The organism is Micromonospora desertarenae (assembly GCF_056150265.1).
In genome coordinates, this window is sequence record NZ_JAXCFQ010000016.1 from 79162 (window position 1) to 170385 (window position 91224).

Here is a 91224-nt window from a genome sequence, read left to right on the forward strand (position 1 = left end):
CGCCTCTCCCCTTCCCGTCCGCCCGGGGGCGGGCCCCCCCCCCCCCCCCCCCCCCCCCCCCCCCCCCCGGCGCTCGCTAGCGCTCAGCCCGAGAGCTTTGCCAGCAGCTCCCGCATGCTCTTGATCTCGATGGCCTGGTCGGCGTTGACCTCGCGGGCGAACCGGTCACTGGCCGGCTCCAGCCCACCCCCCGCCGCGTAGAGCTGCTCCACCATGGTCAACGCGCCGTTGTGATGACGGATCATGAGGTCGAGGAAGAGCCGGTCGAACTCCGCGCCGCGGGCCCGCCCCAACCGGCTGAGCTGGTCCGGGGTGAGCATGCCCGGCATCACCGCGTCGTGCCCGGCGTGGTGTGCGTGCGGTCCCGGGACCTGCTCGCCGCGTTCGGTGAGCCACCGCTGCATCTGCCCGATCTCGTCGCGCTGCGACGTCTCGATCCGCTGGGCGAGCAGCGACACCTCCCGGCTCTCCGCCCGGTCCGGGACGAGCGCGGTCATCTCCAGCGCCTGCGCGTGGTGCGCGATCATCCGTTGCATGAACCGGGTGTCGGCGGCGGTATGCGCCGGCGGCGAGGCCAGCTGCGCCTGCTCGGCCGGGGAGAGCGCCCGGCCCGCCTGACCCGGCGCGCCGGGCTGGACCACCCGGGTGGCGGCCGGTTCGTCCGGCCGGTCACCGGTGAGCTGGAGGACGGCGACCAGCGCCGCGACCGCGGTGACGGCGGCGACCGCCACGGCGGTCAGGACTCGGCGACGCGACGAGAACACGATGTGATCACCGTACCTAGGTTGTGTCCTGCGCCCGGATCGCGGCCCGCCCGGTCAGGTAGGTGGCCAGCGTATCCCGATCGACCGCTGATCCGGAGCGGCGATCGTGGGCGACCCGCGCGCCGCCGGCGTCGGCCGCCCGTGCGGGCGCGCGGGCGGCCGAGCCGGGCCGACGCGCGTCAGCTGTCCGTGCGCGGCGGGGGCGACGCGGAGCCGAACCCGGTGTCGAGGTCCCGCTCCGGGCCGGGCATCCCGGGGCCTTCTCCCCCACCCGTGGCGAGCCGGCTGTGCCGGCGGCCGTAGAGGAAGTAGACGACGAAGCCCAGCGCCATCCAGGCGAGGAACCGCAGCCAGGTCTCGACGGTGAGGAACAGCATCAGCACCACGCAGGCGACGATCGCGAGCGCCGGGATCACCGGTCCCCAGGGGACGCGGAAGCCGCGCGGCAGGTCGGGCCGGCGGCGGCGCAGCAGGATGACCGCGGCGGCGACCAGGACGAACGCGAACAGGGTGCCGATGTTGACCAGCTCGGCGAGTTCCTCCAGCGGGATGAAGCCGGCGAGCGCAGCCACCAGCAGGCCGATGATGATGGTGATCCGGTGCGGGGTGCCGTACCGCGGGTGCACCCGGCTCAACCAGCGCGGCAGCAGCCCGTCACGGCTCATGGCGAAGGCGACCCGGCTCTGCCCGAGCATCAGGATCATCACCACCGTGGTCAACCCGGCGAGGGCGCCGACGGTGATCAGGTTGGCGAAGAGCGGCTGGTCGACGGCCTGGAACGCGGCGGCCAGCGGTGCCTCCGTGTCCAGGTCGGCGTAGTTCTGCATGCCCACCACGACCAGCGAGACGGCGACGTAGAGCGCGGTGCAGACCGCCAGCGAGCCGAGGATCCCGCGGGGCACGTCGCGCTGCGGCACCCGGGTCTCCTCGGCCGCGGTGGCCACGATGTCGAAGCCGATGAACGCGAAGAACACCAGCGCCGCGGCGGCGAAGATGCCGCTGATCCCGAAGTTGGCCGGCGCCTGCCCGAAGAGAGCCTCCATCAGGGTCGCCTCGGCGCCGGAACCACCCGCCGCGGGCTCGGCCGGCGGGACGAACGGGGTGTAGTTGTCCCGCTGGAGGAAGAACAGGCCGGCGATGATCACGAGGAGCACCACCGCCACCTTGATGGCGACGACCACGGCGTTCACCCGTGACGAGACCTTGATGCCGGCGACCAGGACCGCGGTGAGGATCAGCACGATGAGCGCGGCGGGCAGGTTGAACGCGCTGCCCTCACCGCCGGTGACGGCGGCCGGCAGCGACACCCCGAGCGTCTCCAGCAGCACCGCCAGGTACTGCGACCACCCGACCGCCACCGTGGCGCCGGCCAGGATGAACTCCAGGATGAGGTCCCAACCGATGATCCACGCGACCAGCTCGCCGAGCGCGGCGTACGAGTAGGTGTAGGCGCTGCCGGCGACCGGCACCGTCGACGCGAACTCGGCGTAGCAGAGCGCGGCCAGGGCGCAGGCGATGCCGGCCACGACGAAGGACACCGCGACCGCGGGCCCGGCGGTCTGGTTCGCGGCCACCCCGGTCAGCACGAAGATGCCCGTGCCGATGATGACCCCGATGCCGAACACGGTGAGGTCCAGGCCGGACAGCACCTTGCGGAGCTGGTGCTCGGGCTGTTCCGTGTCGCGGATCGACTGCTCGACCGATTTCCTGCGCAACAGGCTCACGACCGGATCACCTCGCCGTCTCGGACCACCCTTATTTCGCCCACGGGCTGACGACTGACCCAAAAACAGCAGCGGTAAACGTCGAGGCGACGCCGACGGAACGCGACGGTGGAGCACGATGCCGACAGGGAGGGCGAAAGCGGCGCCCGATCCCCGTCGTCCAGTGGGGTTCCGGCGGGCGCTGGTGTGGTCCCACACCGGGCCGGGTTCGGCGACCGCCCGCCGGTCACGGTCCTGGGAGCGGCGGCGGGTCGTTCGTCCGGCCGGCGCTTCTCACGCCCGGTGCCCGGCGACGGATGGTCGCCGGATCGGCCGGTTCAGCCGGCGCGAACCATCTGCCGGAGATCCGCCGGGAGCGCCGCCTGAAGGTGCTCCATCACCCGGCCCTGCGTCGCCTCGCCGACGACCTCGAGGACGACGCGGGCGGCATCCGACGCCTGCGTCCGGCTCATGCCGGCTCGATCGGACACCCGAGCGAGGAACTCCTCCTTGTCGAACCGAACACCCCTGCTGGGTGACGCCGCGGTCATCCGCAGGTATTCGCCGATCTCGCGGGGAAGGTCAGCGGCCACGTTCCCGGCCAGTCCCTCGGGGATCCGCTCGCCAAGGGTCTGCAAGGTGGCGCGGATGGCGGACGTCGCCGCACCGACGTCGGCCAGTTGTGCCCTGGCCTGGACCTGACCGACGAACTCGTGATGTTGCACGTTGGACCACCTCCGGTCATCGTCCACTCTTCGGTTCGTCGCCGGGCTGGTCCGGATCATGAAAGAAGGGCTTCCTGGAAGCGGCCGGACCGGACAGACGGAGCGGCTGGAGTTGCCGTCGCGCCGGCTCGCCTTCCCGTCGGGCTTCGCACCAAACCCGCACGTAGCGAGTCTGCCGGCCACCGGTTCGGTATGCCCGTCGCCCGAACGGCGGCCGGCGCCCAGCGGTCGGAGCCGCTCCGGAGGCCGTCCTCGATCCGCGCCGCGGCCGCGAGCAGCGGCGGCAACGGCTCCCAACCCCGAGCCGGACGACGTCCGCCGGCCGTCCGCGCACGGACGGCCGGCGGACGTACCTCAGCCGATCTCGGACGTGGTCCACCGCGCGGAGGTGTTGGTGACGGGCACGGTGTCACCGACCAACGTGGTCGACGCCTGCGCGTCCCGCCGCGCGCTCGTACCGACCCAGAGTTCGACGTCGCCGGGCTCCACCACCCGGGTGAGCGTGCGGTCGGAGAAGGCCAGCCGCGTCGTGGGCACCGTGAACTGGACGGTGACCGACCGGCCCGGCTCCAGCCGGACCCGCCGGTAGCCGAGCAGTTGCGCCACCGGCCGGGTCACCGAGGCGACCACGTCCCGGCCGTAGAGCTGCACCACCTCGTCGCCGGCGACCGCGCCGGTGTTCGTCACGGTGACGGTCACCGGCAACGACCCGTCCGTCGGCACCGTGGCGGGCACGGTCAGGCCGCTGTACTCGAAAGTGGTGTAGGACAGGCCGTGGCCAAACGGCGCCGCGGGCGTGGTCGGCAGGTTGGTCACCTCGCTGCCCTCGCCGAGCGTGGGGTGCAGGTAGGAGTACGGCTGCGCCCCGGCCGACCTGGGCAGGCTGACCGGCAGCCGGCCCGACGGGTTGACCCGCCCGGAGAGCACGCCGGTGATCGCCCCGGCGCCCTCCTCGCCGGGGAAGAACGCCTGGATCACCGCCGCGCAGCGCTCCAGCGCCCAGTCGACCGCGTACGGCCGGCCGGTGAGCAGCACGAGGACGACCGGTGTGCCGGTGGCCAGCACCGCCTCGACCAGGTCGCGCTGCACGCCCGGCAGTTCCAGGTCGTCCCGGTCGCAGCCCTCGCCGACCGTGCCGCGCCCGAAGAGGCCGGCGTGGTCGCCGACGACCAGGACGGCGACCTCCGCGGCGGCCGCCGTGGCGACGGCCTGGTCGAAACCGGAGCGGTCGGCGCTGTCCACGTCGCAGCCGGGCGCCCAGCTCACCAGGTCCGCGCCGAACTCGGTGCGCATCGCGTCGAGGACCGTCGGGACCTCGATGCCGGTCTCCACGTCGGGATGCTGGACGAGCACGTGGTTGAGGAAGGAGTAGCAGCCGAAGAGCGCGCCCGGCCGGTCCGCGTTCGGGCCGATGACCGCCACCCGCCGGCCCGCGGGCAGCGGGAGGAGGTCCCGGTTGGCGACCAGGACGATCGACTCCTCCGCGAGGCGGCGGGCGATCGCCCGGTGTTCGGGCGAGTCGAGGTCGACCGCCCGGGTCGGTTCGTCGGTGAAGGTGGCGTCGAGCAGCCCGAGTTCCTGCTTCTGCCGCAGGACCCGCAGCACCGCCCGGTCGACGAGCGCCTCGTCGAGCCTGCCGGCCCGCACCGTCTCCGCCAGGGTGAGGTAGGCGTCGCCGGTCGGCAGCTCGACGTCGACGCCGGCGGTCAGCGCCTGCACGGCCGCCTCCGCGTGGTCGCCCGCGATGCGGTGCAGCAGGTTCAGGAACGCCACCCCGAAGTAGTCGGCCACCACCGTGCCGTCGAAGCCCCACCGGTCCCGCAGCACCCCGGTGAGCAGCGTCGGGTCGGCGGCGACGGGCACGCCGTCGATCTCGGCGTAGGAGTGCATCACGGAGCGCGCGTCGCCGTCGAGGATCGCCATCTCGAACGGCAGGAGCAGCACGTCGGCGATCTCGCGCGGGCCGGCGTGCACCGGGCCGAAGTTGCGCCCGGCGCGGGAGGCGGAGTAGCCGACGAAGTGCTTCAGGGTGGCGTGCACCCCCCGCGACTGCAGGCCACGCACGTACGACGTGCCCAGCGTGCCGACCAGGTACGGGTCCTCGGCGATGCACTCGTCGACCCGGCCCCAGCGCGGGTCACGGATCACGTCGAGCACCGGGGCGAGGCCCTGGTGGATGCCCAGTTCCCGCATCGACGCCCCGATCGCCGCGGCCATCTCGGTGACGAGTTCGGGGTCGAAGGCGGCTCCCCACGCCAGCGGGGTGGGGAAGGTGGCCGCCTTCCACGCCGAGAGGCCGGTGAGGCACTCCTCGTGGACGATCGCCGGGATACCGAGCCGGGTCCCCGTCACCAGGTCCGACTGGAACTTCCACAGCCAGGCCGCGCGTGCGGCGACGTCGACCGGGCGGGTGCCGTAGGGCCGGGTGAGGTGGCCGAGCCCGTGCCGGGAGAAGTCCTCGAGCTTGGTGCTGTCGCCGAACTCGCCCTGCAGCGGTGCGACGGCCTCGCCGTCTCCCTTCTCCCAGAAGCCGACGAGTTGCGCGACCTTCTCCTCGATCGTCATCCGGCCGAGCAGTTCACGGACGCGCGCCTCGCCGTCCTGCCCGTCCCGCCCGTCCCGGCGGTCGTGGTCCGGATCTGCCTGAACCGGAACCGACGTGCCCACCGCATCGCGGACCTCAGTCATACCGTGCTTTCCCCTTTTGTGCTCGTGCCGCTGTTGCTCATCCCTTGACCGCACCCTGCAGGCCACCGACGATTTGCTTTTCGGCGAACGTGAAGAAAAGAAGTGCCGGCAGCATCGCCAGCGAGGTGAAGGCGAGGATTCCCGCGGTGTCCGAGGTGTACTGGCTCGAGAAGTTCTGCACGCCCAGCGGCAGGGTGTGCAGCTCGGCGTCACCGAGGACGAGCAGCGGCAGGAGGAACGCGTTCCAGCTCGCCACGAACGCGAGGACGCCGACGGTGACCAGCGCGGGCCGGGACAGCGGCAGCAGGATGCGCCAGAGGAAACCGAGCCGGCCGGCGCCGTCGATCGCGGCGGCGTCCTCCAGTTCGCGGGGTACCGCGGAGAGGAACGGCCGCAGGATCACGATCGTGAGCGGGAGTTGGAAGGCGACCTGCGGGAGGATCACCGCGTAGTAGGAGTTGATCAGGTTCAGGTCGCGCAGCATCAGGTAGAGCGGCAGGATCGCCGCGCCGGCCGGGAAGAGCAGTCCGAGGGTGAAGAAGGTGTAGAGCCCCTCACGCCCGCGGAAGGTGTACCGGGCGAGCACGAACGCGGCGCAGACGCCGAGCACCACGACGCCGAGCGTCGTGCCCAGGGCGATCACCGCGCTGTTGAACGCCTGCTGCCAGAAGTCGCTCTGGGTCAGCACCCGGGCGTAGTTGTCCCAGACCCACGGGTCGGGCAGGCCGGCCGGGTCCGCGATGATCTGCGGGGTGGTGCGGAAGCCGCCGACGATCACGTAGACCACCGGGGCGATCGACACGGCCGCCACCGCGAGCGCCAGCACGTAGGTGAGCGGGGTGCTCCACGCGATCGGGCGGCCGGACGGGGACGGAACGGGATGGACGGCCACTGTCAGTTCGCCCTTCCGGTGATGGCGCCCTCGATGTCCCGGCGCAGGAGGAAGCGCTGGAACAGCAGTGCCGCGACGAACGAGATGACGAACAGGATCACGGCCACCGCGTTGCCGTAGCCCCACAGCCGGGCGAAGAAGCCGTTGTCCACCATGTACGTCGCCATGGTGGCCGACGCGCCGAGGGACCGCACCGCGGGCACCGAGGTCACCCAGATCACGTCGAAGACCTGGAGCGAGCCGATCATCGACAGGAACATCCAGATCCGGATGGTCGGGCCCAGCAGCGGGAGCGTGACGTGGCGCTGGGTCTGCCACCAGGTCGCGCCGTCGATCGCGGCGGCCTCGGTCAACTCCGGCGGCACGTTCGACAGGCCGGCCAGCAGCAGGATGATGGCGAAGCCGACGTACTTCCAGGTGAGGACGAACAGCAGCGTCCAGATGACGACGTCGAGGTCGGCGAGCCACGCCTGCACCAGGCCGCCCAGCCCCAGCGACCGCAGCAGCGCGTCGACCGTACCGCCACCGGTCAGCAGCAGCTTCCACATGATGCCGACGGTGACCTCGGCGAGCACGTAGGGCACGAACACCAGCAGCCGGAACCCGGTGCGCCCGCGGAAGCGACGGTTGAGCAGCAGGGCCACGCCCAGGGCGATGGGGCCCTGGATGACGAGGGAGCCGACCACGATGATGGCGTTGTTGCGCAGCGCGTCGAGGAAGATCGGGTCCTGGAAGGCGAGCACGTAGTTGTCGAGACCGACGAACTCGGTGGGCGGCCCGACCCCGCGCCAGCGGAAGAGGCTGTAGTAGACCGCGAAGCCCATCGGCACGAGCACGAACATCACGTACACGACGATCGCGGGCGTGGTGAGCCCGATGATCTCGTACCACTTGCGCCGGGCCTCGGCCGCCCGGGAGGACGAACGCCGGGCGGCCCGGGGGCCCGCCGGCGGCGCGTCCGCGCCGCCGACGGGGTTCAGGGTCGGGTTGGTGGAGGTCACTTCTTCGCGGCCGCCTTCATCGCCGAGACGACCTGCTCGGGACTGCCGTTGCCGGCGAAGATGGCGACGATCGCGTCGTTCATCGCGTTGCCGACGGTGCTGCCGAAGGCGGTGTCCAGCCAGAGCTGCACGTAGGTCGCCCCGGAGGTGGCCTCCAGGATGGACTTCAGCGCCGGGTCCGTGATGCCGGCCTCCGCGCCCTTGGCGACGGGCAGGCCGGTGCCGGTCTCGGCGTAGCCCTTCTGCACCTCGGGGCTGACGATGTACTTGAGGAACTCGACGCACTCGGCCGGGGCGTTCTTGGCGCAGGAGAACCCGTCGCCGCCGCCGAGCGCCGCCTTCGGGTCACCCGCGGAACCGGAGATCGCCGGTACCGGGAACCAGCCGAGGAACTTCTTGAGCGCCTCCGGGTCCTCGGCGGCGGTCTCCAGGGTGCCCCGGTTCCAGTCGCCCATCAGCTCCATCGCGGCCTTGCCGTTGGCGAGCAGGCCGTTCGCGCTGGTCGGGTCGTTCTGCCCCGGCGTGGCGATGAAGTTGGCCTGGAACGGCTTGGTGTCGATGAAGGTCTTCAGGTCCTGGCCGGCCTTGACGAAGCACGGGTCGTCGAAGTTGAGGTCGACCGACGCCTTCTTCAGCGTGTCGACCGAGCAGGCGCGCAGCGCGAAGTTGTACCACCAGTGCGCGGCGGGCCACTTGTCGCCGGCACCCAGGGCGATCGGAACGACGTTGATCGCCTTGAGCTTGGTGACCGCCTCGTTGAGCTCCTCGAACGTGGTCGGCGGGGCGGTGATGCCCGCCTTGGCGAACATGTCCTTGTTGTACCAGATGCCCTCGATGCCCATCCGGAACGGCAGGCCGTACTGCTTACCGTCCACCTGCCAGATCTCGGCCGCGCTGCCGATGTTGGCAACCTCGGTCTTGACCTGGTCGGTGATGTCCTTCAGGTAGTCGGCCTCCACCTGCTCGCGCATCTCACCGCCGCCCCACGCCTGGAAGATGTCCGGCGGGTCACTGGTGAGCAGCGCGGCGGGGAGCCGGGTGCGCTGGAGCTGGTTGGTCTCGATCGCCTCGATCTGGATCGTGACGGTGGGGTGGAGTGCGGAGAAGTCCTTGGCGACCTTCTCCCAGTAGGTCTTGCCGGGCCCGTCCTGGGAGGCGTTGTGCCACCAGGTCAGGGTCACCGGGTTCTTGTAGAGCTCGCTTTCGGCGGGCGCCTCGTCCTCACCACCGCCGCAGGCGGTGACAAGGAGTGCGCTGGTCAGGAACAGCGCTAGGACGGCGCCCGCACGGCGCTTCATCGCCATCGGTGTCTCCTCGACTGGTCAGTCGCGATACTCGGCTTGGTGGCCGAGTTTTACAGCCGTGTAACCCAGTGTCAATCGTTATCGATAACGTTTTCGAATCTCCGGTGACGGGTCCCTGGGGGCCCTCTATCATCGTCGGCGTGGCGTTTCCGCAGCGTGTCAAGATGTCGGACGTGGCCCGTACGGCCGGCGTCTCGGTGGCGACCGTGTCCAAGGTCGTGAACGGCCGGTACGGCGTGGCAGAAGCGACAGTGGAGCGCGTCCAGCAGGTGATCCGGCAGCTCGGCTACGAGGCGAGCCTGGGGGCCCAGAGCCTGCGCAGCCACCGCACGAACGTGCTGGGCATCCTGGTCGCCGAGTTCGAGCCGTTCTCGACCGAGCTGCTCAAGGGAGCGTCGAGGGAGGTGGCCGGCACCGGCTACCAGTTGCTGGCCTACTCCGGCGGCGACGGCGACGGCGCGGCCATCGGCTGGGAGCGCCGGTCGCTGGCCCGCCTCTCCGGCACCCTGATCGACGGGGCCGTGATCGTCACGCCCACCGTGGTCGAGACCAAGCAGGGCTTCCACGTCGTGGCCGTCGACCCGCACACCGGTCCGTCCGGCCTGCCGACCGTCGACTCCGACAACTTCGCCGGTGCCGTGCTCGCCACCGAGTATCTGCTGTCGCTCGGCCACCGCCGGATCGGGCACATCAGCGGGCGCCCCGATCTCGAGTCGGCCCGCCTGCGCGAGGCGGGCTTCCGCAAGGCCATGGCCGACGCCGGCGTGCCGGTGGACGAGCGGCTCGTACGCGTCGGTGGCTTCCGGACCGAGAGCGCCGCCGGCACGGCCGCGGAGCTGCTCGCCCTCCCCGACCGGCCGACCGCGATCTTCGCCGGCAACGACCTCTCCGCCATCTCCACCATGGACGTCGCCCGGCGCATGGGCCTCACGGTCCCCGACGACCTGTCCGTCATCGGCTTCGACAACGTCCCGGAGTCGGCGCTGGTCGACCCGCCGCTGACCACCATCATGCAACCGCTGCAGCGGATGGGCGCCGAGGCGCTGCGCCTGCTCGTCGACCTGATCGCCGGCGTCGAGCGGGACATCCACATCCGGCTGCCCACCGAACTCGTCGTCCGCGCCTCCTGCCGCCCCGTCGACCCGGCCGCGTAGCGGCGCCTCTCCGCGCCCTCCGACGCCGCGCCGGCCGGTGGCTGAGCTGGTGGCGTAGCCGCGCGGCGGGGCCGCACGGCCTGCTGACGTACGCAGGCCGGTGCGACCCCACCTCCGGGATCGGCTCACCGGCGCGGCTTGTGCGGTACGCGCGGCAGGACGTACGGCGGGCCGGCGTAGATCAGGTCGGCCTTCAACTCGTGATAGGCCCGCTTGGGCTGGTAGTTCTCGTCGTAGATGGTGGCCATCCCCTCCGGCGGGTCGCTGAACCAGCCGGGCACCCAGGAGTGCTTGTCGGTGAAGCCCCAGACGGTGAACGACAGGCAGTGCCGGTCGGCCAGGCAGGCCCGCAACAGCACGCTGAAGTTGGCGGCGGACGCCTGCAGCCGCGGGTTGATCTCGTCGGAGTCGCCGGCCTGCACGCCCTCGGTCAGCTGGCTGCGCACGTCGACCTCGGTGAACGCGGTGGCCAGGCCGAGCCCGGAGAACTTCTTCAGCGCCGCCGCCACCTGGAGGGTGTCGTAGTTGCCGTACTGGGTGCCGAGGTGGCCCTGGCTGCCGATGCCGTCGATGGGCACGCCCTCGGCCCGCAGTCGCCGGGCCATCTCGTAGACGAACTGGGTCTTGTCGTTGGCCGGGTCACCGGAGCCGAACGCCTCGATGTTGTAGTCGTTGTAGAACAGCAGCGCCTTCGGGTCGGCGGCGCGCGCCCAGCGGAAGGCGTCGGCGATGTAGCCGGGCCCGAGGTGCTGGGCCCAGAACCCCTTGTAGTGCAGGGTCGGCGGGTTGTCCCACGGGTCGCTGACCGCCTCGTTGACCACGTCCCACTGCCAGATCTTGCCCTTGTAGCGGCTGACCACCGTGGTGATGTGCTTCTTCAGCAGGGCGCGCAGCTCCTCCTTGCTGATGGAGCCGTCGGCGACGCCGCTGGTCAGCCAGCCGGGCAGCTGGTTGTGCCAGACCAGCACGTGACCGCGGACGCTCTGGTTGTTCTGGCGGGCGAAGTTCACCAGTTCGTCGGCCGGCCCCCAGTTGTAGGTGCCCCGGGTGGGCTCCAGGCTCTCCCACTTCATGGCGTTCTCGGCCGTCACCGAGGAGAACTCGGACGCGGCGAGCCGCCGGTACTGCGGGTCGGCGGGGTCGTTGAGGACGGCCAGGTCGACAGCGGTGCCGATGTGGAGGCCGTGCCGTTGGCCGAGCGTCCGCAGGCTCTGCTCGGTCGGGTCGTACGGGCGGCTCGCCGTGGCGGGCAGGGCGTTGAGCGCCGCGACGGTCGCGACGGCGACCGCGCCGGTGGCTATCCACCGTCTCAGCTTCATCTGCGTTCCTTTCGGGCTGACCGGCGACCGGCGCGGACGCGCGGGGCACGGGGGTTCACGCTGGTGCCGGAGGTGGCTGTCGACGGATGCGTGGTGGCCGGCGCGGCGATTGTTTCGGCCCGCGACGCCGGAAGTTTCGGGACTCTGACCGGAACTTGGTCGGAAACGTTAGGAGTCGATGTGTCGCCGTGTCAACACGGAAGATTTCCGGAAAGTGGGCGACGCGGGCCGGGCCGCGTCGGGTGGCCCGGCCCGCGTCGGGGACCCGACGGCTCAGTGCTCGCGGTACGTGGCGTGGTCGAAGTCGGCGTACGCCCCGTCGCCGCCGAGGTCCTGCACCCACAGCCCGAGGAACGCGCCGGTGAAGCCCCACGCGGCCGGTTCGTCGTCGACGATCCGCGCGGCGTGCTCGTCCGACAGGACGGTGGCGTCCCCCTCGACGGGGAGCTGCCGCCAGCCGTCGCCCAGGTCGTAGCCGAACCGCAGCACCGGCCCGTCGAACTCGACGCGCAGGCCGATCCGGCCGGCGGCGCCGACGTCGACGGTGAGCTGCGGGTAGGCGGTCCGCCGGCCGTTGTCCGAGCTGAGCAGTTCCAGCACCACCCGGCCGTCGTCGGCCCGGGTCAGGTAGAGGTAGTACCAGTTCAGGGTGTTGTAGTAGCCGGTGATCCCGGCCAGCTGCCGGTGGTCGACCGGGCCGAACTCGACGACCGTCTCCAGCGAGCAGCGGGCCGCACCGACCCGCCGGCCGACCAGGCTCGGCGTCTGCTTGCCGACCGGGGACTGGCCACCGTGCAGGCGCAGGTGCGAGGGGCGGGCCCGCAGGTCGACCCAGTCGGCGCTCGCCGGGCGGCGCAGCGTGGACCACCAGGTGGCCAGCGCCGGGGCGTCGAAGTGGTCGGTCGCGGGCTCGACCGGCCACGGGTGGGCGGGCAGGTCCGGGGCGGGGATCTCGGTGGCGGGCACCCCGCCCGGGATGCTGGGCCAGCCGCCGCGGGGCCAGTCGATCTTCTGGATGGCGGTCTCCCGCCCGAGGACGCAGTTGCCCAGCGGGGTGTAGGGGCGCCCGACGAGGTGGGCGAGGTACCAGTCGCCCTGCTGGGTCCGCACCAGACTGCCGTGCCCGGCCTTCTGCAGCGCGAGGTCCGGCCGGCCGACGGAGGTGAGCAGCGGCCCGGCCGGGTGGACCTCGTAGGGGCCGTGCAGGTTCCGGGAGCGGGCGACGGTGACCTGGTGCTCCCAGCTGGTGCCGCCCTCGGCGGTGACCAGCCAGTACCAGCCGTCGTGGCGGTAGACGTGCGGCGCCTCGGTCAGGCCGGCCTCCGTGCCGGTGAAGATGATCTTCGCTTCGCCGACCAGGCGCCGCCGGGCGCGGTCGTAGCGCTGGATCTCGATGCCACCGAACCGGTCGCGGCCCGGACGCCAGTCGGCGCTCATGGACAGCAGCCAACTGGAGCCGTCCTCGTCGTGGAAGAGCGAGGCGTCGAAGCCGTGCGCGTGCAGCGCGACCGGGTCCGACCAGGGGCCGGTGATGTCGGGCGCGGTGGTGAGGAAGTTCTGGGCGTCCCAGTAGCCGCTGGCGAAGCTGGCCACGTCGCTGTAGACCAGGTGGAACAGCCCGTCGTGATAGGACAGGTCGGGGGCCCAGATCCCGTTGGAGTCGCCGCAGCCGCGCAGGTCCAGCAGGCGGCGCTCGGTGATGATCCCGCCCAGCGCACGCCAGTGCACCAGGTCCCGCGAGTGGTGCACGCGCACCCCCGGGTACCACTCGAACGTCGAGGTGGCCAGGTAGTAGTCGTCGCCCACGCGCAGGATCGACGGGTCCGGGTGGAATCCGGTGAGGACGGGGTTGCGGATCGACCGGGCGGTGGCCAGCGCTGCGGTCTCGGTCGACATGTGCGACTCCTTCAGGGTCTACTCCCGGCATCTTTCCGGAAATCATCGCCGGGAGGCGTCGGAATTCCGCCCACCGTAACGGTTCCGGCCCGCCGGCGAACAGCCCTTTGATCGATGAAGCCCAGTCCTGACGCGCCCGCCGGCCACCCGGGAGCGACGCCGGTCGGCGCTCGAAACTTTCGGACTGAGCGATCTTCTGGCACCACCGCCCGCCTCGGCCCGCGTCCACCGGCCGCCAACGGCGCGACGCCGGCCGGCTCAGCTCGCGACCGGGCGGACGGCCGGCTCGTCGGGCACGGTCCCACCCGGCTCGCCGGACGGCCGACCAGTGCCACGACCCCGGTGGGCGAGCAGCACCGACAGCAGACAGATCACCGCGGCCGCGACGAGCGGCGGTTGGCCGCCCAGGTGGACGGCGGCCGAGCCGAGCGGGATCGCCACGGCGATCGGCCCGAACATCGCGGTGGTCGCCGTCCCGGCCACCCGGCCGAGCATCGCCGCCGGCGTGTGCGTCTGCACGGCGGTCACCGCCGCGACCAGCGCCCAGGGCAGGCCGACACCGGCGACCACCGAACCGACCACCGTGCCCGGCCACCAGGGCAGGCACCGCGCCAGGCAGCCGGCCGCGAAGAGCACGGCGCCGGCGACGGCCACGGCGACCGGGCCACGCCGGGCGATGAGCCGCCCGACGATCAGGCCGCCGGCCAGCGATCCGGCACCCTGCGCGCTGACCAGCACGCCGAGGAACGTCGCCGGCAGGGCGAGTTCGGTGACGACCATCGCGTAGACCGCCGCGGTGGAGAAGCCGGACATGGCGATCGACACCGCGGCGAGCGCCACCGGGACGCGGGTCGCCCGCTGCCCGGCCAGGACGGAGAGCCCGGCCCGGAGGCCGCCCCGCTCGTGGGCCGGCGGACCGGGTGGGGTGTGGACCAGTCGCACCGCCAGGTACAGGGCGGCGACCAGCACCGGCATGGCCGCGCTGAGCACGGCGACGGCGTGGCCGCCGTGCCACCCGTACAGGCCGGCGCCGGCCGCCGGGGCGACCAGCTTCATGCCCTCCTGGGCGCTGGAGCGCCACCCGTTGACGTCGCCGAGTTCGGCGGGTGACAGGGCGGCCGGCAGCAGCGCCGTCTCGCCCGCGTCGATGAGCACGTAGCTGAGGCCGTAGGCGCACGAGACGGCGAACAGCAGCCAGGTCTGCCCGGGCCCCCGGACGGCCAGGAGGCTCAGCAGGACGCCGGCCAACGCCAGGTTGACCGCGACGACCAGCGGTCGCCGCGGTGCCCGGTCGAGCAGGGCCCCCAGCCACGGGCCGGCCAGGACCGGGGCGTACACGCACAGCCCGGCCAGGGCGGCGAGGCCGGTGGACCCGGTGAGGTCGAGGATCCAGATGCCGGCCACCAGGGACATGGCGCTGCTGCCGAAGCCGGACAGCAGCGAGATCGCCACGAACAGGCCAGCATTGCGGCGCATGAGCCCTCCAGAGTTGAGCCGATACGACTCACATCCTCAGACTTGCGTCGGCGACAGACAACATCGGCGGCGGCCGTCAATGCGGTGTTGACAGCGCGCCGTCCAGGGCGGCCGCGACGGCTCGGACGGGCGCGGGCAGCCGGTCGGGCCCCGCCTCCGCGAGGTCGGCGGCGATCAGCAGGGCGAGTGCGTAGAGCGCGCCGGGCGGGGCGTCGAGGGCGGCCTCGGCGGTGCGGCGGACCAACTCCGCCCGGCGGAACCGGCTGTCCCAGCGCCGGTCCGTGTCGATCCAGCGCCGCAGGTCCGACACCGCGTTCCGGATCGCCGCGATGGCCGGCGGGTAGCGCAGGTCGAGGCCGCGCCGCCGCGACGACCGGGCCGCGGCCAGGCGTTGCCGGCGCTGCTCGGCGGCCTGCCGGCTGGCCAGCCCCAGCGCGGCGGCGACCTGCGCCCAGGTCGCGCCGGCGTGGCGCGCCCGGTCGATCAGCTCCAGCTCCTCCTCGTCCAGCCGGGTGCGGACGGCACGCAGGTCGGTCAACCGGGACAGCTCCGAGGTCACCTGTCAACGCTACATTGACAGAGCGGAGCGGTTCCCGGGCGGTCGCTGGCCTACCGGGCGCGGCGGCGCGGGCCGGTGGCGGACGACGGTCGCCGGGGTGCGAGCCGGCTGGGCCGGCCAGCTGGCTCGGATCTCGCACCGCCGACCCGGGCCCGGCCCGGTGTGACCGGCACGGCCAGGGTCCGGGGACCAACGGCCCTGCCGGGCGGTCGCCGGCGGGGCGACGCTGGTATCCGTGAACAGCCGCCCGAGCCGGCCGGACGCCCGGTGCCCGCTCCGCCCCGGCGAGCCGTGCACGCTGTGCCAGCTGGACGTGACCGGGCCGCAGGACTGCCCGCTGGTCCACCTCGTCATGACCGACGCCGAACTGCGCGACGGGGTGCACCGCACCCGGTCGACAGTGCCCCGCCAGCGGGCGTGACGAGCTACGGCTGGTCGGCGCGGAAGGCGGCGGCGAGTTCCTCGTCGTAGCTGGCGATCGGCTGGCCGTCGGCGGCGTACGCGACCAGTCGCCCGTGCGCCATGGTGGCCGACCGGAAGGAGAACGTCCGGGTCCCCGGATACGCGGCCAGCAGCGGGATCTCCCGGGGCGTGCCACCGGGCGCCGAGTAGTAGGCCAGCCGGGCCACCTGCGGGGCGACCACCCCGTTGACCCGTACCTTCGTCTTCTCCACCCGGGTGCCGAAGGTGACCGGCGCGCCGGTGCCGAAGGCGGCACACTCGGCCGGCCCCCGGCAGACGAAGAAGTAGCGCGGGTTGACCACGTCGTCGAGGTCGTACGCCTTGAAGGTGGGATCGGCCCCGGCGGGCAGCGGCTGCACGGCGAAGAACGCCAGCGTGGCGGTGGCCGCGACGCCGACCCGCAGCCAGGCCCGGCGCGGCGCCGCCGTGCGGGCGGTGCGGGTGGCGGCGACCGCCACCCCGCCGAACCCGGCCAGGCAGAGCAGGCACACGCCGAGCGTGCGCGCGTTCTCGAAGAGGAACTGCACGCCCGGCCGGGTCGACACCGGGCTGAGCACGGCGCCGAGCGACACCACCATGGCCACCAGCAGCGCCACGCCGGCCACCTTGCGGGCGACGCCGGCGAGCCCGATCAGCAGCATGGCGGCGAGCACCGGCCAGATCTGGTGGTGCGTCCAGGAGACCGGGGAGGCGGCCACGGTGGCGCAGCCGACGAGTACCGCCGCGTGCCCCGGCCGGTCGTGCGCGGCCAGGTGCCGGGCGCGCAGCAGCGCCACCGCGCAGATCGCGGCCACCAGGGCGGCCCACACCAGCGGCAGGGCGGTCTCCTCGACGCCGACGCGCAGCAGCATCCCGTGCACTGACTGGTTGCCCAGCGAGGCCAGGTTGCCGATCCGGGACGTCTCCAGCATGGTGCCGGCCCAGTAGGTCCAGCTCTCCGCCGGCAGCACCACGGCGGCGATCGCGGCGCAGGCGACGAAGGCGGCCAGCGCGCGGGCGGCGTCGCGCCACCGGCCGGTGGCCAGGAAGTAGACCACGAACAGCAGCGGGGTCAGCTTGATCGCGGCGGCCACCCCGACCAGGATCCCGCGCAGCCGGGCCGGCACCACCCCCATGCCGTCGAGCAGCGCCGCCAGCACGATGAAGATGCTCACCTGCCCGAAGCGCAGGTTGCTCTGCACCGGCGCGGAGAGCAGCAGCCCGAGCGCCACCGCCGCGACCACCACCGCCCGCCGGGACCGGCCGGTGGTCAGCGCGGCGCCGACCGGCACGGCGACGGCGACCACCGCGGCGTACGTGGCCAGCAGCCAGAGCACCTGCGCCACCCCCTCCGGCACCGCGGTGACCGGCCAGAGCACCAGCGCCGCGAACGGCGGGTAGGTGAACGGGCCGCCGTTGTGCGCGACGTACCCGTAGAGCGGGCGACCGGCGCGCAGGTCGGCCAGCGCGCCGTAGTAGATGTGCAGGTCGGAGAGGCGGTCCTCGCGGCGCAGCACGAGCCACGTGGACACCAGCGCGGTGACCGCGAACGCGGCCCAGAGCAGCACCACCCGCCGGTCTCGCATCCACAGAGGATAGGTTCCGCCGCGCCCGTGGCGCAGCCTGCACGATCTTCCGGCCGCCCGCTCCCCCTCCTACAGTGATGGCCACCCGTCACCCGACCTGGAAGGTGCCATGAGCATCCGCGTGTACCGCAACGCCGCGATCCGCACCGGCGACCCCGCCAACCCGTTGGCCCAGGCCATGGCCGTGCAGGGCGAGCGGCTGCTGGCCGTCGGCACCGAGGCGGAGGTACGCGCGGCCGCCGGAGCGGGCGCGGAGCTGATCGACCTGGCGGGCGCCGCGGTGCTCCCCGGCCTCTACGACGCCCACATCCACACCGCCCAGTACGCCCAGAGCCTGGACGCGGTGGACCTGCGCGACGTGCGCTCGCTGGACGAGGCGCTGGCTCGGGTGGCCGCGCACGCCGCGCGGCTGCGCCCCGGCGCATGGCTGTTCGGCGGCCGGTGGGACAGCAACACCTGGGATCCGCCCGCCCAGCCGGACCGCTACGCGCTGGACACCGTCTGCCCCGAGCTGCCGGTCGCGCTGCCCAGCGTGGACGGCCACACCGTGTGGGCCAACTCGGCCGCCCTGCGGCTGGTCGGGATCGACGCCGGCACCCCCGACCCGGTGGGCGGGGAGATCGTCCGGGACGACCGCGGCGAACCGACCGGGATCCTGCGCGAGTCGGCCTGCCAGCCGCTGCGCGACCTGATGGTCTCCCCCGACCTGCGCGACCAGCTCCGCGCCGGGCAGGAGGAGCTGCTGGCGCTCGGCCTGACCAGCGTGCACGACATCGACGGCGAGGACTGCCGGGCGGCCTATCTGGAGCTGCGCGCCGCCGGCGAGCTGAAGCTGCGCGTGCACAAGGCGATCCCGATGAGCCACCTGGACGCGGCGATCGCCGAGGGCCGCCGTACCGGGCAGGGTGACGACTGGTTCCGCACCGGACCGGTGAAGATCTTCAGCGACGGCGCGTTGGGCTCGCACACCTGCCACATGAGCGAACCGTTCGCCGGCGAGCACGGCAACCTGGGCATCGCCGTCACGCCGTACCAGGAGCTGGTCACGCTCTTCGCCCGGGCCGCGGCGGCCGGCATCGCGGTCGCCACGCACGCCATCGGCGACCAGGCCAACCACCTGGTGCTCGACGCCTACCAGGCGATCGGCCGGACGCCGGGGCTGCGGCACCGGATCGAACACGCCCAGCACCTGCGGGCCGGCGACCTGGCCCGGATGGCCCGGCTGGGCGTCGTCGCGTCGATGCAGCCGGTGCACTGCACCAGCGACATCGACCTGGTGGACACCCTGCTCGCCGGGCACGACCTGGCCTCGTACGCCTGGCGGGGGATGCTGGACGCCGGCGTGCCGCTGGCCTTCGGCTCCGACGCCCCGGTGGAACACCCCAACCCGTTCCCGGCGCTGTACGCGGCGGTGACCCGCACCCGCCCGGACGGGACGCCGGCCGGCGGCTGGCAACCCGAGCAGCGGCTCAGCATGGCCGAGGCGCTCGCCGCGCACACCCTCGGCGCGGCCCGGGCCGCCGGCGAGGAGAAGCGCAAGGGTGTCCTCGCGCCCGGCATGCTCGCCGACTTCATCGCGGTCGACACCGATCCCCTGCGGGAGTCACCGGAGGCGGTGCTGCGCACCCGGGTGCTGACCACGGTCGTCGGCGGCGAGATCCGCTGGCAGCGCGGCTGACGGACCAGCTACCGGCGTCGTAGCTCGCGGGCGATGCTGCTCTTGCCCGAGCCGGAGTTGCCTCGGATGCAGACGAGGATCGTGTCCGGGCTGCCGGTGGGTTCAGCGAGCACGATGCGTCCGCGGCTTCAGTTGTTGCGGACGGTGAGGTTGAGGGCGGCGACGGTCAGCTGGGTGAGGTCGGGAACCTGGTCCTCGCCGAGTGTGACGCCGCGCAGGTTGTCCAGCGGCGTCTTGAGGCCCTGGAGGCGGCTGCCCCGCAGGTCGGCGCCGTCGAGGTGGCAGGAGTCCAGTTCCAGGCCGGCGAGGTCACAGGATCGCAGTGCGATGCGAGGTAGCCGGCAGGACGACCACGCGCCGTTAGTAAGAGTGCAGTCGGTGAACGCGACCGAGCCGGCGGCGGCGGCGCGTTGGAGGGTGGCGTAGTCGAAGCGGCAGCCGTCGAACAGGACGTCCTTGAGGCGTACGTCGGTGAGTCTGGTGCCGGTGAACCGGGAGCCGGTGATGGCGCAGCGTTCGATGGTGATGCCGGTCAGGGTCGCGCCGGAGAAGTCGGTGCGGGTGATCTCGCAGCCGAAGAGGCTGCCGGCTTCCCAGGTGCTCTCGCTCAGGTCCACGCCGGTGATCTGGCTGCTGCGGATGGTTACGTCCTCAAGTTGCGAGCCGTGCCAGGCGGCGCCCTCGACGAGGGCCTCGGTGAGGCCGTCGGCCAGGTCCGTCGTGGTGTCGAGGTCGTCCGGTTCGAGGTCCGGCAGCAGGACCTTCACGTCGCCGATCGTGGTGGTGCGCATGTGTCCTCAACCTGTGTGGGCGCGGGGTGGACACGCCACCCCGCGCGTCCCGTGGTGCGGGCTATTTCTTCTTGTTCCAGTTGTCCCAGCCGGGTCGGCTGTCGAACTTTCCCTTGTTGTCCCAGGTGGGGCGGTTGTCGAACTTCGCCGCGTCGATCGACGTTACCGACCGCTCCGGGTCGACGCCGAGGCGGGCGAGTTGCTCGGGTGCGGCGTTGGCGAGGACCGCGAGTGCATTGGTCATGGTGCTCCTCCTTGAGGGGTGAGGTGGTCCGCAGCGGCGCGGACGAGGGCCTGCCGGGTGGTCCGGCAGTAGGTCGTCTCGCGGGCGGTGAACGTCCCGTGCTCGAAGTAGCGGTTGCCGGCCTGGGCGCCGCGGCAGAAGTCGTAGAAGGCGCAGTGGTCGGCGCAGCCGTTGAGGGCCGTAATGAACTCGGCGACGTAGCCTAGGTCGCCGGCGCGGGCGAGCATGGCGGTGATCGGCTGCTGGAGGACGTTGCCGGCGATGAAGTCGCCGTACCGCGGCTCGGTAATGCCGAGCAGCTCCGGCGACAGCAGGACCACCTGCCCATCCCAGGAGACGGTCGGGATCGGCTCGTACGGGGCGTGGTCGACGCGCCCGGCTCGGGTGGCGGCGAGATAGTCGGCCAGCCGATCCACGTCGCGGATCCGCAGCGGGCTGCCGCTGACGCGGCGTGCGATGAGGCGCTTCCAGAACCGGTAGGCGGCGTCCTCCGGTACCGGTTCCCGGTCGGCGCCCTCCTGCTCTTCGATGTTGAAGCCCACCGACTCGCAACCAGGCAGGCCGGTGAAGAAGTCGAGGAGGGCTTCCGTGTGATCGATGGTTTCCGGTGTGACAACACAGATCACCGAGTACCCCAGCCCCGCGTCGGCCAAGGTCTGCATGCCGCGCAGGGTTCGGGCATCCGTCGACGTGCCGGCCCGGTCGACGCGGTTCCGGTTCAACGCGCCCGGTCCGTCGATGCTGACTCCGACCTCGAAGCCGTACGCGGTGAACAGCTCGCACCACTGGCGGTTGATCAGCGTCGCGTTCGTCTGGATCTCGTGACGCACCATCCCCGCGCTCCGCAGTTCCTCGAACCGGGCCAGCAGATCCCGGAACAGCCCGGTGGGTGTGACGGTGGGTTCACCCCCGTGCCACACGACACTCACGGGATGTCCGCTGTTCTGCTGGGCGATCGACTCGGCGCAAGCCTGCGCGACCGCGCCGCTCATCAGGCGCAGGGATCTCCGGTCGGGCAGGTAGCAGTAGGTGCAGTCGAGGTTGCAGAAGCTCGTCGGCTGCACGACCAGGGTGTGGAAGCTGCCGGCGACCGCCGGCTGGCCGGTGGCGTTGATGAGGCCGATGCCGTTCACGACGAGGCCTCCTCGTTCCTGACGGCCGTGATGGTACGGACGCGGTAGGCGTGGATATGGCGGGCGGGCCAGCCGAGGAACCGGTCGAACATGTCCGCCGCGCTGCCCGTCACGCTCGGGTTCAGCCGGTGCAGATCGTCGATCGCGTCGTGCAGGCGGCCGGCCAGGTAAAGGAACAGGCTCACCAGGCTGTCCCGGTACTCCACCACCAGAGCCGCCTTCGCCGCCCCGCAGGGCCAGGGCTGCCCGCACCGGCGGCACAGCCACAGGGGACGCATTGGTAGATGCTCAAGCCGTGCCGGCGCGGTCCGGTGGGCCGTGAGGCGGCGCTGCTGGCCGGTCACCGCCGATCACCCTTTGTGGTCTGCCGTTCGAACAGCTGACGCCACACATGGGTAAGCAACGGCGGATCAGCCGGCCGCAGCTGCCACTGCGAAGACGAGCACGAGGGCTCGGGCCGCCGGGGCTGGTCGGCCGTCGCGTTACGCGAGACGTAAATGGTCATGCCGGCACCCCCGGTCGAGACGGCCGGCGGTGGGCTCCTAGGGGGAAAGGCGAGCCCACCGCCGCACCACGGCGGCTGGGAGCAGACCGCCGACCACCCACCCACGCAGCCCTCACGGCGGTACGTAGGCGAGGCCTCGGCCGCACGCGTAAGAGGGCGTCACACGATGAAGCCGGCCGACGCGCCGGCGCATACCCTTGCCGTCCGGTGGTCCCGTCGTTCATCTCGAGTCCCCTGGCGTGAGGCTGCGATCCGGTGCCGGCCGCCTACTCACCAAGAGCGGCGCACCGGCACGATCAGGTTCGCTCGGTGAACGCGGCGATGGGGATGTCCTGACGGTGCACTCATGGTGCACCTGCAAGCACGCCGAGTGCCGTTACGATCCTCCGGCCGAATGTCCGTAGGGGAAGGACGTGCGATGGCTGCGGTGACGACCTGGACCGGCCGGGAAGCAAACGCGCTGCGCCGGGCGTTGCGGATGAGCGTCACCAGCTTCGCCGAACACCTGGGCGCGGCTCGGCGAACGGTGGCCAAGTGGAGCAGCCAGGGCGACAAGATCTACCTGCGTGCCGATATGCAGGCTGCCCTGGACACTGTGCTGGCGCGGGCTACCCCGGACGTCCGCGAGCGCTTCGAAGCACTGGTGAGAGCAGGTACCAGCGGTGCACTTGCGGATCCCGCGAAGCCGTCCGTCACCGCCACCCACGTCCATACTGGCGAAGGCAGCATTCACGACATCGACTCGGACGGCGACGTGCGGCGCAGAGACCTCTTGACGGGCGTGACGACCAGCGGCTTGGCCCTGCCGAACGTCGCACCGCTGCTCAACGCGCTGGTCGCACCAACCTCTCGAACCACCACGCGAGTTGCCCTAACGCTCCGGCAGTTCGCTGAGAAAGTCGCCGCAGCTAAGACCGATTACCAGGCCTGCCGGTACGAGCAGGTTCTCGCCGGACTCGCGGCCCTGCTGCCCGCGCTGGAACCGACTCGTGCGGACACCGAAGGCGAGCAGCGAGCGCAGGTAGAAGCTCTCGCCAGCGACCTCTACCACGTCGTCGGCAGCATGCTGCTCAAGGTCGGCGACAAAGGCATGGCCCTGGTCGCCGCCGAACGCAGCACCCGTGCCGCTGTGACCAGTCAGGACCCGGTGGCGATGGCCACGAGCGCCCGGATCATGACCCACGCCCTGATGAGCAACGGCCACAGCAACCAGGCACGGCAGCTCGCTGAAGACGCGGCCGAGAACCTCCGACTCAGCACCCGACTCGCCTCGACCGACGCGGTCGCCGTCTACGGCGCCCTGCTGCTCCGCGGTGCTATCGCCGCCGCCCGCGACGACAACCGGGACGACGCACAGGCCATGCTCGACGAGGCCTCCCAAGCCGCCAGGCGGCTCGGCTACGACGGCAATGACCGATGGACCGGCTTCGGTGCCACCAATGTCCTGCTGCACCGCGTCAACATCGTGCTGACCCTGGGCGACGCCGGCACCGCCATAGCCCTCGCCCGCCAGGTACCACTGGACAAGATCAGCCTTGCCGAACGCAAGGCTTCCCTGTTCGTCGACGTGGCACGCGCCTACACGCAGTGGGGTCGCTACGAGCACGGCCTGAACGCGCTACGCAGCGCGTATGAGGTGGCCCCAGAGGAGATCCGGTGCCGGCCAGCGGTGCATCGTATCGCCAGCGACCTGGCAGTCCTCACCCACGGGCACGTCCGTACCGCCGTCATCGACTTTGCCCAGCAAGCCGGGATCCGCGTATGACTCGCCGCCACCTGCAAATCGTCGTCTGCGCTGCCGGGCCCGCCGCAGACGTGACTCAACTGATCACCACCGCGACGCAACAGTCGTGGACAACGACGGTCACCGCCACCCCCAGCGCCCTCGACTTCATCGACGCGGAAGCGATCGAGCGGCTGACCGGGTACCCGGTCCGGTCCACCTACCGGTCGTCCGATCGGACCCACCGCTCGCTCCCCGCAGCGGATGCGCTCATCATCGCCCCCGCCACCTACAACTCCGTCAACAAGATCGCCCTCGGCATCGCCGACAACTACGCGTTGACCGCAGTCGCCGAGCTGATCGGCCGGCAGGTCCCGACAGTGGTCGTCCCGTTCGTCAACGCCGCCCTGGCTGCCCGCGCGCCCTTTCAGCGCGCGGTGGCGGACCTCCGCGACGAGCGCGTAAGGGTCTTCCTCGGGACCGACGACGGATGGGAGCCTCACCCGCCCGGCAGCGGCAGCAGTCGCCAGAGGGCGTTCCCCTGGGCGGCGGCGTTACATGCAGCGACCCGGATGGCCAGCGGCGTGCCTGCCAGCAGCACCGATCAGGGCTGAGCCCGCCTTACGTTCAGCGCGGAGACAGGAAGCAAGATCAGAGCCCGAGGTCGGCCAGTCGCCGGGCGTTGGCATCCCGGGCAGCCTCCACACCTGGTCATTGGGCCAGTGCCGATACACCATCTCCCTGGTAATCACCGCAATCTGCGGTCGCAGCGGATCGCGGATCATGTCATCCAGCAGTTGCTCCTCACGCTCGGCGTCCTGAGCGATCATCAACACCGCCCCGACCGGCACCGCTCGGTCGCTACGCCGGCAGCCGGTCAGCAGCCCGCTCAGTCCCGAGGTCCGCCTACCGGGCCCTCGTCGACGTGCACAAGGAACCGCAGGCTCAACATCCGAGCGTGGAACCGCCGTTGCGGAGCAGCCCACGACAGAGACATGAACGCTGTGCTGAACGTGTTGGCCGCCGGACAGGCGGACAACGGAAACGACGGTGGAGCGCGGGTCATACCACCAGCGATGGTGGCACCGCGCGGCGAAGCGGTAACCCACCCGGACGCCGCGCGGTCCACGCGCAGCGTGGAGGGAATCTCCGTCCTTTAGGGCGAAGAGGATGTCCATCACCCGCCCGGCGCAAGCGGCTCCCGGCGTAGCGCGGCGAGCTGGATCTGCAACGCCAGCCGGGTACGCGCCGACGCCAGGTCGACGGGGACGACCTCGGCGAGGCGGCGCATCCGGTACCGGAGCGTGTTGGGGTGCACGTGCAACCGCCGGGCCGCCCTCGTCGGGTCGCCCTGCTCCTCGATCCAGGCGGCGACGGTGCCGACGTAGTCGGTGCCGTGCTGCCGGTCGTGCGCGACGAGGGCGGGCAGCGGCCCGCCGATCAGCAGGTCGGCCCGCGGCACCGTGCTGACCACCCGGTGCACGACCACGTCCGCCCAGACGTCCTCGAACCGCAGCACCGGGCCGGGTCGGGCGGGGCCGTGCAGGGCGAGCAGCTCCGCCGCCTCGGCGCGGGAGCGCCGCAGGTCCGGCAGGGTGCGGGCGACGCCGCCGGAGGCGGCGTGGAGCGCCGGGTCGTGCCGGGCGATGTGGTGGATCAGCCGCTCCAGCCAGAGCCAGCAGCCGGGCGCCTCGCCGTCGGCGGCCACCACGGCGAACAGCACCTCACCCAGGTCGGCGATCAGCGGCTGGCGCCACCCGTGCCGGCGGGTGATCGACTCCCACAGGGCGAGGTTGTGCACCAGCTCCGCCGTACCGCCGTGGGCCCCGAGCGCGACCACCCGCCACGGGCCGGCGGGCAGGCCCAGCTCCTCGCGGCCCATCCGGCCCGGGTCGCGCAGCGCGGCGCGCAGCCGGTCGGCCGCCGCCCGGCGGGCGACGTCGGCCTGCACCCGCAGCCGGAGCAGGTGCAGCGCCAGCTGGGACGCGGTGCCCTGGAGGTCGCGCAGCCGTTCGTCCGGCACCGGGCCGTCGACCACCGCCCAGATCGAGCCGAGCAGCTCACCGCCGGCCCGGATCGGGATCACCAGCCGGGGCAGCGTGCCGTCCGGCCCCTGCGGTACGAAGATCAGGTCGCTGCCGGTGGCGAGCTTGCGGAACACGCCCCGGGAACGGAAGTGCGCGATCACCTCGCCGGGCACCCGCCGGCCGACGATGGTCGAGACGCGCGCCGGGTCGGTGCGGTCCTGGCGCGACGAGTAGGCGAGCACGCGGGACTGGGCGTCCTCGATGGTCACCGGCGCGTCGACGACGGCGGCGGTCGCGTCGGCGAGGGCGAACAGCTCGTCGTACACCCCGGCCTCGCCGGTCTCCGGCGGGCCGGGCGCGACCGCCCGGTCGATCACGCCGCGCAGCAGCCAGACGAGCTGGGCCCAGGACCCGTGGCTCTGCAACTCGACCAGAGTCAGGTCGCGGTCGGCCGCGGCCGCCGTCACCTCGGGGTGGGTGGCCAGCGGCGGCTTCAGGACCAGGCCGGCCGCGGCGGTCTCCGCGCACCAGACGATGACGCCGACCGCCTGCTCCGCGGTGGCGATGCCGGCGCCGAGGACGAGGTCGCCCCGCTCGCCGGTGGTCGCGTCGTCGGGGTCGGCGAAGGTGACGTCGCGGACCTCCGCCGCCTCGCCGGCGACGACGATCTTGAGCAGCGCCGCACCGACGGCGTCCACCACACCACCCACGGTGATCATGGCGCGATTATCCCTCGGCGTTGTCCGTTCCGACCAACGACCGGCTTGATCGTTGGCTTGACCGGACAATGACGTTCCGGGCCGGCGCGGCCAGGATTGGCCCCGATCCCCCGCTGTCCCGAAGGAGAGAACCGATGCCTGCCGCCGAGTCCGGGCCCGCTCCGCAGCACGTCGCCGTGATCGGCGCCGGGATGGTCGGCCTGGCCACCGCCTGGTTCCTCCAGGAGCGGGGGGTGCGGGTCACCGTGCTCGACCGCACCGGGGTGGCGGCCGGCGCGTCCTGGGGCAACGCCGGCTGGCTCACCCCCGGCATCACCACTCCCCTGCCCGAGCCCGCGGTGCTCCGCTACGGGCTGCGCGCCGTGCTCAGCCCGTCGTCGCCGGTCTACGTGCCGCCGCGCGCGGACCTGCGGCTGCTGCGGTTCCTGGCCGGCTTCGCCCGGCACAGCACCGCCGCCAAGTGGCGCACCGCGATGCGCGCCTACATCCCGATGAACCGCCGCGCGCTGGAGACCTTCGAGGCGCTGGAGGCGGGTGGGGTCACGGCCCGGGCGAACGAGGCGAAGTCGTTCATCGCGGCGTACCGGACCACGACCGAACGGTCGGTGCTGCTCGACGAGCTGGGGCACATCCACGCCGCCGGCCAGGAGATCGAGTTCGACGTGCTGACCGGCGCCGAGGCGCGCGAGGTGGAGCCGTCGCTCTCCGACCACGTCGGCGCCGCCATCCGCCTGCACGGCCAGCGGTTCGTCAACCCCGGGGAGTACGTGCACGCGCTCGCCGACTCGGTCCGCGCCCGCGGCGCGACGATCGTGTCGGGCGCGGACGTGGTGGACGTCCGCGACGAGGGCACCGGGGTCCGGGTGCTGACGTCCGACGGCGACGACGACCGGTACGACGCGGTGGTGCTGGCCACCGGCACCTGGTTCGGCGAGCTGGCCCGGCGCTTCGGCGTCCGGACCGTCGTGCAGGCCGGCCGCGGTTACAGCTTCAGCGTGCCGATCGAGCACATGCCGGCCGGGCCGGTGTACTTCCCGGCGCAGCGGGTCGCCTGCACGCCGCTCGGCGACCGGCTGCGGGTCGCCGGCATGATGGAGTTCCGCCACGCCGAGGCGCCGCTGGACCGCCGCCGGATCACCGCCATCGCCGAGGCCGCCCGGCCGCTGCTGCGCGGCGCCGACCTGGACGCCCGCACCGACGAGTGGGTGGGCTCGCGCCCCTGCACCCCGGACGGCCTGCCGCTGATCGGCCGGACCCGGTCGCCGCGGGTCTTCGCGGCCGGCGGCCACGGCATGTGGGGCATCACCCTCGGCCCGCTGACCGGCACGCTGCTGGCCGAGCAGATCACCACCGGGCGGCAGCCGGCGGAGCTGCGCCCCTTCGATCCGCTGCGCTGACCAGCACCGCAGGAGCGGGCGGAGCGCGGCGGCGCTCCGCCCGCTCTGTCGTTGCCGACCCGGAAGGAAACCGAACGTGTACGCCGTGAGCAGGCAGGACGAGCTGGGCGTGCTGCGGATGGTCCTGGAGGAGCAGTACGAGCGGCACACCACCCAGCTCGCGCTGCTGGCCCGGCAGGCGAACCAACTGCCCGGCGCCGACCCCGCGGCCACCGCCGCGCTGACCGCCGCGTCCCGCCGCGCGCTGGGCGACATCGCCCGGGCGCTGCGCTACCTGGAACACGACGGCTACGGCCGCTGCCAGGGGTGTGCCCGTGACATCCCCATCGAACAGCTGGCGCACCGCCCGTCGACCCGCTTCTGCACCGCCTGCCGCCCCTGATCCGCGCACCCCGGCTGCGTTGCCGCAGGGCGACATGTCGAGGTAACCGCGCGTCAGGAGGGGACGTCGCGGTGGCGGAAGGCGGCCGCGCCGGCGGCGAGCAGCGCCACCGCCACGGCGGTCAGCACCACCAGGGGCAGCGCCGTCGCCTCGACCGCGGGCACCGACGGGATGTGGGTGTACGGGGAGAGGTTCAGCGCGGCCTGCGGCAGTTCGAGCACCGCGCCGAGCTGGCCGAGTAGCAGGAAGACCAGCAGGGCGGCCCAGGACAGCACCACCGACCAGCGAGGCAGCAGGCCGAACAGCGCCGTCACCACGCCGGCCACCACGAGCAGGGCGGGCAGCCGCAGCAGCGCGGCGCCACCCAGGTCGACGGCGCGCCCGACCGGGTCGCCGGCGACCAGGCCGTAGCCGAGGCCGGTGGTGAGGCCGGCGAGCAGCACCAGGGCGAGCGCGCCGAGCGCCGCGGCGGCCACCTGGGTGCCCAGCCAGCGGCCCCGGCTCACCCCGGTGGCGAGCACCGCCTCCAGCACGCCGTCGGACTCGTCGCCGCGCACCCGCAGCATGGCCTGCACGACGTACGCCCCGATGGTCAGCGCGAACAACCCGAGCATCGCGGCCAGGTACGCGTCGATCAGGTCGGCCCCGCCGCCCATTGCGGCGATCGCCTCGGCGGCGGCCGGGTTCTCCTCGATCATGGCGTTGAACTCGTCACCGGCGATGCCCATCGAGAACCCGAGCACCGCCACCCCGACCGCCCAGCCGAGCAGCGTGCCGCGCTGCAGCCGCCAGGCCAGCCCGGCGGGGCTGAGCAACCCGGCCGCGGCGCTCGCCGGGCCGCGCCGGGGCGCGACCAGGCCGGCGCCGATGTCCCGCCGCTCGGCCAGCGCGTAGGCGGCCGCGACCGCGGCGAGCAGCAGCGCGACGGGCAGCGCGAGGACCCACCACCGGTCGTCGACGTAGGCGCGCACCTGGTTGCCCCAGCCGAGCGGCGACAGCCAGGACGGCCAGGCGCTTTCCACTCGCACGCCACCGTCGGTCTGGTCGCCGAGCACGTCGCCGGCGGCGCGCAGCAGGAAGGCGACCCCGACGGCCGCGGCGGCGAGCGCGTTCGCGCCCCGGGAGGTGACCGAGAGCTGGGCCGTGACGGCGGCGACGCCGGTGAAGGCCACTCCGACCCCACCGATCGCGGCGGCCGCGACGACGGAGCCGGCCAGCGGCAGGCCGGCGCCCGCCAGGCCGGCGGCGAGCAGCGCGGCGGCCGCCACGTTCGCCGCGACGACCACCAGCAGCGCGGCGGTGAGCAGCGCGTACCGGCCGACCACGGCGGCGCCGAGCAGCTCCGCCCGGCCGGTCTCCTCGTTCTGCCGGGTGTGCCGGACCACCGCGAAGGTGCTCAGCAGCGCGAAGATCAGGGCCAGCGTGATGTACGTTTCGGCGACCACCACCGCGCCCAGGTCGCTGCCGGCGATCGGGCCGTTGAACGCCCGGGCGACCAGGCTGGACGCCGAGGTGGTGGCGTAGCCGAGGCGGGCGGGCTCGTCCGGGTAGACGCTGACGACGCTCTGCGCGAGGGCGTAGCCGAGCAGGGGCGCGCCGAGCACCCAGATGGCGAGCCGGACCCGGTCGCGGCGCAGCACGAGCCGGGCCAGCGTCCCGGTGCCGGTGAGCGCGCTCATCGGGCACCCGCCCGGCGGCCGTTCACCCCGGCGGCCTCGGCGGCCGGCCGTTCGTCGCCGTAGTGCCGCAGGAACAGCTCCTCCAGCGTGGGCGGGGTGCTGGTCAGGGCGCGCACGCCGAACCGGACCAGGTGCCCGAGCAACTCGTCGAGGTGGGCCGGCTCCACCTCCAGGTGGGTACGCCCGTCGACCTCGCGGACCGCGTGCACGCCGGGCAGCGCCTCCAGGCCGGTCAGCGGCCGGGCGGTCTCCACGGTCACCGCGGTGCGGGTGAGGTGGCGCAGCTCGGTGAGGGTGCCGGACTCGACGGTACGGCCCTCGCGGATGATGCTCACCCGGTCGCAGAGCGCCTCGACCTCGGCGAGCACGTGGCTGGAGAGCAGCACGGTGGCGCCGTCGGCCTTGATCCGCCGCACCTCGTCCTGGAACACCGCCTCCATCAGCGGGTCGAGCCCGGAGGTCGGCTCGTCGAGCACGTACAGCTCCACGTTCGACGCGAACGCCGCGACGATGGCCACCTTCTGCCGGTTGCCCTTGGAGTAGGTGCGGCACTTGCGGGTCGGGTCCAGGTCGAAGTGGTCGAGCAGTTCGTCGCGGCGCCGCCGGTCCAGGCCGCCGCGCAGCTTGCCGAACAGGTCGATCGCCTCGCCGCCGGAGAGGTTCGGCCAGAGGCTGACGTCGCCGGGCACGTACGCCAGCCGGCGGTGCAGGGCGACCGCGTCGCGCCACGGGTCGGCGTCGAACACCCGCGCCTCGCCCGCGTCGCGCCGCAGCAGGCCGAGCAGGATGCGGATGGTGGTGGACTTGCCGGAGCCGTTCGGGCCGAGGAAGCCGTGCACCTCCCCCGCCTCGACCCGCAGGTCGAGCCCGTCGAGCGCGCGGACGCTGCCGAACGTCTTGACCAGGTTGCCGATCTCGATGACGGGCATGGCCCCTCCTGCCGTTGACACCTCGACAAGCCCCACTGTACTGACCGGCGGTCAGTGCAATCAACAGTGACACAGGCCACCGGTCAGGGCGCCGGCTAGGCTTGCCGGCATGACCGCCGAGCCCGCCGACGACACCCGGACCCGGATCCTGCGCGCCGCGCTCGACCTGTTCGCCGAGCACGGCTACCAGCGCACCGCGCTGCGGCAGATCGCCGACCGGCTGCGGCTGACCAAGGCCGCCATCCTCTACCACTTCCCGGCCAAGGAGCACCTGCTCGCGGCCCTGATCGAGCCGCTGGTGGCGGATCTGGAGCGGCTGCTGGACAGCGCCGAGGAGCTGCCCACCGACCAGGCCCGGTGGGCGGTGCTGGAGGGCTGGGTGGACACCATGCTCACCCACCGCCGGCCGCTCGGCATGCTCTTCCACGACATCGCGCTGATCACCCGCGGCGACACCTACAACCGGCTGATGCGCATCGCCATGCGGGCCAACGACCGCATCGCCGGACCGGACGCCGGGCGCCGGGAGCGGGTCCGGGCGGTGCAGGCGGTCGCCATGTGCAGCGACCCGGTGGTCTTCTTCACCGACGTGCCCGACGAGGTGCTCCGGGCGGACATGCTCGACGGCGTACGCCGGCTGCTGGCCGCACCCGGCGCGGACGCCCCGCGCGCGGCGGAGCCCGGGCCGGTGACCGGGCGGCGGCGGCCGGGCCGGCCGCGGGCGCTCGGCCGCGAGCAGGTGGAGGCGGCCCGCCGGATGCACGCCGCGGGCACCCACTCGGTGGACGACATCGCCGCCGCCCTCGGGGTTTCCCGGGCGACCGTCTACCGCCACCTGGAGCAGACCGCCGCCAAATAACGAGACTTTTTAGCGACTTTTTTGAGACGATAGTGAGACGGCACCGGCCTCGGCGGCGACCGCCCGGTCGAGGAGCGCCTGCTCCAGCAACGCCGACTGCGCCACCGAGCCGCCGCGGACGGCGATGCTCCGCCGGGCCGCCCGGTAGAAGCCGTCGCGGGCCTCGTTGACCCGGGAGAGCACCCCGACCATGTCCGGTTCCGGGTCGGCGATCCCCCGGGCCAGCCGTTCCAGCTGCCACACCGCGTCCCGCCAGACGCCGGCCGCGGCGACCGTCGCCTCGTCGCCGAGCAGCAGCATGTTCTCCCAGGCGATGGTGCGCCGGGCGTCCGCCTCGGCCAGCCTCGCCAGGCCGGCCTCCCGGTCGATCGGGTGGCTGTGGGAGTTCGGCCGGCGGTCGGCGGTCATCCGCAGGGCGATGGCGTGGCTCTCCTTGACGGCGTGCGCGTACTCGACGTAGGCGTCGAGCCGCCGCTCGTCCCATCGGATGCTCTGGTTGCGCCGCCACCGGGCCCGGTCCGCCAGCGACGTGGCGAGGATCGTGCCCAGGGTTCCGACCAGTACGCCCAACAGCGCCGGAAGTTGCGCCAGCAAGGTGCCCACGCCGCCGAGGCTGCCATGCCGCGGCAAGCCCGCGCCAGGCTCGTCGAGCGCCGGCCCGACCCGACCCGCGGACGACCCTGGTCGCGCGCACCGACGACGGTACGCGCACCGGCCCCGCCATCCAGGCCGCCCGCCTTAGCCGAGGCGGCCCGCTTCTTCGGCGACCTGAGCCCGGCCGACCGGGACGGCCTCGCCCGCATCCTCGCCGCCCTGCGCGGCTGACCCGCCGGCGCCCTCCGCTCGATCGACTCCGTGCCGCCGTAAGAGGGGTGTCGACGCGAGCGGGACACCGCGATATCGGCGAAACGGAGTCGATCACGGCGACCGGCCGCCAGCGGGCCGGGGATGCAGCAGGGCGGGGCCGGGCGGGGCCGGCTCAGCGTCCGCGGTGCCGCGGGGCCCGGGCGGAGTTTGGGCGCGCCAGCGGCGGGTAGCCGAGCCGCCCGTCCTGCGGACGGGACCCGGACCCCCGTACGGGCGGTCCGTCACAGGCGGCGGGACGGGAGTGGTGACGGTGGGTCCGGTACCCCGGGCGAGCGGTGGCCGCTGAGCATGTGCGGAATCAGCGGCGAGGCGAGATTCGACGGCACGACGCCGGACGCCGAGGCGGTCACCCGGATGGCCGAGGCGATGCGGTCGCGCGGCCCGGACGGCGAGGGGCTGTGGGGCGACGGCTGGGTGACCCTCGGGCACCGCCGGCTGACCATCATCGACCTCTCCGACGCCGGCGCCCAGCCGATGGTCCGCGAGGACCTCGGCCTCGGTCTGGTCTTCAACGGCTGCATCTACAACTACCCCGAGCTGCGCGCGGAGCTGGCCGCCGCCGGGCACACCTTCCACTCCACCAGTGACACCGAGGTGATCCTGGTGGCGTACGCGCACTGGGGGGAACGCTTCGTCGACCACCTGGTGGGCATGTTCGCCATCGGCCTGGTCGACCGGCGGCGGCGCCGGCTGCTGCTGGTCCGCGACCGGCTCGGCATCAAGCCGCTCTACCTGGCAGAGGCGCCCGGGCGGCTGCGGTTCGCCAGCACCCTGCCGGCGCTGCTGCGCGCCGGCGACGTCGACACCGGGATCGACCCGGTGGCGCTGCACCACTACCTGTCCTGGCACTCGATCGTGCCGGCGCCGCGGACCGTGCTGCGCGGGGTGCGCAAGCTCCCCCCGGCCACCCTGCGGGTGATCGAGGCGGACGGGCGCAGCCGGGACCACGTCTACTGGCGGCCGGACTACGTGCGGGACCCGGCGCACGCCCGCCTGGACGCCCGGGACTGGCGCGCCATGATCGGCGACGCGCTGCGCACGGCGGTACGCCGGCGGCTGGTCGCCGACGTGCCGGTCGGCGTGCTGCTCTCCGGCGGCCTGGACTCCAGCATGATCGTGGCGCTGCTCGCCGAGGCCGGCCAGCACCACCTCCAGACGTTCAGCATCGGCTTCGACAGCCGCGGCGCCGAGACCGGCGACGAGTTCCACTACTCCGACCTGGTGGCCCGCACCTTCGACACCGACCACCACCGGATCCGGCTCGCCGACGACGACCTGGTCCCGGCGGTACGCCGGACCGTGCAGGCCATGACCGAGCCGATGGGCAGCCACGACGTGGTCGCCTTCCACCTGCTCTCCGAGCAGGTGGCCCGGCACGTCAAGGTGGCCCAGTCGGGGCAGGGCGCGGACGAGGTGTTCGCCGGGTACGGCTACCACCAGCCGCTGGCGCGGGTGCCCCGGGACGGGGCGGCGGAGGAGTTCGCCGCCGCGTTCTTCGACCGGGACCACGCCGAGCTGCACCGGGTGCTCAGCCCGGCGTACGCCTGCGAACAGGACGCCAGTCGGGAGCTGGTCGCCGCCGAACTGGCCGCGCCCGGCGCGGACACCGCGCTGGACGCGGTGCTGCGCCTGGACACCCACCTGATGCTCCCCGACGACCCGGTCAAGCGGGTGGACAGCATGAGCATGGCCTGGGGCCTGGAGGTGCGCACCCCGTTCCTCGACCAGGACCTGGTGACACTGGCCGCGGCCTGCCCGCCCGAGCACAAGGTGGCGCAGGGCGGCAAGGCGGTGCTGAAGGAGGTGGCCCGCGAGGTGCTGCCGGTCGAGGTGATCGACCGGCCCAAGGGCTACTTCCCGGTGCCGGCGCTGCGCAACGTGGACGGCCCGGTGCGCCAGCTGGTCACCGAGGCGCTGCACGCGCCGGCCGCCCGGGAACGCGGGCTGTTCCGCCCGGAGTACGTCGCCGAACTGCTCGCCGAGCCGGACCGGGCCGAGGCGGCCGCCGGCAGCAACAAGCTGTGGCAGCTCGGCCTGCTGGAGCTCTGGCTGCAGACCCACGACATCCGGTGAGCCACCCGGGCGTCCGGCGCCGCCGGACGGTCAGCCGGCGGTGGTCTGGGCGGCGAGGTGGTCCAGCACGGAGCGGATGTCGCCGCCGGTGTCGGCCATGATGCGCCGTTGCCGGGTGGCGCCGGTCCCCTCGCGGCGCAGCCGGGTCAGCTGCGCGACGGTGTAGTCGAGGTCGCCGTGCCGCGCCAGCGCCGGGGTCACGGTGGCGAACAGCTCCTCGACCAGGTCCCAGGCCGGCCGGGCGCCGCCGGCGTGCAGGTCGATCAGGTCGCCGTCGAGGCCGTCGTGGGCGGCCCGCCAGTGCGCGGCCGAGACCAGGCAGTTGCGGATCCGGTGCGCGGCCACCCCGGAGCGGACGTCGTCGACGATCGTGGCGACCAGCGCCCGGACCAGCGCGGCGACCAGCACTGTGTCGTCCACCGTCGGGCAGACGTCGCCGACCCGGATCTCCACCGTCGGGTACGCCGCCGACGGCCGGGCGTACCAGTAGACCATCGCCGCGTCGAGCATGATGCCGGCGGCGATCAGGTCGTCCACCGTGCGGTCGTAGTCGGCGGCGGAGTCGAAGTGCGGCGTCGGGCCGATGCTCGGCCAGCGCTCCAGCTGCATCGAGCGCCAGCTGGCGTGCCCGGTGTCCCGGCCGTCGTGCAGCGGGGAGTTGGTGGTGATCGCCTGCACCACCGGCAGCCACGGGCGCAGGTGGTTGCAGACCTGCACGGCCAGTTCCCGGTCGGGCACCCCCACGTGCACGTGACAACCGCAGACCGCCGGGTCGTGCGCCACCGGGCCGAAGCGGCGGGACATGGCGTGGTAACGCGGCTTGTCCGGCACCGTCCGGTGCGGTTCGTGGACGGGCGTGGCCCCGACCGCGACCAGCCGGGCGCCGGCCGCCTCGGCCGCCGCCGCGGCGGAACGCCGCAACCCGACCAGGTGCCGGCGCAACTCCCCCAGGTCCGCGCAGACCGGGGTGACCATCTCCACCATGCTGTGCCGGAACTCCTGGCGGCTCTGGTCCCGGGCGGTGCCGCGCAGCGCGGTGAGCACCCGGTCGGCCACCGGGAGGCTCTCCCCGGTCGCGGGGTCGAGAAGCAGGTACTCCTCCTCCACCCCCAGGGTCAGGGTGGTCAGGTCGGGGACGCTGGTGGCAACTGCCGGACGGTACGTCATCGGTGGTCGGCGTCCGTTTCGTCGGGCGGCGCGGGCCGCACGGCCGGGACGACCGGGGTTCCCGGCCGCCGGCCGGGCAAACGTCCCCCAGCGCCCCGAACCGCCACCACCGTTGCCCGCGCGGGCCGCCCGTCCGCTATCCGCCGGAGCGCACCGTCACCGCCCGCCGGGTCAGGAAGTCGCGTTCGGCCGCGTTCCCGGCCAGCTCGGCGGCCCGCCCGTACGCCACCGCGGCCTCCCCGGACCGCCCGAGCCGGCGCAGCAGGTCGGCCCGGACCGCGTGGAAGACGTGGAAGCTGCCCAGGTCGAGGCGCTCCACCTCGGCCAGCGCCGCCGCCGGGCCGGCCACCTCGGCCAGCGCGACCGCCCGGTTCAGCGCCACCACCGGCCCGGGCAGGTAGGCCCGGAGCTGGTCGTACAGCGCCAGGATCTGGGCCCAGTCGGTGCCGGCGGCGTCCGGCGCGGCGCTGTGCACGGCGGCGATGGCGGCCTGGATCTGGTACGGGCCGGGCTGGCCCCGGCGCAGGCAGCGGCGGACCAGGTCCTGCCCCTGCTCGACCAGCGCGGCGTCCCAGCGCCGCCGGTCCTGGTCCGGCAACGGCACCAGCGCGCCGTCGGCGGTGGTGCGGGCGGGGCGGCGGGCCTCGGTGAGCAGCATCAGGGCCAGCAGCCCCCGCGCCTCCGGCTCGTCCGGCATCAGCTCCACCAGCAGCCGGCCGAGCCGGATCGCCTCGGCGCACAGGTCGTCGCGGACCAGCCGGGCACCGGAACTCGCCGTGTGCCCCTCGGTGAAGATCAGGTAGACCACGGCCAGCACGGCCCGGAGCCGGTCGGGCAGGTCGGCCTCCCGGGGGATGCGGTACGGGATGCCGGCGTCGCGGATCTTCGCCTTGGCCCGGACCAGCCGCTGCGCCATGGTCTTCTCCGGCACCAGGAAGGCCCGGGCGATCTCGGCGGTGCTCAGGCCGCCGAGCAGGCGCAGGGTCAGCGCGACGCGGGCGGCCGGGTTCAGCGCCGGATGGCAACAGGTGAAGATCAACCGGAGCCGGTCGTCGCGCACGGGCCCCTCCTCGACGGGTTCACCGGCGGCGTACAGCAGGGCGGCCTGGGCGTGCCGGTCGGCCCGGGACGCCTCCCGGCGCAGCCGGTCGATCGCCCGGTTCCGGGCGGTGGTGATGATCCACCCGGCCGGGCTGGGCGGCGGCCCGGTCTCCGGCCAGCGGGCGGCGGCGACGGTGAAGGCGTCCTGCACCGCCTCCTCGACGAGGTCGAGGTCGCCGAGGAGGCGGGCCAGCACGGCGACCGCGCGGCCGTACTCCGCGCGGAACACCCGCTCCACGTCCGGCACGGTCAGTTGTCGCCCTGGAACGGCCGCACCTCGATCGGCAGGGTGGTGGCCAGCGCGTAGCGGCTGCCCCAGGCCAGCGCGGCGTCCAGGTCGGGCGCCCGGATGACGGTGAAGCCGCCGAGGTACTCCTTGCCCTCGACGAACGGCCCGTCGCTGACCAGCACCGCGCCGTCGGACGGCCGCAGCACGGTGGCGGTGTCCGGGGCGTGCAGGCCCTGGCCGAAGACCCAGCACCCGGCCGCCTCCAGGTCCTGCCGGATGACGCCGAGGTCGCGCATCACCCCGGCCAGGAACTCCGGCTCCGGGCGGCCTTCGCCCGCGGGCTGGTAGATGCTGAGCAGGTACTGCCTCATCGGCCTCTCCTCGGTGGGCGGCCGGCCCGACGCCGGCCTCTCATCCTGCACACGAACGGCGGCGGCCGAAATCGACACGAGCCGCCCCGGCGTGCCGGGTCCCGGGAAACGCCGCGGATTCCGGGAAGCGTCGCGGCCCGGCTCCCCGAGTCGGGGAACCGGGCCGCGGCGCGCGCGGTGTCAGTCGGTGCAGGACGGCTGGTCGAAGTGTCCCGGGGTGCCCGGGAAGGCCGCGCCCGCGCCCTGCTCCTTGTTGTCCCGGGGGTACACGTAGGACAGCTCCAGGAAGGCGGAGGTGCCCGGCGTGGTCACGTCGGCCGGAGTGCGGCCGGCGCCGGTGGCCCAGGCCAGCCGGGTCAGGAAGTCCTGCATGGCCGGGCTGTGCTGGCGGATGTCGTTGAACCCGCCGTACGCCGCGTTGCAGTGGGTGTACAGGTTGTACGCCCCGTTCCAGTCGAACAACCGGTCACCGTTGTTCGGCCCGTTCGCCGTCACGTCACCCTGCAGTACGTCCCGGTCCCAGCCACCGTAGATCCAGTCGGTGCCGTGGTGGTGCTGGTTGTCCGCCGGCTCCCCGTTCTCCAGCCCGGTCAGCTCGAACCACCGGCAGGGGTCGATCGTGCCGTCCGCCGTGTCCACCGGCCAGGCCCCCGCGGCGCAGTTGTCCGGGTAGGAGCCGCGCGGCCGGAAGTCGAGCAGGTCGGAGCTGAGCACCGCGGCCACCGCCGGTCCGCTCGTCGCCCCGGCCCCGCCGAAGAGGTGGTCCACGTACTGGTCGTGGTCGCCCCGGGCGGCGGCGCTGAACACGCCGTTCACCAGGCACTGCGGCTCGGCCGCGTCCAGCACCGGGTCACAGCCCCGGCCGCCCCAGAGCACGTCCGAGCCCTCGGAGCCGAAGAGCTGGTCACCGCCGCTGTCACCGTTGGCGATGTCGTCGCCGAAGCCGGCGTGGATGTTGTCCGCCCCGGCCCCGCCGCGGATCCGGTCGTCGCCGCCGGCGGTCAACCCCGAGTGCGGCATCGGCGCCGAGGTCGGGCTCCCGATCCAGGCGTCGCCGTCGGTGTCGTGCAGCAGGTCCACCCGCCGGTCGTAGTCGCCGGCCCGGAACCCGGTGAACGTCTCCTGCGGCACCGACGACAGCGTGACGGTGAAACCGAGCGCGGCCACGTCGTCGGCGTTCAGGTACTGGTTGACCACGCCACCCCGGTCGCCGAGGATCGCGTCCCGGCCGCTCTCGCCGTACAGGGTGTCGGCGCCGAGCTCACCGAAGAGGTCGTCGTCGCCGTCGCCGCCCCGGACCAGGTCGTCGCCGTCCTGCCCCCAGACCCCGTCGTCACCGGCATCGCCGAAGAGCTGGTCGGCACCGTACGCCCCGGCCGGCTCGCAGGTGGCCTGGGCGGTGGTGCAGAAGCGGGTGGACGGGCCGGGCAGCGCCGGGTCGTGGGTACGGGCCACCGTGGCGTCGGCCGGCACCGCGCCGGTCGGGTACCGCTCGGTGTAGACCCGCTCGGCCGGCTGACCGTTGACGGTGGTGACCGTGCGCAGCAGCGACCCGTTGTCGCCGAGCAGCACGTCCGCCGCGCCGTTGCCCTCCAGCACGTCCCCGGCGTCCCGGAAGGCCGCGGCCGAGCTGCCGCCGATCAGGTCGTCCTGCCCGGCCGGCTGGCCCGCCCCGATCAGCTGTGCCGGGGCCGCGGGGGCGCCCGGCCAGCCCGGGTCGGCCAGCGGGGTGACGGTGGTCCGGCCGGCGGCGTCGAGCGCCGAATCGCCGCGCAGCACGTCCGTGCCGCCGTTGCCCTCCAGGTAGTCGCCGCCGCCGTCACCGGTGAGCGCGTCGTCGCCGTCCTGGCCCCAGAGGGTGTCGACGCCGTCGCCGCCGCTGATCCGGTCGCCGCCGTGCCGGTCGGCCTGCACCGCCGCCCGGTCGAGCAGCACCACGATCCGTGGGCCGAACGGTGCGCCGTCGCCGCCGAGGCGGACGGTCACCGCGGTCGGCGTCTCGCCGGGCAGTGGCCGGAGCACGGCGCCGTTGTCGCCGATCACCGCGTCCGAGTCCGGGCCGCCGAACAGCGCGTCGGCGGCGTCCGGCTGGCCGGTGGTGGCCGTCCCCGCCCCGTCGTACGCGGTACTCGAACCGCCCACCAGGTCGTCGTCGCCGTGGTTGCCCTCGACCCAGTCCGAGCCGGGACCGCCCTCGGCGAAGTCCGCCCCGCCGTCGGCGTGCACCCGGTCGGGCCCGCCCTGACCGAAGATGACGTCGCCGGCGTCGCCGCCGGAGATCAGGTCCCCGCCGCTGGTGCCGGCCGCCGGGGTGAACCCGAGGTCGAGCAGGGTGACCTTGCGGGCCGGTCCGGACCGGCCCTGGGTGACCCGCGTCGCGTCGGCGCCCGCCGGGGTGAACCGGGCGTTGTCCCCGGCGATCAGGTCGCTGTCGGCGTCGCCGAAGAGCTGGTCACCGCTGTCCGGCCGGCCGGTGCCGGGCACCGGCTCCTGGGCGGAGCCGCCGACGATCTCGTCCTGCCCGGCGTTGCCGTGCACCACGTCGGCGTCGTTGTTGCCCTCCAACCGGTCGTCCCCGGCGTCGCCGTCGACCCGGTCGGCGCCGAGGCCGCCGTAGGCCAGGTCGCCGTCCGCGCCGCCGGATATCACGTCCCCGGCGCCGGCGCCGGGCACGTCCCCGGCGAGGTCCAGCGGCAGCGGACCGATGTCGCCGACGCGGACGGTGCCGTTGTCGCCGACGATCCGGTCGGCGCCGCCCTCGCCGTAGAGGTGGTCCCGCCCGTCGGCCGCGCCGGCGGTCCGGCCACCGCCGTGGAGCACGTCCCCGTCCGGGCCGCCGAAGACCTGGTCGTCGCCGGCGTTGCCCTCAACGGTGTCCACGCCGTCGCCGCCGTGCAGGCCGTCGTCACCGGCGTTGCCGAAGAGCAGGTCGTCGTCGCCGTCGCCGTGCAGCTGGTCCACCCCGGCCGCGCCCCAGGCCCGGTCGGCGCCGGCGCCCAGGTGCAGGGTGTCGTCGCCGAGCTGCCCGCAGGCACGGTCGTCGCCGCCACCGAGGTCGGCCCGGTCGGCGCCGCCGCCGGCCGCCACCCGTTCCACCCCGGCGCCGCCCAGGATCAGGTCGCGGTCGCCCTGGTCGGCCGGGGCCGGCTGGCCGTCGGCCAGGGTGGCGTCGGCGCAGGTCTCGGCGGGCAGGTGCCGGTCACCGAAGACCGTCGAGCCGCCGTCCCCGCCGATCAGGTGGTCCCGGCCCGGGCCGCCGACCAGCAGCTTGGTCTGCGACTGCACGCCGGCCGGTAGCGGCTCGTGGACCACCTCGCGGAACCGGCCGTAGCCGTCGTCGCCGCCGGCCGGCCCGACCCGGGACGGTTCGGCGAGGACGTGGTCGTCGCCGGGGCCGCCGAACAGCTCGTCGGTGCCGTGGCCACCGACCAGCACGTCGTCGCCGCCGTAGCCGTACAGCCGGCCGGTCTGGCCGTTGGCCGAGTGGGACACCACCAGGTCGGTGCCGGCGCTGCCGTACACGGTGTCCTGGCCGCTGCCGGTGTCGACCTGGTTGGTCAGGCCGGCGTCGCCGGTGCCCGGGTCGTCCACGCCGGCCGGCACGGTGGTGTCGAAGGTGTGGATGGTGTCGTCGCCGCGCCCACCGTTGACGGTGTCCCCGCCGGGGCCGCCGACCAGCAGGTTGTTCCCGCTGGGCCGGTCGTCGGAGACGACGCCGAGCACGTCGTCGCCGCCGTTGCCGTACACGGTGTTGGTGCCGTGCCCGACGGTGACGTGGTCGACGGTGCCGCCGGTGGAGGCGGTCGGGTCGGCCAGCGTGGTCCAGTCGATCAGGCCGGTGAGGGTCTTGTCGCCGACCGAGGTGTGCACGCCGGTCGGCGCCCGGTCGGTGCCGCCCAGGCCGCTGTCGCCGGCCACCACGCTGTTGCCGTCGCCGGTGGTGACGGTGTCCGCCCCGGCGCCGCCGGCCACCCGGCTGACCACGCCGGCCGCCTCGGCGGTGACGATGACGTCGTCGCCGCCGCGCCCGTCCACGTACGCCGGTCCGGTGCCGGTGCGGATCTGGTCCCGGCCGTCGGAGCCGATGACCACGGCGGTCCGGTCGAACGCCGAGGTCTTCGTGCCGTCGCCGCTGGTGTCGCCGTCGCCGAGCAGCAGGATGGACATGGAGGTCTTGGCCGCGTCGGCGACCTGGTAGCCCCGTCCGTCCACGACCACCCTGGTCAGCGCCGGGTCGAGGAACTCCTGCCGCCGGCCGAGCGCCTCGACCGCGAAGCCGTCGAAGTCGTCGCTGGCGCCCTCCTGGCCGGCGTCCGCGTAGTGCAGCGCGTACACCTTGATCACGTCGCCGGCGTAGGTGCCGGCCCCGTTGTCCCAGGCCGCGTCGCCGCGCTGCGCCTGCTTGCCGAACCGACCGGCGAAGACCACCAGGGTGTCGTCGACAGTGCCGCCGAGTTCGGGTGGTGGCGGAGTGCAGTCGGGTTGTGCCCGGAAGTCCAGCAGGACCGCGTCGACCAGGGTGAAGTCGAAGGTCTTGGAGAACAGCACGAGATCGATGGTGATGTAGACCTTGAGGAACACCGACAGCTGCCCGCTGGTGGTGAAGAGGCAGATCGGGTTGACCAGCAGCGCCTGGAGGAACTCACTGGTCCGGAACTTGCCGTCGTTGTTCGGGTCGTTCCAGCTGAACCCGATGGTGAGCCGGATGCCACCCTCGATGCCAGCCTTCAGGAACAGCACGCTGACCTGTGCGCCGGCGGCGATCTCACCGCGCAGGGTGACCACCGGTACGGCGGTGCCGGTGCTGTCGGCGGTCTTGAAGTAGAGCCCGTCGAGCAGCTTCACCGCGTTGACAGCGGTGCCGTCGCCGGCCGCCTCGATCGCGTGCCGGATACCGGCGGTGTCCAGGCCGGCGATGAACCGGGCCGTCACCGACGCGCTGCCGGCCAGCGTGATGAGCACCGGCGGCGGGGCGTAGACCGGGCCGAACGACTGACGCCAGCTGAAGCCGAGGGTGAGCGGCCCGGAGTCGAACCCGATCAGCTCGACGTCCTGCCCCATCAGCAGTCCGAAGAGCGAGCCCGGGTTGTCGAAGACCGGGAAGGTGAAGCCGATCTTCGCGGCGGTGGACTTGCCGTCCCCACCGGGCGTGAAGATCTTCTCGCCGTCGTCGCCGGCCGCGGTGTCCACCGCCGCCTTCACCTCGTCGGCGGACTTCGCCCGGGTGAACGCGTCCGCCCGGTCGATCAGGCTCTCGGCCGAGGCCGGGGACGCCTCGGTGGTCAGCGCCTGGTCGCCGTCGACCAGGAACTGGCCCAGCGGGATCGAGCAGCCGGCGTCGCAGTCGGGGATCCGGTTGATGAAGGTGACCACCGCGCGCACCGTGTCCACGAAGGACAGGTCCGGCCCGCCGCTGAGCGTGCTGAACTGCTTCGCCAGCCAGACCAGCGTGATGTCCGGCCCGCCGGTGGCCTTGGACAGGTCGGAGAGCACCGGGATCGGGGCGTAGAGCGTGTCGATGACGGGCTGCAGCGGCCCGGTGACCGCCTTGAGCTGCTCGACGACCGGCTTGAGGATCTTGTCGAAGAAGGCGCCCGCGTCGAGCGCGATGTCGGTGAAGGTGATCCGCAGGCCGTGCTCCGGGCTGTCCCCGGCCGCGCTCAGCGCGCCGCGCTGGTGGGTGAGCTGCCAGCTCAGCCCGAACCGGGCGCTGATGCCGGGCAGCGCGGAGGCCGCCTCGCCGCCCGGATCCACCTTGGCCGCCAGCTTCCAGTCGATCTTCACCTTGGCGGTCAGGTCGGTGGCGAGCAGCGAACCGAGGTCGCCGAACTCGGCCAGGGTCAGCTTGGCGGTCGGGTCGGCCGCGCAGTCCCCGGCCGGGGTGTCGCCGAAGCAGCTCTGCTCCCCCACCGAGCCCTTCAGGTCGATCGCGAAGTACGCGCCGACCAGCGGGTCGGTGCCCTGCTTCTGCGCGTTGACCCGGATGAACGCGAGCTGGGCGGCGAGGTCGCCGGGCATGTCGAAGGACGCGCCGATCTCCAGTTCCGGCGCGGCGTCCCCCGAGTGGGTGGCCACGTAGAAGCCCTCGTCCCGGTCGAGCACCAGGTCCAGCCGCAGCTTCCAGCCGAGTCGGGCCTTGATCCCGTCGGTGGCGCCCTTCTCCGCCTTCAGCGACAGGCCGGGCACGCCGAGGTCGAGCGGCACGTCGACGCCGAGGCAGCCGTCGCCGGCGCAGCCCTGCTCCGCCGACGGGTCGCCGCGGGCGGCGGTGAGGGTGATCCGGACCGACTGGAAGTCCTCCGGCCCGCAGGTGGCGGCGTCGGCGCGGCAGGTCACCGTGCTGGTCGCGCCGGGGGCGACCTCGGCCAGCGCGGCGTCCAGCGCGGCCTTCGCCCCGGCGTTGTCCAGCGTGGCGTCGGCCAGCACCGGCCCGATCGCGTCCTTGACCCGGGTACGCAGGTCGGCGATGAACCGCTGGCCCTGTTGCAGGTCGTCGCCGACCAGCGGCAGCTTGCCGTCGAAGCTGGCCAGTCGCAACGCCTCCTCGACCTTGGCCAGGTAGCCGTCGATGCCGACGTTGAAGTCGGTGAGCCGCAGCGCGAGGTTGGCGAAGCAGGTGTCCAGGTCGGGGGTGGCGGTGTTCGCGGCCAGGTCCAGCCCGAGTTCCAGGGAGAGCAGGTTGCTGGTGCCGCCCGGGTCGCAGTCGTTGACGAAGAGCGGGGCGCGGGCGCAGATGGGCACGGTCGGGCCGCCGACGCCGTCGCCGCAGTCCGTACCGGCGGTGGTGACGCTGGGCGTCACGCCGAGCAGGCCGGCGATCGGCCCGTCCGCGGGCAGGCCGCCGAGGCCGAAGCTGAGGTTGGCCCGGACGGTGCCGGGGTCGCCGGCCTTGCCGAGGTCCAGCGCCAGCGGGCCGACCCGGGCGGCCACCGCCAGATCGGTGGCGGCGCCGGCCACCGTCACGTTCGCCGACGAGGTGCGGTCCAGCAGCGGTACGCCGTCCGCGCGCAGCGGCAGCAGCAGGCCCAGTTGCGCCCGGGCGTCGACGTCCACGGTGAACGCGCCGGAGCTGTCCAGACTGACCAGTTCCCGGGCGCCGTCCCAGCCGAAGGTCAGCGGGCCGCCGGTGTGGAAGCCGCGCTTCCAGTCCAGCCCGAGCCGCAGGTACGGCCCGCCGGCCCGCTCGTCGAGGGTGAAGGCGATCCCGCTGCCCTGCCCGAGCGCGCCGTTGAGCACGTCGATCGCGTCCTGGAGGGTGTCCGGCGGCGCGGCCAGCAGCCGGTCCACGGCGTCGGCCAACTCCGGCCGCAGCGCGTACGCGGTGCCGTCGGCCGGGGTGGGCGTGCCGGCCGCGTCGACCCGCAGGGTCTGCGCGTCGACCCGGGCCAGCACCCGGTAGGCCTTGCTGCCGATGACCACCGCCCGGTCCGCCAGGCTCGGGGCGAACCCGGAGTCGGCGTCCCGGCTGGTGTCCTTGAGCAGGAAGTTCGGGCCGTCGGCGGTGTAGCTGACGTCCGCGCCGACTCCGCTCTCGTCGCTGCCGAGCAGCTCGCGGGCGGTGCGGCCGAGGACCGGGATCTCGGTGTCCAGCGGCCCGGTGCCGGTCGACGGCGCGCTGAGCGCCACGTTGACCAGCCGCAGCGCCTCCACCACGAGGGCGAACATGGCCTTCGGGTCGTTCGGGTCGAAGTCGAGCGCGAAGAGGCCGGCCAGGTCGGAGGTGTCGACGCTGGGCTGGCCGCCGGCGGTCCAGCTCACGTCGACCCCGACGCCGGTGCCGAGCGCGCCGGTGGCGCCGGGAACGCTGACCTCGACCCGCCCGGCCGTCCTCACCGACGAGGTGGCGGCGAGCAGGCCGGCCGGGTCCTGTTCGAGCCGGCTGAACAGGGTGCCGAGGCTGAGGTCCTGGGCCTGCTTGAACCGCACCTCGATCATGCGCTTGCCCTCGGCGGCCGGGCCGACGGTGAGGTTGCCACCCAGCTTCACCTTCAGGAACCCGGCGGTGGTGTGGAAGTCCACCGCGGTGGTGATCGGGAAGTCGGCGGCGAAGAGCGGGGTGGCGGGGTCGGTGCGCAGCAGCACCCGGTCGGCGTTGGCGGCCGGGCTGCCGAGGTCGTCGCGCAGGTCGAGCACGAGGGTGATGCTGGCGGTGTAGCGGGGCTTGACCATCGCGTAGCTGGCCTGGGCGTTGGCGGCGCGCAGGCCGACCTTCTGATCGCCGGCCGGCCCGGTGAGCGCACCGCCGAGTTCGACCGCGCCGGTGTGCGGGCTGGAGCCGCTGATCACCCAGGCGCTGTCCGCGGCGGGCTGCCCGCCGATCCAGTTCTCCTTCAGGGTGACCGAGTTGGCGGTGTTGGCCGCGACGGTGCCGGCGGAGGTGCCCGCCACGACGCGCTGGCCGACCAGCGCTCCGGGGGCGAACCGGTCGCTGTCGACGGTGAGGTCCTTGGCGCCGAAGGTGGCGCCCCGGCCGGAGACCTGCGGCGCGCCCGGGTCCAACGGCACCTCGACGGTGGACTCGCGCTCCAGCTTGACCCGGAAGACCAGCTTGTCGTCGGCGAAGGAGAGCCCGTCGACCGGCATGCCCTCGGCCGCGAGCAGGGCGAGCAGTTCCTGGATCGAGGTGAACTTGGGTTGCCCGGCCCGGGCCGGGTCGTCGACGCCGGGCTGGAAGTGTGGATCCTCGGGCCGGGGGTGCACGTGCTCGCGCAGGAAGTCGGTGAGCTTCTCGTTGACCTTCACCGCGTCGGCGAAGGTGCCGCGCAGGAAGGGCAGGTCGAGGTTGCCGGCCGGGCCGCTCTGCTGCACCCCGCCGATCAGGGTGGCGAGCTGGGCGATGCCGGCGGCCAGGTCGAGCGGGCTCATGGTGCGGAACCGGCCGATCGTCTCGTCGAGCCCGCTGGTGGTCACCGTGGGGCTGCCGACCGCGATGTCCGCCCAGTCGATGGTCACGGTCGCGGCGATCGCCGGCAGGTCGAAGGGCGTGCCGGCGGTGGCGGCGCCGAGCTTGACCACGCCGTGCACCGAGCCTGGCCCGGCCTCGGTCTCGGTGTCGGAGATCCGGCCGCCGCCGGAGCCGTCCAGCGCCACCTGCGCCAGGCCGGCGAGGGAGCCGGCCGCGCCGAGTTCGCCGGTGCCCGCGCCGGCCGGGGTGTCGAAGGCGAGGCGGCCGTCGCCGTTCGGGTCGGTCAGGGTCACCTTGAGGTGGCTGCTCGCGGTCAGCGTGCTGCCCGCGGTGAGCGTGACGCCCAGGATGCCGACGGCGGCGTCGGCCTGGTCCAGGTCGGACCGGAACCGCGCCACCGCGTCGATGTCGATGCGGGGGCTGTCGCCGTCGCGCACCAGGTAGGTCTCGCCGGCCGCGGTGTGCCGGGCCCGCAGGTGCAGGGTGGCCCAGCCGGTGACGCTGACCGCGTCGGCCACGGTGACCCCGGAGACGGCCAGGTCCTGCTCGGTCACCTCGCGCTTGGTGGTGAGCAGGACGTCGAGCAGGTGGTCCCCGCCGCTGCTGGTGACCGTGCTGGTCAGCCGGGTGCCGCCACCCAGGTCGACGTCCCGTTCCAGGTCGTCGGCCAGCGCGTCGGCGGCGGTCCGGGCCAGCGTGTCGGCCTGGACCAGCGAGCCGGGGCTGACGCCGAGCAGGGGCAGCGGCTGGGCGAGCGCGCCGATCCGGGACAGGCCGCCCTCGGTCCAGGTGGCCGTGCGGTCCATCAGTCCCTTGAGGGCGGTCTCCCACGCCTCGTCCGCCTGTGCGGGTGGTGCCGTCACGACCAGCGCGAACGTCGTCGCGAGCAGGGTCGCGACGGCCGCGGCGAGCAGACGCCGTAGTGCCACCATGGGCCACCTCGATCCGAACGATGGCCGTCGGTGGACGGCGCCGTACGCGCCAGCACACCGATCACGGAATTTGCTCGCAACGAGAGTGTCGACTTGGTGACACAGTGTCAATACGATCAGTCGGCACCGGTGTGGCCAGGCGGTTCGTCAAGGGCGACCGGGTAGGGGTTGGCGGCTGGCCCACGCCGGGCGGGCCCGACCGGACACCCGGCCGGGCCCGCCACGGCAACCGGCCTACGGGTAGTTGGTCAGGTAGGACTGCTGGTGGGCCGCGTTCGCGGTCTCGCCGACGTTGTTGATCACCCGGTTGATCGTGCCGACCCCGCCGAGGGAGACGGTGACCATGTTGGTGAACCGCACGTTCGGGTTGGTCGGCACCTCGAATGCCCGGTCGGCGACCACCGCGGGGTTGACGTTGAAGTAGCAGTAGCTGCCCAGCCCCCACGCCTGGTGGCTGGTCACCGAGTCGGCCACCTTGTACGCGGCGTAGCCCCGGGTGGCCCCGTTCATCCAGCCGGCCTGGTTCGGCGGGTCGTACGGCATCTCGTTCTGGTAGAAGTACGTCCGGCCGCCGTTGCCGTTCCAGACGGTCTGGTACTTCTGGTAGTGCTCGACGAAGAGGCCGTACATGGTGACGTTGTCGCCGTTGACGGTGAGGCCGGTGTCGGCGGTGTTGACGGTCCACCCGACACCGTCGCCGTGGTCGGCTCGCCACAGCCACATGTGGTCGCCGATCACGTTGTCGCTGTTGACGGTCAGCGTGTTGGTGGCCCGGCCGACGCCCGGCCCGCCGATCCGGAAGAACACGTCGTGCAGCGAGGTCGGGTTGGCCGCGTGGCTGGCCGCCGAGCCGGGCGGGCCCACCTCCATCAGCACCGGCGAGGTGACCTGGCCGGCCTCGAACATGATGCCGGCCACCTTCACGCCGTCCACGTCGGCCACCCGCATCGCCACGGTGCCGTTGTCGGCCTGGATGGTGGCCAGGCCGAGGCCGAGGATCACCGTGTCCGGCCGGTCGACCCGGATCGGCTCGGTGACGTGGTGCACGCCCGGGGTGAACAGCAGGTGGCGGCCCTGGGCGAGCGCGGCGTTGATGGTGGCCGCGCTGGTGCCCGGCTGGACGAGGTAGAACTGCGACAGCGAGATGGACGAGCCGGCCGGGGTCTTGCCGTACCAGCTGGTGCCGGTGGAGTTGGCGCGCAGCGCCGGCACGAAGACCCGGTACTCGCCGGTGCCGTCGACGTAGAGGAACGGCTTCTCCCGCACCTGCGGGGTCTGCGGGATGACGGTGTGCGACGGGTTCGGGAAGTGCGGGGCGGGGGCCCCGACGACGCCCTGGAAGACCATGTTCCACACCGAGCCGGTCCAGCCGTTGCCGAACTCGCTGTTGCGCGAGTACCACTGCTGCTGCGAGCCGGAGACGACCAGGCCGTCGATGCGGGTGTCGGCCATCAGCCCGCCGCTGGACCAGCCGTCGCCGCCGTTCCAGAGCTGGATCTGGTTCTGCGCGCCGCGCAGGTGCATCCGGCGGTACGGGGCGGCCTGGGACACCGCCCACCGCTCCACGGTCACCCCGGCCGGCAGGGTCACCGACAGGTTCTCCGCGGCCCGCCAGAAGTTCTGCGTGGCGTTGCCGCCCATCCAGAACGCCTCGACCCGTACGTGGCCGTTGAGGTTCACGTCGTCCGGGCTCAGGCCGAGGCCGGCGACCTGGGTGAAGAAGCCGAGGTTGACGTCGGCGGTGTAGCTGCCGGGCTTGAACAGCACCGCGTACCGCTGCGGGCCGAACTGGTTGGTCTCCTGCTGGGTGAACAGGGTGTTCAGCCGGCTCTGGATGGTGGCGGTCGGGGTGGACGGGTCGAAGACGAAGGTGTTCGGCCCGAAGTTCGGGTTGCGCGGGTCGGTGGGCGGGATGCCGGGGTCGGTGGTCCCGCCGGTGGTGTTCACCTGGAACTCCCAGAGCGAGTAGCCGTACCCGGTCGCCCGCGCGGTGCCGTAGACGCGGATGTACCGGCCGCTGCCGGTGACGGTGAGGGTCTGGACACCGCCGGTGCCGGTGGTGGTGCTGTAGATGGTGGTCCAGGCCGACCCGTCGGCCGACGTCTGGATCTGGAAGGCCCTGCCGTACGCGGCCTCCCAGTTGAGCACCACCCGGCAGATCGTCTGGGTGCTGCCCAGGTCGACCCGCAGCCACTGCGGGTCGCTGGCGGCGCTGGCCCAGCGGGTCCCGGTGTTGCCGTCCACGGCGGCCGAGGCGGCCAGGCCGGCGCTCTCCGTGGACGACGCGGTGGCCGGGCGGCCCAGAGCCGCGTTGGCGCTGCCGCAGGTGGGCGTGCCGCCGCCGGTCTCGCCGTAGACCTGGAACTCCCAGAGCGAGTAGCCGTAGCCGGTGGCGCGCGCGGTGCCGTACATCCGGACGTAGCGGCCGGCGCCGCTGACGGTCAGGGTCTGCGTGCCGCCGGTGCCGGCGGTGGTGGTGTGGACGGTGGTCCAGGCGCTGCCGTCGTCGGAGGTCTGGAGCTGGAAGGCCCGGGCGTAGGCGCCCTCCCAGACCAGGGTGACCTGGCTGATGGTGGCCCGGGTGCCCAGGTCGACCTGGAGCCACTGCGGGTCGCTGAAGGCGCTGGACCAGCGGGTGCCGGTGTTGCCGTCGACGGCCGCCGCGGCGGGGGTGCCGGCGTTCTCGGTGGAGGAGGCGGTGGCCGGTCGGCCCTGGGAGAGCAGCACCGGCGCCGCCTGCGCGGGGGGCGTCAGGCCGGTCGGCGCCAGCGCCGCGACCAGCGCGACCACCAGCCCGATGAGGGTACGCCGGTGGGGCCGGTGGCCCGGTGCCGGGCGTACGGATGTAGCGCGAGATGTCATGACTTCGCCTGTCGATAGGGGGGTTCGGACGCCGGGCATGACGGGGTGACGGGAGGCCGGCCGCAGTGCGGGAGGTGGTGCCACCGGGACGGGCACCGCGACTGGAGAGCGCTCTCGGGGAAGTGTTACGGCGCGGTTGCGACACCGTCAAGACATCGATCTATAACGCTGTTATATATCCCGAAGGTTCGATATGCCGGTTAGGGCCGCACGCCGCCGGCCGCGAGCAGCCGGGCGATCGGCAGGGTGGCCGCCCCCAGTGCCACCGCGTCGACGCCGAGCCGGCACAGCTCGATCGACGCCTGCTCGTACGGCTGGCGCAGCGCCTGCCGGCCGGCGGCCTCCCGCACGGCCGGCAGCAGGTCGCCCAGCGCCATCGCGGCCCAGCCGCCCAGCACCACCCGCTCCGGGTTGAACAGGTTGATCAGGTTGGCCACCCCGGCGCCCAGGTAGCCGGCGGTCTCGTCGAGCACCCGGCGGGCGGTGGCCGACGTGGCGGCCGCGTCGACCAGGGCGCCGAGCTGCGACTCCTCGTCGTCGCCGGGCACCGGCCGGCCGCGCCGCGCCTCCCGGTACCGGTCGATGATCGCCTCGGCCCCGACGTACGCCTCCAGGCAGCCCCGCGCGCCGCAGCGGCAGGGCCGGCCCCCGTACACCAGGGTGGTGTGCCCCCACTCCCCGGCGCTGCTGGACGCCCCCCGGTAGGTGACCCCGTTGGTCACCACCGCCGCCCCGACGCCGGAGCCGACCAGCGCGAACACCGCGTGCCGGGCGCCCCGGCCGGCGCCGAACCACATCTCCGCCTGGCCGAGGGTCTTGGCGCCGTTGTCGATGTGCAGGGGCAGGTCGGTGCCGGCGGAGATGAGCCCCTCCAGCGGCACCCGGTCCCAGCCGAGCGCCTGGGCGTGCACCACCGCCCGCTCCCCCTGCTCGACCACGCCGGAGACCCCGATGCCGACGCCGAGCACGGCGTCGGTGTCCACGCCGGCGCGGGTGGTGACCGCGTCGATGCCGGCCAGCACGTGCCCGGCGACCAGCGCCGGCTCGGTGCGCGCCGGGTCCAGCGGGTACTCGACGCTGGCCAGCAGCGCCATCGCGAAGTCGAACAGCTCGACCCGCACCCGGGTCTCACCGACGTCCACCCCGACCACGAAGGCGAACCGCGGCGCGACCCGGAGGATCATGCTGGGCCGGCCGCCGTCGGACTCGGCCGCGCCCGCCTCGACGACGAGACCCTCGTCGATCAGGTCGCCCACCACGTTGCTCACCGCCGGCTGGCTCAGCCCGGTGCTGCGCACCAGGTCCTGGCGGGTCAGCGGGCCGTCGAGGAAGAGCTTCGACAGCAGCGCCGACCGGTTCCGCAGCCGGACGCCGCGATTCGTCGCTCGCGCCAACTCCACACGCCACCTCGATCCCCCGGGCCGTCCGAGGCGACTGTACGACCCCGTGCTTGACGACCCCTGAAGACAACCACTTTAATGACGACATTCATTAAGGCGTGATGTAACTCTCGTGACACCGTCCGGCGGCCCGCCGCCGGAACCGGCCCCACCCGTCCCGCCGGCCCCTCCGCGACCCCCGCTCCACCCGGCGCCGGCGACCCCCATCACTCGCACCGGAAGGGCAGACCCGTGTCGAGACGACACCTGGCGATACTCACCGCGGCCGTGCTGGCCGCCGCCTCGCTGACCGCCTGCGGCGGCTCCGGCGACGACTCCTCCTCGGGCGGCGCGAAGACGCTCACCTACTGGGCCAGCAACCAGGGCGCCAGCCTGGAGGCCGACAAGCAGATCCTCCAGCCGGAGCTGGCGAAGTTCGAGCAGCAGACCGGCATCAAGGTCAACGTCGAGGTGGTGCCCTGGTCGGACCTGCTCAACCGGCTGCTCGCCGCCGCCACCTCCGGCCAGGGCCCGGACGTGGTCAACATCGGCAACACCTGGTCGGCCTCGTTGCAGGCCACCGGCGCGCTGGTGGAGTTCGACGACGCCACGCTGGCGAAGGTCGGCGGCAAGGACCGGTTCGTCCCGGCCGCGCTGGCCGCCGCCGGCGCCCCCGGCAAGCCGCCCGCGGCGGTGCCGCTCTACAGCCTCGCCTACGCCCTCTACTACAACAAGAAGGCGTTCGCCGACGCCGGCATCACCAACCCGCCGACCACCTGGGAGCAGGTGGCCGAGGCCGGCCGGAAGCTCACCGGGGGCGGGAAGTGGGGTCTCGCGGTCGAGGGCGCGAACCCGTCGGAGAACGCCCACCACGCCTTCACCTTCAGCCAGCAGTACGGCGGCGAGTGGTTCGACCCGGCCGGCAAGCCGACGTTCGACACCCCGCAGAACGTCGCCGCGGTGAAGCGGTACGTCGACCTGATGGCCGTCGACAAGATCGTCAACCCGAGCAACGCCGAGTACGCGCAGAACCAGTCGGTCTCCGACTTCGCCAACGGCAAGGCCGCGATGCTGCTCTGGCAGGCCGCGGGATCGAACCTGAAGTCGCAGAACATGGCCCCCGACGCGTACGGGATCGCCCCGGTGCCGTTCCTGGCCGCCCCGCCGGCCGGCGGCAAGAAGGTCAACAGCATGGTCGCCGGGATCAACATGGCGGTGTTCAAGCACACCAAGAACCGGGACGCCGCGCTGGAGTTCGTCAAGTTCATGACCAGCGACGCCGAGCAGGTGACGCTCAACAAGACGTACGGCTCGCTGCCCCCGGTGAAGACCGTGGCCGGTGACCCGGCGTTCGCCGCGCCGGAGCAGAAGGTGCTTCAGGAGACCCTGGCCAGCACGGCCGCGCCGCTGCCGCAGGTGCCCGAGGAGAGCACCTTCGAGACGCTGGTCGGCACCGCCATCAAGGAGCTGTTCGCCGACGCGGCCAGCGGCAAGCCGGTCACCGAGGACAGCGTCCGGCAGAAGCTGAGCCAGGCCCAGCAGCAGATGCGCTGACGACGCGCCGACCCGCCGGACCGGTGGCCGTGGGAGGGACGCCGACCCTCCCACGGCCACCCAGCGAGAGGACCCCGATGGCAACCAGCACCACCCCCCGGGACGTCGCCGTGCCCGGCCGGCCGGCCCGGGGCGGCCGGCCGGGCCGGAGCCGCCTCCGCCGGCCCCGCCGGTCGCTCCTGCCGTACCTGCTGCTCGCCCCGGCCATCGTGCTGGAGCTGGCGATCCACGTGGTGCCGATGCTCGTCGGCGCGTGGATGAGCCTGCTGGAGCTGACCCAGTTCCACATCCGGGACTGGTCGACCGCGCCCTTCGTCGGCCTGGAGAACTACCGGGTGGTGCTCGACTTCGACTCCGCCGCCGGGGCCGAACTGCTGCACTCGTTCTGGGTGACCGTCGCCTACACGGTCGCCTCGGTCGGGCTCTCCTGGGTGCTCGGCACCACCGCGGCGGTGCTGCTGCAACGGCCGTTCCGCGGCCGGGGCGTGCTGCGCGCGCTCTTCCTCACCCCGTACGCGCTGCCGGTCTACACCGCCGTGATCACCTGGAGCTTCCTGTTCCAGCGGGACACCGGCCTGGTCAACCACGTTCTGGTCGACCAGCTGCACCTGGCCGACGACAAGCCGTTCTGGCTGATCGGCGGGAACAGCTTCGTCGCGCTGCTGATCGTGTCGGTCTGGCGCTCCTGGCCGTTCGCCTTCCTCTGCATCATGGCCGGCCTGCAGAACATCCCCGGCGACCTCTACGAGGCCGCCGCCATGGACGGGGCCGGCTTCTGGCGGCGGCTGCGCTCGGTGACCCTGCCCATGCTGCGGCCGGTGAACCTGGTCCTGCTGCTGGTGCTGTTCCTGTGGACCTTCAACGACTTCAACACCCCGTACGTGCTCTTCGGCGGCTCCGCCCCGGAGCAGGCGGACCTGATCTCGATCCACATCTACCGCAGCTCCTTCAAGACCTGGGACTTCGGCTCCGGCTCGGCGATGTCGGTGGCGCTGCTGCTGTTCCTGCTCGTGGTCACCGCCGCCTACCTGCTGATCACCAACCGCCGGAGGAACGATGCGTGAGACGGCCACCGAGCGCTGGGCCCGCCGGATCGTGCTGACCCTGCTCGCGATCTTCGTCCTGGTGCCGCTGTACGTGATGGTCAGCTCGGCGGTCAAGCCGCTGCAGGACGTGCAGAACGCGTTCACCTGGTGGCCGCGGCGCCCCACGTTGCAGGCGTTCGTGGACATGTGGTCGACCGTCCCGCTCGGCCGCTATTTGGTGAACAGCCTGGTCGTCTCCAGCGTGGCGGCGGTCTTCTCGGTCACCGTGGCGATCTTCGCGGCGTTCGCGGTGAGCCGCTACCGGTTCCGCGGCCGGGGCCTGTTCTCGGTGACCGTGCTGTCGACCCAGATGTTCCCCGGCATCCTGTTCCTGCTGCCGCTCTTCCTCATCTACGTCAACCTCGGCAACGCCACCGGCATCCAGCTCTACGCCAGCCGGACCGGCCTGATCATCACGTACCTCACCTTCTCGCTGCCCTTCTCGATCTGGATGCTGGTCGGCTACTTCGACTCCATCCCGCGCGGGCTGGACGAGGCCGCGCAGGTCGACGGGGCCGGGCCAATGCGCACCCTGTTCCAGGTGGTGCTGCCGGCGGCGGTGCCCGGCGTGGTCGCGGTGACCGTTTACGCGTTCATGACCGCCTGGGGCGAGGTGCTCTTCGCCTCGGTGATGACCAACGAGGACAGCCGCACCCTGGCGGTCGGCCTGCAGGGCTACTCCACCCAGTTCAACGTCTACTGGAACCAGATCATGGCGGCGTCGCTGGTGGTCAGCGTCCCGGTCGTGGCCGGCTTCCTGGCGTTGCAGCGCTACTTCGTCGCCGGCCTGACCGCCGGCGCGGTCAAGTAGGACCACGTCCACCGCTGTCCGAAGGAGAACCGAGACGTGCCGGACCTGTCCAACCTGCCGCCCGACTTCCTCTGGGGCGTCGCCACCTCGGCGTACCAGATCGAGGGCGCCGTCGACACCGACGGTCGGGCACCGTCCATCTGGGACACCTTCTGCCGGGTGCCCGGGGCCGTCGACAACGGCGACACCGGGGCCGTCGCCTGCGACCACTACCACCGCTGGCCGGAGGACGTGGGGCTGATGCGGCGGCTCGGCGTCGACGCGTACCGGTTCTCGGTGGCCTGGCCGCGGGTGCGCCCGGACGGCGTCGGGGCGGTGAACCCGAAGGGGCTGGACTTCTACGACCGGCTGGTCGACGCGCTGCTGACCGCCGGGATCCGGCCGTTCGTCACCCTCTACCACTGGGACCTGCCGCAGGCGCTCCAGGACCGCGGCGGTTGGCCGGAGCGCTCCACCGCCGAGGCGTTCGCCGACTACGCGGCCGTGGTGGCCGCCCGGCTCGGCGACCGGGTGGCCGACTGGACCACCGTCAACGAGCCGCTCTGCGTGTGCTGGATCGGGCACCTGGAGGGGCGGATGGCCCCGGGCGAGCGGGACCTGACCCGGGCCGTCCGCGCCGCGCACCACGTGCTGCTCGGGCACGGCCTGGCCACCCGGGCGATCCGGGCGAACGCCGCCCGCCCGGCGTCGATCGGGCTGGTGCTCAACCTCAGCCCGATCGAGCCGGCCACCGACCGGCCGGCCGACGTCGCGGCGGCCCGGCGGATGGACGGCCACGTCAACCGCTGGTGGCTGGACCCGGTGTACGGCCGCGGCTACCCCGCCGACATGCTCGCCACCTACGGTCTGGAGCCACCGGTACGCGGCGACGACCTGGCGGTGATCGCCACCCCGACCGACTTCCTCGGCGTGAACTACTACTTCCGGCAGGTGGTGGTCGACGACCCGGCCGGGCCGCCGCCGTACGCCCGGCAGGTGCCGGTGCCCGGCTCGGTGGAGACCGCGATGGGTTGGGAGCTGTACCCGGCCGGGCTGGAGCAGTTGCTGGTCGCGGTGCACGAGGAGTACCGGCCAGCGAAGATCATCGTCACCGAGAGCGGTTCGGCCTGGCCGGACGACGAGGTCACCCCGGACGGCACCGTCGAGGACAAGGAGCGCACCGACCACCTGGAGCAGCACCTGGCCGCCTGCGCCGGGGCGGTCGGCCGGGGCGTACCGCTCGCCGGGTACTTCGTCTGGTCGCTGCTGGACAACTTCGAGTGGGCGTACGGCTACGACAAGCGGTTCGGCCTGGTGCACGTGGACTACCCGACCCAGCGGCGGACGGTCAAGGCGAGCGGTCACCGCTACGCCGAACTGATCCGCGCCCACCAGCGGCGCGCCGGGGCGGAGGCCGTCGCCCCGGTGGCCGGATAGCGGGCCGACGGGGCCCGGGAACCCTGGGTGCCGCACCGGGCGGCACCCAGGACCCCGTCCGGGTGGTCGGCCGGCGCGGGGCACCGCGCCGGCCCGCACGGCGGTAGCCTCCCCTCGTGGCCGCGACGGAGCAGGACCCGACGGGCGGCCCCGGCCTGGCCGAACTCGACCGGATGAAGGCGTTCAGCGACGGCGTCTTCGCGATCGTCATCACCCTGCTGGTGCTGGAACTGCGCGTCCCCTCGTACGAGCCGGGCGGGCTGCTCCCGGCGCTGCTCCACGAGGGCTCCGCCTACCTCGCCTTCGTGGTCTCCTTCGTCTACGTCGGCGTCCTCTGGCTCAACCACCACGCGCTGTTGCGGCTGCTGCGCGGCACCACCCCGGCGCTGAACTGGATCAACCTCGCCATCCTGTTCGGCGTGGTGATCATCCCGTTCCCGACCGCGGTGCTCGCCGCGGCGTTCACCGAGCACGGCGACCGGTACGACCGGCAGGTGGCGGTCGGCCTCTACGCGCTCTCCGCGGCGCTGATGTCGCTGCCGTGGCTGGTGGTCTTCGGCTACCTGCGCCGCCGGCCGGAGGTGCGCGCGGTGGGCATCGACCACGCCTACGTGCGGGCGCAGACGCGGCGGCCGGTCACCGGGTTGATCCTCTACGGTCTGGCCGGGCTGCTCGGCTGGTTGGTGGACCCGGTGGTCGGGCTGATCGCCATCATGGTCATGATCGCGTACCACGCGGTCACCAGCGAGGGGATCCGCCGCCGGCGCCGGCCGCCGGCGCGCGGGCCGAGCTGAGCCGATCCCCCTCGACACGCCGAACCTCCTATACGCCTTTACTTAAATAAGTCGGCGCTGATATAACTGGCCGGTGCACGCCTTCGATGTGCTCGGCGACCCGGTGCGGCGCCGGATCCTCGAACTGCTCGCCGGCGGCGAGATGACCGCCGGCGGGCTCTGCGACGTGATCCGGGCGGAGTTCGGCATCTCCCAGCCGGCCGTCTCGCAGCACCTCAAGGTGCTGCGGGACAACGGCTTCACCACCGTGCGGCCGGAGGGGACCCGCCGGCTCTACGCCGTCGACCCGGCGCCGCTGCGCGAGGTCGACGACTGGCTCGGCCACTTCCGCCGGTTCTGGACCCCACCCCTGCAGGCCCTCGCCACCGAGCTCGCCCGAGGCAAGCGCGAACGGCGGCTGCGCGAGCAGCGCGCCGACGCTCCCGAGGACAGGAGAGAATCATGATCGAGGCGACCAGCCAGCTCAACGCGGTCCGCCGCCAGGTCGGCCAGCGGACGCTGGAGGCCGGCGAGGCCCGGGTGACGACCATCAGCCAGACGTACGACGCGCCGCTGGAGGACGTCTGGGACGCCTGCACCAACCCCGAGCGCATCCCCCGCTGGTTCCTGCCGGTCAGCGGCGACCTGCGGCTGCACGGCCGCTACCAGTTGGAGGGCAACGCGTCCGGCGTGGTGGAGCGCTGCGACCCGCCGAAGAGCTTCGCCGCCACCTGGGAAATGATGGGCGAGGTGAGCTGGATCGAGGTCCGGCTGACCCCGACCGGCGACGGCCGCACGCGGTTCGAGCTGGACCACATCGCGCACGTCGACCAGGAGCGCTGGGACCAGTTCGGCCCGGGCGCGGTCGGGGTGGGCTGGGACCTGGCCCTGCTCGGCCTGGCCACGCACCTGGCCAACGACGGCAGCGGGGTCAGCCCGGAGCAGAGCGAGGCCTGGAGCGCCTCCCCGGAGGGCCGGGCCTTCATGTCGACGGCCAGCGACCTGTGGGGCGAGGCGAGCATCGCCGCCGGCACCGACCCCGAGGCGGCCCGGGCCGCCGCCGGCCGCACCACCGCCTTCTACACCGGCACCCCGGAGAGCTGAGCCGGCCGCCCGCCCGGCGCTGGGCGGCAGCGCCGTGCGGGGGTGCCGAGCCGGGGGCGCCGGCAGGGCGGGTTGCGGCGGCTCGTCTCGCACCCCACCCCTGCCGTGCGCGTGGCGGGTGTCGCCATGCTTCGCGCCCCGTGCACGGGCCACGCGGCCCGCATGCCGCTGGACCGGTCAGGCCGCGACGATTCGCCCCGCCCACCACGGCAGCACGCGCCGGGTCGGTGTGTCCCCGCCGGCGGCGGTGACTCCCCGCGGGCGTGATACCTCAGAGTCATCTTGATGACTCTGAGGTATCGGACTCGCACGAGCATGGTCCCCTGCCGGTCGGGACGCCGCACGACTCCGCCGGGAAGGGGGCGGTTGGGCGCACCGCGCGCGCCAGGCACGTCCCGCTGATGCAACAACGAAAGCGCGGGCGGTGAGAGCGCTGTGGTCGTGCTGGCTGGCCTTCGCCGTGCCGCCTCAGGGACCGGCGCCGCCCGTCGTGAGGGCCCGCGCCGTGGCCGGTAACGTGCTGCGGCATGAGTGGCGTGCCGTACTCCCACTGCTCCTACTGCGGGGCCGCCTACCCGGCGGAGGCCGGCTGGCCGCGGGTCTGCGCGGTCTGCGGGCAGACGGTCTGGCGCAACCCGCTGCCCGTCGCGGTGGCGGTGCTGCCGGTCCGGACGGCCGCGGGCCTCGGCGTGGTCGTCGTCCGCCGGGACATCGAGCCGGCGCGCGGTCTGCTCGCGCTGCCGGGCGGCTTCGTCGAGTACGGCGAGGAGTGGAACGACGCGCTGGTCCGGGAACTGCGCGAGGAGACCGGCCTGCTCGCCGACGCCGCGGACGCCCGGCTCCTCGCGGTGCACAGCGCCCCGGCCGGCGGCACCATGATGCTCTTCGGCGAGCTGCCCGAGCGGCCGGCCGCGGAGCTGCCGCCCTCGGCGCCGACCGAGGAGGCCACCGAGTGGCTGGTGCTCACCGAGCCGACCGAGCTGGCGTTCTCCACGCATACCCGGGTGCTGGCCGACTTCCTCGCCCGCCACACCGACTGAGCGCCGGCGCCCCTCGCGGCCCCGGCCCGCGATCCGCGTGCCGGTGCCGCGCGGGCAGGGCGGTGGCCGGTCCGGCCCGGTGCGCCGTCAGTGGGTGCCGGTCAGGTAGCGGGCGGGCACCGCGTCGGTGAGCCAGACGCCGTTGGCGCTGCGGTAGAAGACGTGCCCGTCGCGGGCCATCGCCGCCGCGTCGACGGTGAGCACCACGACCGTGCCCGGCCGCCGGGCGCCCACCCGGCGGGCGGTCTCCACGTCCGGCGACAGGTGGACGTGGTGCCGCCCGCCGCGGTGCAGCCCGGTGGCCCGGATCGACGCCACCGCCGCCGCGCCGGTGCCGTGGTAGAGCGTGTCCGGCGGCGGCACCGGCACCAGCCCCAGGTCGACCGGGAACGAGTGCCCCTGGCTGGCCCGGATCCGCTCCACGCCGTCCGGGCCCCGCTCCACCGCGAACCGCTGCTTGTCGTTGCCGGCCACCACCGCGTCGAGATCCGCCCGGTCGATCCGCAGCGCGGCCAGGAACTCCGCGACCGGCACCCAGCCCGCCCGGTCGGGCGCAAGGCCGAACCGGCCGGGCTGGTGCCGCAACGCGAGCGACATCCGCTTGCTCAACCTGACCAGATCCGCGTGATCCACCCCGGCATTGTCACCCGCCGCGCCGACCCGCCCCGACGGACCCGCCCGCGGCGTGCCGCCCGGCGCGCCGGGTCAGGCGGCGGAGCGCTCGGCGACCGGCCGGCGCCGGCGGGCCGGGTCGGTCAGCGCCGGCGGACGCCAGACGCCGTCCGGCGGGTACAGGTTGGTGCCCGGCGGGACGATCTCGTCGATCCGGTCCAGGGTGGCGTCGTCCAGGGTCAGCGTGGCGCCGGAGAGCAGCCCGTCCAGTTGGTCCATGGTGCGCGGGCCGATGATCGTCGAGGTGACGCCCGGGTGGGCCGCGGTGAACGCCACCGCCAGCTCCGGCAGCGTCCGGCCGAGGCCGTCGGCCAGCTCCACCAGCTGCTCGACCGCCCGGTACTTGGCCGCGTTGCCCGGCAGTGCCGGGTCGAACCGGGCCGGGGTCAGCGCCGGACGCCCCGCCGCCAGGTCCACCGGACGGCCCTGCCGGTAGCGGCCGGAGAGGAAGCCGGAGGCGAGCGGGCTCCAGACCAGCACCCCCATGCCGTACCGCTGGCAGACCGGGAGCACGTCGGCCTCGATGCCCCGGGCCAGGATCGAGTACGGCGGCTGCTCGGTGCGGAACCGACCCAGGCCGCGCCGCTCGGCGACGTGCTGGGCCTCGACGATCTCCTCGGCCGGGAAGGTCGAGCAGCCGAAGGCCCGGATGGTGCCGGCCCGGACGAGGTCGCTGAGCACGCCGAGGGTCTCCTCGACGTCGGTGGTGTGGTCGGGGCGGTGGACCTGGTAGAGGTCGATCCAGTCGGTGCCCAGCCGGCGCAGGCTGTCGTGCACCGCCCGCAGGATCCAGCGGCGCGAGTTCCCGCCCCGGTTGGGGCCCTCCCCCATCGGGAAGTGCACCTTGGTGGCGAGCACGACGTCGTCACGCCGGCCGCGCAGCGCCCGGCCGACGATCTGCTCGCTCTCCCCGGCCGAGTACATGTCCGCGGTGTCGACCAGGTTGATCCCCCGGTCGAGCGCGGCGTGGATGATCCGCACGCAGTCGTCGTGGTCGGGGTTGCCGACCGCGCCGAACATCATCGTGCCGAGGGCGTGGACGCTGACCTCGATGCCGGTGCCGCCCAGTACCCGGTAACGCATGGTGGTGCTCCTCGCGGTGTCCGCCCCGGCGGCGGTTCCGCCGGCGGCGCCGCCCACGCTAGGAATTCGAGTGCACTGGAGGTCAACACCGGGCGGGGGCGGCGAGCGGGCCGGTCAGCGGGCGACCCTGTCGCCGGACCCCGGTGCGCCGGCCAGGTAGCCGCTGGCCTGGAGGTCGAACAGCTCCCGGTAGAGGCCGTCGGCGGCCATCAGCTCGTCGTGGGTGCCGTGCTGGACCAGCCGTCCCTGGTCGAGCACGAAGATCTGGTCGGCGTGCCGGACGTTGGCCAGCCGGTGGGTGATCAGGACGACCGCCCGGTCCGGGTGCCGGCGCAGGTGCTGGAAGAGCGCGTGCTCGGCCCGGGCGTCGAGGGCGGCGGACGGCTCGTCGCAGATCAGCAGCGCGGCGTCGCGGTAGAGCCCGCGCGCGGCGACCAGCCGCTGCCACTGCCCGCCGGAGAGGTCGTGGCCGTTCTTGAACTCGCGGTCCAGCAGCGTGTCGTAGCCGTACGGCAGGTTGTCGATCACCTCGTCGGCGGCGGCCGCGCGGGCGGCGTCCCGCACGCTCGGCCCGGGCCGCCCGGGTGGCCGGTCGTGGCGGCCGATGCGGATGTTCTGCCCGGCGGTGAACGGGAACTTCCACCAGTCCTGGGTCATCACCGCCACGTGCTCGCCGACGGCGCGGGGGTCGAGGTCGGCGGTGTCCACGCCGTCCCACCGGATAGTGCCCCCGGTCGGCCGGTAGAGGCCGGCGATGAGCTTGGCCAGGGTGGTCTTGCCGGAGCCGTTCTCGCCGACCAGCGCGATCACCTGCCCCCGCCGCAGGGTGAGGCTCACCTCGTCGACGGCCGGCTGGGCGGTGTCCGGGTAGCGCAGGCTGACCCGGTCGAGCTCGATCACGTCGAAGCCGTCGACGGCCCGCCCGCCGGTGGCCGGTATCCGGCCGCTGGCGCGTTCCAAGAAGTCGCGGTAGTCCTGGTAGTAGAGGGCGTCCTCGTAGAGCGAGTTGGTGGCGAGGACCGCGACGCCGAGGCTGGTCCGGGCGGACTGGATGGCCAGCAGCGCGGTCGCCGCCGCGGCGAGCGCCACCAGCCCGCCGAGCAGCAGCGCGCCGAGGACGGCGTAGACGCCGAAGGCGGCCAGCCCGGCGACGCTGGCCCCGGCCACCCGGGTGCCGGTCTGCGACCGGACCAGGCGCAGCTGGGCCCGGGTCTCGACGGCCATCACCCGGCGGTACTCGGCGATCAGGAACCCGCGCATCTGGTAGGCGCGCACCTCGGCCGCGGTGTGCCGGTTGGCCATCAGGTGGGCCAGCATCCACATCCGCCGGCGGCGGGTGATCCGGGCCAGCATGGCCAGGTACTGCCGGCGGGCCACCCGAACCGCGGTGACCGCCTCCGGCACCGCCGCGAGCAGCAGGCAGGGCAGCAGGACCGGCTGGATGACCGCGACCGCGACCGCGGTGGCGACCATCCCGACCACCCCGGTGACCAGGTTGACCGTGTGGTCCACGATGTACGCCGCCTCGGTGATCCCGCGCTCGCGGGCGCGGTCCATCTCCTCGGCGAAGCCGGCGTCGTCGAACGCGGCGAGGTCGACCGCCGTGGTGGCCTCGAACAGCCGCAGCTCCACCTCGTAGTTGATCTGCGGGGTGAGCCGGGCCTGGGCCCAGCCGGCCGCGATCAGCAGGCCACCCCGGGCGGAGACCGCCGCGGCGGCCAGTACCAGCGCCGGCAGCGCGGCGCGCACCCGGTCCGGGGTGGGACCGGCGGCGAACAGCTCGCGCAGCACGCTGGTCGTGGCGAGCAGCCCGAACGTGGTCATCACCCCGGCCGCGACGTTCAACCCGATGGAGGCGACGGTGTCCCGGCGGCTGGTGGCCCAGGCCAGCGCCACCGCCTCGCGCACCAGCCGGGGCAACCGGCGGGCCACCGCCCGGAAGCTGGTGTGCGCGAACTCGGTGGCGTGGTGCATCCAGGCCGAGTCCTCCAGCTCGGGCAGGACCGAGCCGGTGGCGGTGTCGTCGGGCGGTTCGGCCGGTGGGTCGCCCGGCTCGGACGGGTGGCGCTGGCGGGCGATCGACTCCACGGACCCTCCCGGGCGGACGCGGGTGAACCGGACGCCGCCCGAGACTACCGACAGCGACCGACCCGTGTCGCCGCGTACACGGCGTGTCGAACGCGCGTGCCAACGGCGTGTCGGCCGGGTCGGGTCAGGGCGCCGGCTCCGGATCGGACGCCGGCGCGGTCAGCGGCAGCAGCACCCGGAAGGTGGTGGCGCCGGGGGCGGACTCGACCCGGATGTCGCCGTGGTGCTTGTGGACCACGATCCGGTACGAGATGTCGAGCCCCAGGCCGGTGCCGGTGCCGACCGGCTTGGTGGTGAAGAACGGCTCGAAGATGCGCGGGCGCACGTCGGCCGGGATGCCCGGCCCGGTGTCGGCGATCTCCACCGCGAGCAGGTCGCCGTCGCGCCCGGTCCGGACGGTCAGCGTGCCCTTCTCCCCCATCGCGCCGAGCGCGTTGTCGATCAGGTTGGTCCAGACCTGGTTGAGCTCGGCCGCGTACGCCGGAACCGGCGGGAGGCCGCGGTCGTACTCCTTGACCAGCCGGACCCCGGCGGGCAGCTTGCCCTTGAACATCACCAGGGTGGCGTCGAGCAGGTCGTGCACGTCGACCACCTGGTACGGCGCCCGGTCCAGCTGCGAGTACTGCTTGGCCGCGCCGACCAGGCCGGAGATCCGGGTGACGGCGTCGCCGATCTCCCGCATCAGCAGCTCGGTCTCGACCGTGTAGGTCAACCACCGTACGGCGGCCTCCAGGTCCGCCGCGCCCACCGCCGTCCGCACCCGGGCCAGCCACTCCTCGTCCAGCCCGCCGGCGACCAGCGTCGGCGCCAGGTCCCAGCCGGCGTCGATCCGCTGCTCCGCCAGCCAGTCGGCCAGCGCGTCCTCGGCGTCCGCGGCGGCCATCGGGCTCAGCTGCGGCGCGGCGGCCACCCGGGCGACCGCCTCCTCCTGGAGTTCCACCAGCGTGTGCAGCGCCCGCCCGTCCAGCCGCCCGTCGACGATCATCGCTAGCTTGTGCCGCATCCCGGCCACCCGGTCGCGCAGCACCGAGGTGGCCCGGACCGCCGCAGCCGCCGGGTTGTTCAGCTCGTGGGTCAGCCCCGCCGAGAGGGAACCCAGCGCCAGCAACCGTTCCCGCTCGCCGACGATGGTCTGGGCGTTCCGCATCCCGATGAACAGCCCCTCCAGCAGGTGCATCGCCATCGGGAACCAGGAGCGCACGGCGTGCGCGAAGCTCTCCGCGGGGAGCACGAAGAACTCCGCCGCGTCGACCGCCCGCAACGTGTTGCGGTAGACCTGCTCCGCCTGGTCGTCGAGGTACGCCTGGGTGGCCCCGCCGTACACCCCGCGCTGGCCGGTCCGGGTGACCACCACCTCGTCGCCGTGCACCCGCCGGCTCAGCGTCACCGCCCCGCGGAGCAGGACGAAGAAGCAGGTGGCCGGCTCGCCCTCGGCGTAGACGACGGTGCCGGCGGCGCGCTGCTCCACCCGGCCGTGCTCGGCCAGCCAGCCGAGCTGCCCGTCGTCGAGCGCCTCGAACAGGAACAGGGTGCGCAGCTGGTCCGGGGTCAGCCGGTCGGTCGGGGTGGTCACTGCGCCTCCAGGTAGCGGTGCACCAGCGAGACGGCCATGGCGCCCTCGCCGACCGCCGAGGCGACCCGTTTCACCGACTCGGCCCGTACGTCGCCGGCGGCGAAGACGCCCGGCAGGCTGGTCTCCAGGTGGTACGGATCCCGCGACAGCGCCCAGCCGGGCGGGCGTCGTCCGTCGGTGACCAGGTCCGGCCCGGTGACCACGAAGCCCCGCCGGTCCCGGAGCACCACCCCGTCGAGCCATTCGGTGCGCGGCTCCGCCCCGATGAAGATGAACAGCCAGGACGCGTCCACGGTGCGGGCCTGGCCGCTGCGGGTGTCGCAGAGGGTGAGTCGTTCCAGGTGGCCGTTGCCGGCGCCGCCGGCCACCACGGTGTGCGGGTGCACGACGACGTTGTCGATCCGGTCGAGCTGGTCGATCAGGTAACGCGACATTGAGGCGGTGAGGTCGGCACCCCGGATCAGCAGGTGCACCCGGGCGGCGTACCGGGCGAAGTGCACCGCCGCCTGGCCGGCCGAGTTGGCCCCGCCCACGATGTAGACGTCCTGCTCCACGCAGCTGGGCGCCTCGGTGGCGGTGGAGCCGTAGAAGACGCCCTGCCCGGTGAACTCGGCCAGGCCGGGGGCGTCGAGCACCCGGTAGGAGACGCCGGTGGCCAGCACCACGGTGTGCGCGGCGATCTCGGTGCCGTCGCCGAAGCGCAGCAGCCGGGCCGAGCCGGCCTCGGCCAGCCCCACCACCTCGCGCGTGCTGAGCAGCTCGGCGCCGAACTTCAGCGCCTGCCGGCGGGCCCGGTCGGTCAGCTGCGCGCCGGACACCCCGTCCGGGAAGCCCAGGTAGTTCTCGATCCGGCTGCTCTGCCCGGCCTGCCCGCCGGTGGCCCGGCGTTCGACGAGCACCGTGCGCAGTCCCTCGGAGGCGCCGTACACCGCCGCGCCGAGGCCGGCCGGGCCGCCGCCGACCACCACCAGGTCGTAGAAGTCGGCCGCGGGCACCACGGTGAGCCCGGCCAGCCCGGCCAGCTCCGCCTCGGTCGGGGCGATCAACGCCTTGCCCTCGCCGGTGACGACCAGCGGCAGGTCCGCCTCGGTCGCCCCGGCCGCGGCGAGCAGCCGGACGCCCTCCGGATCGTCGGCGAGCAGCCAGCGGAAGGGGACCAGGTTGCGGGCCAGGAAGTCGCGCACCGCGAACGAGGGGGCGGACCAGCGGTGGCCGACCACCCGGATCTCGGTCGCCGTGGCGTCCGGGCTGGCCGCCCACGCCTCCAGCAGCGTGTCGACCACCGGGTAGAGCTTCTCCTCCGGCGGGTGCCACGGCTTGAGCAGGTAGTGGTCCAGGTCGACGAGGTTGATCGCGTCGATCGCGGCGTCGGTGTCCGCGTACGCGGTGAGCAGCACCCGGCGGGCGGCCGGGAAGAGGTCCATCGCGGTCTCCAGGAACTCGATGCCGTTCATCTCCGGCATCCGGTAGTCGGCCAGCAGCACCGCCACCTGTTCGCCCCGGAGTTTGAGCTCCCGCAGCGCCGTCAGCCCCTCCGCGCCGGAGGCCGCCCGGACCACCCGGTACCGGTCGCCGTAGCGGCGGCGCAGGTCGCGGGCGACCGCGCGGGACACCACCGGGTCGTCGTCGATGCTCAGGATCACCGGGTTCGCCATGGCGTGATCCAACCACCCGCCGGCCCGGCGCCGCAGCACCGCGGGTGGCCGGCTGTGGGGCGGGCGGCGCGGCGGCACGGTTGACCGGCCGCGGGGCGGGTAGACGGGCGCGGCGCCAGGTGGCTGGCGGCACCGGGGCCGGCGGTGGCCGGTGACGTCTCGGGGGGCCGATGTCCGATGGACCGGCGACGTCGCACGACGTCGTGGAGCTGCGGGTGCACGGGGTGTCCGGCGCGGGCGCCGACCAGGTGCTGGACCGCCCGAACGTGACACAGGTGGCCGGGGACCGCAGCGGCGGCTTCTTCCGGCCGCGCCCCGGCTACCCGGACACCCGCGGGCCGGCCGGGGTGGTGCTGGAGGCGTACCGCTGGAGCGACCTGCCCTCGGGCACCGCGATCCGGACGCTGTCGCTGGTCTTCCTGCTGCCCTTCATGCTCTGCAACGTGGCGATCTGGATGCGTCCGCGCGGCCTGGGTCGCAGCGAACTCGTGATCAAGGCGCTCTGCCGGGTGCTGGCGCTCTCGCTGACCGCCCTGTACGTGCTCTCCATCGTCGGGGTGGCGCTGGACCTGGTCGCCTGGCGGTGCCTGGCGTCGCCGCAGTGCCTCACCGAGCGCACCTGGCTGTCCTGGCTCGGCGACCGGCCGGCCGGGCTGCGGCTGGCCGTGCTCTCGATCGTGCCGATCGCCGCGATCGGTCTGGTCTGGCGGCTCGGCGCCCGCCCGGGCCGCAACTTCGACGCGTTCCGGGCGCCGGCCGCCACCACCGCCAGCGTGCACCAGCTCAGTGCGGTGGGCCAGTGGGACGCCGCGCCGCTGGTCGGGCGGCTGCGGTCGATCCACGTCGCGGCCGCGTTCGGCACGCTGGACGCCGCCCTGCTCACCGCGCGGGCCCGGGCGGACGCCTCCGCCGCCACCGTCGCGCTCTCGGTGGCCACCGGCGCGGTGCTGGTGGCCTGTCTCGCGCTGGTCTGCGCGCATCCGGTGATCGACCAGACCGACGCGGGCCGGGGGGTCGACCGGGTGGCCCGTTGGCTCCGGTTCACCGCCAGCGGGCTGACCGTCCTGGTGCTCGTCGCGGTGGCGGCGCACCGGGCGCCCTGGCCCGACGTGGTCAGCCTGCCCGGGCACGGGGAGATGGTCACGTACCTGCTGGTCTTCCAGACCGTCCTGCTGGCCGGGCTCGGGACGCTGGTGCTGTGGCTGCGGGTCCGCCGCAGCGGCTGGCGGCCGCGGGGCCGGCGCGGCGGCGGGCCGCTGCGCGGGCTGGGCGCGCCGATCATCGCGGCCGCCGCCACCGGCCTGGCGGCGGCGTTCTCCGCCGAGCTGGTCTACCGGGTGGCGGACTTCCTCGACCGCAACGAGCCGACCGCGGACCGGGTGCTGCTCAGCCCGCCGCTGATGTACAAGTGGGCGATCTTCGGCTTCTTCCTCGCGGTGCTCGCCATGGTGTTCGCCGCCGCGCTGGTCACCGTGACCACCCGGCGCCGTCGGTTGCGCGCCGCCGCGGCGACCGTCGCCCGGGACTTCCCCGACGCCCCGCCCGAGGCGGCGCCCCGGCTGCGGCAGGTCACCCGGACGATCGCGCGGGCCCGGTTCACCGAGCGGTTGGAGCCGCTCGCCGCGGTGTACGCCTGCCTGATCGCGCTCGGCATGGCCACCAGCGTCCTCGGGCTCGTCGGCATCCATCCGGGCGACTTCGTCCAGCGGTACCTCGGGCTGCCGGCCGGCATGGTCAACTTCGGCATCGGCATCGGCAGCTACGTGGTCGCGGCGGTGGTGCTGGTCCTGGTGGTGGGGGGCATCTTCGCCTACCGGACGGCCGAGTTCCGCCGGTACATCGGGGTGGTGTGGGACCTCGGCACCTTCTGGCCGCGGGCCGCCCATCCGTTCGCGCCGCCCTGCTACGCGGAACGGGCCGTGCCGGAGCTGAGCCGGCGGATCACCTACCTCGCCGAGAGCGGCGTCGGGGTGCTGCTGGCCGGGCACAGTCACGGCTCGGTGCTGCTCGCCGCGACCGTGCTCCAGTTGCCGCCGCACGTCAGCGGCCGGGTGGCCCTGCTGACGTACGGGTCGCCGCTGCGCCGGCTCTACACCCGCCTCTTCCCCGAGTACGTCAACCCGGACGTGCTGCGCGAGGTGGGCGACCGGGTCGGCTGGCGGTGGCTGAACCTGTGGCGCGACACCGACCAGATCGGCGGCTGGATCTTCTCCCCGCACCGCCGGGGCGAGGCGCCGACCGTGCTCGGGCCGGCGGGCGCCGTCGACCGGCGGCTGCGCGACCCGTGGGACGTGCTGCCACCGCCGAGCGACAGCGTCCCGCCGCCGATTCTCGGGCACTGGCCGGGCGAGTCCGACGAGCGCTTCGCCGAGGCGGTCCGGGAACTGGCCGAGCGGCTCCGCCGGCAGGCGTAGCGCTGATCGCCGGGATCGCGGCGGCCCGGGCGGGCCGGTCCGCCCGGCGGTCAGGCCCGCCCGGGCGGCACGGCCGCGGTCACCTCCACCTCGATCAGCGCGTCGGGCAGGAACAGCCGGCTCACCTCCACCGTGGTGCTGGCCGGTGGCGGTACGGCGGTGAAGAGCCGGCGCCGGACCGTGGCGTAGCCGGGCAGGTCACCGAGGTCGGTGAGGAAGGTCCGGATGTGCAGCACGTCGTCCAGGGTCGCGCCGTGGGCGGCGAGCAGCCCACCGACGATCTCGAAGATCCGTTCGGACTGCGCGACGATGTCGCCCGGCCCGACCACGCGACCGGCGTCGTCGACGGCCACCTGACCGGCGAGCACGAGCAGGGCGCCCCCGCCGGCCAGGTCGAGGCGGGCCAGGTGGGCGAAGCGGTCGCCGAACGGGGCGGCGACGGTGCTCGGGTTGTCGAGGGTGAGCTTCACAGGGACTCCCGGGTGACGAGGGTGACGAGGGTGGCGATGTCGGCGGTGGGGTCGGGGGCGGCGGCCAGCGCGGTCCGGGCCGCGGTGACCAGCGGTGCCGGCAGGCCGTCGAGGGCGTCCCGCACCAGGTCGAGGTCCTTGCCGGCGAGCGCGACCGGGAAGTCGGCGTCCGGGGCGGTGGCCCGGGCCAGCGCGCCGGCGAGCGGGCCCCCGGCCAGCGCGTCCAGCGCGGTGCGCCGGTCGACGCCGACCGCGCCGGCCACCGCGAGCGTGTCGGCCAGCCCGGTGACCGCTACCAGCAGCGCGGTGTTGAGCACCAGCTTCAGCGCGGCGCCGCTGCCGAGGTCGCCGCAGTGCCGGACGCTGCCGAGCGCGGCGAGGACCGGGGTGACCCGCTCGACCGCCGGTCCGGCGCCGCCGGCGAAGACCCGCAGCCGGCCGGCCCGGGCGGCGGCGACGCTGCCCCCGACCGGGGCGTCGACCAGGTCGACCGCCGGGGGCAACCGGCGGGCCAGGTCCCGCACCGCGGCCGGGCCGATGGTCGACATCTCGACGAGGCAGGCGCCCGGAGCCAGCGCCGGCGCCGCGCCGTCCGGACCGGACAGCACCGCGTCGACGGCGGCGGCGTCGGTGAGCATGGTGACGACGACCTCGGCCCGACCGACGGCGTCGGGCGGGGCGGCGGCCACCCGGGCGCCGGCCCGCTGGAGCGGGGCGGTGCGGGCGGCGGTGCGGTTCCACACCGTCACCCGGTGCCCGGTGTCCAGCAGGCGCTGGGCGATCGACGCCCCCATCCGGCCCGTGCCGAGTACGGCGATCTCTGTCATGCCGGCAACGGTAGGAGTTCCGGACCGATGCCACCAACGAATGTTGATGATGCCTGCCATGCTTGCGTTGCATGGCTGGCGGTAGCCTGCCGGTCATGCAGTCGCACGCTCTCGACGTGTTCCGCACGGTGGCCCGGCACGGGTCGATCACCGCCGCCGCGCGGGAACTCCGCTACACCCAGTCGGCGGTGTCCCGGCAGATCGCCGCCCTGGAGGCCGACCTCGGGGTGGTGCTCTTCGACCGGCTGCCGCGTGGCGTCGCGCTGACCGAACCGGGGCGCTGCCTGCTGCCGCACGCCGAGGCGGTGCTGGAACGGCTGGACACGGTGCACCGGGAACTGGACGCGCTGCGCGGGCTGGGCGCCGGTCGGCTCCGGGTCGGGGCGTTCCCCACCGCGATGGCGGCCCTCGTGCCGCGCGCGCTGGCCGCGTTCCGGGACGCGCACCCGCAGGTGGCGCTCTCCCTGGTGGAGGGGCGAACGCCGGCCCTGCTGGAGCGGCTGCTCGCCGGCGACGCCGACCTGGCGGTGGTCACCGCGCCGCCGGACCAGCCGCTGGACGGCGGCCGCTTCTACCTGCGCCACCTGCTCGACGAGCGGCTGCTGGTGGCGGTGCCGCGCGGGCACCGGCTGGCCCGGCGGCGCACGGTGCGCCTCGCCGAACTGGCCGACGACTCGTTCGTCACCGGTTCGACCGGCGCCGACGACCCGCTGATGCGGGCCGCCATGCCGCCCGGCTTCCGGCCCCGGATCGACATCGTCGCGGCCGACTGGACCGGCAAGCTGGGCTGTGTGGCGGCCGGGCTGGGGGTCGCGCTCGTGCCGGCGCTGGCCGTCCGGGCCACCCCGGCCGACCTGGTGCTGCTCCGGCTGCACCCCGACGACGCACCGGTCCGGCAGGTGTACGCGGCCACGGTCGCCGGGCGGCACCGGTCGCCCGCGGTCGACCGGCTGCTCGACGGCCTCACCGCCCAGGCCCGGGCCGGCTGACCCGGCGGCTATCCTTCGCCGGGTGGACCGGTCCCGGCAGACCCGCACCCTGATCGCCTCGAACAAGCGGGCGCGGCACGACTACACGGTGCTCAAGACGTACGAGGCGGGGATCGTGCTGGCCGGCACCGAGGTGAAGTCGCTGCGCGAGGGCCGGGCGTCGCTGGTCGACGCGTTCGCCCAGGAACGCGACGGCGAGCTGATGCTGTACGGCCTGCACATCGCCGAGTACGGCTTCGGCAGCTGGACCAACCACGCGCCCCGGCGGACCCGCAAGCTGCTGCTGCACCGGGTGGAGATCGACCGGATCCGGGAGAAGGTCCGGGAGGGCGGCCTGACCCTGGTGCCGCTGTCGATGTACTTCGCCAACGGCTGGGCCAAGGTCGAACTCGCCCTGGCCAAGGGCCGCCGGTCATACGACAAGCGGCAGGCGCTGGCCGAGCGGGACGCCAACCGCGAGATCGCCCGCGAGCTGGGCCGGCACCTGAAGGGGCGCGGCCGGCGCGGCTGACCGCCCGGCACACCGCCCGGCACACCTCGTCCCGCACCCCACCACCGCCGGCGGCCGACCCGCGCCGCCGATGCGACGCGCCCGGAACCTGTTGACGCCCCGTCGACCCCTGTGGTGTCCTCAGTGCACGCCGGTAATGGAAACCGTGTTCATTGCCAATCAGCGTTGCACCCGAGGAGGAGCCATGTCGCTCACCGTTCCGCCCGCCCTGCTGGACGCCGCCGAGCGCGGCCCGGTCGACGACGCCGAGTTCGTCGCCTGCGTCCGCGACTCCCTGCCGTACGCCTTCGAGACGGTGCGCCGGGTGGTGGCCGAACTGGAGGCCACCGGCGCCGACCACGCCGACGACGCCGTCCCGCCACCCACCGAGACCGAGCGCGGTCAACTGCTGCGGGCGATGGCGAGCGACGCGATCCGGGGTGGCCTGGAGCGGCACTTCAACGTCCGGCTCGCCTTCCAGAACTGCCACCGGGTGGCCGCGTTCCGCCCGGCCGCCGTCGACTCCGCGGCGTACCGGGGCTTCGTCTCCGCCCGGGGGCAGCTGCTCAACCAGTCCCCGGAACTGCGCAACTGCTGACCGGCGGGTCGGGACGTCCCGGGCCGGCCGGGACGTCCCGACACCACCCGCAGGTGCGAGGCGCAAGCGCCGGCTGACCGGGGATCTGCGGGCCGCCCACCCGGTTCCGGTTCGCAGCTGCGTCGGCTAGGGTGAGCCCGTGACGAGGTTCCGGATCGGGGAGGCCGCCGAACTGCTCGGCGTCAGCCCGGACACCGTACGGCGGTGGATCGACGGCGGCCGGCTGGCCGCCGTCCGCGACGAGCACGGCCACCGGGTGGTCGACGGGGTCGACCTGGCCGCGTACGCCCGGTCGCAGGCGGCCGACCCGGACGACCGCTCGGACGCCTCCTCGGCCCGCAACCGGCTGCGCGGCATCGTGGTCAACGTCGTCAAGGACACCGTGATGGCGCAGGTCGACATCCAGGCCGGCCCGTTCCGGATCGTGTCGCTGATGAGCCGGGAGGCGGTCGACGATCTCGACCTGCGGGTCGGCGCGGTGGCGGTAGCGGTGATCAAGTCGACCACCGTGGTGGTGGAGCGCGGCGGGCCGGTCGGCGCCGGCCGCGGTCGGGGCACGTCGTGAGGCGGGTACGCGTCGCCCTGGCCGGGGCCGCGGTGGCCGCCCTGGTCGCCGGGTGCGGCGGCGACCAGGCGGGCGGGCCGGCCGGCGCGAGCGGCGGCGTCACCGGCACGGTGAGCGTCTTCGCGGCCGCGTCGCTGACCGAGTCCTTCACCCGGATCGGCCGGGACTTCGAGGCCGCCCACCCGGGCACCACAGTGGTCTTCAACTTCGCCGGCAGCTCCGCGCTGGCCACCCAGATCAACCAGGGCGCGCCGGCCGACGTCTTCGCCTCGGCCGCCGCGCTCACCATGGCCACCGTCACCGAGGCCGGCAACGCCGACGGCACGCCGGCCACGTTCACCCGCAACCAGTTGGTCATCGCCGTGCCGGCCGGCAACCCGAAGGGCATCACCGGCCTCGCCGACCTGGCGGACCGGGGCGTGAAGGTGGCGCTCTGCGCCGACCAGGTGCCCTGCGGCGCGGCCGCGCGCAGCGCGCTGGACGCGGCGTCGGTGGCGCTCACCCCGGTCACCCTGGAGCAGGACGTGAAGGGGGCGCTGTCCAAGGTGACGCTTGGCGAGGTCGACGCCGCCCTGGTCTACCGAACGGACGCCCGGGCGGCCGCGGCGAAGGTGACCGGCGTCGAGTTCCCCGAGTCGGCGCGGGCCGTCACCGACTACCCGATCGTCGCGCTCCGGGACGCGCCGAACCCGGCGGGCGGACGGGCGTTCGTCGAGTACGTCCGCTCCGGCCGAGGGCAGGCGGTGCTCGCCGAGGCCGGGTTCCAGGCCCCGTAGCGCCGATGCCCCGCACCGACACCCCGGCCCCGCGCCGGGTCAGGCCGCCCCGGCCCCGCCTGGGCATCCCGGTCGGGCTGCTGCTCCCGGCGGCCCTCGGGCTGGTCTTCCTCACCCTGCCGCTGATCGGGCTGCTGGCCCGTACGCCCTGGGCCGACCTGCCGCGGCGGCTCGCCGAGCCCGGCGTGCTCACCGCGCTGCGGCTCTCGCTGCTGACCGCCACCCTGGCCACCCTGCTCTGCCTGCTGCTCGGGGTGCCGCTGGCCTGGCTGCTGGCCCGGGTGCGGTTCCCCGGCCGGCGGCTGGTCCGCGCCCTGGTCACCGTGCCGCTGGTACTGCCGCCGGTGGTCGGCGGGGTGGCGCTGCTGCTGGTCTTCGGCCGGCGCGGGCTGCTCGGTGGCTGGCTCGACGCGACGTTCGGCATCACCCTGCCGTTCACCACCGCCGGCGTGGTGCTCGCCGAGGCGTTCGTCGCGATGCCGTTCCTGGTCATCGCCGTGGAGGGCGCGCTGCGCGGGGCGGACCAGCGCTACGAGGAGGCGGCCGCCACCCTCGGCGCCGGGCGGTGGACCACCTTCACCCACGTCACCGTGCCGCTGGTGGCCCCCGGGCTGGCCGCCGGCGCGGTGCTCTGCTGGGCCCGGGCGTTGGGCGAGTTCGGCGCCACCATCACCTTCGCCGGCAACTACCCGGGCCGGACGCAGACCATGCCGCTGGCGGTCTACCTGGCGCTGGAGACCGACCTGGAGGCGGCCGTGGTGCTCAGCCTGATCCTGCTCACCGTCTCGGTGGCCATCCTCGCCGCCCTGCGCGACCGGTGGATCACCAGCCCGTGACCGCCGCGCTGCTCGACGCCCACCTCGTCGCCGACCGGGGCACGTTCCGCCTCGACGTGCCGCTGCGGATCGCCGCCGGCGAGGTGGTCGCGCTGCTCGGCCCGAACGGCGCCGGCAAGACCACCGCGCTGCGCGCGCTCGCCGGCCTGCACCCGTTGACCGACGGGCACGTCACGCTGGCCGGCGTGGACCTGGACCGGCCCCGGCGCCGGGTGCGTACGCCGACCGAACGCCGGCCGGTCGGCGTGGTCTTCCAGGACTACCTGCTCTTCCCGCACCTGAGCGCGCGGGACAACGTGGCCTTCGGGCTCCGCCGGCACGGCGTCGACCGGCGCGCCGCCCGCCGGGCGGCGATGGACTGGCTCGACCGGGTGGGGCTGGCCGAGCACGCCCACCGGCGGCCCCGGCAGCTCTCCGGCGGGCAGGCCCAGCGGGTGGCACTGGCCCGCGCGCTCGCCGTCACGCCGTCCCTGCTGCTGCTGGACGAGCCGCTCGCCGCCCTGGACGCGCGGACCCGGCTGGACACCCGCGCCGAACTGCACCGGCACCTGGCCGCCCACCCGGGGGCGACGCTGCTGGTCACCCACGACCCGCTGGACGCGCTGGTGCTGGCCGACCGGCTGGTCATCGTCGAGGACGGCCGGGTGGTGCAGGAGGGCGACGCCGCCACCGTGACCGCCCGGCCGCGCACCGACTACGTGGCCCGGCTGGTGGGGCTGAACCTGCACCGCGGCACGGCGGAGGGGCACGTCGTCCGGGTCGCCGACGACCTGGCGCTCACCGTCGCCGAGCGGCTCGACGGGGACGCCTTCGTGGCCTTCCGGCCGGCGGCGGTGGCCCTGCACCCGGACCGCCCCGAGGGCAGCCCCCGCAACACCTGGCCGGCCCGGGTGAGCGGGGTACAGCGCCACGGCGACAACCTGCGGGTGCAGTTGGACGGCCCGATCGTGGTGGCCGCGGACGTCACCCCGGCGGCCGCCGCCCAGCTGCGCCTGGTGCCCGGGCAGCCGGTCTGGGCGGCGGTGAAGGCCGCCGAGACCCACGCGTACCCGGCCGGCGGCTGACCCGGTCGGCCGGCCGCCCGGGGCGATCCGGGCGCGGGCCCGTGGACCGATCGGCGCCAGGTCCGGGCGATCTCCGGCTCGGCGCGGGATGACCCGGCTGTGGGGCGACCGGTGGCGGCCCGGACCGCTCAGCGGGGCAGCAGGTCGGCGTGCGCGGCCCGCAGCCGGGTCAGCCGGGGGTCGCTGCCCGGCACGACCCGCCGGTCCAGCTCGGCCCAGACCTCGGCGAGCGCGGTGCGGAGCGTACTCAGCTCGGCGGCGTGCCGCCGGCCGCTCTGCCGGTGCAGCTCGTCGAGGCGGCGGGCCCAGCCGGCGGTGACCTCGGCGAGCCGGTCGGCGTCGGCGCGGGCCTGGGCGGCGGTGCGGGCGGCGGCGGCCGGCACGATCGCGGCCACCGGACGGGCGTCGCGGTCGCGGGTGAGCACGGTGACGGTGTCGGTCAGCTCGGCGAGCGCGACGAGCTGGGTCAGCCGGGTGCGCGCCTCGCGCAGGGGCAGCGAGCGCGGCGGGGCCGGCTGCGGGGTGCGGGCGGGGACAGCCATGGATGCATGGTGACCGCCGGGTACGACAAATCCCCCGCCGGACGTCCGGGATGGACTGATGGCCGGCGGAGGCCGGTCGCCACCGCCGCCCCGGCGTCGGGTCACCTGCGCCGGGCGGACCCGCGGCACCGAGGGCCGGACAGGGGGCTGGACATCTACAGTTAACAATCCTAATAATTGTGCATCCGTCGATCCGACGGCCCTCGAACCGGGAGGTCCGGATGCGTCGCCCTGCCCGAAACCTGTTGCTGGCCGCGGTCGCGGCCCTCGCCACCGCCGCCGCCAGCACGCTCGTCCTGGCCGCCCCGGCCCGGGCCGCCGGCCCGACCGCCACCTTCGTCAAGACCGCCGACTGGGGCACCGGTTGGGAGGGCAAGTACACCATCACCAACGGCGGCACCGGCACGATCAACGGCTGGCAGGTCGCCTTCAGCCTGCCGGCCGGCACCACGCTCGGGTCCTACTGGGACTCCACGGTGACCAGCGCCGGCCAGCGGCACACCTTCACCAACCGCTCGTGGAACGGCACCATCGCGCCCGGCGCCTCGGTCTCGTTCGGTTTCCTGGCCACCGGTGCCGGCTCCCCCACCGACTGCACGCTCAACGGTGCGCCGTGCGGCGGCGGCGGCCCGACCAGCCCGCCCACCACGACGCCGCCGACCAGCACGCCCCCGACCACGCCGCCGCCGACGACCCCGCCGCCCACCACACCGCCGCCCACCACGCCACCCCCGGGTGGGCTGCCCAAGCACGCGCTGATCGGCTACCTGCACGCCAGCTTCGCCAACGGCTCCGGCTACCTGCGGATGGCCGACGTGCCGGCCGACTGGGACATCATCAACCTGGCCTTCGGCGAACCCACCTCGGTCACCTCCGGCGACATCCGGTTCCAGCTCTGCCCGGCTGCCGAGTGCCCGGGCGTCGAGACCGAGGCCGAGTTCATCGCCGCGATCCGCGCCAAGCAGCAGCAGGGCAAGAAGGTGCTGCTCTCCATCGGCGGGCAGAACGGGCAGGTGCAGCTCACCACGACCGCCGCCCGGGACACCTTCGTCCGGTCGGTCTCGGCGATCATCGACCGGTACGGCCTGAACGGGCTGGACATCGACTTCGAGGGGCACTCGCTCTACCTGAACGCCGGCGACACCGACTTCCGCAACCCCACCACACCGGTGATCGTCAACCTGATCTCCGCGATCCGCGCGCTGAAGCAGCGGTACGGGGCCAACTTCGTGCTCACCATGGCGCCGGAGACGTTCTTCGTCCAGCTCGGCTACCAGTTCTACGGGCCGGGGCCGTGGGGCGGGCAGGACCCGCGCGCCGGGTCGTACCTGCCGGTGATCCACGCGCTGCGCGACGACCTGACCGTGCTGCACGTGCAGGACTACAACTCCGGACCGATCGTCGGGCTGGACAACCAGTACCACACGATGGGCGGGGCCGACTTCCACATCGCGATGACCGACATGCTGCTCGCCGGGTTCCCGGTGGCCGGCAACGCCAACGCCGTCTTCCCGCCGCTGCGCGAGGACCAGGTCGCCTTCGGCGCGCCGTCCTCGGTCAGCGCCGGCAACGGCTACGTCGCCCCGGCCGGCGTGCAGGCGGCGGTGAGCTGCCTGGTACGCGGCCAGAGCTGCGGGTCGTACACCCCGCGCAGCGGCACCAACCCCAACTTCCGCGGCCTGATGACCTGGTCGATCAACTGGGACCGCTACTACAACTGGGAGTTCCGGCTCAACCACGGCCCCTTCCTGAAGGCGCTGCCCTGACCGGCGGCGCCGCTCGCCCGCCCCGGTGCCCCGGCGCCCCGGCCAACCTCGGCCGGGGCGCCGCCGGGCGACCGGGGGCACCGCCGGGCCGAGCGGGGCGCAGTCCGGCCGACCGGGGCGCCGTGGCCTCCGGTTCGGGGGCGGCAGCCGGTGCGCCCGGCGAATTGCGGTGGGCGCGCGGCGCGGTCGCCGGCATGATGTCCGGGACCGAGCTGGAGGTGTGCCGTGCTGATCGAACTCGACGCCGCCGTCGACGCGCGCGCCGTCGTCCTGGTCGAGGGGGCCAGCGACCGGGCCGCGGTGCTGACCCTCGCCGCACGGCGCGGTCGTGACCTGGCCGCCGAGGGCGTACGGGTGGTGGCGATGGGCGGCGTGACCAACCTCGGCCACTTCCTCGCCCGGCTCGGCCCGGCCGGGCGCGACCTGCGGCTGGCCGGCCTCTACGACGAGAACGAGGAGGGCTTCGTCCGGCGCAGCCTGGAGCTGGCCGGCCTCGGCACCGGCCTGTCCCGGGCGGCCATGGCGGACCTCGGCTTCCACGCCTGCGTCGCCGACCTGGAGGACGAACTCATCCGCGCGGTCGGCCCCGCCGGCGTCCGGGAGGTGTTCGCCGCCCAGGGCGAGGCGCACTCCTTCGAGATCTTCCAGCGGCAGCCGGCACAGCAGGGCCGCCCGGTCAGCGCCCAGCTGCGCCGGTTCCTCGGCACCCGGGCCGGCCGCAAGGAGGCGTACGGGCGGCTGCTGGTCGAGGCGGTGGAGCCGGACCGGGTGCCCCGGTCACTGGACGCGGTGCTCGGGCACGTCTGATCCGCCGCGCCACTCGGGCGCCAGGACCGACCACACCTCGATGTCGACGCGCCGACCGGCCGGGCCGGGATAGACCTGCCGCAGCGTTCCGTCGTGGTGCATGCCGAGCCGGCGGGCGACGGCGATGCTGCGGGCGTTCTCGGCGTTGGTCCGCCACTCCACCCGCTGGATGCCCCGCTCCCGCACGGCCCAGTCGACGATCCGGCCGACCGCGCGGCTGATCAGGCCGCGTCCCTCGGCGCCGGGTTCCAGCCAGCAGCCCGCCTCGGCCACCCCGACGGTCACGTCGAACGAGACGAACATGACGCCGCCGACCAGGGTGCCGGACCGCCAGATCCCCCAGATGCCGCCGGCGTCGCGCGCCCAGCGGTCGGCGTAGCGCTGCAGCACGGCGCGGGCCGAGGGCAGGTCGGTGGCCACGAAGGACGGTGACACCCAGGGCGCGATGTGCTCCCGGGCCCGGTCCAGGTGGGCCAGGAACTCCTCGGCCAGCCACGGGTCGAGCGGACGCAGCTCCGCGTCCTCGGTCAGGGGCAGGGCGAACACGGAACCTCCGTCGCGTGCGGGACAGGTCGCCCCCGATCTTGCCGCCGGCCGCGACCGGCGGCCCGAGCGCCCCCGGCAGGAAAGGGACAGCTGAGGACTTCCGGGTGTATACATTCGGCGTATACGCGATGTGTATAGTCCTCGGCATGTCGATCGGACAGACCTTCCTCGGCCTCCTGGAGGCCACCCCCCGGCACGGCTACGACATCAAACGCCTCTACGACGAGCGCTTCGGCCACGCCCGCCCGCTCGCCTACGGCCAGGTCTACGCCACCCTGTCCCGGCTGCTGCGCAGCGGCCTGGTCGAGGTCGAGGCCGTCGAGCCCGGCGAGGGCCCGGAGCGCAAGCGGTACGCGATCACCGAGGCCGGCGTCACCGACGTGGCCGGCTGGCTGGCCCGGGCCGAGAAGCCCGAGCCCTACCTGCAGAGCACCCTCTACACCAAGGTGGTGCTCGCGCTGCTCACCGGCCGCAGCGCCGCCGACCTGCTCGACGTGCAGCGCGCCGAGCACCTGCGGATGATGCGCGAGCTGACCCGCCGCAAGCGCGACGGCGACCTCGCCGAGCAGCTGATCTGCGACCACGCCCTGTTCCACCTGGAGGCCGACCTGCGCTGGCTGGAGCTGACCGCGGCCCGCCTCGACGAGCTGGCGAAGACGGTGCTGCCGTGACCGGCCCGCTGCTGGTCGCCGAGGACCTGCACCGCTCGTTCGGGCCGACCCGGGCCCTGGCCGGCGCGAGCCTGCGGGTCGACCGGGGTGAGGTGGTGGCCGTGATGGGCTCGTCCGGCTCCGGGAAGTCCACCCTGCTGCACTGCCTGGCCGGCATCGTCCGGCCGGACTCCGGCCGGGTGCGCTTCGCCGGGCGCGACCTGGGCGCCCTCTCCGACAGCGAGCGCAGCGCGCTGCGCCGCGCGGCGTTCGGCTTCGTGTTCCAGTTCGGCCAGCTGGTGCCGGAGCTGACCTGCCTGGAGAACGTGGCGCTGCCGCTGCGGCTGGACCGCCTGGGCCGGCGCGAGGCCGAGCGCCGGGCGGCCGAGTGGCTGGACCGGCTGGAGGTCGCCGAGGTGGCCGGCAAGCGGCCCGGCGAGGTCTCCGGTGGGCAGGGGCAGCGGGTCGCGGTGGCCCGTGCGCTGGTGACCCGGCCCCAGGTGGTCTTCGCCGACGAGCCGACCGGGGCGCTGGACTCGCTCAACGGCGAACGGGTGATGCGGCTGCTCACCGGAGCCGCCCGGGAGACCGGCGCGGCGGTGGTGCTGGTGACGCACGAGGCGCGGGTGGCCGCGTACTCCGATCGGGAGGTGGTGGTGCGCGACGGGCGTACCCGCGACCTGGAGCCCGCCGCGTGAGCCGGCTGCGCGACGGCGCGGCCGACCTGGCGATGGGCGCGCGGATGGCCGTCACCGGCGGCCGGGAGGGCTGGCTGCGCGCGGTGCTCACCGCGCTCGGCGTCGGCATCGGCGTGGCGATGCTGCTGCTGGCGGCCGCCGTACCGCACGCGCTGGACGCCCGGCAGGCCCGCGGCGACGCCCGCGACGACCTGCGGATGGGCGAGCGGATCCCGGCCGCCGCGAACACCCTGCTGATCCAGGCGACCGACAGCGCCTTCCGGGACCGACCGGTCCGGGGCCGGGTGCTGCGTCCCGAGGGTCCGGCCGCGCCGGTGCCGCCGGGGCTGACCACGCTGCCCGGTCCGGGTGAGGTGGTGCTCTCCCCCGCGCTGCGCGACCTGCTCCGCTCGCCCGACGGCGCGCTCTTCGCGCCGCGTCTTGGCGGCGCCCGGATCACCGGCACCATCGGCCCGCAGGGCCTGGCCGGGCCGAACGAGCTGGCCTACTACCTGGGCAGCGGCACGCTCTCGGCGGACCAGGGTGCGACCCGGCTGGACGCCTTCGGGGGCGGGTTGCCCGGCGAGGGCTTCGGCCCGGTGCTGATGCTGCTCGTGGTGGTCGTCTTCGTCGTACTGCTGCTGCCCATCGCGGTCTTCCTCGGCGCGGCCGTGCGGTTCGGCGGTGAACGCCGGGATCGGCGGCTGGCGGCGCTGCGGCTGGTCGGCGCGGACGCCGGGATGATCCGCCGGATCGCCGCCGGCGAGGCCGCCGCCGCCGCGCTGCTCGGCGTCGCGGTCGGTGGCCTGCTCTTCCTGGCCGGGCGCCAGGTGGTGCCGCTGGTCACGCTGATGGACCTCAGCGTGTACGCGGCCGACGTGCGCCCGCCGCTGGCGTTGGTCGTCGGGATCGCCCTGGCGGTGCCGGCGCTGGCGGTGCTGGTGGCCATGGTGGCGCTGCGCGCGGTGGTGGTCGAGCCGCTCGGGGTGACCCGACGGGCCACCCCGGTCCGCCGCCGGCTGGCGTGGCGGCTGCTGCTGCCCGGCGCTGGGCTGGGACTGCTGCTGGCCGCCGGGGCCGGCGTGACGCCGGTCGGCGCCGAGAACCAGACGGCGGCCGGCGCGGTGCTGCTGCTGATCGGCACTGTCACCCTGCTGCCCTGGCTGACCGACCTGGTGGTCCGCGGGCTGCGCGGCGGCCCGGTGCCGTGGCAGCTGGCGGTACGCCGGCTCCAGGTCGACAGCGCCGCCTCGGCGCGGCTGGTGAACGGCGTCGCGGTCGCCGTCGCCGGCACCATCGGCCTGCAGATGCTCTTCGCCGGCGTGGCCGACGAGTTCACCCACTCGACCGGGCAGGATCCGTCCCGTGCCCAGGTGCTGGTGCAGTTCCCGGCCCGGCCGGACGCCGCCGCCGCGCTGGACCGGCTGGCCGCCGCCCCGGGCGTGACCAGCACCAACGGCACGCTGGTCACCGCGCTCACCGCCGTGGACGGCTATGCCGACCTGCGGATCGGCGACTGCGCCGAGCTGGCCGAGTTCGCCCGACTCGACCGCTGCGCCGACGGGGACGTGTTCGTGGTGCGGGCACCGGGCGCCGAGAGCCAGTCGGCGGCCGTCCGGCCCGGCGCCACCGTGGCGGTGGGCGACGGCGCCGGCACCTGGCGGGTGCCCGACGCCGCTCGGGAGGCACCGGTCCGGCCCCACCCGGCCGGCCACCAGGAGACGGCCGTGCTGGCCACCCCGGCCGCCGTCGCGCCGGCCCGGCTGGGCCCGCTGCGCACGGACGCGTACCTGCGGCTCGACCCGGGCCGCCCGGACGCGATCGAGCACGTCCGCAACGCGGCCGCCGGTGTCGACCTGTCCGCCAGCGTCCTCACGCTGACCCGCACCACCCAGGCCACCAAGTTCGTGAACATCCAGCGCGGCCTCTACATCGGCGCGGTGGTCACCCTGCTGCTGATCGCGGCCAGCATGCTGGTCGGTGTCCTGGAGCAGTTGCGCGAGCGGCGCCGGCTGCTGGCCATGCTGGTCGCGGTCGGCACCCGACGGAGCACACTGAGCTGGTCGGTGCTCTGGCAGACAGCGGTGCCGGTGCTGATCGGGCTGGCCCTGGCGGTGGTCTTCGGGCTGGGGCTCGGCGCGGTGCTGCTGCGCATGGTGCAGGCCCCGGTGGTGATCGCCTGGCCGGTCCTCGGCCTCTCCACCGCCCTCGGCGCAACCGTGGTGCTGCTGGTGACCGGGCTCAGCCTGCCCGTGCTCTGGCGGCTCACCCGCCCGGACGGCATCCGCACCGAGTGAGTCGGGACCCCGGCCGGCGCGCCCGCCGGCCGGGGTCAACCCGCCGGCGGGTGGCCGGGACGGGGCGGCGGGCACCCGGCGACCGGCGCTGCCGTCGAGGGCGCGGTCAGGCCGGCGGCGCGGGCGCGGTCGCCTCGGCCAGCAGCTCGGCCAGGTGCACGGCCCGCACCGCCGACCGGCGGCGGCGCAGTCCGGTACGCAGCTGACGCAGGCAGCCGGGGTTCACCGCCACCACCAGGTCCACCCCGGCGGCTTCGATCTCGTCGAGCTTGGCGTCCAGGATCCGCCGGGAGTCCTTCGGCCGCAGCAGCGAGTACGTGCCGGCGGCGCCGCAGCAGGTGGCCGCCGAGGGCAGTTCGACGTAGTCGGCCACCTGGCGCAGCAGCGCCCGGGGCTCGGCGAAGACGCCGAGCCCGTTGCGCAGGTGGCAGGAGTCCTGGAGGGTGACCCGGGCCCGCCGGCCGGCCACCCGCAGTTCGGTGCCGGGCGGCCGGCCGGCGAGCCAGGTGGACAGCTCCCGCACCCGCCGCGGCCCGAGCACCGAGGCCAGGTGTGCGGCGCAGCCGCCGGAGGTCGTCACGATGGTCCCCGGCAGCTCCTCGCCGAGCCGCCGGGCCAGCCGCTCACCGCCGGCCAGGTCGCCGTTGTGCGCGTGCAGCGCCCCGCAGCAACCCTGCGCGCTCGGTACGGCCAGCGCCGGGTCGAGGGCCCGGGCCGCCCGGCTGACCGCCGGGTAGAGCGCCCGCTCGAAGCAGCCCAGCATGAGCTGCCCGGCGGGTTCGCCCGCGCCCGATTCGGCGGCGGCCGGTTCAGCGGCGGTGGTCGGCGGGGCGGCGGCCGGTCCGGCGGTGGTCGAAGGTGCGGCCGGGCCGCGGGCTGCGCCGCGTACCAGGCCGAGCAGGCGCAGCAGCCACCGTTGCCCGGCGACCAGGGTCAGCGCCCGGGCGAGCGGTGGCCGGCGCCGGCCACGCCACTGGTGCACCCGCCACTGCTCCAGCAGGCTGCCGTACTGCACACCGGCCGGGCAGACCGGCTCGCAGGCCCGGCAGCCCAGGCAGAACGAGGACTGCTCGGCGAGGGTGGGATCGTCCGGGGGCAGCGTGCCGTCCTGCAGGGCCCGCATCAGGGTGATCCGGCCGCGCGGCGAGGACGCCTCGTCGCCGGTCATCGCGTACGTGGGGCAGGCGGGCAGGCAGAAGCCGCAGGAGATGCAGCGGGACAGCTGCCCGGGGTCGAACACGTCGCCGGTCACGAGCCCAGCTTTCCGGGGTTGAGGATGCCCGCCGGGTCGAAGGCGGTCTTGATCCGGCGCAGCAGGGCGAGCTGGTCGTCGCCGAGCCGGGCGGCCAGGAACGGCAGTTTCGCCGCGCCCACCCCGTGTTCGCCGGTGATGGTGCCGCCCAGGTCGAGGGCGGCGGCGAAGACGTCGGCGAAGGCCGCCTCGGCACGGCGTACCGCGTCGGTGTCGTCGGCGGAGTCGAGGACGCAGGTGGGATGCAGGTTGCCGTCGCCGGCGTGGCCGAAGGTGGCGATGGCGACGCCGTGCCGGGCGGCGATCGCGTCGATCCGGTCGACCATCTCGGCGATCCGCGGTCGCGGTACCGTCGCGTCCTCCAGGATGGTCACCCCGCCGCGCCGGGACAGCGCCGGCAGCGCGCAGCGCCGGGCGGCCAGCAGCGCCTCGGCCTGGGCGACCTCGCGGGCGGTGGTGACCTCCACCGCGCCGGCCGCCACGCAGGCCGCGCCGATCCGGTCGAGGTGGGTGGCGACCAGGTCCGGCGGGCCGTCGTCGCCGAAGAGCAGCAGCGCTCCGGCGTCGGTCCGCAGCCCCAGGTGGGCGAAGTCCTCCACGGCGTCGATGCAGGCCCGGTCGAGGAACTCCAGGGTCGCCGGCACCACCCCGGCCCGGATCACCCGGGCCACCGCCTCGCCCGCCTCGGCCAGCGACGGGAAGTACGCCACCCCGGTGTTGGCGGAGGCGGGCGCCGGCAGCAGCGCCACGGTCGCCTCGGTGATCACCGCGAGGGTGCCCTCCGAGCCGGTGAGCAGCCGGGTCAGGTCGTAGCCGGCCACGTCCTTCCAGAGCCGGCCGCCGGTGCGGATCACCTCGCCGGTGGGCAGCACCGCCTCCAGCCCCAGCACGTAGTTGCGGGTGACCCCGTACTTCAGCCCGCGCAGCCCGCCGGCGCAGGTCGCGATGGTGCCGCCGACGGTGGCGACGGTCCGGCTGCCCGGATCCGGCGCCCAGAGCAGCCCGTGCGCGGCGACCGCGTCGGCCAGCACGGCGCTGGAGACGCCGGGCTGAACCCCGGCCAGCAACTCGTCGGCGCTGATCTCCAGGATCGCGTTCAGCCGGGTCAGCACCAGCACGATCCCGCCGCGCAGCGGCACGGTCGCCGCGCACAGGTTCGACCCCGCGCCGCGCGGCACCACCGGCACGCCGTGCCGGGTGGCCAGCGCCAGCACCGCGGCGACCTCGGCGGTGTCGGCCGGGAACACCACCGCGTCGGGCCGGTGGGTGAAGAGCGGGGTGGCGTCGCGGGCGTACGCGACGAGGTCGCCCTCGGCGTCGTGCACGTTCGCCGGGCCGACGATGTCGCGCAGCTCGGCGCGGACGGTCGCGGACAGTGCCATGCCCACCCTTTCCGGCACGCCGGTCGCGCCCGAAGATTTCTGCCGGTCTGATGACAGCGCCCGGCAAGGACTTTCACCCGATCATAGTGAGCCGGGCCGGTCAGGTGAAGCCGGCGGTCACCGGGGCGGGGGCAGGTGCTCGCACAGGGCGGCGTACTCGGTGACGGTGAGGAAGGAGGGGTTGGCCGCCTGCGGCTGGCGGAACACCTCGGCGCCGGCCAACCGCGGGTCGGCGCGGAGCAGGTCGCGGGAGACCCGGTGCGGTTCGGGCAGCACGGTCAGCGCCAGGGGCAGCGTCCACGTGCCGTCCCCGGGCACCGGGGCGGCGGCGACCCGACCGACGCCCCACACGCCGTAGCGGAGCCGGCCGCGGCTGCCGCTCGCCCAGAACACCACCGGTTGGCCGGCACGCATCAGCCCGACCCGGTAGCCGGGCCGGACGCACCAGGCGTCCACGTGCGGATCCTTGGCGAACCGCCCGGCCAGGTCGACCCGGTCGGCGTTCCCCTTGACCAGCCACGCACCCAGCCCGTCGAGGGTCACCCGGCGCTCGCCCACCGGCCCATCCTGCCGCACCCGGCGCCGGGCCGCAGCGCGCCGCCGGCGCGACCCGCGCTGGCCGGCCGCCGCCGCGCTCAGATGATGAAGTGGGTCCAGTAGGCGAGCCAGGTGACGAAGAGCGCGCCCTGGAGCAGGGCCAGGGCGGCGGTCAGCCAGACGTCGAGGGTGGCGTGCCGGGCCCACCGGGCCAGGGCCAGGCCGACCGGGAACGCGGCGAGCAGGTAGCGCAGCAGGCTCTTGTACACCGGCGGGCCCATCGACAGCGGCACCAGCACCATGATCAGCCCGTAGACGAGGTACGGCAGGCCGATCCGGCGGGCGGCCGCGAGCAGGACGACCAGCACGGCCACCGCTATCCACACCCGCACCGCGTCCCGCGTCGGCGCGTCGGTCAGGCCGTGCCAGATCACCGGCAGCGGGTTCTGCACGCTGATCCCCCAGCCCTTCTCCTGGGCGTGCTTGTAGGCGAACCAGTCCCCGCTCTGCCAGTAGCAGAAGGCCATGAAGGTCACCCAGCCGGCGGGCACCAGCAGCAGCGGCCAACCCGTCCGCACGTACCGCCACAGCGCCCGCGGCCCGAGCCGGTAGTCGCCCTGGCGCAGCAGCACCAGGGCCAGCGGGAGGACGACGAAGAACCCGACCGAGCGACTCAGCGCCAGGAAGAAGCCGACCACGCCGACCACCAGCCACTGCCGCCGCTCGGCGTAGTGGAACGCGGCCAGCGCCAGGCAGAGGAAGAGCGACTCGGTCAACGCCGCCTGGAACAGGAACGCCGCCGGCAGCAGCACCAGGTAGCGGACGAACCGGCGGGCCGCCGGGTCGTCACCGAGCAGCCGCTCCCCCAGCCGGTACGCGTAGTAGAGCATCAGCAGGAACGCCACGTTGGCAACCACCAGCAGGGCCAGCGCGGTGTTCCCGCCCAGCAGCGGGGCCAGCGGCCGGGCCAGGAACGGGTAGAGCAGCGGGAAGCCGAAGTCGCGCCACGGCTCGTCCAGCGGCAGCCGGGCCAGGTGGTCGTAGAGGAACGTGTCCCAGGCGAACCAGAGCGAGAACCACCGGTGACCGGAGACGGCCCGCTGTTGATCGCGCATCGTGGTCTCGTCCGGCGGCGGCGCCCAGGGCACCTCGTCGAAGGCGCTCAGCGCGAGCAGCCCGACGAGGCTGAGCACGACCTTCGTACCGACGAAGACCGCCACCACGTACGGCCAGGGAGCCGGCACCCGGGCCACCGCCCGCCGCGCTCCGGCGGCCACCCGCCCGGCGCGGCCGGCGAGCGCGCCGCGCCCGGCCGCGTCGGCCCGCCCCCTGTCGCCCATGCCTCTCCCGGATCCGGCCACCCGGCCACGAACGGTGCCACATCCCCGTTCCGCGGCCGTTGACACGTCGACCGGCGCACCGAACGGGAGTGACATCCCCGCCCAGGCGGGTATGCGGGCCCCCTCCACACGACAGAAAGCGGCAGGTCATGGCGGACGAGCACGGCACGGTGGTCATCGGCGCGGGACCGGCGGGACTGACCGCGGCGTACGAGTTGCTGCGGCGCGGCGCGCCGGTACGGGTCTTCGAGGCCGACGAGGTGGTCGGCGGAATCAGCCGCACCGTAGAGCGGGACGGCTGGCGGTTCGACATCGGCGGGCACCGGTTCTTCACCAAGGTGCCCCGGGTCGAGGAGTTCTGGCACGAGATCCTGCCCGACGAGGACTTCCTGCTCCGCCCCCGGATGAGCCGGATCTACTACCGCGGCGCGCTCTACGACTACCCGCTCAACGCGACGAACGCGCTGCGCAACCTCGGGCTGCGCGAGGCAGCGCTCTGCATGGGGTCGTACGCCCGGGCCCGGCTGCGCCCGCCGAAGGACCAGTCGCACTTCGAGGGGTGGGTCTCGGCCCGGTTCGGCTGGCGGCTCTACTCGATCTTCTTCAAGACGTACACCGAGAAGGTCTGGGGCATGCCGGCCGACCAGTTGCAGGCCGACTGGGCCGCGCAGCGGATCAAGAACCTGTCGCTGGCCAAGGCGGTCCGCAACGCGGTGCTGCCCAAGCGCAACCGCAAGGACGTGACCAGCCTGATCGAGGAGTTCCAGTACCCGAAGCTGGGGCCCGGCATGATGTGGGAGCGGTGCGCCGAACAGGTGCGCCGGCGCGGCGGCCGGGTGGACACCGGGACCTGGGTGACCGCCGTGCACCGCGACCCCGAGCGTCGCCGGGCGGTCGCCGTGACGGTCAACGGCGCGGGCGGGCAGCGTACCGAGCCGGCCGAGCACGTCATCTCCTCGATGCCGATCTCCGAGCTGGTCGCCGCGCTGCGCCCGGCGGCCCCGCCGGAGGTGCTGGCCGCCGCGGCCGACCTGCGCTACCGGGACTTCCTCACCGTCGCGCTGGTGGTGCCCGAGGAGTTCTCCTTTCCGGACAACTGGATCTACGTGCACGACCCGGCGGTGAAGGTGGGCCGGATCCAGAACTTCGGGTCCTGGTCGCCGCACCTGGTCAAGGACGGCCGCACCTGCCTCGGGCTGGAGTACTTCGTCTTCGAGGACGACGAGACCTGGCGTACGCCCGACGCCGACCTGATCGCCGCCGCGACCGCGGAGCTGGAGCGGCTCGGCCTGGTCCGCCCCGGCGTGGTCGAGGCCGGGTACGTGGTGCGGATGCCGAAGGCGTATCCGGTCTACGACGAGCGCTACCAGCACAACGTCGACGTGATCCGGGACTGGCTGGCCCGCGAGGTGCCCAACGTGCACCCGGTCGGCCGCAACGGCATGCACCGGTACAACAACCAGGACCACTCGATGCTGACGGCCATGCTCACCGCGGAGAACATCGCCTGCGGCACCGGCCACGACGTCTGGTCGGTCAACGTCGAGCAGGACTACCACGAGGAGTCCGCGAGCCGCGACGGCGACGGCCGGCACGGCACCGGCCGGGACGCGCCGATCATGCCGGCCCGGCCGGTCGAGGTCGCCGGCAGCACCGGCTCCGCCGGCCCCGATGGCGCCGGCGGCTCCGCCGGGGCCAAGGGGGCCGCCGGGGCCGCGGGTGACGGTCGCGCCGGGAAGGCACCGGCCGAGCAGCCGGCACAGGTACGCCTCGGCTGAGCCACGCGCTCGCGGCCGACCGGCCATCAGGTGCCCGGGCCGCCACCGGGTCGGGCCGTACCCCTGTTCCCCTTGGGAGCTGATGTCGCAACCGACTCGGCCGTCAGGCACCTGCCGCACCGGTGCGGGAGGGACTAGTGTGGCGCGCGTGACGTGGACGGCGCGGCGGAGCGCGGGATGAGCGGGGCGAGTCCCACCCAGCGGGTCCTCTCCCCCACCGACGTGGCCGGCTACGTCCGGGCCTCGTTCGGACCGGATCGTGGCGTGGCGGCGTGCGGCCCGCTGGCCGGGGGCGGTTACGCCGCCGTCTGGTGGGTCCGCCTGGACGACGGCCGCGAGACGGTGCTGAAGGTGGCCCCGCCGCCCGCCGTGCCGCTGCTGCGCTACGAGCGGGGCCTGACCGCCGCCGAGGCCCGCTACTTCCGGCTGGCGGCGGCGCACGCGCCGGGGGTTCCCGTACCGCCGGTGCTGCACCACGGCGTGGATCCGGTGCTGGGCGAGTGGCTGGTCACCGGCCGGCTGCCCGGCCGGTCGCTGAGCGACCTGGCAGCGTCCGGAGTGGACGGCGACCGGGCGCGGTACGACTTCGGCACGGTGCTGGCCACCGTGCACCGGGTCACCGGCGACCGCTTCGGCTACGACGACGGACGCACCGGCGGGTCGACCTGGGCCGAGGCGTTCGCCGCGATGATCGAGGAACTGCTCGCCGACGCCGCCGACTGGCGGGTACCCGTGCCGGTGGAGCGGATCCGGTCCGTGGTGCGACGGCACCGCCGGCTGCTCGACCAGGTACGCCGCCCGGCGTTGGTGCACTTCGACGGCTGGGACGGCAACGTGCTCGCCGAGCCCGACGGCGACGGCCCGTACCGGATGTGCGGGCTGGTCGACGGGGAGCGTTACCTCTTCGGCGACCCGCTCGTGGACCTGGTCTCCCCGCTGCTGCTGCGCCGGGCCGAGGACGAGCCGGACCACCCGTTCCTCCGCGGCTACGCCGCCGCGGCGGACGAGCCGCCGGTCTTCGACGCCGGCGTGCGGCGCCGCCTCGGGCTCTACCGGATGCACCTCTACCTGCTGATGATCGTGGAGATGCCCAGCCGCGGGATGACCCCGGCCAGCCACCCCGACCGGCAGCCGGGGCTCGCCCGCCTGCTCGAGGAGGAACTGACCGCCCTGTCCCATGACTGACCTCGACGGTGGTGACCCGGTGGGCAGGCGGCTGCGATGAGCGGGCGGACGACGGCCGAGCGCCTGCTCCTGGTGACGGTGGTGGACCGCTGGTTCCACCTGCGCGAGCCGGTCTTCGTCGAAGCCGGGCAGTCCTACTGGGTAGACCGGAAGGCCGACGAACTCTGCGTGGATCGGGGCGACGGCCGCGTGACACGCCATGCCGGCTGGATGTGCCGATAGCCGTCGGGGCGCCGCGATGTCCTCAAGCCGGGGAGGCAGATGTCGCACAGCCGGGGGTGAACCGTGGCCGGCCCGGGCGGGCACGGCCGGACCGGACGATCTCCGCGGAGACCGCGCCCGCCGAGGAGCGGACGCACGCGACCGTGATGCCTCCGCGGCATATTCATGACGCAGGGGTATCAGCCCACCGAGGGTGAGGTGCTCGCCCCGACGGCACGCCGATCGCCAGAGGACCGCGCCCGTCGCCGACGAGGCGGGCGCGGTCGGTGTGGGTGCCGAGTGAGGGTGCGGTGTCCTGAGGCCGAGCTGCGCGGTTCGGCGAGCCGGCGCCGGTGGCGAACCCGATATCCGGCGAAGTGCGGTCTGTCCGTTTCATGGTGTCCGGTCTTGGGTCCGGGTGCCGGGTTTGGGTGCCGGTGTGGGGTGGTCGGGGCCACCCTGGCGGCGGAATCGGTGGCGGGTCGGGGTCGTTGAACATGGCATACCCGCCGCGCCTCCCCGGGCGCCAGCGAGCGCGGGTGAACGGCCCACGGGTCGCGGGCGGAATGCCCCGCCCGCCACGGGTCGTTGACACACCCCGACGGGCCGAGCAGGCCCCCGGCCTCCGAAGCCGCCGGAATGGTGGGCCGGGCCGGATGGTTACACCCCCGGGACGCCCGAGCAGGCCCCTGGCCGCCGGAAGCGACCCCCCTTCATGCACGACCTTTCCTTGACGCGGCCCACACCGCCCCCCGTTTGGTGTGCCTCGCGTTTCCCCCGATCGAAAGGCTTGTGATCACCATGCGTACCGACATCCTGCGTAAGACCGCTCTGACCGCTGCTGGTCTCGCCTTCACCGGCGGCGCCCTCGCCGCCCCCGCCACCGCGTTCGCCGCCCCGGCCGAGAAGCCGGCCGTGTCG

Annotated in this window: 73 protein-coding genes and 1 pseudogene; 33 read left to right on the plus strand and 41 right to left on the minus strand. The window is 74.0% G+C overall.

All coding sequences use genetic code 11. The features are described from left to right. Positions 1 to 83: 83 nt before the first annotated feature. The 7 genes from SM577_RS26985 to SM577_RS27015 all read right to left on the minus strand — a co-directional run bounded on the left by SM577_RS26985 (position 84) and on the right by SM577_RS27015 (position 9077). On the minus strand, positions 84 to 764 hold the full coding sequence (locus SM577_RS26985) for a DUF305 domain-containing protein (protein WP_302919778.1): 681 nt from the start codon (positions 762 to 764) through the stop codon (positions 84 to 86). A gap of 179 nt (positions 765 to 943) precedes the next feature. Continuing rightward, the gene (locus SM577_RS26990) at positions 944 to 2488 is read right to left on the minus strand and encodes an amino acid permease (protein ID WP_474588285.1); all 1545 of its coding nucleotides are present in this window, start codon (positions 2486 to 2488) and stop codon (positions 944 to 946) included. Positions 2489 to 2805: 317 nt separating this feature from the next. Further along, positions 2806 to 3192 carry a DUF2267 domain-containing protein gene (locus SM577_RS26995; RefSeq protein ID WP_474588286.1) on the minus strand — a complete coding sequence of 129 codons (387 nt, stop codon included), beginning with the start codon at positions 3190 to 3192 and terminating at the stop codon, positions 2806 to 2808. Between the two features lie 354 nt (positions 3193 to 3546). Next, positions 3547 to 5880, minus strand: a complete 2334-nt coding sequence (locus tag SM577_RS27000; RefSeq protein WP_302919781.1) for a beta-xylosidase/alpha-l-arabinosidase — start codon at positions 5878 to 5880, stop codon at positions 3547 to 3549. Between the two features lie 37 nt (positions 5881 to 5917). Continuing rightward, on the minus strand, positions 5918 to 6778 hold the full coding sequence (locus SM577_RS27005) for a carbohydrate ABC transporter permease (protein ID WP_474588318.1): 861 nt from the start codon (positions 6776 to 6778) through the stop codon (positions 5918 to 5920). After that, on the minus strand, positions 6775 to 7773 hold the full coding sequence (locus SM577_RS27010; RefSeq protein WP_302919782.1) for a carbohydrate ABC transporter permease: 999 nt from the start codon (positions 7771 to 7773) through the stop codon (positions 6775 to 6777). The genes SM577_RS27005 and SM577_RS27010 overlap by 4 nt, the downstream gene beginning before the upstream one ends. Next, positions 7770 to 9077 carry an ABC transporter substrate-binding protein gene (locus SM577_RS27015; RefSeq protein WP_302919783.1) on the minus strand — a complete coding sequence of 436 codons (1308 nt, stop codon included), beginning with the start codon at positions 9075 to 9077 and terminating at the stop codon, positions 7770 to 7772. Before SM577_RS27015 ends, SM577_RS27010 begins: the two co-directional genes overlap by 4 nt. Before the next feature lie 140 nt (positions 9078 to 9217). Here SM577_RS27015 and SM577_RS27020 point away from each other — a divergent pair, with 140 nt between their 5' ends. Next, a complete protein-coding gene (locus SM577_RS27020; RefSeq protein WP_302919784.1) occupies positions 9218 to 10231 on the plus strand; it encodes a LacI family DNA-binding transcriptional regulator in 1014 nt (337 codons plus the stop codon). Positions 10232 to 10356: 125 nt separating this feature from the next. Here SM577_RS27020 and SM577_RS27025 read toward each other — a convergent pair whose 3' ends face one another. From SM577_RS27025 to SM577_RS27040, 4 genes are all read right to left on the minus strand, one after another. Next, positions 10357 to 11550 carry an endo-1,4-beta-xylanase gene (locus SM577_RS27025; RefSeq protein ID WP_302919785.1) on the minus strand — a complete coding sequence of 398 codons (1194 nt, stop codon included), beginning with the start codon at positions 11548 to 11550 and terminating at the stop codon, positions 10357 to 10359. Between the two features lie 273 nt (positions 11551 to 11823). Next, positions 11824 to 13446, minus strand: coding sequence for a glycoside hydrolase family 43 protein (locus tag SM577_RS27030; protein ID WP_474588287.1), 1623 nt, complete (start codon positions 13444 to 13446; stop codon positions 11824 to 11826). A gap of 258 nt (positions 13447 to 13704) precedes the next feature. Then, positions 13705 to 14922 (minus strand): MFS transporter, encoded by a 1218-nt coding sequence (locus SM577_RS27035; RefSeq protein WP_474580962.1) that lies wholly within the window; start codon positions 14920 to 14922, stop codon positions 13705 to 13707. A gap of 76 nt (positions 14923 to 14998) precedes the next feature. After that, positions 14999 to 15481 (minus strand): hypothetical protein, encoded by a 483-nt coding sequence (locus SM577_RS27040; RefSeq protein ID WP_474588288.1) that lies wholly within the window; start codon positions 15479 to 15481, stop codon positions 14999 to 15001. 235 nt (positions 15482 to 15716) lie between these two features. On the opposite strand from SM577_RS27040, the gene SM577_RS27045 reads away from it, so the two are divergent. After that, positions 15717 to 15902: a DUF6767 domain-containing protein gene (locus SM577_RS27045; protein ID WP_474588289.1), complete on the plus strand. Its 186-nt coding sequence runs from the start codon at positions 15717 to 15719 to the stop codon at positions 15900 to 15902. A gap of 4 nt (positions 15903 to 15906) precedes the next feature. Here the strand turns inward: SM577_RS27045 and SM577_RS27050 are convergent, their stop codons facing one another. Then, positions 15907 to 17508 carry a glycosyltransferase 87 family protein gene (locus SM577_RS27050; protein WP_302919790.1) on the minus strand — a complete coding sequence of 534 codons (1602 nt, stop codon included), beginning with the start codon at positions 17506 to 17508 and terminating at the stop codon, positions 15907 to 15909. A 109-nt stretch (positions 17509 to 17617) separates the two neighbouring features. On the opposite strand from SM577_RS27050, the gene SM577_RS27055 reads away from it, so the two are divergent. After that, positions 17618 to 19186, plus strand: a complete 1569-nt coding sequence (locus SM577_RS27055) for an amidohydrolase (protein ID WP_302919791.1) — start codon at positions 17618 to 17620, stop codon at positions 19184 to 19186. A gap of 11 nt (positions 19187 to 19197) precedes the next feature. Here SM577_RS27055 and SM577_RS27060 read toward each other — a convergent pair. The 6 genes and pseudogenes from SM577_RS27060 to amcA (SM577_RS27085) all read right to left on the minus strand — a co-directional run. Then, positions 19198 to 19299 (minus strand): annotated as a pseudogene (locus SM577_RS27060) (kinase); the annotation flags it as partial. 15 nt (positions 19300 to 19314) lie between these two features. Beyond that, a complete protein-coding gene (locus tag SM577_RS27065; RefSeq protein WP_302919792.1) occupies positions 19315 to 19977 on the minus strand; it encodes a pentapeptide repeat-containing protein in 663 nt (220 codons plus the stop codon). Between the two features lie 61 nt (positions 19978 to 20038). Next, positions 20039 to 20221, minus strand: coding sequence for a multiple cyclophane-containing RiPP AmcA (gene amcA, locus SM577_RS27070; RefSeq protein WP_302919793.1), 183 nt, complete (start codon positions 20219 to 20221; stop codon positions 20039 to 20041). Beyond that, a complete protein-coding gene (gene amcB / locus SM577_RS27075) occupies positions 20218 to 21354 on the minus strand; it encodes a cyclophane-forming radical SAM peptide maturase AmcB (protein ID WP_302919794.1) in 1137 nt (378 codons plus the stop codon). The genes amcA (SM577_RS27070) and amcB overlap by 4 nt, the downstream gene beginning before the upstream one ends. Beyond that, entirely contained in the window at positions 21351 to 21698 is a 348-nt protein-coding gene (locus SM577_RS27080; protein ID WP_302919795.1) for a hypothetical protein, read from the minus strand. The genes amcB and SM577_RS27080 overlap by 4 nt, the downstream gene beginning before the upstream one ends. Then, positions 21695 to 21859, minus strand: a complete 165-nt coding sequence (gene amcA, locus SM577_RS27085) for a multiple cyclophane-containing RiPP AmcA (protein WP_302919796.1) — start codon at positions 21857 to 21859, stop codon at positions 21695 to 21697. The genes SM577_RS27080 and amcA (SM577_RS27085) overlap by 4 nt, the downstream gene beginning before the upstream one ends. A 418-nt stretch (positions 21860 to 22277) precedes the next feature. Here amcA (SM577_RS27085) and SM577_RS27090 point away from each other — a divergent pair, with 418 nt between their 5' ends. Continuing rightward, complete coding sequence (locus SM577_RS27090; RefSeq protein ID WP_302919797.1) at positions 22278 to 23624, plus strand: hypothetical protein; 1347 nt, start codon at positions 22278 to 22280, stop codon at positions 23622 to 23624. Beyond that, on the plus strand, positions 23621 to 24196 hold the full coding sequence (locus SM577_RS27095; protein WP_302919798.1) for a flavoprotein: 576 nt from the start codon (positions 23621 to 23623) through the stop codon (positions 24194 to 24196). The genes SM577_RS27090 and SM577_RS27095 overlap by 4 nt, the downstream gene beginning before the upstream one ends. A 563-nt stretch (positions 24197 to 24759) precedes the next feature. Here the strand turns inward: SM577_RS27095 and SM577_RS27100 are convergent. Next, a complete protein-coding gene (locus SM577_RS27100; protein WP_474588290.1) occupies positions 24760 to 26328 on the minus strand; it encodes a helix-turn-helix domain-containing protein in 1569 nt (522 codons plus the stop codon). A gap of 134 nt (positions 26329 to 26462) precedes the next feature. On the opposite strand from SM577_RS27100, the gene SM577_RS27105 reads away from it, so the two are divergent. Both SM577_RS27105 and SM577_RS27110 read left to right on the plus strand, forming a co-directional pair. Continuing rightward, positions 26463 to 27725: an NAD(P)/FAD-dependent oxidoreductase gene (locus SM577_RS27105; RefSeq protein WP_474588291.1), complete on the plus strand. Its 1263-nt coding sequence runs from the start codon at positions 26463 to 26465 to the stop codon at positions 27723 to 27725. Between the two features lie 85 nt (positions 27726 to 27810). Continuing rightward, positions 27811 to 28107 carry a hypothetical protein gene (locus SM577_RS27110; RefSeq protein ID WP_474588292.1) on the plus strand — a complete coding sequence of 99 codons (297 nt, stop codon included), beginning with the start codon at positions 27811 to 27813 and terminating at the stop codon, positions 28105 to 28107. Positions 28108 to 28160: 53 nt separating this feature from the next. On the opposite strand, the gene SM577_RS27115 is transcribed toward SM577_RS27110, so the two are convergent. Then, the gene (locus tag SM577_RS27115; protein WP_302919802.1) at positions 28161 to 29786 is read right to left on the minus strand and encodes an ABC transporter permease; all 1626 of its coding nucleotides are present in this window, start codon (positions 29784 to 29786) and stop codon (positions 28161 to 28163) included. Beyond that, positions 29783 to 30715 carry an ABC transporter ATP-binding protein gene (locus tag SM577_RS27120; protein ID WP_474580974.1) on the minus strand — a complete coding sequence of 311 codons (933 nt, stop codon included), beginning with the start codon at positions 30713 to 30715 and terminating at the stop codon, positions 29783 to 29785. The genes SM577_RS27115 and SM577_RS27120 overlap by 4 nt, the downstream gene beginning before the upstream one ends. 109 nt (positions 30716 to 30824) lie before the next feature. On the opposite strand from SM577_RS27120, the gene SM577_RS27125 reads away from it, so the two are divergent. Next, the gene (locus tag SM577_RS27125) at positions 30825 to 31574 is read left to right on the plus strand and encodes a TetR family transcriptional regulator (protein WP_474580975.1); all 750 of its coding nucleotides are present in this window, start codon (positions 30825 to 30827) and stop codon (positions 31572 to 31574) included. Between the two features lie 9 nt (positions 31575 to 31583). Here the strand turns inward: SM577_RS27125 and SM577_RS27130 are convergent, their stop codons facing one another. Then, on the minus strand, positions 31584 to 32177 hold the full coding sequence (locus SM577_RS27130) for a hypothetical protein (RefSeq protein WP_474588293.1): 594 nt from the start codon (positions 32175 to 32177) through the stop codon (positions 31584 to 31586). Positions 32178 to 32729: 552 nt separating this feature from the next. On the opposite strand from SM577_RS27130, the gene SM577_RS27135 reads away from it, so the two are divergent. After that, positions 32730 to 34514 carry an N-acetylglutaminylglutamine amidotransferase gene (locus SM577_RS27135; protein ID WP_474588294.1) on the plus strand — a complete coding sequence of 595 codons (1785 nt, stop codon included), beginning with the start codon at positions 32730 to 32732 and terminating at the stop codon, positions 34512 to 34514. Between the two features lie 30 nt (positions 34515 to 34544). Here the strand turns inward: SM577_RS27135 and SM577_RS27140 are convergent, their stop codons facing one another. The 6 genes from SM577_RS27140 to SM577_RS27165 all read right to left on the minus strand — a co-directional run bounded on the left by SM577_RS27140 (position 34545) and on the right by SM577_RS27165 (position 51481). Then, positions 34545 to 35681: a carboxylate-amine ligase gene (locus tag SM577_RS27140; protein WP_474580977.1), complete on the minus strand. Its 1137-nt coding sequence runs from the start codon at positions 35679 to 35681 to the stop codon at positions 34545 to 34547. A gap of 136 nt (positions 35682 to 35817) precedes the next feature. Next, complete coding sequence (locus SM577_RS27145) at positions 35818 to 37029, minus strand: RNA polymerase sigma factor (RefSeq protein ID WP_474588295.1); 1212 nt, start codon at positions 37027 to 37029, stop codon at positions 35818 to 35820. Positions 37030 to 37031: 2 nt separating this feature from the next. Then, a complete protein-coding gene (locus SM577_RS27150; RefSeq protein WP_474588296.1) occupies positions 37032 to 37382 on the minus strand; it encodes a YciI family protein in 351 nt (116 codons plus the stop codon). 180 nt (positions 37383 to 37562) lie between these two features. Beyond that, a complete protein-coding gene (locus SM577_RS27155) occupies positions 37563 to 47216 on the minus strand; it encodes a hypothetical protein (RefSeq protein WP_474588297.1) in 9654 nt (3217 codons plus the stop codon). 237 nt (positions 47217 to 47453) lie between these two features. Beyond that, a complete protein-coding gene (locus tag SM577_RS27160; protein ID WP_474588298.1) occupies positions 47454 to 50081 on the minus strand; it encodes a discoidin domain-containing protein in 2628 nt (875 codons plus the stop codon). Between the two features lie 200 nt (positions 50082 to 50281). Beyond that, the gene (locus SM577_RS27165; RefSeq protein ID WP_302919812.1) at positions 50282 to 51481 is read right to left on the minus strand and encodes an ROK family transcriptional regulator; all 1200 of its coding nucleotides are present in this window, start codon (positions 51479 to 51481) and stop codon (positions 50282 to 50284) included. A gap of 231 nt (positions 51482 to 51712) precedes the next feature. Between SM577_RS27165 and SM577_RS27170 the strand changes: the two genes are divergently transcribed. The 8 genes from SM577_RS27170 (at position 51713) to SM577_RS27205 (ending at position 59243) form a co-directional block, all read left to right on the plus strand. Further along, complete coding sequence (locus SM577_RS27170) at positions 51713 to 53014, plus strand: ABC transporter substrate-binding protein (protein WP_302919813.1); 1302 nt, start codon at positions 51713 to 51715, stop codon at positions 53012 to 53014. Between the two features lie 77 nt (positions 53015 to 53091). Next, positions 53092 to 54078 (plus strand): carbohydrate ABC transporter permease, encoded by a 987-nt coding sequence (locus tag SM577_RS27175; RefSeq protein WP_474588299.1) that lies wholly within the window; start codon positions 53092 to 53094, stop codon positions 54076 to 54078. Next, entirely contained in the window at positions 54071 to 54910 is an 840-nt protein-coding gene (locus SM577_RS27180; protein WP_302919815.1) for a carbohydrate ABC transporter permease, read from the plus strand. The genes SM577_RS27175 and SM577_RS27180 overlap by 8 nt, the downstream gene beginning before the upstream one ends. 36 nt (positions 54911 to 54946) lie before the next feature. Next, on the plus strand, positions 54947 to 56326 hold the full coding sequence (locus SM577_RS27185) for a GH1 family beta-glucosidase (protein WP_474588300.1): 1380 nt from the start codon (positions 54947 to 54949) through the stop codon (positions 56324 to 56326). A 116-nt stretch (positions 56327 to 56442) separates the two neighbouring features. Continuing rightward, positions 56443 to 57120 carry a TMEM175 family protein gene (locus SM577_RS27190; protein ID WP_302919817.1) on the plus strand — a complete coding sequence of 226 codons (678 nt, stop codon included), beginning with the start codon at positions 56443 to 56445 and terminating at the stop codon, positions 57118 to 57120. A gap of 73 nt (positions 57121 to 57193) precedes the next feature. After that, the gene (locus SM577_RS27195) at positions 57194 to 57565 is read left to right on the plus strand and encodes an ArsR/SmtB family transcription factor (RefSeq protein ID WP_474580984.1); all 372 of its coding nucleotides are present in this window, start codon (positions 57194 to 57196) and stop codon (positions 57563 to 57565) included. Next, positions 57562 to 58203: an SRPBCC family protein gene (locus tag SM577_RS27200; RefSeq protein ID WP_302919819.1), complete on the plus strand. Its 642-nt coding sequence runs from the start codon at positions 57562 to 57564 to the stop codon at positions 58201 to 58203. The genes SM577_RS27195 and SM577_RS27200 overlap by 4 nt, the downstream gene beginning before the upstream one ends. 527 nt (positions 58204 to 58730) lie before the next feature. Next, entirely contained in the window at positions 58731 to 59243 is a 513-nt protein-coding gene (locus SM577_RS27205; protein ID WP_302919820.1) for an NUDIX domain-containing protein, read from the plus strand. A gap of 87 nt (positions 59244 to 59330) precedes the next feature. On the opposite strand, the gene SM577_RS27210 is transcribed toward SM577_RS27205, so the two are convergent. From SM577_RS27210 to SM577_RS27230, 5 genes are all read right to left on the minus strand, one after another. Next, positions 59331 to 59876, minus strand: coding sequence for an RNA 2'-phosphotransferase (locus SM577_RS27210; RefSeq protein WP_302919821.1), 546 nt, complete (start codon positions 59874 to 59876; stop codon positions 59331 to 59333). A 72-nt stretch (positions 59877 to 59948) separates the two neighbouring features. Next, entirely contained in the window at positions 59949 to 60998 is a 1050-nt protein-coding gene (locus tag SM577_RS27215) for an aldo/keto reductase (protein WP_474588301.1), read from the minus strand. 114 nt (positions 60999 to 61112) lie between these two features. Further along, positions 61113 to 63086 (minus strand): ABC transporter ATP-binding protein, encoded by a 1974-nt coding sequence (locus SM577_RS27220; protein ID WP_474588302.1) that lies wholly within the window; start codon positions 63084 to 63086, stop codon positions 61113 to 61115. 124 nt (positions 63087 to 63210) lie between these two features. Then, on the minus strand, positions 63211 to 64659 hold the full coding sequence (locus tag SM577_RS27225) for an ATP-binding protein (protein ID WP_474588303.1): 1449 nt from the start codon (positions 64657 to 64659) through the stop codon (positions 63211 to 63213). Continuing rightward, a complete protein-coding gene (locus SM577_RS27230) occupies positions 64656 to 66314 on the minus strand; it encodes an NAD(P)/FAD-dependent oxidoreductase (protein WP_302919825.1) in 1659 nt (552 codons plus the stop codon). The genes SM577_RS27225 and SM577_RS27230 overlap by 4 nt, the downstream gene beginning before the upstream one ends. A gap of 170 nt (positions 66315 to 66484) precedes the next feature. Between SM577_RS27230 and SM577_RS27235 the strand changes: the two genes are divergently transcribed. Next, positions 66485 to 68728: a hypothetical protein gene (locus SM577_RS27235; protein ID WP_474588304.1), complete on the plus strand. Its 2244-nt coding sequence runs from the start codon at positions 66485 to 66487 to the stop codon at positions 68726 to 68728. 50 nt (positions 68729 to 68778) lie between these two features. Here the strand turns inward: SM577_RS27235 and SM577_RS27240 are convergent, their stop codons facing one another. Beyond that, a complete protein-coding gene (locus SM577_RS27240) occupies positions 68779 to 69198 on the minus strand; it encodes a RidA family protein (RefSeq protein WP_302919827.1) in 420 nt (139 codons plus the stop codon). Further along, complete coding sequence (locus tag SM577_RS27245) at positions 69195 to 70025, minus strand: NAD(P)-dependent oxidoreductase (RefSeq protein ID WP_302919828.1); 831 nt, start codon at positions 70023 to 70025, stop codon at positions 69195 to 69197. Before SM577_RS27245 ends, SM577_RS27240 begins: the two co-directional genes overlap by 4 nt. A 95-nt stretch (positions 70026 to 70120) precedes the next feature. Between SM577_RS27245 and SM577_RS27250 the strand changes: the two genes are divergently transcribed. The 7 genes from SM577_RS27250 (at position 70121) to SM577_RS27280 (ending at position 75343) form a co-directional block, all read left to right on the plus strand. Continuing rightward, positions 70121 to 71014, plus strand: coding sequence for a LysR family transcriptional regulator (locus SM577_RS27250; RefSeq protein ID WP_474588305.1), 894 nt, complete (start codon positions 70121 to 70123; stop codon positions 71012 to 71014). Positions 71015 to 71036: 22 nt separating this feature from the next. Next, a complete protein-coding gene (smpB, locus tag SM577_RS27255) occupies positions 71037 to 71525 on the plus strand; it encodes an SsrA-binding protein SmpB (protein WP_474580987.1) in 489 nt (162 codons plus the stop codon). Positions 71526 to 71709: 184 nt separating this feature from the next. Then, positions 71710 to 72102 carry an SCO5389 family protein gene (locus SM577_RS27260; protein WP_302919831.1) on the plus strand — a complete coding sequence of 131 codons (393 nt, stop codon included), beginning with the start codon at positions 71710 to 71712 and terminating at the stop codon, positions 72100 to 72102. A 139-nt stretch (positions 72103 to 72241) separates the two neighbouring features. Next, positions 72242 to 72667 (plus strand): TOBE domain-containing protein, encoded by a 426-nt coding sequence (locus tag SM577_RS27265; RefSeq protein WP_474580988.1) that lies wholly within the window; start codon positions 72242 to 72244, stop codon positions 72665 to 72667. Next, a complete protein-coding gene (gene modA, locus SM577_RS27270; RefSeq protein WP_474588306.1) occupies positions 72664 to 73443 on the plus strand; it encodes a molybdate ABC transporter substrate-binding protein in 780 nt (259 codons plus the stop codon). The genes SM577_RS27265 and modA overlap by 4 nt, the downstream gene beginning before the upstream one ends. Before the next feature lie 5 nt (positions 73444 to 73448). Then, a complete protein-coding gene (locus SM577_RS27275) occupies positions 73449 to 74279 on the plus strand; it encodes an ABC transporter permease (protein WP_474588307.1) in 831 nt (276 codons plus the stop codon). Further along, entirely contained in the window at positions 74276 to 75343 is a 1068-nt protein-coding gene (locus tag SM577_RS27280; RefSeq protein ID WP_474588319.1) for an ABC transporter ATP-binding protein, read from the plus strand. The genes SM577_RS27275 and SM577_RS27280 overlap by 4 nt, the downstream gene beginning before the upstream one ends. Positions 75344 to 75471: 128 nt before the next feature. Here SM577_RS27280 and SM577_RS27285 read toward each other — a convergent pair whose 3' ends face one another. Then, a complete protein-coding gene (locus tag SM577_RS27285) occupies positions 75472 to 75885 on the minus strand; it encodes a type II toxin-antitoxin system Phd/YefM family antitoxin (RefSeq protein WP_302919835.1) in 414 nt (137 codons plus the stop codon). A 242-nt stretch (positions 75886 to 76127) separates the two neighbouring features. On the opposite strand from SM577_RS27285, the gene SM577_RS27290 reads away from it, so the two are divergent. After that, positions 76128 to 77651 (plus strand): chitinase, encoded by a 1524-nt coding sequence (locus SM577_RS27290; protein WP_474588320.1) that lies wholly within the window; start codon positions 76128 to 76130, stop codon positions 77649 to 77651. 225 nt (positions 77652 to 77876) lie between these two features. Beyond that, a complete protein-coding gene (locus SM577_RS27295; protein ID WP_474588308.1) occupies positions 77877 to 78458 on the plus strand; it encodes a TOPRIM nucleotidyl transferase/hydrolase domain-containing protein in 582 nt (193 codons plus the stop codon). Here the strand turns inward: SM577_RS27295 and SM577_RS27300 are convergent. Next, positions 78429 to 79004, minus strand: a complete 576-nt coding sequence (locus SM577_RS27300) for a GNAT family N-acetyltransferase (protein WP_302919838.1) — start codon at positions 79002 to 79004, stop codon at positions 78429 to 78431. The genes SM577_RS27295 and SM577_RS27300 overlap by 30 nt on opposite strands. A 146-nt stretch (positions 79005 to 79150) precedes the next feature. Here SM577_RS27300 and SM577_RS27305 point away from each other — a divergent pair, with 146 nt between their 5' ends. The 3 genes from SM577_RS27305 to SM577_RS27315 are packed head-to-tail and all read left to right on the plus strand — an operon-like array spanning position 79151 to position 82628. Further along, on the plus strand, positions 79151 to 79675 hold the full coding sequence (locus tag SM577_RS27305) for a PadR family transcriptional regulator (protein ID WP_302919839.1): 525 nt from the start codon (positions 79151 to 79153) through the stop codon (positions 79673 to 79675). Beyond that, on the plus strand, positions 79672 to 80352 hold the full coding sequence (locus tag SM577_RS27310; RefSeq protein ID WP_474580991.1) for an ABC transporter ATP-binding protein: 681 nt from the start codon (positions 79672 to 79674) through the stop codon (positions 80350 to 80352). The genes SM577_RS27305 and SM577_RS27310 overlap by 4 nt, the downstream gene beginning before the upstream one ends. After that, positions 80349 to 82628 (plus strand): FtsX-like permease family protein, encoded by a 2280-nt coding sequence (locus tag SM577_RS27315; protein ID WP_474588309.1) that lies wholly within the window; start codon positions 80349 to 80351, stop codon positions 82626 to 82628. The genes SM577_RS27310 and SM577_RS27315 overlap by 4 nt, the downstream gene beginning before the upstream one ends. 106 nt (positions 82629 to 82734) lie before the next feature. On the opposite strand, the gene SM577_RS27320 is transcribed toward SM577_RS27315, so the two are convergent. The 4 genes from SM577_RS27320 to SM577_RS27335 all read right to left on the minus strand — a co-directional run bounded on the left by SM577_RS27320 (position 82735) and on the right by SM577_RS27335 (position 87139). Further along, positions 82735 to 83880: a (Fe-S)-binding protein gene (locus tag SM577_RS27320; RefSeq protein WP_474588310.1), complete on the minus strand. Its 1146-nt coding sequence runs from the start codon at positions 83878 to 83880 to the stop codon at positions 82735 to 82737. Further along, positions 83877 to 85262 carry an FAD-binding oxidoreductase gene (locus tag SM577_RS27325; protein ID WP_474588311.1) on the minus strand — a complete coding sequence of 462 codons (1386 nt, stop codon included), beginning with the start codon at positions 85260 to 85262 and terminating at the stop codon, positions 83877 to 83879. Before SM577_RS27325 ends, SM577_RS27320 begins: the two co-directional genes overlap by 4 nt. A gap of 117 nt (positions 85263 to 85379) precedes the next feature. Beyond that, the gene (locus SM577_RS27330; protein WP_474588312.1) at positions 85380 to 85820 is read right to left on the minus strand and encodes a hypothetical protein; all 441 of its coding nucleotides are present in this window, start codon (positions 85818 to 85820) and stop codon (positions 85380 to 85382) included. Positions 85821 to 85897: 77 nt separating this feature from the next. Then, complete coding sequence (locus SM577_RS27335; RefSeq protein ID WP_474588313.1) at positions 85898 to 87139, minus strand: hypothetical protein; 1242 nt, start codon at positions 87137 to 87139, stop codon at positions 85898 to 85900. Between the two features lie 149 nt (positions 87140 to 87288). Here SM577_RS27335 and SM577_RS27340 point away from each other — a divergent pair, with 149 nt between their 5' ends. The 3 genes from SM577_RS27340 (at position 87289) to SM577_RS27350 (ending at position 90324) form a co-directional block, all read left to right on the plus strand. After that, entirely contained in the window at positions 87289 to 88917 is a 1629-nt protein-coding gene (locus tag SM577_RS27340) for an NAD(P)/FAD-dependent oxidoreductase (protein WP_474588314.1), read from the plus strand. A gap of 177 nt (positions 88918 to 89094) precedes the next feature. Beyond that, positions 89095 to 90102, plus strand: coding sequence for a phosphotransferase family protein (locus tag SM577_RS27345; protein ID WP_474588315.1), 1008 nt, complete (start codon positions 89095 to 89097; stop codon positions 90100 to 90102). A gap of 36 nt (positions 90103 to 90138) precedes the next feature. Next, positions 90139 to 90324, plus strand: a complete 186-nt coding sequence (locus SM577_RS27350) for a hypothetical protein (RefSeq protein WP_302919848.1) — start codon at positions 90139 to 90141, stop codon at positions 90322 to 90324. Positions 90325 to 91224 lie beyond the last annotated feature (900 nt).

What these genes read in the sequence shown, in the direction of transcription:
- SM577_RS27000 (WP_302919781.1), bottom strand. Translation starts at nt 5,880, where the DNA reads ATGACTGAGGTCCGCGATGCGGTGGGCACGTCGGTTCCGGTTCAGGCA.
- SM577_RS27015 (WP_302919783.1), bottom strand. Translation starts at nt 9,077, where the DNA reads ATGGCGATGAAGCGCCGTGCGGGCGCCGTCCTAGCGCTGTTCCTGACC.
- SM577_RS27025 (WP_302919785.1), bottom strand. Translation starts at nt 11,550, where the DNA reads ATGAAGCTGAGACGGTGGATAGCCACCGGCGCGGTCGCCGTCGCGACC.
- SM577_RS27030 (WP_474588287.1), bottom strand. Translation starts at nt 13,446, where the DNA reads ATGTCGACCGAGACCGCAGCGCTGGCCACCGCCCGGTCGATCCGCAAC.
- SM577_RS27035 (WP_474580962.1), bottom strand. Translation starts at nt 14,922, where the DNA reads ATGCGCCGCAATGCTGGCCTGTTCGTGGCGATCTCGCTGCTGTCCGGC.
- SM577_RS27050 (WP_302919790.1), bottom strand. Translation starts at nt 17,508, where the DNA reads ATGCGAGACCGGCGGGTGGTGCTGCTCTGGGCCGCGTTCGCGGTCACC.
- SM577_RS27055 (WP_302919791.1), top strand. Translation starts at nt 17,618, where the DNA reads ATGAGCATCCGCGTGTACCGCAACGCCGCGATCCGCACCGGCGACCCC.
- SM577_RS27065 (WP_302919792.1), bottom strand. Translation starts at nt 19,977, where the DNA reads ATGCGCACCACCACGATCGGCGACGTGAAGGTCCTGCTGCCGGACCTC.
- amcA (WP_302919793.1), bottom strand. Translation starts at nt 20,221, where the DNA reads ATGACCAATGCACTCGCGGTCCTCGCCAACGCCGCACCCGAGCAACTC.
- amcA (WP_302919796.1), bottom strand. Translation starts at nt 21,859, where the DNA reads ATGACCATTTACGTCTCGCGTAACGCGACGGCCGACCAGCCCCGGCGG.
- SM577_RS27090 (WP_302919797.1), top strand. Translation starts at nt 22,278, where the DNA reads ATGGCTGCGGTGACGACCTGGACCGGCCGGGAAGCAAACGCGCTGCGC.
- SM577_RS27095 (WP_302919798.1), top strand. Translation starts at nt 23,621, where the DNA reads ATGACTCGCCGCCACCTGCAAATCGTCGTCTGCGCTGCCGGGCCCGCC.
- SM577_RS27100 (WP_474588290.1), bottom strand. Translation starts at nt 26,328, where the DNA reads ATGATCACCGTGGGTGGTGTGGTGGACGCCGTCGGTGCGGCGCTGCTC.
- SM577_RS27105 (WP_474588291.1), top strand. Translation starts at nt 26,463, where the DNA reads ATGCCTGCCGCCGAGTCCGGGCCCGCTCCGCAGCACGTCGCCGTGATC.
- SM577_RS27115 (WP_302919802.1), bottom strand. Translation starts at nt 29,786, where the DNA reads ATGAGCGCGCTCACCGGCACCGGGACGCTGGCCCGGCTCGTGCTGCGC.
- SM577_RS27120 (WP_474580974.1), bottom strand. Translation starts at nt 30,715, where the DNA reads ATGCCCGTCATCGAGATCGGCAACCTGGTCAAGACGTTCGGCAGCGTC.
- SM577_RS27125 (WP_474580975.1), top strand. Translation starts at nt 30,825, where the DNA reads ATGACCGCCGAGCCCGCCGACGACACCCGGACCCGGATCCTGCGCGCC.
- SM577_RS27135 (WP_474588294.1), top strand. Translation starts at nt 32,730, where the DNA reads ATGTGCGGAATCAGCGGCGAGGCGAGATTCGACGGCACGACGCCGGAC.
- SM577_RS27140 (WP_474580977.1), bottom strand. Translation starts at nt 35,681, where the DNA reads ATGACGTACCGTCCGGCAGTTGCCACCAGCGTCCCCGACCTGACCACC.
- SM577_RS27150 (WP_474588296.1), bottom strand. Translation starts at nt 37,382, where the DNA reads ATGAGGCAGTACCTGCTCAGCATCTACCAGCCCGCGGGCGAAGGCCGC.
- SM577_RS27160 (WP_474588298.1), bottom strand. Translation starts at nt 50,081, where the DNA reads ATGACATCTCGCGCTACATCCGTACGCCCGGCACCGGGCCACCGGCCC.
- SM577_RS27175 (WP_474588299.1), top strand. Translation starts at nt 53,092, where the DNA reads ATGGCAACCAGCACCACCCCCCGGGACGTCGCCGTGCCCGGCCGGCCG.
- SM577_RS27180 (WP_302919815.1), top strand. Translation starts at nt 54,071, where the DNA reads ATGCGTGAGACGGCCACCGAGCGCTGGGCCCGCCGGATCGTGCTGACC.
- SM577_RS27200 (WP_302919819.1), top strand. Translation starts at nt 57,562, where the DNA reads ATGATCGAGGCGACCAGCCAGCTCAACGCGGTCCGCCGCCAGGTCGGC.
- SM577_RS27205 (WP_302919820.1), top strand. Translation starts at nt 58,731, where the DNA reads ATGAGTGGCGTGCCGTACTCCCACTGCTCCTACTGCGGGGCCGCCTAC.
- SM577_RS27215 (WP_474588301.1), bottom strand. Translation starts at nt 60,998, where the DNA reads ATGCGTTACCGGGTACTGGGCGGCACCGGCATCGAGGTCAGCGTCCAC.
- SM577_RS27230 (WP_302919825.1), bottom strand. Translation starts at nt 66,314, where the DNA reads ATGGCGAACCCGGTGATCCTGAGCATCGACGACGACCCGGTGGTGTCC.
- SM577_RS27235 (WP_474588304.1), top strand. Translation starts at nt 66,485, where the DNA reads ATGTCCGATGGACCGGCGACGTCGCACGACGTCGTGGAGCTGCGGGTG.
- SM577_RS27245 (WP_302919828.1), bottom strand. Translation starts at nt 70,025, where the DNA reads ATGACAGAGATCGCCGTACTCGGCACGGGCCGGATGGGGGCGTCGATC.
- SM577_RS27250 (WP_474588305.1), top strand. Translation starts at nt 70,121, where the DNA reads ATGCAGTCGCACGCTCTCGACGTGTTCCGCACGGTGGCCCGGCACGGG.
- SM577_RS27260 (WP_302919831.1), top strand. Translation starts at nt 71,710, where the DNA reads ATGTCGCTCACCGTTCCGCCCGCCCTGCTGGACGCCGCCGAGCGCGGC.
- SM577_RS27275 (WP_474588307.1), top strand. Translation starts at nt 73,449, where the DNA reads ATGCCCCGCACCGACACCCCGGCCCCGCGCCGGGTCAGGCCGCCCCGG.
- SM577_RS27285 (WP_302919835.1), bottom strand. Translation starts at nt 75,885, where the DNA reads ATGGCTGTCCCCGCCCGCACCCCGCAGCCGGCCCCGCCGCGCTCGCTG.
- SM577_RS27305 (WP_302919839.1), top strand. Translation starts at nt 79,151, where the DNA reads ATGTCGATCGGACAGACCTTCCTCGGCCTCCTGGAGGCCACCCCCCGG.
- SM577_RS27325 (WP_474588311.1), bottom strand. Translation starts at nt 85,262, where the DNA reads ATGGCACTGTCCGCGACCGTCCGCGCCGAGCTGCGCGACATCGTCGGC.
- SM577_RS27335 (WP_474588313.1), bottom strand. Translation starts at nt 87,139, where the DNA reads ATGGGCGACAGGGGGCGGGCCGACGCGGCCGGGCGCGGCGCGCTCGCC.
- SM577_RS27340 (WP_474588314.1), top strand. Translation starts at nt 87,289, where the DNA reads ATGGCGGACGAGCACGGCACGGTGGTCATCGGCGCGGGACCGGCGGGA.
- SM577_RS27345 (WP_474588315.1), top strand. Translation starts at nt 89,095, where the DNA reads ATGAGCGGGGCGAGTCCCACCCAGCGGGTCCTCTCCCCCACCGACGTG.
- SM577_RS27350 (WP_302919848.1), top strand. Translation starts at nt 90,139, where the DNA reads ATGAGCGGGCGGACGACGGCCGAGCGCCTGCTCCTGGTGACGGTGGTG.